General features: G+C 70.9%; 115 protein-coding genes, 1 tRNA gene and 3 pseudogenes (1 of these 119 only partly in view). 66 read left to right on the top strand and 53 right to left on the bottom strand.

What is annotated here, in order from left to right:
- Positions 1-588: the 5' portion of a TIGR03557 family F420-dependent LLM class oxidoreductase gene (locus AB0878_RS36160; RefSeq protein WP_366585048.1), read on the bottom strand. It extends 576 nt beyond the left edge of the window; only the first 588 of its 1,164 coding nucleotides appear in the window; its start codon is at positions 586-588; its stop codon lies beyond the left edge, outside the window.
- 236 nt (positions 589-824) lie between these two features.
- Between AB0878_RS36160 and AB0878_RS36155 the strand changes: the two genes are divergently transcribed.
- From AB0878_RS36155 to AB0878_RS36125, 7 genes are all read left to right on the top strand, one after another.
- A complete protein-coding gene (locus tag AB0878_RS36155; protein WP_366585046.1) occupies positions 825-2,105 on the top strand; it encodes a serine/threonine-protein kinase in 1,281 nt (426 codons plus the stop codon).
- 552 nt (positions 2,106-2,657) lie between these two features.
- Complete coding sequence (locus tag AB0878_RS36150; protein ID WP_366585044.1) at positions 2,658-3,533, top strand: hypothetical protein; 876 nt, start codon at positions 2,658-2,660, stop codon at positions 3,531-3,533.
- A 159-nt stretch (positions 3,534-3,692) separates the two neighbouring features.
- Positions 3,693-4,463, top strand: a complete 771-nt coding sequence (locus tag AB0878_RS36145) for a hypothetical protein (protein ID WP_366585042.1) — start codon at positions 3,693-3,695, stop codon at positions 4,461-4,463.
- A gap of 16 nt (positions 4,464-4,479) precedes the next feature.
- Positions 4,480-4,965, top strand: a complete 486-nt coding sequence (locus AB0878_RS36140) for a DUF4383 domain-containing protein (protein ID WP_366585040.1) — start codon at positions 4,480-4,482, stop codon at positions 4,963-4,965.
- A 31-nt stretch (positions 4,966-4,996) separates the two neighbouring features.
- A complete protein-coding gene (locus tag AB0878_RS36135; protein WP_366585039.1) occupies positions 4,997-5,554 on the top strand; it encodes a hemerythrin domain-containing protein in 558 nt (185 codons plus the stop codon).
- An 820-nt stretch (positions 5,555-6,374) separates the two neighbouring features.
- Positions 6,375-6,512, top strand: coding sequence for a hypothetical protein (locus AB0878_RS36130; protein WP_366585037.1), 138 nt, complete (start codon positions 6,375-6,377; stop codon positions 6,510-6,512).
- 82 nt (positions 6,513-6,594) lie between these two features.
- Positions 6,595-7,278, top strand: coding sequence for a DUF6766 family protein (locus AB0878_RS36125; protein WP_366585035.1), 684 nt, complete (start codon positions 6,595-6,597; stop codon positions 7,276-7,278).
- A gap of 34 nt (positions 7,279-7,312) precedes the next feature.
- On the opposite strand, the gene AB0878_RS36120 is transcribed toward AB0878_RS36125, so the two are convergent.
- Positions 7,313-7,627 (bottom strand): ANTAR domain-containing protein, encoded by a 315-nt coding sequence (locus AB0878_RS36120; RefSeq protein ID WP_366585033.1) that lies wholly within the window; start codon positions 7,625-7,627, stop codon positions 7,313-7,315.
- 54 nt (positions 7,628-7,681) lie between these two features.
- On the bottom strand, positions 7,682-7,942 hold the full coding sequence (locus AB0878_RS36115; protein ID WP_366585031.1) for a hypothetical protein: 261 nt from the start codon (positions 7,940-7,942) through the stop codon (positions 7,682-7,684).
- 198 nt (positions 7,943-8,140) lie between these two features.
- Between AB0878_RS36115 and AB0878_RS36110 the strand changes: the two genes are divergently transcribed.
- The 6 genes and pseudogenes from AB0878_RS36110 (at position 8,141) to AB0878_RS36085 (ending at position 11,158) form a co-directional block, all read left to right on the top strand.
- The gene (locus AB0878_RS36110; protein ID WP_366585029.1) at positions 8,141-8,410 is read left to right on the top strand and encodes a hypothetical protein; all 270 of its coding nucleotides are present in this window, start codon (positions 8,141-8,143) and stop codon (positions 8,408-8,410) included.
- A gap of 88 nt (positions 8,411-8,498) precedes the next feature.
- A complete protein-coding gene (locus AB0878_RS36105) occupies positions 8,499-8,831 on the top strand; it encodes a plasmid stabilization protein (protein WP_366585027.1) in 333 nt (110 codons plus the stop codon).
- Between the two features lie 177 nt (positions 8,832-9,008).
- Positions 9,009-9,508: pseudogene (locus AB0878_RS36100) on the top strand (alpha/beta hydrolase fold domain-containing protein); the annotation flags it as partial.
- A gap of 103 nt (positions 9,509-9,611) precedes the next feature.
- Positions 9,612-9,941 carry a hypothetical protein gene (locus AB0878_RS36095; RefSeq protein WP_366585112.1) on the top strand — a complete coding sequence of 110 codons (330 nt, stop codon included), beginning with the start codon at positions 9,612-9,614 and terminating at the stop codon, positions 9,939-9,941.
- A gap of 357 nt (positions 9,942-10,298) precedes the next feature.
- Positions 10,299-10,847: a peptidase inhibitor family I36 protein gene (locus AB0878_RS36090; RefSeq protein WP_366585025.1), complete on the top strand. Its 549-nt coding sequence runs from the start codon at positions 10,299-10,301 to the stop codon at positions 10,845-10,847.
- A gap of 173 nt (positions 10,848-11,020) precedes the next feature.
- The gene (locus tag AB0878_RS36085; RefSeq protein WP_366585023.1) at positions 11,021-11,158 is read left to right on the top strand and encodes a hypothetical protein; all 138 of its coding nucleotides are present in this window, start codon (positions 11,021-11,023) and stop codon (positions 11,156-11,158) included.
- Positions 11,159-11,192: 34 nt separating this feature from the next.
- Here AB0878_RS36085 and AB0878_RS36080 read toward each other — a convergent pair whose 3' ends face one another.
- Positions 11,193-11,420, bottom strand: coding sequence for a DUF2188 domain-containing protein (locus AB0878_RS36080; protein ID WP_366585021.1), 228 nt, complete (start codon positions 11,418-11,420; stop codon positions 11,193-11,195).
- Positions 11,421-11,577: 157 nt separating this feature from the next.
- On the opposite strand from AB0878_RS36080, the gene AB0878_RS36075 reads away from it, so the two are divergent.
- Both AB0878_RS36075 and AB0878_RS36070 read left to right on the top strand, forming a co-directional pair.
- Positions 11,578-11,904: an ANTAR domain-containing protein gene (locus AB0878_RS36075; protein WP_366585019.1), complete on the top strand. Its 327-nt coding sequence runs from the start codon at positions 11,578-11,580 to the stop codon at positions 11,902-11,904.
- Between the two features lie 1,439 nt (positions 11,905-13,343).
- Positions 13,344-13,694, top strand: coding sequence for a dienelactone hydrolase family protein (locus tag AB0878_RS36070; RefSeq protein WP_366585017.1), 351 nt, complete (start codon positions 13,344-13,346; stop codon positions 13,692-13,694).
- A 382-nt stretch (positions 13,695-14,076) separates the two neighbouring features.
- On the opposite strand, the gene AB0878_RS36065 is transcribed toward AB0878_RS36070, so the two are convergent.
- Positions 14,077-14,313 carry a hypothetical protein gene (locus AB0878_RS36065; protein WP_366585015.1) on the bottom strand — a complete coding sequence of 79 codons (237 nt, stop codon included), beginning with the start codon at positions 14,311-14,313 and terminating at the stop codon, positions 14,077-14,079.
- A gap of 338 nt (positions 14,314-14,651) precedes the next feature.
- Between AB0878_RS36065 and AB0878_RS36060 the strand changes: the two genes are divergently transcribed.
- Entirely contained in the window at positions 14,652-15,026 is a 375-nt protein-coding gene (locus AB0878_RS36060) for an STAS domain-containing protein (protein WP_366585013.1), read from the top strand.
- A gap of 103 nt (positions 15,027-15,129) precedes the next feature.
- On the top strand, positions 15,130-15,570 hold the full coding sequence (locus AB0878_RS36055; protein ID WP_366585011.1) for an ATP-binding protein: 441 nt from the start codon (positions 15,130-15,132) through the stop codon (positions 15,568-15,570).
- Between the two features lie 899 nt (positions 15,571-16,469).
- Here the strand turns inward: AB0878_RS36055 and AB0878_RS36050 are convergent.
- From AB0878_RS36050 to AB0878_RS36030, 5 genes are read right to left on the bottom strand one after another with little or no spacing between them, the layout of a single operon-like run.
- Positions 16,470-17,357 (bottom strand): Gfo/Idh/MocA family oxidoreductase, encoded by an 888-nt coding sequence (locus tag AB0878_RS36050; RefSeq protein ID WP_366585009.1) that lies wholly within the window; start codon positions 17,355-17,357, stop codon positions 16,470-16,472.
- A complete protein-coding gene (locus AB0878_RS36045) occupies positions 17,354-18,508 on the bottom strand; it encodes an ROK family protein (protein ID WP_366585106.1) in 1,155 nt (384 codons plus the stop codon). The genes AB0878_RS36050 and AB0878_RS36045 overlap by 4 nt, the downstream gene beginning before the upstream one ends.
- 27 nt (positions 18,509-18,535) lie before the next feature.
- A complete protein-coding gene (locus AB0878_RS36040; RefSeq protein WP_366585104.1) occupies positions 18,536-19,393 on the bottom strand; it encodes a carbohydrate ABC transporter permease in 858 nt (285 codons plus the stop codon).
- 5 nt (positions 19,394-19,398) lie between these two features.
- Entirely contained in the window at positions 19,399-20,403 is a 1,005-nt protein-coding gene (locus tag AB0878_RS36035) for a sugar ABC transporter permease (RefSeq protein WP_366585007.1), read from the bottom strand.
- A 10-nt stretch (positions 20,404-20,413) separates the two neighbouring features.
- A complete protein-coding gene (locus AB0878_RS36030) occupies positions 20,414-21,826 on the bottom strand; it encodes an extracellular solute-binding protein (RefSeq protein WP_366585005.1) in 1,413 nt (470 codons plus the stop codon).
- Positions 21,827-21,977: 151 nt separating this feature from the next.
- On the opposite strand from AB0878_RS36030, the gene AB0878_RS36025 reads away from it, so the two are divergent.
- The 4 genes from AB0878_RS36025 to AB0878_RS36010 are packed head-to-tail and all read left to right on the top strand — an operon-like array spanning position 21,978 to position 27,017.
- Positions 21,978-23,033, top strand: coding sequence for a zinc-binding alcohol dehydrogenase (locus AB0878_RS36025; RefSeq protein WP_366585003.1), 1,056 nt, complete (start codon positions 21,978-21,980; stop codon positions 23,031-23,033).
- Positions 23,033-23,830 carry a sugar phosphate isomerase/epimerase family protein gene (locus tag AB0878_RS36020; RefSeq protein WP_366585001.1) on the top strand — a complete coding sequence of 266 codons (798 nt, stop codon included), beginning with the start codon at positions 23,033-23,035 and terminating at the stop codon, positions 23,828-23,830. The genes AB0878_RS36025 and AB0878_RS36020 overlap by 1 nt, the downstream gene beginning before the upstream one ends.
- Entirely contained in the window at positions 23,827-25,128 is a 1,302-nt protein-coding gene (locus tag AB0878_RS36015) for a hypothetical protein (RefSeq protein ID WP_366584999.1), read from the top strand. The genes AB0878_RS36020 and AB0878_RS36015 overlap by 4 nt, the downstream gene beginning before the upstream one ends.
- On the top strand, positions 25,125-27,017 hold the full coding sequence (locus AB0878_RS36010) for a glycogen debranching N-terminal domain-containing protein (RefSeq protein ID WP_366584997.1): 1,893 nt from the start codon (positions 25,125-25,127) through the stop codon (positions 27,015-27,017). Before AB0878_RS36015 ends, AB0878_RS36010 begins: the two co-directional genes overlap by 4 nt.
- 422 nt (positions 27,018-27,439) lie before the next feature.
- Here AB0878_RS36010 and AB0878_RS36005 read toward each other — a convergent pair whose 3' ends face one another.
- The 3 genes and pseudogenes from AB0878_RS36005 to AB0878_RS35995 form a co-directional block, all read right to left on the bottom strand.
- Positions 27,440-28,075, bottom strand: coding sequence for a hypothetical protein (locus AB0878_RS36005; RefSeq protein ID WP_366584995.1), 636 nt, complete (start codon positions 28,073-28,075; stop codon positions 27,440-27,442).
- Complete coding sequence (locus tag AB0878_RS36000; RefSeq protein ID WP_366584993.1) at positions 28,072-28,455, bottom strand: hypothetical protein; 384 nt, start codon at positions 28,453-28,455, stop codon at positions 28,072-28,074. The genes AB0878_RS36005 and AB0878_RS36000 overlap by 4 nt, the downstream gene beginning before the upstream one ends.
- A gap of 322 nt (positions 28,456-28,777) precedes the next feature.
- Positions 28,778-29,898: pseudogene (locus tag AB0878_RS35995) on the bottom strand (IS701 family transposase).
- Positions 29,899-30,258: 360 nt separating this feature from the next.
- Between AB0878_RS35995 and AB0878_RS35990 the strand changes: the two are divergent.
- Positions 30,259-30,438, top strand: coding sequence for a hypothetical protein (locus AB0878_RS35990; protein WP_366584991.1), 180 nt, complete (start codon positions 30,259-30,261; stop codon positions 30,436-30,438).
- 485 nt (positions 30,439-30,923) lie between these two features.
- On the opposite strand, the gene AB0878_RS35985 is transcribed toward AB0878_RS35990, so the two are convergent.
- Positions 30,924-31,184 (bottom strand): hypothetical protein, encoded by a 261-nt coding sequence (locus tag AB0878_RS35985; RefSeq protein WP_366584989.1) that lies wholly within the window; start codon positions 31,182-31,184, stop codon positions 30,924-30,926.
- A 768-nt stretch (positions 31,185-31,952) separates the two neighbouring features.
- Here AB0878_RS35985 and AB0878_RS35980 point away from each other — a divergent pair.
- The gene (locus tag AB0878_RS35980) at positions 31,953-32,291 is read left to right on the top strand and encodes a helix-turn-helix domain-containing protein (RefSeq protein WP_366584987.1); all 339 of its coding nucleotides are present in this window, start codon (positions 31,953-31,955) and stop codon (positions 32,289-32,291) included.
- A 683-nt stretch (positions 32,292-32,974) separates the two neighbouring features.
- On the opposite strand, the gene AB0878_RS35975 is transcribed toward AB0878_RS35980, so the two are convergent.
- Entirely contained in the window at positions 32,975-34,669 is a 1,695-nt protein-coding gene (locus tag AB0878_RS35975) for a helix-turn-helix domain-containing protein (protein ID WP_366584985.1), read from the bottom strand.
- Positions 34,670-34,685: 16 nt separating this feature from the next.
- Between AB0878_RS35975 and AB0878_RS35970 the strand changes: the two genes are divergently transcribed.
- Positions 34,686-36,464 (top strand): FAD-dependent oxidoreductase, encoded by a 1,779-nt coding sequence (locus AB0878_RS35970; protein WP_366584983.1) that lies wholly within the window; start codon positions 34,686-34,688, stop codon positions 36,462-36,464.
- An 82-nt stretch (positions 36,465-36,546) separates the two neighbouring features.
- Here AB0878_RS35970 and AB0878_RS35965 read toward each other — a convergent pair whose 3' ends face one another.
- The 5 genes and pseudogenes from AB0878_RS35965 to AB0878_RS35945 form a co-directional block, all read right to left on the bottom strand.
- On the bottom strand, positions 36,547-37,041 hold the full coding sequence (locus AB0878_RS35965; RefSeq protein ID WP_366584981.1) for a type II 3-dehydroquinate dehydratase: 495 nt from the start codon (positions 37,039-37,041) through the stop codon (positions 36,547-36,549).
- 22 nt (positions 37,042-37,063) lie between these two features.
- Positions 37,064-37,327: pseudogene (locus tag AB0878_RS35960) on the bottom strand (citrate/2-methylcitrate synthase); the annotation flags it as partial.
- A gap of 154 nt (positions 37,328-37,481) precedes the next feature.
- Complete coding sequence (locus AB0878_RS35955) at positions 37,482-37,925, bottom strand: CoA transferase (protein WP_366584979.1); 444 nt, start codon at positions 37,923-37,925, stop codon at positions 37,482-37,484.
- Positions 37,926-38,049: 124 nt separating this feature from the next.
- Positions 38,050-38,361, bottom strand: coding sequence for a phage integrase N-terminal SAM-like domain-containing protein (locus AB0878_RS35950; protein WP_366585102.1), 312 nt, complete (start codon positions 38,359-38,361; stop codon positions 38,050-38,052).
- Between the two features lie 180 nt (positions 38,362-38,541).
- Positions 38,542-38,615 (bottom strand) — tRNA-Ile (locus AB0878_RS35945).
- Between the two features lie 177 nt (positions 38,616-38,792).
- On the opposite strand from AB0878_RS35945, the gene AB0878_RS35940 reads away from it, so the two are divergent.
- On the top strand, positions 38,793-39,065 hold the full coding sequence (locus tag AB0878_RS35940; RefSeq protein ID WP_366584977.1) for a hypothetical protein: 273 nt from the start codon (positions 38,793-38,795) through the stop codon (positions 39,063-39,065).
- Between the two features lie 289 nt (positions 39,066-39,354).
- Here AB0878_RS35940 and AB0878_RS35935 read toward each other — a convergent pair whose 3' ends face one another.
- Entirely contained in the window at positions 39,355-39,567 is a 213-nt protein-coding gene (locus AB0878_RS35935; protein ID WP_220242519.1) for a hypothetical protein, read from the bottom strand.
- Positions 39,568-39,713: 146 nt separating this feature from the next.
- Between AB0878_RS35935 and AB0878_RS35930 the strand changes: the two genes are divergently transcribed.
- The 3 genes from AB0878_RS35930 to AB0878_RS35920 all read left to right on the top strand — a co-directional run bounded on the left by AB0878_RS35930 (position 39,714) and on the right by AB0878_RS35920 (position 45,359).
- On the top strand, positions 39,714-42,275 hold the full coding sequence (locus AB0878_RS35930) for a LuxR C-terminal-related transcriptional regulator (protein WP_366584975.1): 2,562 nt from the start codon (positions 39,714-39,716) through the stop codon (positions 42,273-42,275).
- A 111-nt stretch (positions 42,276-42,386) separates the two neighbouring features.
- Positions 42,387-44,795 (top strand): LuxR C-terminal-related transcriptional regulator, encoded by a 2,409-nt coding sequence (locus tag AB0878_RS35925; RefSeq protein ID WP_366584973.1) that lies wholly within the window; start codon positions 42,387-42,389, stop codon positions 44,793-44,795.
- 102 nt (positions 44,796-44,897) lie between these two features.
- Positions 44,898-45,359 (top strand): hypothetical protein, encoded by a 462-nt coding sequence (locus tag AB0878_RS35920; protein WP_366584971.1) that lies wholly within the window; start codon positions 44,898-44,900, stop codon positions 45,357-45,359.
- A gap of 9 nt (positions 45,360-45,368) precedes the next feature.
- On the opposite strand, the gene AB0878_RS35915 is transcribed toward AB0878_RS35920, so the two are convergent.
- The 3 genes from AB0878_RS35915 to AB0878_RS35905 form a co-directional block, all read right to left on the bottom strand.
- Positions 45,369-46,598, bottom strand: coding sequence for an AI-2E family transporter (locus tag AB0878_RS35915; RefSeq protein WP_366584969.1), 1,230 nt, complete (start codon positions 46,596-46,598; stop codon positions 45,369-45,371).
- A 309-nt stretch (positions 46,599-46,907) separates the two neighbouring features.
- Positions 46,908-47,390 carry an ATP-binding protein gene (locus AB0878_RS35910; protein ID WP_366584967.1) on the bottom strand — a complete coding sequence of 161 codons (483 nt, stop codon included), beginning with the start codon at positions 47,388-47,390 and terminating at the stop codon, positions 46,908-46,910.
- A 122-nt stretch (positions 47,391-47,512) separates the two neighbouring features.
- The gene (locus AB0878_RS35905) at positions 47,513-48,346 is read right to left on the bottom strand and encodes a helix-turn-helix transcriptional regulator (RefSeq protein WP_366584965.1); all 834 of its coding nucleotides are present in this window, start codon (positions 48,344-48,346) and stop codon (positions 47,513-47,515) included.
- Positions 48,347-48,566: 220 nt separating this feature from the next.
- Between AB0878_RS35905 and AB0878_RS35900 the strand changes: the two genes are divergently transcribed.
- Positions 48,567-50,069, top strand: coding sequence for a GMC family oxidoreductase N-terminal domain-containing protein (locus tag AB0878_RS35900; RefSeq protein ID WP_366584963.1), 1,503 nt, complete (start codon positions 48,567-48,569; stop codon positions 50,067-50,069).
- A 107-nt stretch (positions 50,070-50,176) separates the two neighbouring features.
- Here AB0878_RS35900 and AB0878_RS35895 read toward each other — a convergent pair whose 3' ends face one another.
- Genes AB0878_RS35895 through AB0878_RS35880 form a run of 4 tightly spaced genes read right to left on the bottom strand, consistent with a single transcriptional unit; the run spans position 50,177 to position 54,621 of the window.
- Positions 50,177-51,784 (bottom strand): AMP-binding protein, encoded by a 1,608-nt coding sequence (locus tag AB0878_RS35895; RefSeq protein ID WP_366584961.1) that lies wholly within the window; start codon positions 51,782-51,784, stop codon positions 50,177-50,179.
- A 22-nt stretch (positions 51,785-51,806) separates the two neighbouring features.
- Complete coding sequence (locus AB0878_RS35890) at positions 51,807-52,598, bottom strand: Asp/Glu racemase (protein WP_366584959.1); 792 nt, start codon at positions 52,596-52,598, stop codon at positions 51,807-51,809.
- Positions 52,595-53,470, bottom strand: coding sequence for a fumarylacetoacetate hydrolase family protein (locus AB0878_RS35885; protein ID WP_366584957.1), 876 nt, complete (start codon positions 53,468-53,470; stop codon positions 52,595-52,597). The genes AB0878_RS35890 and AB0878_RS35885 overlap by 4 nt, the downstream gene beginning before the upstream one ends.
- A 32-nt stretch (positions 53,471-53,502) precedes the next feature.
- Complete coding sequence (locus AB0878_RS35880) at positions 53,503-54,621, bottom strand: cupin domain-containing protein (RefSeq protein ID WP_366584955.1); 1,119 nt, start codon at positions 54,619-54,621, stop codon at positions 53,503-53,505.
- Positions 54,622-54,711: 90 nt separating this feature from the next.
- On the opposite strand from AB0878_RS35880, the gene AB0878_RS35875 reads away from it, so the two are divergent.
- From AB0878_RS35875 to AB0878_RS35860, 4 genes are read left to right on the top strand one after another with little or no spacing between them, the layout of a single operon-like run.
- On the top strand, positions 54,712-55,143 hold the full coding sequence (locus tag AB0878_RS35875; RefSeq protein ID WP_366584953.1) for a thioesterase family protein: 432 nt from the start codon (positions 54,712-54,714) through the stop codon (positions 55,141-55,143).
- Positions 55,143-57,500, top strand: coding sequence for an FAD-dependent monooxygenase (locus tag AB0878_RS35870; protein WP_366584951.1), 2,358 nt, complete (start codon positions 55,143-55,145; stop codon positions 57,498-57,500). Before AB0878_RS35875 ends, AB0878_RS35870 begins: the two co-directional genes overlap by 1 nt.
- Positions 57,501-57,503: 3 nt before the next feature.
- The gene (locus AB0878_RS35865) at positions 57,504-58,523 is read left to right on the top strand and encodes a carbon-nitrogen hydrolase family protein (RefSeq protein ID WP_366584949.1); all 1,020 of its coding nucleotides are present in this window, start codon (positions 57,504-57,506) and stop codon (positions 58,521-58,523) included.
- A 30-nt stretch (positions 58,524-58,553) separates the two neighbouring features.
- The gene (locus AB0878_RS35860; protein WP_366584947.1) at positions 58,554-58,991 is read left to right on the top strand and encodes a hypothetical protein; all 438 of its coding nucleotides are present in this window, start codon (positions 58,554-58,556) and stop codon (positions 58,989-58,991) included.
- A gap of 6 nt (positions 58,992-58,997) precedes the next feature.
- Here the strand turns inward: AB0878_RS35860 and AB0878_RS35855 are convergent, their stop codons facing one another.
- Entirely contained in the window at positions 58,998-60,605 is a 1,608-nt protein-coding gene (locus AB0878_RS35855) for an MFS transporter (RefSeq protein WP_366584945.1), read from the bottom strand.
- Between the two features lie 345 nt (positions 60,606-60,950).
- A complete protein-coding gene (locus AB0878_RS35850; RefSeq protein ID WP_366584943.1) occupies positions 60,951-61,763 on the bottom strand; it encodes a MerR family transcriptional regulator in 813 nt (270 codons plus the stop codon).
- A 111-nt stretch (positions 61,764-61,874) separates the two neighbouring features.
- Here AB0878_RS35850 and AB0878_RS35845 point away from each other — a divergent pair, with 111 nt between their 5' ends.
- From AB0878_RS35845 to AB0878_RS35835, 3 genes are all read left to right on the top strand, one after another.
- On the top strand, positions 61,875-62,207 hold the full coding sequence (locus AB0878_RS35845; protein ID WP_366584941.1) for a nuclear transport factor 2 family protein: 333 nt from the start codon (positions 61,875-61,877) through the stop codon (positions 62,205-62,207).
- 394 nt (positions 62,208-62,601) lie between these two features.
- The gene (locus AB0878_RS35840) at positions 62,602-64,170 is read left to right on the top strand and encodes a TROVE domain-containing protein (RefSeq protein WP_366584939.1); all 1,569 of its coding nucleotides are present in this window, start codon (positions 62,602-62,604) and stop codon (positions 64,168-64,170) included.
- 136 nt (positions 64,171-64,306) lie between these two features.
- Positions 64,307-64,720: a cupin domain-containing protein gene (locus AB0878_RS35835; RefSeq protein ID WP_366584937.1), complete on the top strand. Its 414-nt coding sequence runs from the start codon at positions 64,307-64,309 to the stop codon at positions 64,718-64,720.
- Positions 64,721-64,786: 66 nt separating this feature from the next.
- On the opposite strand, the gene AB0878_RS35830 is transcribed toward AB0878_RS35835, so the two are convergent.
- Positions 64,787-65,263 (bottom strand): Rrf2 family transcriptional regulator, encoded by a 477-nt coding sequence (locus AB0878_RS35830; protein ID WP_366585100.1) that lies wholly within the window; start codon positions 65,261-65,263, stop codon positions 64,787-64,789.
- 114 nt (positions 65,264-65,377) lie between these two features.
- Here AB0878_RS35830 and sigJ point away from each other — a divergent pair, with 114 nt between their 5' ends.
- Complete coding sequence (sigJ, locus tag AB0878_RS35825) at positions 65,378-66,271, top strand: RNA polymerase sigma factor SigJ (protein WP_366584935.1); 894 nt, start codon at positions 65,378-65,380, stop codon at positions 66,269-66,271.
- Positions 66,268-67,653 carry a PLP-dependent aminotransferase family protein gene (locus AB0878_RS35820; RefSeq protein ID WP_366584933.1) on the top strand — a complete coding sequence of 462 codons (1,386 nt, stop codon included), beginning with the start codon at positions 66,268-66,270 and terminating at the stop codon, positions 67,651-67,653. Before sigJ ends, AB0878_RS35820 begins: the two co-directional genes overlap by 4 nt.
- 738 nt (positions 67,654-68,391) lie before the next feature.
- On the opposite strand, the gene AB0878_RS35815 is transcribed toward AB0878_RS35820, so the two are convergent.
- Entirely contained in the window at positions 68,392-69,243 is an 852-nt protein-coding gene (locus tag AB0878_RS35815) for an NAD(P)-dependent oxidoreductase (protein ID WP_366584931.1), read from the bottom strand.
- Between the two features lie 206 nt (positions 69,244-69,449).
- On the opposite strand from AB0878_RS35815, the gene AB0878_RS35810 reads away from it, so the two are divergent.
- Positions 69,450-70,202, top strand: a complete 753-nt coding sequence (locus tag AB0878_RS35810; RefSeq protein ID WP_366584929.1) for an NAD(P)H-binding protein — start codon at positions 69,450-69,452, stop codon at positions 70,200-70,202.
- A gap of 10 nt (positions 70,203-70,212) precedes the next feature.
- Entirely contained in the window at positions 70,213-70,626 is a 414-nt protein-coding gene (locus AB0878_RS35805; protein ID WP_366584927.1) for a hypothetical protein, read from the top strand.
- Here the strand turns inward: AB0878_RS35805 and AB0878_RS35800 are convergent.
- The 3 genes from AB0878_RS35800 to AB0878_RS35790 form a co-directional block, all read right to left on the bottom strand.
- A complete protein-coding gene (locus AB0878_RS35800; RefSeq protein ID WP_366584925.1) occupies positions 70,613-71,608 on the bottom strand; it encodes a hypothetical protein in 996 nt (331 codons plus the stop codon). The genes AB0878_RS35805 and AB0878_RS35800 overlap by 14 nt on opposite strands.
- Before the next feature lie 3 nt (positions 71,609-71,611).
- Entirely contained in the window at positions 71,612-72,643 is a 1,032-nt protein-coding gene (locus AB0878_RS35795) for a hypothetical protein (protein WP_366584923.1), read from the bottom strand.
- 73 nt (positions 72,644-72,716) lie between these two features.
- Positions 72,717-73,142 (bottom strand): pyridoxamine 5'-phosphate oxidase family protein, encoded by a 426-nt coding sequence (locus AB0878_RS35790; RefSeq protein ID WP_366584921.1) that lies wholly within the window; start codon positions 73,140-73,142, stop codon positions 72,717-72,719.
- A 212-nt stretch (positions 73,143-73,354) separates the two neighbouring features.
- Here AB0878_RS35790 and AB0878_RS35785 point away from each other — a divergent pair, with 212 nt between their 5' ends.
- Positions 73,355-74,962, top strand: coding sequence for an FAD-dependent monooxygenase (locus tag AB0878_RS35785; RefSeq protein ID WP_366584919.1), 1,608 nt, complete (start codon positions 73,355-73,357; stop codon positions 74,960-74,962).
- On the opposite strand, the gene AB0878_RS35780 is transcribed toward AB0878_RS35785, so the two are convergent.
- A complete protein-coding gene (locus AB0878_RS35780) occupies positions 74,923-75,621 on the bottom strand; it encodes a TetR family transcriptional regulator (protein ID WP_366584917.1) in 699 nt (232 codons plus the stop codon). The genes AB0878_RS35785 and AB0878_RS35780 overlap by 40 nt on opposite strands.
- 101 nt (positions 75,622-75,722) lie before the next feature.
- On the opposite strand from AB0878_RS35780, the gene AB0878_RS35775 reads away from it, so the two are divergent.
- Complete coding sequence (locus AB0878_RS35775) at positions 75,723-76,598, top strand: SDR family NAD(P)-dependent oxidoreductase (RefSeq protein WP_366584915.1); 876 nt, start codon at positions 75,723-75,725, stop codon at positions 76,596-76,598.
- Here AB0878_RS35775 and AB0878_RS35770 read toward each other — a convergent pair.
- Together AB0878_RS35770 and AB0878_RS35765 are read right to left on the bottom strand one after the other, a co-directional pair.
- The gene (locus tag AB0878_RS35770; protein ID WP_366584913.1) at positions 76,576-77,805 is read right to left on the bottom strand and encodes a glycosyltransferase 87 family protein; all 1,230 of its coding nucleotides are present in this window, start codon (positions 77,803-77,805) and stop codon (positions 76,576-76,578) included. The genes AB0878_RS35775 and AB0878_RS35770 overlap by 23 nt on opposite strands.
- Before the next feature lie 688 nt (positions 77,806-78,493).
- A complete protein-coding gene (locus AB0878_RS35765; protein WP_366584911.1) occupies positions 78,494-79,144 on the bottom strand; it encodes a TetR/AcrR family transcriptional regulator in 651 nt (216 codons plus the stop codon).
- A gap of 160 nt (positions 79,145-79,304) precedes the next feature.
- Between AB0878_RS35765 and AB0878_RS35760 the strand changes: the two genes are divergently transcribed.
- The 3 genes from AB0878_RS35760 (at position 79,305) to AB0878_RS35750 (ending at position 81,856) form a co-directional block, all read left to right on the top strand.
- Positions 79,305-80,294, top strand: a complete 990-nt coding sequence (locus tag AB0878_RS35760; protein ID WP_366584909.1) for an LLM class flavin-dependent oxidoreductase — start codon at positions 79,305-79,307, stop codon at positions 80,292-80,294.
- 30 nt (positions 80,295-80,324) lie between these two features.
- Complete coding sequence (locus AB0878_RS35755; RefSeq protein WP_366584907.1) at positions 80,325-81,218, top strand: SMP-30/gluconolactonase/LRE family protein; 894 nt, start codon at positions 80,325-80,327, stop codon at positions 81,216-81,218.
- A gap of 110 nt (positions 81,219-81,328) precedes the next feature.
- The gene (locus tag AB0878_RS35750) at positions 81,329-81,856 is read left to right on the top strand and encodes a DUF6130 family protein (RefSeq protein ID WP_366584905.1); all 528 of its coding nucleotides are present in this window, start codon (positions 81,329-81,331) and stop codon (positions 81,854-81,856) included.
- Here AB0878_RS35750 and AB0878_RS35745 read toward each other — a convergent pair.
- Together AB0878_RS35745 and AB0878_RS35740 are read right to left on the bottom strand one after the other, a co-directional pair.
- Positions 81,853-82,704 (bottom strand): alpha/beta hydrolase, encoded by an 852-nt coding sequence (locus tag AB0878_RS35745; RefSeq protein WP_366585098.1) that lies wholly within the window; start codon positions 82,702-82,704, stop codon positions 81,853-81,855. The two genes, AB0878_RS35750 and AB0878_RS35745, sit on opposite strands and share 4 nt — an antisense overlap.
- A gap of 114 nt (positions 82,705-82,818) precedes the next feature.
- A complete protein-coding gene (locus AB0878_RS35740) occupies positions 82,819-83,199 on the bottom strand; it encodes a nuclear transport factor 2 family protein (RefSeq protein WP_366584903.1) in 381 nt (126 codons plus the stop codon).
- A gap of 240 nt (positions 83,200-83,439) precedes the next feature.
- On the opposite strand from AB0878_RS35740, the gene AB0878_RS35735 reads away from it, so the two are divergent.
- Positions 83,440-83,874: a hypothetical protein gene (locus tag AB0878_RS35735; protein ID WP_366584901.1), complete on the top strand. Its 435-nt coding sequence runs from the start codon at positions 83,440-83,442 to the stop codon at positions 83,872-83,874.
- 3 nt (positions 83,875-83,877) lie between these two features.
- Here AB0878_RS35735 and AB0878_RS35730 read toward each other — a convergent pair whose 3' ends face one another.
- Complete coding sequence (locus AB0878_RS35730; protein ID WP_366584899.1) at positions 83,878-84,714, bottom strand: amidohydrolase family protein; 837 nt, start codon at positions 84,712-84,714, stop codon at positions 83,878-83,880.
- A gap of 60 nt (positions 84,715-84,774) precedes the next feature.
- Complete coding sequence (locus AB0878_RS35725; RefSeq protein ID WP_366584897.1) at positions 84,775-85,386, bottom strand: helix-turn-helix domain-containing protein; 612 nt, start codon at positions 85,384-85,386, stop codon at positions 84,775-84,777.
- 125 nt (positions 85,387-85,511) lie between these two features.
- On the opposite strand from AB0878_RS35725, the gene AB0878_RS35720 reads away from it, so the two are divergent.
- From AB0878_RS35720 to AB0878_RS35705, 4 genes are all read left to right on the top strand, one after another.
- Positions 85,512-86,675, top strand: a complete 1,164-nt coding sequence (locus AB0878_RS35720) for an NAD(P)/FAD-dependent oxidoreductase (protein ID WP_366584895.1) — start codon at positions 85,512-85,514, stop codon at positions 86,673-86,675.
- A gap of 1 nt (position 86,676) precedes the next feature.
- A complete protein-coding gene (locus tag AB0878_RS35715) occupies positions 86,677-87,429 on the top strand; it encodes an SDR family oxidoreductase (protein WP_366584893.1) in 753 nt (250 codons plus the stop codon).
- 90 nt (positions 87,430-87,519) lie between these two features.
- Entirely contained in the window at positions 87,520-88,371 is an 852-nt protein-coding gene (locus AB0878_RS35710; RefSeq protein WP_366584891.1) for an oxidoreductase, read from the top strand.
- 21 nt (positions 88,372-88,392) lie between these two features.
- Positions 88,393-89,049, top strand: coding sequence for a helix-turn-helix domain-containing protein (locus AB0878_RS35705; RefSeq protein ID WP_366584889.1), 657 nt, complete (start codon positions 88,393-88,395; stop codon positions 89,047-89,049).
- A gap of 3 nt (positions 89,050-89,052) precedes the next feature.
- Here AB0878_RS35705 and AB0878_RS35700 read toward each other — a convergent pair whose 3' ends face one another.
- A complete protein-coding gene (locus tag AB0878_RS35700; RefSeq protein WP_366584887.1) occupies positions 89,053-89,697 on the bottom strand; it encodes a LysE family translocator in 645 nt (214 codons plus the stop codon).
- Positions 89,698-89,779: 82 nt separating this feature from the next.
- Between AB0878_RS35700 and AB0878_RS35695 the strand changes: the two genes are divergently transcribed.
- Positions 89,780-90,232: an Lrp/AsnC family transcriptional regulator gene (locus AB0878_RS35695; protein WP_366584885.1), complete on the top strand. Its 453-nt coding sequence runs from the start codon at positions 89,780-89,782 to the stop codon at positions 90,230-90,232.
- 70 nt (positions 90,233-90,302) lie between these two features.
- Positions 90,303-90,668, top strand: coding sequence for a hypothetical protein (locus AB0878_RS35690; RefSeq protein ID WP_366584883.1), 366 nt, complete (start codon positions 90,303-90,305; stop codon positions 90,666-90,668).
- 4 nt (positions 90,669-90,672) lie between these two features.
- Here AB0878_RS35690 and AB0878_RS35685 read toward each other — a convergent pair whose 3' ends face one another.
- The 3 genes from AB0878_RS35685 to AB0878_RS35675 form a co-directional block, all read right to left on the bottom strand.
- On the bottom strand, positions 90,673-92,304 hold the full coding sequence (locus AB0878_RS35685) for an acyl-CoA dehydrogenase family protein (protein ID WP_366584881.1): 1,632 nt from the start codon (positions 92,302-92,304) through the stop codon (positions 90,673-90,675).
- Positions 92,301-92,948: a TetR/AcrR family transcriptional regulator gene (locus AB0878_RS35680; protein ID WP_366584879.1), complete on the bottom strand. Its 648-nt coding sequence runs from the start codon at positions 92,946-92,948 to the stop codon at positions 92,301-92,303. The genes AB0878_RS35685 and AB0878_RS35680 overlap by 4 nt, the downstream gene beginning before the upstream one ends.
- 142 nt (positions 92,949-93,090) lie before the next feature.
- Positions 93,091-93,660 (bottom strand): TetR/AcrR family transcriptional regulator, encoded by a 570-nt coding sequence (locus AB0878_RS35675; protein ID WP_366584877.1) that lies wholly within the window; start codon positions 93,658-93,660, stop codon positions 93,091-93,093.
- Positions 93,661-93,793: 133 nt separating this feature from the next.
- Between AB0878_RS35675 and AB0878_RS35670 the strand changes: the two genes are divergently transcribed.
- Genes AB0878_RS35670 through AB0878_RS35660 form a run of 3 tightly spaced genes read left to right on the top strand, consistent with a single transcriptional unit; the run spans position 93,794 to position 96,779 of the window.
- Positions 93,794-94,984, top strand: coding sequence for an acyl-CoA dehydrogenase family protein (locus tag AB0878_RS35670; RefSeq protein ID WP_366584875.1), 1,191 nt, complete (start codon positions 93,794-93,796; stop codon positions 94,982-94,984).
- Positions 94,981-96,009, top strand: a complete 1,029-nt coding sequence (locus AB0878_RS35665) for a phosphotransferase family protein (protein ID WP_366584873.1) — start codon at positions 94,981-94,983, stop codon at positions 96,007-96,009. The genes AB0878_RS35670 and AB0878_RS35665 overlap by 4 nt, the downstream gene beginning before the upstream one ends.
- A 2-nt stretch (positions 96,010-96,011) precedes the next feature.
- The gene (locus AB0878_RS35660) at positions 96,012-96,779 is read left to right on the top strand and encodes a 3-oxoacyl-ACP reductase family protein (RefSeq protein ID WP_366584871.1); all 768 of its coding nucleotides are present in this window, start codon (positions 96,012-96,014) and stop codon (positions 96,777-96,779) included.
- A 2-nt stretch (positions 96,780-96,781) separates the two neighbouring features.
- Here the strand turns inward: AB0878_RS35660 and AB0878_RS35655 are convergent, their stop codons facing one another.
- A complete protein-coding gene (locus AB0878_RS35655) occupies positions 96,782-97,678 on the bottom strand; it encodes a LysR substrate-binding domain-containing protein (RefSeq protein WP_366584869.1) in 897 nt (298 codons plus the stop codon).
- A 128-nt stretch (positions 97,679-97,806) separates the two neighbouring features.
- Here AB0878_RS35655 and AB0878_RS35650 point away from each other — a divergent pair, with 128 nt between their 5' ends.
- Positions 97,807-98,322, top strand: a complete 516-nt coding sequence (locus AB0878_RS35650) for a hypothetical protein (RefSeq protein WP_366584867.1) — start codon at positions 97,807-97,809, stop codon at positions 98,320-98,322.
- A complete protein-coding gene (locus tag AB0878_RS35645; protein WP_366584865.1) occupies positions 98,319-98,774 on the top strand; it encodes a pyridoxamine 5'-phosphate oxidase family protein in 456 nt (151 codons plus the stop codon). Before AB0878_RS35650 ends, AB0878_RS35645 begins: the two co-directional genes overlap by 4 nt.
- Before the next feature lie 30 nt (positions 98,775-98,804).
- Here AB0878_RS35645 and AB0878_RS35640 read toward each other — a convergent pair whose 3' ends face one another.
- The gene (locus tag AB0878_RS35640; RefSeq protein WP_366584863.1) at positions 98,805-99,386 is read right to left on the bottom strand and encodes a helix-turn-helix domain-containing protein; all 582 of its coding nucleotides are present in this window, start codon (positions 99,384-99,386) and stop codon (positions 98,805-98,807) included.
- 158 nt (positions 99,387-99,544) lie between these two features.
- Between AB0878_RS35640 and AB0878_RS35635 the strand changes: the two genes are divergently transcribed.
- The 3 genes from AB0878_RS35635 (at position 99,545) to AB0878_RS35625 (ending at position 103,574) form a co-directional block, all read left to right on the top strand.
- Positions 99,545-100,399 (top strand): alpha/beta hydrolase, encoded by an 855-nt coding sequence (locus AB0878_RS35635; protein ID WP_366584861.1) that lies wholly within the window; start codon positions 99,545-99,547, stop codon positions 100,397-100,399.
- 306 nt (positions 100,400-100,705) lie between these two features.
- Entirely contained in the window at positions 100,706-102,481 is a 1,776-nt protein-coding gene (locus AB0878_RS35630) for a serine/threonine-protein kinase (protein ID WP_366584859.1), read from the top strand.
- Positions 102,482-102,536: 55 nt separating this feature from the next.
- Complete coding sequence (locus tag AB0878_RS35625; RefSeq protein WP_366584857.1) at positions 102,537-103,574, top strand: LD-carboxypeptidase; 1,038 nt, start codon at positions 102,537-102,539, stop codon at positions 103,572-103,574.
- Here the strand turns inward: AB0878_RS35625 and AB0878_RS35620 are convergent.
- Positions 103,528-104,151 carry a maleylpyruvate isomerase family mycothiol-dependent enzyme gene (locus AB0878_RS35620; protein WP_366584855.1) on the bottom strand — a complete coding sequence of 208 codons (624 nt, stop codon included), beginning with the start codon at positions 104,149-104,151 and terminating at the stop codon, positions 103,528-103,530. The two genes, AB0878_RS35625 and AB0878_RS35620, sit on opposite strands and share 47 nt — an antisense overlap.
- A 98-nt stretch (positions 104,152-104,249) precedes the next feature.
- On the opposite strand from AB0878_RS35620, the gene AB0878_RS35615 reads away from it, so the two are divergent.
- On the top strand, positions 104,250-104,762 hold the full coding sequence (locus AB0878_RS35615) for a helix-turn-helix domain-containing protein (RefSeq protein WP_366584853.1): 513 nt from the start codon (positions 104,250-104,252) through the stop codon (positions 104,760-104,762).
- Positions 104,763-104,801: 39 nt separating this feature from the next.
- Here the strand turns inward: AB0878_RS35615 and AB0878_RS35610 are convergent, their stop codons facing one another.
- On the bottom strand, positions 104,802-106,223 hold the full coding sequence (locus tag AB0878_RS35610) for an MFS transporter (RefSeq protein WP_366584851.1): 1,422 nt from the start codon (positions 106,221-106,223) through the stop codon (positions 104,802-104,804).
- 161 nt (positions 106,224-106,384) lie between these two features.
- Positions 106,385-106,810 carry a nuclear transport factor 2 family protein gene (locus AB0878_RS35605; RefSeq protein WP_366584849.1) on the bottom strand — a complete coding sequence of 142 codons (426 nt, stop codon included), beginning with the start codon at positions 106,808-106,810 and terminating at the stop codon, positions 106,385-106,387.
- Positions 106,811-106,883: 73 nt separating this feature from the next.
- Here AB0878_RS35605 and AB0878_RS35600 point away from each other — a divergent pair, with 73 nt between their 5' ends.
- A complete protein-coding gene (locus tag AB0878_RS35600; protein WP_366584847.1) occupies positions 106,884-107,102 on the top strand; it encodes a hypothetical protein in 219 nt (72 codons plus the stop codon).
- Positions 107,103-107,104: 2 nt separating this feature from the next.
- On the opposite strand, the gene AB0878_RS35595 is transcribed toward AB0878_RS35600, so the two are convergent.
- Positions 107,105-107,698, bottom strand: a complete 594-nt coding sequence (locus AB0878_RS35595) for an alpha/beta hydrolase (protein ID WP_366584845.1) — start codon at positions 107,696-107,698, stop codon at positions 107,105-107,107.
- Positions 107,699-107,825: 127 nt separating this feature from the next.
- Here AB0878_RS35595 and AB0878_RS35590 point away from each other — a divergent pair, with 127 nt between their 5' ends.
- Positions 107,826-108,191: a MerR family transcriptional regulator gene (locus tag AB0878_RS35590; protein ID WP_366584843.1), complete on the top strand. Its 366-nt coding sequence runs from the start codon at positions 107,826-107,828 to the stop codon at positions 108,189-108,191.
- A 12-nt stretch (positions 108,192-108,203) separates the two neighbouring features.
- Here the strand turns inward: AB0878_RS35590 and AB0878_RS35585 are convergent, their stop codons facing one another.
- Positions 108,204-108,551 (bottom strand): DUF1330 domain-containing protein, encoded by a 348-nt coding sequence (locus AB0878_RS35585; RefSeq protein ID WP_366584841.1) that lies wholly within the window; start codon positions 108,549-108,551, stop codon positions 108,204-108,206.
- Between the two features lie 132 nt (positions 108,552-108,683).
- Here AB0878_RS35585 and AB0878_RS35580 point away from each other — a divergent pair, with 132 nt between their 5' ends.
- From AB0878_RS35580 to AB0878_RS35570, 3 genes are all read left to right on the top strand, one after another.
- Positions 108,684-109,475 (top strand): maleylpyruvate isomerase family mycothiol-dependent enzyme, encoded by a 792-nt coding sequence (locus AB0878_RS35580; RefSeq protein WP_366584839.1) that lies wholly within the window; start codon positions 108,684-108,686, stop codon positions 109,473-109,475.
- 56 nt (positions 109,476-109,531) lie between these two features.
- Complete coding sequence (locus AB0878_RS35575) at positions 109,532-110,116, top strand: TetR/AcrR family transcriptional regulator (protein WP_366584837.1); 585 nt, start codon at positions 109,532-109,534, stop codon at positions 110,114-110,116.
- An 87-nt stretch (positions 110,117-110,203) separates the two neighbouring features.
- The coding region (locus tag AB0878_RS35570) for an amidase (protein WP_366584835.1) at positions 110,204-110,718 on the top strand (515 nt) is incomplete at its 3' end.

Genomic DNA, 110,718 nt, shown 5'->3' with positions numbered 1-110,718 from the left:
CGCCTCTTCGAGCATCGCCAGCCGCTGCCCCGCCGACGGCCACGGGTCGCCGAGGATGTGTTCGTTCAGGGCTTCCCCGGACCCGACGCCGAGCACGAAGCCGCCGTCCAGCTGAACCGCGGCGGTCGCGGCGGCCTGCGCGATCACCGCGGGGTGGATGCGCACGGTCGGACATGTCACAGCGGTCGTCACCGGTAGCGACACCGCCTCCGACAAGGCCCCGATCACCGACCACACGAACGGGCTCTGGCCCTGCTGGTCGTGCCACGGGTGAAAGTGATCCGAGATCCACAACCGCTCGAACCCCGCGCGTTCGGCCGCGCGTGCCTGGGCCACGAGTTCTCGCGGGCCGTACTGCTCGCAGGAAAGGAAGTAGCCGATCGATGTCATGACCGGCGGATACCCCTTTCGCCCCCTGCGCACACTGTACGAGCAGTCTGGACGGCCAGTCGTACGAGAGAGCCTCAGCGCACCCGCGCCCGGATTCGGCATCGCTCGCGTGACATCGGCCCGCACCACCACGCCGACAAGATCGCGGCCGTAGATCACCGGCAGCCGGACCCGATGCTCGCTCAACGTCTGCGGCACTTCCTCGACGTCGTCGTCCGCGCCTCGCCACGGCCTCCCCCTGCGCCAGCTCGCCACGTGCACCGCGCGCGGACGGCGCCCCGGCGCGCACCCGCGACCACAGGCCGGTACTCGCGTGAGCCAGCGGTGGCGACGCCCCGGCCGGATTCTCCCTCAACCGGCTGATCAGCTCCGCCGGGTTTAACGGACTGTACCGCCGGATAACTGGTGGGTCACCGACAACATGGGGACTGCCGATGACGGACGAGCGACCGACCGACGGCGTCACGGCTCCCCGATACTCCCTCGGTGGCGACGTGGTCCCCCGGGATGACTCAGACAAGCCGCTGTCCTTGACCGTCGGACGCTACGAGGTCGAGCACCTGATCGGCAGCGGCGGTACTGCGCGGGTCTACCGGGCGTTCGATCGAAGACTCGGCCGCCCGGTCGCGCTCAAGGTGTACGACCGGGACGTCGTCGAGGCGGACCAGATACGGCGGATACGGGAGAAGACCATCCAGGCCGGCATCGACCACCCCGGGGTGGTGGCCGTGCTGGACAGCGGGACCGATCACGACAGGCCGTTTCTGGTGATGCAGCTGGTGGACGGGGGGAACCTCGCCGAGCGCCTGCTCGCCGGCCCCTTGCCGGCCGCGGAGGTGTCCGAACTGGGAGTCCGGCTCGCCGAGGCGTTGGCACACCTGCACAGCCGGCGCGTCGTGCACCGGGACCTCAAGCCCGCCAACATCCTGCTCGGCCCCGACGGCCCGCTGATCGGCGATTTCGGCATTGCCCACGAACTCGACTCGACCCACATCACCGGCACCGGTTTCGTGACCGGCACGGCCGCTTACCTCGCACCCGAGCAGATCACCGGTGAACCGGCCGAACCGGCCGCCGACGTGTACGCGCTCGGCCTCATCCTGCTCGAGTGCTTGACCGGGGAGCGGGAGTACCCCGGCACGATGGCCGAATCGGCACTCGCGCGGCTGCACCGGTCTCCGCGCATCCCCGACGGACTGCCCGAGCCCCTCGCACAGACCCTCGCACGCATGACCGCCCGCGAACCAGAACACCGCCCCACCGCACAGGACGCGCTGCAGATGTTGAGCAGGCCCATGGCCGCGTACGCAGGCACCGCGGTCACCGGCCGATCCCGGATATCGGGTTCCGCGCGTCGACGAACCCTGATCGCCTCGAGCGGCCTCGCAGCCGCGGTCGCTGCGGCCGTGGTCGTCGTAGCGCTCACGAGTCCCGACGCGCCAAGCCCCGCTTCAACTACCGCCGCCGAACCACCCACGACGACCTTCCCCACCCCCTCCGCGACACCTGTGCAGATCATCCCCACGCTCTCGTCGACGACGCCCGCAAAGCCATCTGCAACGTTGATCGCCGGACCGCCACCGGCCGCGCCAGACCCGACCTCACTGCACGGATCTGGCGCCCTCACAGCCAACCACGAGAACAAGGCTGCCAATCCGGCCGATAAAGCCAAGGGGAAGCCCAAGGACAAGAGCAAGGGCCACGTCCACCCCTAGCACCGCGCCCCCGATCGAACCTCGCCTCAGCAGGAGTGGTTGTGGCCGGGTCGACTTGAGATGCGCTTAACGAGGTCGCTGTCATCGGATCTCTGGAGGTCGTCGACGCCCGGGGGTGCAGATCCCCGGGGAGGAAGCGAAACCCGGACAGTATGTCGACGGCTACGTCCTCGTAGAGTTGAGCCTGGCTTCGCCACCGATTATCCCACGGCGTAGACGAGAAACGTTGTCGGCGTAATTTCTGACCGCCGCCACCGCAGCCTGGTTGGAACCGGTTAACGAAATAAGTTCGCCGATGACGTTGGTATCCGGTCAACCGCAGTCCTCCGTTCGTTGTGGTCCTGCGAGTTTGGTGCCCAATAATCCGGGTATGCGCAGTTCCTACCACGCGCAGCACAAGCCATCCAGCCTGTGACATCTCACCAAGATTTTCGGACACGCGGACAACGAACGACGACGTATCTCCCTGACCAGCCAGAGCCACGCGGCGCCCGCCAATCCAATGCACGAACCCGGCAAATCTACCGGTGCGCGGAAGTCACAAACACGATCATGGTCGACCTGGCAACCCCAGGCAAATTTGCACCTACCCGAAGGGACAGATCCGTGAACACTGGCTTCAACATTCTGCAAAGTCTGCAGAGTGCGTTCACGACATTCGTGGGCTACCTGCCCCAGCTGATCGGCGCACTGCTCGTACTGCTGATTGGTTTCATCATCGCCAAACTGCTGGACAAGGTCATCACCAAGGGCCTGCAGAAGGCCAAGGTCGACGACAAGCTGAAGACCGGCGGCGGCGCGAACTACGTGGAGAAGCTCTCCCCCCGGGGCAGCCCCTCCAAGTTCGTCGGCCTCGTCGTGTTCTGGCTGATCATGCTCTTCGTGATCTCCTCGGCCATCGGCACGCTCGGAATCCCGGCGTTGACCGGGTTCATGAACCAAGTGCTGAGCTACCTGCCCAACGTCATCGCCGCACTGCTGATCTTCATCGTCGCGGCCGCGGTCGCCGGCGCGGTCGGCGGGCTGGTGCACCGCACCATGGGCGACACTCCGACCGGCAAGATCGTCCGCACCCTCGTTCCGGCCATGATCATGGGCATCGCCGTGATCATGATCCTCACTCCGTCGAGAATCTCGCCGGTGATCGTGACGATCACCTACGTCGCCCTGGTCAGCTCCGCAGCACTGGCCACGGCACTGGCCTTCGGCATCGGCGGCCGCGACGCCGCCGCGAAGCTCGTCAACTCCGGATACGACAAGGCCAAGGAACAGAACGACACCGTCAAGTCCGACCTCGCGATCGGCAAACAGCGCGCCGCCGAGGACGCCGCCGACACCTTGCGCAAGGCCGGCCAGAAGATGGGCAGCCAGGAGCCGAGCACACCTCCCGCGCAGTCACCGCCAACGCCCGCCACCGGGCGCGCGTAACCGGCCGTGGCACCTCGTGGTCGGCGCCACTGAGACGCGACCGGAGTGTCCCGTCCGCTGATCCACAGCACCGCATCCGCAAAGCGAGCATCGCCGCGGCCATGGCTCCACCGCGAGGTCCCCTCTTTGCGAGACGACAACGAACCGAAGGAGATCACCATGAGTACGAACCCCGAGGGCGCCCGCCACGGCCGCCTCGACCCCGGCGCTGCGCCACCCGTCAACACCACGCAGGTCACGTCACCCCCGCAGAACACGCCGTCCGTCGCAGACGCGCCGCCGCCCGTGGCACGGCAGGAGGAAGGCCCGGGTCGCGGTGAAGTGGTGGAGCGGCAGCGGGAGCGCTTCGGTGGGATCAAGTGGGGCGCCGCGTTCTTCGGATGGCTCACCGCCACCGGCACCGCGCTGATCCTGACCGCAGTCGCCGCCGCGGCCGGGACCGCGTTCGGCCTGGCCACCAATCCCGGTGACGCGGGGCAAGCGGCCGACCAGGTCAGCCAAGCGGCGCAGAATCCCGCCGCCGTGCAAACCGCCACCGTCGTCTCCGCGATCGTCGTGCTGGTCGTCCTCCTGATCGGCTACTACTGCGGCGGCTATGTTGCCGGAAGAATGGCGCGCTTCAACGGGGTCAAGCAAGGCCTCGCCGTATGGGTGTGGTCGATCGTCATCGCGGCCGTCGTCGCGATCCTGGCCGCCGTCGGCGGCAGCCAGTTCGACATCCTGGCCCGCCTCAACGGGCTGCCCCGGCTCCCGATCAACGAAGGCACCCTGACCGTCGTCGGCAGCATCACCGTGCTCGTCGCCCTGGCCGCCGCGCTCATCGGAGCCATCCTCGGTGGTCTGGCCGGGATGCGCTACCACCGCAAGATCGACCGCATCGACTTCCAGCAGTACACCCGCGCCGCCGGCCCCGTTCGAACACATTCCTGACATGGAGGAGAAAGTCATGTCGACACGTACACCTTCACCCACTTCCACCGGACGCTCGTCCGCCCAGCTGGCCGCCGGCATCGTCGGGGGCGTATTCCTGCTGATCGGCGTGCTCGGGTTCATCCCGGGCGTCACGACCGACTACGACCAGATGGGCTTCGCCGGGCACGGCTCGATGGCCATGCTCTTCGGCGTGTTCATGGTCTCCACCCTGCACAACATCGTGCATTTGCTCTTCGGCGTCGTCGGCCTGGCGTGCGCCCGCACCTCACGCGCGGCCCGGCTATACCTCCTCATCGGAGGAGTCGTGTACCTCGTGCTGTGGCTCTACGGCCTGCTCATCGACCACGGCAGTGACGCCAACTTCGTTCCGTTCAACAACGCGGACAACTGGCTGCACCTGGGTCTCGGCATCGGCATGATCGCCCTCGGCCTGCTCACCGGCCCCGAAACACACGGTGTCGCCGCACCGCGCGGCACTGACGGACCCCGCGTCGGCTGACGAAAGCCCGGAGTCGACAAGAAGGAGATTCATGGTGGAGAACAACGAGGACGTCATCGAGCTGCTGCAGCGGCAGCACCGGGAGATCCGCGAGCTGTTCACGCAGCTGGACACGGCGGAGGACGACGACCAGCGGCGGAAAGTGTTCCACAGCCTCGTTCGGCTCCTGGCCGTGCACGAGACAGCGGAGGAAGAAGTGGTGCACCCGGAGATCCGCGACCTCGAACCAGCGGCCGAGTCCGTAGTCGAGGCACGGCTGGGCGAGGAGCGCCGCGCCAAGGAACTGCTGACCACCCTCGAAAAGATGGGGCCAGACGCCGACGGATTCGACACCCTGCTGGTCCAGCTCCGAGACGACGTGTTGGCGCACGCCGAACACGAAGAACGCGAGGAGTTCCCGATGCTGCGAGCCCACCGGCCGCCGGAGCGGCTGCGGGCGTTGGCGGCGACCGTGCGGCTCGCCGAGGCCGTGGCGCCGACCCGGGCGCACCCCGGCGCAGAGAGCGCGAAAGCCAACCTCCTGCTGGGACCACCCGCCGCGATCATCGACCGAGCACGTGACGCCATCCGCGCCGTGCTCGGAAGGTGAACGGCAGCGCATGAGCGGCGCCCGGGAGGTGGATGACGATGAAATGCGGGAGAAGAACCGCCGCTTCACCGACCGGCGCCAGCCCGCCCGGTGAACCCCTGGGCAGTGCGCGATCCAACCATGCGCATGTTCCGCTCGGCGGGAGAACTTACAAGCCGCCTCAGGTAGGGGCTCGACCGGGAAACACCGTGGAATCTTTTCCGGATCGCCGATGTCGCGGCCTTGGCCGTGTCGCGACGAACCGCCTGTGGTCGTCGCCGCGTGGCCGGACCCAGTCCGCCCGCCCCCGGTCCGAGTCGCGCACCGCCTCCACAACGAGCTGCGAACACGGGCAGAGGCAGCCGCGACAGTGTCGCCGAAGCCTTTGAAAGAGGGGGCCCACTCGTGGCGACAGCCGGAGCTTGCCGCCACTCCGATCAACCGGTGAACTGACTCATCCGGCGATCAGAGAATACGCGCGGAGCACGGAGGCAAACGGTTTGCTTGCGTGGCGCAACTGTTGCTCGCGTGAAATCCGAGAACTGGCGACCGCCGCATCGCAGAGGTGTAACGCAGCCGTGAGCGGGGTATATCGACGCGTGCGCAAGGTCATCGGCGGTGTGACCACCGCGGCGGTCTTGGTTTCGGCTGTCGGCTGTGGTGCGGCCGGCAGCCCGGATGCCCAGGCCGCGGCACAGGCGTTCATCACCGCAGCCGCCACGGGCGCGGCCGTCGAGGCCTGCGCGTTGCTCGCGCCGCGAGCACGGGACGCGCTCGGGTCAGCCGGGTGTCAGCCGGTGCTGGCCGCGGTGCCGCATGCACCCGTCGTGTCGGCGTCTGTGTGGGGGACGAAGCTCAGGCGCGCTCAGCTGCGGACACCCTGTTCCTGCACGAGTTCCCGGACGGCTGGCGCGTCACCGGCGCCGGCTGCCATCCGCGCAACGAGCAGGTCTACGACTGCACGGTCGGCGGGCGATGAAGGCCCGCGCGGTGTTTGCCGTCTACCTGGTGCTCGTCGTCGCCGGGTTGGCCTATTTCATCGCGATCGGAGCGCTGGGCCGATGACCACGATCCGTTCCTTCGTCCGGAACAACGGCCTCTCGCTCGCTTTCGGAGTGCTGTTCCTGCTCAGCCTGGCCGGCCAGGCGTGGTCGGGCCTCGCCGACTTCAACGACCAGCAGCTCGCCCACGGGGCCCAAACTGTCGGCTTGGTGGACTACCTCACGTCCTCGTCGTTCGCCGTCGACGTCGCCGAGAACTGGCAGTCGGAGTACCTGCAGTTCTTCCTCTACGTCTTCGCGACCGTGTGGCTCGTACAGCGAGGTTCCCCCGAGTCGAAGGCTCTGCGCAAAGCCGGGCCCGAGAGTGACCGGGACCAGCTGCTCGGCCGGCACGTCCAAGACGGGTCTCCTCGGTGGGCGAGGGCGGGCGGCTGGCGCACGGCGGTGTTCTCCCGCTCACTCGGCCTGGTCATGGGCTCGATCTTCCTGCTCTCGTGGCTGGCCCAGTCGATCGCCGGGGTCAGCGCCTACAACGCGGAACAGCTGAGCAACTTCGGCGACTCGGTCAGCTGGGGCGAGTACGTGCTCTCGGCCGACTTCTGGAACCGCACCCTGCAGAACTGGCAGTCGGAGTTCCTGGCCATCGGCTGCATGGCGATCTTCAGCGTTTATCTCCGCCAGCGCGGCTCGCCCGAATCCAAACCCGTCGGCGCTGAACACCACGTGACCGACGAGTCAGGCTGAGCCAGCGACGGACTCGCCCCTCACATGTCCGGGTTCACTCCCGCTCGGCGTGCTCAGCACCCCAGATACCGGCGGCCTTGAGCTCGGCGAGCACCGCGGCGGTCGTCTCCTCTGGCACCGCTGCCTTGCCGCCGGCTCCGGCTGCGACCACCACTTCGGCGACGTCGTGGAGCTTCACGTTCGTGTGCTGCGACGCCTCACGCAACGCAGCGAATGCCGCGTCCTCAGGCCAGCTCCGCAGCACCATGAGCATGCCCTTGGCCTGCTCGATCACCGGCCGCGTGGCGAGGGCCTGTTCCAGCTGTTCAACCTTGGTTGCCTGGTCCACACTCTCTGAATCAGGGTTCACCGGGAAATCCTTCCACAACTGCCGGCGCTCTCGCAGCCCAGTCACGCCGGTCGGTCACCCGCCGGCCGGGGGCGATTTCGAGGAGGAGGGCGTGGACGAACCTTGGGGAAGCCAGCGCCATGAAGACTCGCGCAGCAGGAACGCCCCCTCGGCCTCCCCCAGCGGGCGATCGTCGGGCGCGAAGCGGTAGACGTAGCCGTCTTCGCACTGGTCGGTCCGGATGGCTTCGAGCGTGGCGGGCGCGAGAGCCGGTAGCGGCGCGCCCGGTGTGCGCTTCGAGGCACCACGGGTCGATGCAGCGGTGGGTCGTTCCACCGACCAGCCGGTTGGCAAGACCGGACACTGGGCAACCTGGCACGCCCAGCGTTGCGCTGCGAGGGCGCGCAGAACTGCGATGCAGGCCGGGCGGGAGTGGCGTCGCCGGGGCCGCGTCCAGCGGACACGCAAGTCGCCGGTGCGGGCGGTCCACACGCCCCGCTCATCGCGGGACAACGAGCGCATCGAGCAGAGGCGATGCGACGCGACGCGACGACGATCAGCCGGCACGGCTCAGCCCGTCGGCGACTACCTGCTGCAGCGGCTAAGGCACAGAACCCGCTGAACAAACGCGAGACCCTGCTGGCCCCGACGGCCAAGGGCCGCCAAGTCGTGGACCGCGCGGACGGAGAACGACGGCAAGTGCTCGATCAGCTCGACCAAGACGCTCGGGCCGCGGCGGTCTGGGCGCCGGCTCGCTTCGCCGATGCCGCGTCCGCGCTGACAATAGCTGCGGAAGACAAATGACCACACTGCTCGCAACCGGGGTCGCCCTCGGACGCTGTTTCGGCCCTGGTCAGCCCGGGTATCTGCTGGCCAGAAAGAAGGAGGAGTCATGCCGGAGCAGAGCTGGAGCGGGAAGCGCGAACGCCAGTACAAGCACATCAAGTCCTCACAGAAGAACCGGGGTGCCAGCAACGAGCGCGCCGAGGAGATCGCAGCGAGGACCGTGAACAAGAACCGCGCCCAGTCCGGCGAATCGGAGTCAGCCAGCAAGAGCTCGACCCGAGACAAGAGCCCGCAGAAGCGAGGCGGACATCGCTCCGGGAACCGGCAGGGGCCGGGCGGGCCCACCAAGGACCAGCTCTACAACGAGGCGAAGAAACGCAACATCAAGGGCCGGTCGAGCATGACAAAGAAGGAGCTGGAGAACGCATTGGGTCGCTGACCCCGAGCTGATCCGAAGCTCGGTGTCCTTCACGCCACTCGATAAGCCTGAGCCGGCGACATCGCAAACGCCGTCGTCGAACGGAGGCGGCCGCGCCATCGTGGACCGGACGTTGTCTGCGGCCAGCAGCCTCGGTGCCGACGCGGACGGTTGGTCGACCGCCCGTCCGGCGTAATCATGGGACATGGTCAGCGCCAAGGCACAGCTGTACATGGCTTACCTCCGTGCCACCGGGCAGAAACGGTTCTACGACGACGCCCGCACCCTGGACCGCCGGCTGCACCGACACCAGCGGCCGTCAATGGCCCGGCCGCCCCGGCGGGTCCGGCGCGCGTGTTCGGTGCAACGGTGGGAGGCGGAAGGTTTCGCCTGCTGGACGTTGCGACCACAGGAAGGAACGGCTTCTTGCTGCACGTGGTCCATCTGCACGGCGGCGGATACGTCGAGGAGATCGAAACGCACCACTGGCGCTACGCTGCCGACCTTGTCGATCGCCTCGGCTGTGCCGTGACCCTGCCGATCTACGCCCTCGTCCCCCGGCACGACCACACTGCGGCTCTGCCGATGGTCTACGCCACCTACCCCGCGTCGCCGATCACCACGCAGCCGAAGACACGGTGATTTCCGGCGATTCGGCCGGCGGAGCACTGGCACTCGCCATCGCTCAGAAACTGCGTGATGAAAACCGCCCCCAGCCCGCGCGCGTGCTGCTCTACTCCCCCTGGCTCGTCATCGCACGGGAGGACCCGATCTCCGTCGTGCTCGACGAGCACGACCCCCATGCTCGGCATCACGGGACTCCGGGAAGCCGGCCGCATGTACGCCGAAGGCACCGACGCCCACGACCCCCATCAGCCCACTGCACGCAGACCTGGCCGGTCTCGGGCCGTTCAGCTTGTTCATCGGCACCCGCGACGTCCTCCTGCCGACGCCCGCCGCTTCACCACACACGCCCGCGACACAGAGATCGGCGTGGACTACGCCGAGTACCCCGGCATGTTCCACAACTGGATCATGCAGAACATCCCCGAAGGCCGGGAAGCGATGAACCGCGGCGAACAAATCGTCCGGCGTCCCACGACCAAACCGGGCCGCGACCAGGCCGGATGAGCCCTACCTCCTGATGCGTGGCGAACTTCAGCGTCTACGTCCGCCATGCACCGCAGTCCGGATCCAGATCGCTGTGGCTGGGGCCCGTGCATGCCATGCCGGACGTCCAGCGGTGTGTAGGTGACGGGTTGGCGGCGGTCTCCAGCAGGCGGCGTGCCTACTGGGCCGGGATGTCGGTCATCGCGCCCATGAGCTGGCCGGTGTCCGGGCCGGTCCCTGCCGAAGTGATGGGTCAGTCGCACCGGAACCTTGGGGGCAGCATGTCGTCGTGATCGCCGCCGGCCTTGGCCGTGTCGTTGGCCCAGACGCACGCCCACTCGGGATCGTGCTCCTTCCGGTTCTGAGGTGAGACCGAGGATGTACCGGAGTACGGCCGATCAGGTTGTTTTAGACGGATCCTCCCCGAATCAGCCTTTACTGCGCAAAAATGCAGGTATGTCCCCCAGCGTCAGGGGACATTTCAGCGAACAGGGGAGGGTTCTGTTGAGGAACATCGGAAAGGTCCTTGCTCGGACCTCGGTGGCCGTCGGGGCCAGCGTCGTTCTCGCGGCCACAGCAGTCAGCACTGCTCATGCGGCGGCTCGTGACGGGCACTGTGACGTGGGGGAATTCTGCCTCTATTGGGGGAACGAGCGGACGGAGTCGTTGTCGGACTTCACCGGCTCGATCTCGAACTACGGCGACTCGCAGCCGACCTGCTACGAGTTCAAGGGAAGCGGGCGGGGAATCAACACCTGCGTCAAGAACAACGCCATCTCCGCGTGGAACCGCACGAAGTACAAGGTCACGGTGTATTACAACAGCGGGTACGGCGGCGCCGAAATGACCTACTACCCCGGCACTTGGGGCAACTTCGTGCCCGAGCTGCTGAACAACAACGCCAGCCACCTGTTCCGGTCGTTGTAAACCGCAGAGACCGCTCAGCCTTGCCGGGAAAGCGAAGGAACCGGCAGGGCTGAGCGGTCTCGGCCGATGCGTACACGCATCGGTGACGAAAATCGATGTCGTCGGGTAGGCCGACGAGATCGAGGTGACGTCGCGCACAAGTGCGCGACGCGGAAGCGTAGCCAAAGTCGGAAGTGACTTCGTCTGCGAGCCCCCGCACCTGCCGCACATCGGCCGAGCTGACCTCCAACGACCTGCCGCACCGCGTCGACGAGCACGGTGACCTGCTCGCTGGTCTGCACGGCACGCGCATGGCGGTGCCCGGCCGCTGACCCGCCTCGACCGGGTACCGGCGGCAGTGGCCGGTCAGCCGGGGACGCTGCGGGGATCGCGGCTGCGCGGATAGGTGTGGTGGTCGGCGATCGTGCCGTCCATGTTGCGGATGAAGTGCTCCACGCCGCGCTCGATCGCCATCTCGCGCCCATTGGCCACCGCCTCGGCTTTCGAGTCGAGGGTGCGCGAAGCCTGCTGGTTGCCCTCGACCTTTGTCTTCCACTGGCCGGCCTCGTAGGAGCTCTCGACGTCACCCGTCACGAGCCATCCTCGCCGTCCGCGGAACGCACTTGCCGCGCCACTTTCATGCTGAATGCCCGGGCCTCCACCAGCAGGAACGTCGGTTTCACCCGATCACCCAAGGGGTACATTCGAATGTCGAGAGAGATCGGAGGCCCGCGGAGCGAGGGGAGCAACCATGTCGTTGGTGGACGCGCAGACTGAGCGGACCAGCTGGCCGGCACCGGCTCCTCAGCACGCGCCAGACGGCGTTGACGCCGCGGCGGTGATCGCGGAAGAGAACCGGCACCTTCGGGAGGCGCTGCAGTCCCGAGGGGTGATCGAGCAGGCCAAGGGCGTGCTGATGGCCCAGCGCCGCTGCGACCCGCAGGAGGCGTTCGCCGTGCTCGTGACGCTGTCGCAGAACACCAACGTCAAGCTCCGCGACGTCGCACAAGCGTTGCTGGACGAATTTCTCACCACCGTGCCCACACAATCGCACGGTGGCCCCGCGGCCCCTCCTTGACCGCGAGGCCACCTGCGGACACGTCAGTTTCCGGCCACACAATGGCCTGTCACCAGCGCACCACCCAGGGCCTACCAGCACGTCCCCACAGGAAACACGGCAAACGGCAAGATCCTCGATCCGGAAGACGCCTTTGGGCGCTACCCGCGGCACCGCACCCGCATAGGGTCGTGCGCTACAGGCTCGGGGGTTCCCAGACCCCGGGTCACCAAGCCCATCTGCCCGGGGTAGTTGTCAGCTTCCTGCGGGTGGGGCAATTCGCTGGCGCAGCGTGGCATGGTGCACGTCCTGACCGCGAGCTGTTGCCGCGCAGCACGGCGACCGCTGCGCCAAAATCGGGATCATGCCAGAGTTCCACCCGAACCTCGGAGGGGACGCACCCGCACCCGGAGTACAGGCGAGCGTCAGCCAGCGCCGCGAGGGACCGGCGCTGGTACTGAGCGCGCGCGGCGAGTTCGACGTGCACACCACGCCCGGCTGCGGCTCGCGAGACGCGAGGCCCCCGTCGGGGCCCCGCCGGTGCTGGTGACCGACTTGACCGAGTTCTTCTCCTCAGCCGCACTCGGGGTGCTTGTCGAGGCGCGCGAGACCACCGGTGAGAGCATCGAGCTGCGGCCTCTGCCTTGCCGGCGGGCCCATCTCCTAGCACGTGGCCTTCGGGGACGAGGTCCCCCGTTCGAGGTCATTGGCCAGGGTTGAGTCGGCGCGGACTCAGCCGAAAACCTGGAACAGGACCGGCCGTCTGGCCACCGTGGACAACTTACGCGGGCGACGAGGCTCGTTCGCGAGGATGGGCGACGGCGGCACACCAGCGCCCGTGACGGCCGAGATAACTATCGCGATGGGAGCCACGGGCAGCGATGCGGCAATCGAAACCGCCGACGTAGTATCGATAGGAACCGATCTGCGGCACGCGCCTTCAAGCACTGCGTCAGGCCCGGCATGCGCGGCTGATCATGCTGGAGAACCCCACCGGCTGGATGCTCCCCTCGGCTTGCCGCGGACCGTTGTCGCCGACCACATGTGCTTCGGTCGCCAAGCCCAGCCGCGGCGCAGAAGGTCTCGCGCCCGGGTTTCGTTTCCGAGCGCCACGGGAAGACCGGTGTTCGACAGCAGGAAAAGGTCATGACGGAACCGTTCACAGTAGACACCGAAACATCCGTGGTCGAAGGCGATCTGACAGTCCCCGCCGATGCCACCGGAGTGGTTGTGTTCGCGCACGGCTCGGGAAGCTCGCGGCATAGCTCACGCAACCAGGCGGTCGCCCGGACGTTGCAGGACAACCGCTTCGGGACGCTGTTGTTCGACTTGCTGAGCCAGGAGGAGGACCGCGCCGAGGCGGCCGGCGGCCGCCGCCGGTTCGACATCGGGATGCTGCGTGACCGGTTACTGCAGGCGCTGGACAAACTGGCCGGCACCCCTGCGGTCGCGCCTGCCCGGTGGGTCTGTTCGGCGCCAGCACGGGAGCGGCCGCGGCGCTGGGCGCGGCGGCCGCCCGGCCGGATCTGGTGCGGGCGGTGGTCTGCCGGGGCGGCCGACCGGACCTGGCGGGTGACGCGCTGGACGACGTGCGCTGCCCGGTGCTGCTCATCGTCGGTGAAAACGACGGCACCGTGCGCAGACTCAACAAAGCCGCAGCAGCCCGGTTGTCCGGTGACCGCGAGCTGGTGGTGGTTCCTGGAGCCGGGCACCTCTTCGAGGAAGCCGGCGCGCTGGAACAGGTTGCCGACGCGGCCGTCGGCTGGTTCGACCGGCACCTCGGAGGCGGCGGGCGCACCTTCGCCGTGTGAGAGACGAGACGTGACGCCGCGGTGGCCGGCCCTGAGCGAGCGGACTACGCCTGGGGCCGTGCCAGTGCACGCCCGGATTCGTGCGCCCGACTGCAGTTTCACGCTCTGGTGTTTGGAACAGAGCGGAGCCGCGCTGCGCGGGAGAGTGGTTGCCGCGGACGCACCTTTCCCCGAGGCGAACGACGTGATCTGCGCGGCCCGCACCGACTTGGCTGCGGTGGCTGTCGCCTCCGCGGCGACGGACTCGCGCTCGACTCTTCGCGAGGTGACCGCTGCAGGGCAGCGAGGAGAACAATCATGATCACCACTTCGCCCGTCGCGGCTGTGATCGAGCGGTCAGCTGGGTGACCGGCCCCGTGCAGGACGCGCGGAGTCACGGAAGTCAGCCCGCGGCACCGAGCCGCTGGGCGAGCAGCTTCTTGCCCTGCTCCGCACCCTTCCGGCTTTCCTCCTGCGCCCGGCGGAAGAAGGCGGCCAGCTCGCGGTCGCCCGCGCGGTCGGCGTCGGCGATGTAGGACTCCATTCGCAGCGCATTGCTCAGACACGCCTCCACGAACCAGATGATGTTGTAGTCCTTGTCCTGTGTACCTGTGACCTGATCGGTTTCGCTGCTGGCCACGATTCCTCCTCGAGATTCGCTTCCGATAGCCTCAAATTTCGGCTACCCGGATCCCGTCACTCGACACCTCGAACCGGCGGGCCCACGCGCGGCGAAGGTCCGTTGGTGGCCTCCACTGCCGTCACGCAAGTCTTGTTCGATGATCGACCGCGCGTTTCGCGACAGCCAGTGCCTTCGCCGATCAAGTCACCGTCGACGTTTAACATCCCGCGCGAGGGCTTCTGCGTGGATACCGGGATCGCTTCCAGAGGAAACGGTTGTGACAGCGGAAAACGAGAGTGAACATTCGTCTCCCCTCAGATGGTGCACCGTAGCGTTGAGTGCGAGACGATCGGGCAATGCAGGCATCCGATCGCCACCCCGCCCCAGGCGCCGGCGAGACGTGCGTCAGCCTGCATCACGAGAGTTCCGCTGTTGTGGTCACCGCACGCGGCGAATTCGACGCGCTCACCACGCCCCTGCTTGAGGGAGCAATCCGCGAGGCCCTGAAAACCACACCCGACGTTCTGGTGGTCGACCTGACCTCGGTCGACTTCTTCGCCTCGATGGCGCTCGCAGCCCTGTGCGAGGGACGCCAAGCCGCCGGCGAGCGCACCAGGCTGTGCCTGGCGGTCAAGCGCTATCTGGACCGCACCTTGCGGTTGGTCGGCCTCGACCAGGGGTTCGCCCTGTACTCGTCAGTGGCCGAGGCTCTAGCCGCAGACGACATCTGACCCGCTCGGCGCCACCCAGGGCGGGGTGTATACCTGGGCCGGGTGCGGGTATGCCGCAGGCACGGCCCCAGCAGCTCCATCACGACCGCGTGAGGTGGTGCCCATGTCTCCGACCGGCAACCGCGCCGCTGCAGCGAACTCCGAGTTGTCGATGCGCCGACCCGCCCACGCCGACGACGCGACGCTCATGCGGTACGCCCTGGCAGAATGGCTCAGCGCCCACGACCTCACGGGAGATCTCGCCCACGACGTCGAACTCGCCACTTACGAGGCGCTGATCAACACGGCAAGCCACGCCTACCCCTCCGGCATCGCCGGCGCCGTCGAGTTGCACGCCCACCACCAGGATGACCTGATCCGGATCACCGTCACCGACGACGGCCGCTGGCAACCACCCTCCACAGACCCCGGCCAGCTGTACGGACGGGGCCTCAGCATCATGCGCGCTCTCGCCGACCACACCATCCTCGCTCCCACCGACGTGGGCACCACCGTGACCATGACCTGGTACCTGACACTGCCCGAGAGTCTCGACACGAGCTGACCCCGTGCAGCCCACAGTCACCGCCGAGCCCGGCGTACCACACACCTGGCGGCTGAGCCGCGGGCCGTCCGGGCGAGACCACCACCGGCGCCGAAGACTTCTACCAGCCCACCCACTCTGCCCGCGCTAGACGGTCTCGCCGGCTATGACAACGCCGACCGCCGTACCAACACCACCTGGCCGGAACCGGCAGCCAAACCGATGGCTACGACAACTCCAGCCACCAGACCAGCCTGACGGGCAGAACAGCGCCGATACCGAGCTGCTGCAAGCCACCTACAACTACGCCCGCGCACCGAACCCGCGTGGCATCGCCGCAGTGCGGGCCCGCGGTCCCCAAAACTACGGGTCATCGGGCCCGTTCCGCCAACCCTGGCGCCGTCGAACGGGTGAGTCGCGCGTCGGTCTACCTGCCCCGGCGGTGATGACCCCGGCCTCCGGGAGGCTTTTCGGCACTGCGCCGAGGCGCAGCCGTGATCGGTCTGCGCGCAGAAATGCCTACTACCGGCCACGGCCGCGGCGTCGGCGGCGGGAGATCCGACCGCACCGAGCCATTGTCCGACGGCGTCCCACCAGCCGCCGCTTTTGTAGGCAATCCATCCCCACACGATGAACGCCGCGAGCTCGCAGCCGATGAACTCCGGCAGATCCCCGTCGAATTCACTGCGCTGTCCGAAGTGGACGACCCGTGCCAGCTCGTCCGGCGGCGCTGACGACCGAGGCAGCCGCGCATTGCACACCGGAATCACCGAACGCCTGTCGGCGTGGCGCCACGGTGCCAGCGGCCCTGGCCGCGGTCGTCGGCGTTGCGCTCTCCTTCACCACACCCGTCGACGAACATCGAGGATGCTCGCCGCAACGATAAGCCTCCTCAGTTGGTGAATCCGTGACGCCGGCGGTCAGAAGCCGACGCGCAGTGATTCGGTGGCCCGAGTGATCAGTTCCTGGAGCCGGACCCCCCGCCACACGTCCAGCTCGTGGGCGCGTCCCATCCGCACGGCGGCCGCGAACTCGGCCCGCAGGATCGGCCACGCCTGGGTGTGATCGATCGCTGAAGTGTCGTAGCCCAAAGCCCCGTTGGGGCCGAACAGCTCGACGGTCGTCCGGACGCGGTCGAGCCCGATCGCTCCGGAGAGGGAGGCCTGGCTGACCGCGCCGCTCTCGTGCTCGCAGGTCAGCTCGATCCACCGGGTCGAGTCCCCGGCCGCCCGGATCCCGCGAATGGTGCCAAGCGTGGTTTCGAGCAGGTCGAGCAGGTGCGGGCCGAGGTCGGGCAACGCACCGAACTCCAGGCGCCAGCCCGTCGCCAGGTCCCCACCCAGGAACGCGCCGTGCAGGTAACACGAGCGGGCGCCGACGGCGTCGAACGCCTTGGCCCGGTGGAGGAACTGGCGGGTTTCGGGGAGGTACCGCTTGGTGAGCACCAGCTGGCTCACCACGCCGGCGTCCTCGATGGTTTCTGCGAGTTCCCGCGCGGCCGGCAGGGTCAGCGCGACGGGCTTCTCCAGCAGCACAGCCTTCCCGGCACGGGCCGCCCGGCGAGCCAGGTCGGCCTGGATGTCGGGGCGCACGGCGAACGCGACCGCCTCGCACATCCCCAGGAGTTCGTCGAAATCGGTCGTCGCGGTGGCACCGTGTTTCCGGGCGAGTTCGGCCGCTGCTTCTGCCCGGCGCGCATACACCGCGGTGAGCGTGGTTTCGGGTCCGGCCGCGAACGTCGGGGCGTGCATGGTGTGTGCCCACGGTCCCGCTCCGACCAGTCCGACGCGGACAGGTTCGCCGATCACGACGCGCCTTCCCTGTCCAGCCGCTCGTCGACCACGGCCGGGGCATACGCGGCGTCGAGCACCATCGCCTGCGCGCCGTGCAGGCCGGCCAGGTCCCCGAGGCCCGTGCTGGTCACCTGAAGGTGCCGCGTCGCCCGGGGCAGCGCCTTCTGGTAGATGACCTCGCGGACGCCGGTGACGAAGTGCGTGTCGGCGAGGTCGCCCGCGATGACCAGCACCTCCGGGTTCACCATGCACACGACCGTGGTCAGCACCTCGCCGACGAGTCGGCCGGCCTCGCGGGCGAGCTCGACGGCCTCCGGCCGTCCGGCGGCGAGGTGCGCGGCCAGCTCGCGGCTCGACCGCGTCGGCACGCCGCGTTCGGTGAGCCGGCGCGCCAGCGCTCCCCCACTCGCCACTGCCGCGAGGCAGCCGCGGGAACCGCACATGCACACGGCGTCGTCGTGCCCGGGCAGCCGGATGTGCCCGATGTCACCGGCCCCGCCGTCGACCCCGCGCAGCAGACCGCCGTTGAAGACGAGCCCCGACCCGATGCCGGCCGAAATCTTGACCAGGACCAGGGGCGACGAGTTCGGGTAGTGCTGGGTGTGCTCCCCCAGAGCCATGATGTTCGCGTCGTTGTCCACCAGGACCGGGACGTCCCAGCGGCCGGCGAGGTGGTCGGCGATGGAGTAGCCGTCCCAGCCCGGCATGATCGGGGGCTGGCGCACGGTGCCGGTCTCGAACTCCACCGGCCCGGGTACGCCGACGCCGATCCCCCGCACATGTCCCTGCGGTCGGCCCGCCTGTTCGAGCAGCGCGCGGAACCGGACGTCGAGCGTGTCGAGAACGGGAACCGGGCCGGTCGCCACCTCCAGGTCGATCCGCTCCTGCGCAAGCCGGCGGCCGTCGAGGTCGACGACGGCGAGGCGGGCGTCCGCGGTGTCCAGGTCGGCGACCAGCACGACCCCGTCGTCGGTGAACTCAAGCAGGACCGACGGCCGGCCGCCGGTGGAGTCCTCGGTGCCGTGGGAACGCAGGTAACCGCGGTCGAACAACGGCTTCAGGCGCTGCTGCACGGTCGAGCGCGACAAGCCCGTCTGCTGTTGCAGGTCGGCGCGAGTACGTGCCTTGCCCGTGCGGACCAACCAGAGCAGGTAGCCGGAAGACATCGTCACCGGTGCGACTGTAATGATCTTCTACCCCTTTTCCGCGCCGCTGGTGAGACCTTCGGCGAGCAACCGCTCCGCCGCGAAGAACAGGATCACGATCGGGATCGTGAGCACCACCGAGCCGGCCATCAACACCGTTTTCGGCACCTCGAGGCCCCCGGCCAGCTGGGACAGGCCCAGTGACACCGTCCACTTCGAGCGGTCCTCGACCAGGAACAGCAACGCGAAGAGGAACTCGTTCCACGCGATCATGAAGACGTACAGACCAGTGGCCACGATCGACGGCGCCGCCAGCGGCAGCGTCACCCGCCACATCGTGCCCAGCCGTCCATTGCCGTCGATCGCGGCCGCTTCCTCGATGCTCTCCGGGATGGTGGTGAGGTAGTTGCGGAGCATGTAGATCGACACAGGCAGTGCCTGAGCCACGTACACCACCAAGAGCCCCACCAGAGAGTCGCGCAGGCCCGCCTTGCTGAAGATCACGAACAGCGGGATCGCCAAAAGGATAGACGGAAACAGGTAGACCGCCAAGAACAGGAAGTGCACCTGCTTCCGTCCGGCGAAGCGCAGGCGGCTGGCCGCGTACGCACCCGGCAGCGACAGCGCCAGGGTGACGACGACCGTGCCGAGCGCCACCAGCGCCGAGTTGCCGAGCAGGCTCAGCAACCCGTCGCCCCCGGAGGCCGCCGACTTGAGCACTGTGGAATAGGTGGACACGGTGAAGTCCGAGAGCTTCGGCAGGATGTCGCCCGGGTTCCGCAACAGCGAGTCCTGCGAGCGCACCGAGAGCAAGACCATGTAGTAGAAGGGGAACAACGTCACGATCGCGAGGAACACGATCGTCACCCAGCGGAGAATCCCGAACAGCCGGTTCTCGAAAGTCATCCGGTTCACGAGCGATCCTCCGGAGCGAAGAACTTGAGGTAGACGGCGAGGAACACGACCAGCACCGCCGCGAGCACCAGCGCCTGCGCGGCCGCGCCGCCGATGTCGAACTGCGCGGTGAGGAAGTCGTAGACCCGCACGCTCAGCACGTCCGTGCCCGCACCGCCGCCGGTGAGCAAGTAGACGTCGTCGAACTTGTTGAAGGTCAAGATGAACCGCAGCACCGACAGCAGGGCCAACACCGGGTAGAGCTGCGGCAGCAGGATGTGCCGGAACCGCTGCGTCGGCGTGGCGCCGTCGACGAGCGAGGCCTCCTCCAGCTCGGCCGGTACGGCCTGCAACCGGGCGATGAGGAACAGGAACGTGAAGGGGAAGTAGCGCCAGCCCTCGAACGCGATCACGACCAGCAGGGCCAGCGGTACGTGCAGGTGCCAGCCGAACAGCGAGATCGTCGAGGTCTCCTGGCTGAGGAACGCCACGGGCTTGTCCCAGCCGAAGAAACTCTTGCCCCACGCGTTCACGACCCCGAACTGGGGGCTGAGCATGATCTCCCAGACGAACGTCGCGGCCACCACCGGCGAAACGTAGGGCAGCAGCATCGCGCTGCGCAGGAACGCCCGGCCGCGGAAAGGCTTGCGCAGCGCCAGCGCCGCGACCAGGCCGAGCGCCAGCGACAGCACCGTGCCGCCGATGGTGTAGATCAATGTCGTGACCAGCGAGCTCCACATGTCCGCGGAGCCGAGCACCTTGGCGAAGTTCTGGAACGTGAAGCGGCCGAAGATGCCTTCGCGTTGCAACGTCGCCAGGCGCAGTCGCTGAAACGCCAGCACGATCGTCCACACCACGGGCAGGACCACGACCACCAGCACGATGATCAGGGTCGGGGAGAGCAGGGCCAGCCCGGCCCTGCTCTCCTGCTGCCGCAGGGTGAGCGCTCGCCGCCGCCGTGGGGGCCGGCCGGTCGGCTTCGCGGGGGCGGGCCGGTTCCGGACGGTGTGCGCCGAGGTCATCCGCGTTTCCCTACTTCAGTGATTTCTGGATGTCCTGAACCGCGGCGCTCGCCTGCTTGGCGGCTCCGGCCGGGTCCACGGTGCCGCCGGTCATGGCGCTGACGGCCTTGGGCACGGGCAGTTCGGCCAGCGAAGCGCCGGCCAGCCCGCCCTGGCCTTGCGTGATGCCCCACTGCTGGAAGCTGTCCAGGCTGCTCTGCAGCTGCTGGATCACCTCTGGTGAGTACACCTCGGACAGCGGCTTCTTGCCGTCGGTCCCGACGGGCAGGCTCGCCCACGCCTTGGTGAACTTGCCGGGTTCGGCGGCCGTGCCGGTGCGCGCAGGGATCTTGCCCTGCGGCGCGAGCCCGAGCCAGCCGCCGTACCCCTGGTCCAGCATGTAGCTGACGAACTTCTGCGCGTTGGCGGAGCGGTCTCCCTGGGTGATCACCCAGGAGCCGAGCTCACCGAAGTTCTGCGCGGCCGAGCCGTCGGGACCCTTGATGGCCGTGATGAACCCCGTGTTCTTCGCGAGGAACGAAGGATCGGCCTGACACTGCGGGCAGCTGGGCGCGGCGTCCTTCTGCAGCCCGGCCAGCTGCGGCAGTAGGTAGGACGACCACACGGTCATCGCGGCCTTGCCCGCGAAGTAGGTCGCGCGGGTCGAGTCGACGTTCTGGGCACCGGGCACGGAGTACTGGTGCACCAGGTCGTTGTAGAGCGAGAACGTGTTCACGCACGCCGGGCTGTCCAGCGTCACCTTCCCGGCCTGGTCCACCAGCTGGCAGCCGTTGCCCAGCGCGAAGTCCTCGAACGTCTGCTGCGTGAACGCGTCACCGGGGTCGGTCGCGATCGAGATGCCCGCAACGTCCGGCGAGTTGAGCTTCTGGGCCGCCTGGCGGATCTTGTCGAACGTGTCGGGCGCCGGGAGGCCTGCCTTGGCGAAGAGGTCCTTGCGGTACACGAGCATCTGTGGCCAGCCGTCGGACGGCACCGCGAGCTGCTTGCCGCCGCTGACGTCCATCTGCAACGCGCGAGCGGAGAACGTGCTGGCACCCAGGTTCTTGACCACCGACGCCGCGGCGTCGGTGTCGACGAGGTCGTTCACGGCCATCTCGTTGACACCGGTGAGCGAAAGGCCACCGACGACATCCGGCAGGTTGCCCGCGGCCGCGGCCGAAGTGACCAGCTGGCTGAACTGGTCCTCGTCCAGCCCGACGATCTTCACCTTGACGCCGCTCTGCGCGGTGAACTGATCGGCGATCCGTTGCGCCGCGGCGACCCGGTCTGACTGGTTTTCCATGCTCCAGACGGTGAGCGTGCCGTCGCCACTGTCGTCGGAGCCGGAGCCACAGGCGGCCAGCGCGCCACCGGCCATCACCACGGCCGCCAGTGCGGCGGCCGATCGGGCCGGGACTCTCGTCCACCTTCGTGCTGAAGACATCGGTGCTCCTTTGCGTCGTGCCTGGCGACGATCACAGCACCAGTTAGGCGTTAAAGCAAGACAAGTTATGTAGATTTTTTGGCATAAGTGGGGTAGCTTCTGCCCGGCAGATAGCCATAAATGATCGACAAGGCGGTCGGAGGAGGCCCTGGTGGGCACGGTGGTTCAGTTCGTAGGCCCTCGCCGGGTCGAGGTGGTCGAAACGCAGCAGGAAGAGCTGGGAACCAGGTCGGTGCGCGTGCGCACGCTGTACTCCGGAATCTCGGCCGGCACGGAGCTGACGGCCTACCGCGGCACCAACCCCTACCTCACCCGGGTCTGGGATGAGCAACGCCGGCTGTTCGTCGACGGCGACGCGAGCCAGACCTACCCGGTCGTAGGCTGGGGCTACTCCGAGGTGGGCGAGGTCCTCGAAGTCTCGGCCGACGTCGCCGGACAGCCAGGGGCGCCGGCCGTGGGCGAGGTGGTGTGGGGGATCTGGGGCCACCGCAGCGAAGCGGTCGTGCCGGCGGCGAAGCTCGCCGACCACGTCGTGCCGGCCGGGCTCGACCCGCTCGCCGCGTCGTTCGCGCGCGTCGGCGCGGTGGCGCTCAACGGGGTCCTCGGCGCCGACGTCCACCTCGGCGAGACGGTCGCCGTCTTCGGCCAGGGTGTGATCGGCCTGCTCGCCACGCGCTTGGCGACGCTCAACGGCGGGCGCGTCGTGGCGTGCGACGCCATTCCCGCGCGGCTGGCGATCGCGGAGGAGTTCGGTGCCGTGGAGACGGTGGACGTCACCGCCGCGAGCGCCGCGGAACGGATCCGGGCCGCGACCGGCGGCCACGGCGCCGATGTCGCGATCGAGCTCAGCGGCACCTACCGCGCGCTGCACGAAGCCGTCCGCACGGTCGGCGTCGGCGGGCGCGTGGTCACCGCCGGCTTCTACCAGGGCGACGGCACCGGCCTGCGGCTCGGCGAGGAGTTCCACCACAACCGCGTCGAGATCGTCGCCTCGCAGATCGGCGGCGTGCCGTGGCGGCTGGCCGGCCGGTGGGACCAGGACCGGATGAACCGCACCTTCCTGCGGCTGGCCGCCGACGGCGCGGTCGACCCCGTCCGGCTCGTCACCCACCGCGTAGGGGTCGGCGAGGTCGAGCAGGCCTACGAACTGCTCGACGAACGCCCAGCCGAAGCCCTGCAGGTCGTCCTCGACTACACGGAGAACTGATGCTGAAACTCGCCTGCCAGGAACAGCTGTTGCCCGGCGACACCCTCGAAGAGAAGTGGGAGTTCGCCACCGCGGCCGGCTACGACGCCATCGAGCTGCGAGGCAAGAAGGACTTCGCGCTGCAGCACCGCCTGCCGGAGCTGCACCGCGCGGCCCGCAACGGTGTCGTCATGCGCACCGTGTGCGTCGACATGCTGCACTTCTTCGGCGCCTTCGACCCCGACGTGCGCGCCGACGCGATCAAGCAGATGCGCTCGCAGCTCTCGGTGATCGCCGAGCTGGGCGGGATCGGGGCGATGACCCCGGCGTCCTACGGCATGTTCTCGCGCCGGCTGCCGCCGTTCGAGCCGCCGCGCACCGAGGAGCAGGACCGCGAAGTGCTGCTCGCGGGCCTCACCGAGCTCGGGGAGCACGCGCGGGCCGAAGGCGTGCTGCTCCTGCTCGAACCGCTCAACCGCTACGAGGACCACATGGTCAACCGCCTCGAGCAGGCCGCTTCGCTGATCGACGAGGTGGGCCTGGACTCCGTTCGCATCGGCGCGGACACCTACCACATGAACATCGAGGAGGACGACCCCGCGGACTCGCTCGTGCGGTTCGCCTCCTACCTCGGCCACGTGCAGGTCAGCGACTCGAACCGGCTCCAGCCCGGCGCCGGGCACCTCGACTGGCCCGCGGTGCTCGGCGCGCTCGCCGCCCTCGGCTACGAGGGCGACCTGGCGCTGGAAAGCCGGCTGCGCGGGGAACCCGCGGACGCGGTGGCCTCCGTGCCACCGTTCCTGCGACGGCTCGCATGACCGACGACCTCGCCCGGCGGGCGCGGCGGATCCTGCTCGCCAACTGGCGCCGTGGGTTCACCGTGCCCGCTCAGGGGTTGTACCCGCACCAGTGGAGCTGGGACTCGGCGTTCATCGCGCTGGGGCTGCGGCACCTGTCGGCGGTGCGCGCTCAGCGGGAGCTCGAGTCGCTCTTCGGCGCGCAGTGGCCCGACGGGCGGGTCCCGCAGATCGTCTTCAACCCGGCAGTGCCCGCGAACGCGTACTTCCCCGGCCCCGATTTCTGGGGCCCGGGCGCCCGGCTCGCGTCGACCGGGCTGGTCACCTCGGGGCTCGTGCAGCCCCCGCTCCACGCGCTCGCCGCGTGGGAGGTACATCGGGCGGACCCGGTCACCTCGCGCCGCCGCGGGTTCCTGCGCCGCCTCTACCCGAAGCTGCAGCGCTGGCACGACTACCTGTTCGACCGCCGGGACCTCGCCGGCGACGGGCTCGTGTGCGTGATCCACCCGTGGGAGTCCGGTTTGGACAACAGCCCGGCGTGGGACGAACCGCTCGGCCGGGTCGCTCCCGTCGCTCCGGCGACGTTCGTCCGGCGGGACCTGGGGCACGCGGGGGCGGGCGAGCGTCCGACCGACCTCGACTACGGCCGGTACGTGCGGCTAGCCGCCGACTACCGCGACGCCGGTTTCGTCGACACACTCGGCGGTTCGGCGTTCGCCGTCGAGGACCCGCTGACCAACGCGCTGCTCGCCGTGGGGGAGACCGCGCTTGCCGCGATGGCCGGCGAGCTCGGCACCGACCCCGCACCGCACCGCGAACGAGCGGCTTCGCTCACGAACTCGCTCGTGGCCCGGCTCTACGACCCGGCCGAAGGCACCTTCTTCGCCCGCGACGCGCACACGAAGTCGTTGCTGCGGCAGCGCACGGTCGGCGGCCTCGTGCCGCTGGTCGTGCCCGGCCTCCCGGTCGTGGAGGAACTGCTGAAAACCGCGCGCGGCGAGCACTTCCGCCTCGGTGAGCTCAGCCCGGTGCCCAGCTACGACCTCACCTCCGCCGACTTTGAGCCAGCGCGCTACTGGCGCGGCCCGGCGTGGTTCAACACCGGCTGGCTGATCTGGCACGGCCTGCGCACGCACGGGCACGACCAGCTCGCCGGCCGGCTGGGCGAGGGCATGCTGGACGCGCTCCGGCTCGCCGGGTTCCGCGAGTACGTCGACCCGCTCACCGGCGCCGGGCACGGCAGCGACGACTTCAGCTGGACGGCCGCGGTGGCGATCGACCTGCTCGAGGTGCCGGCGGCGGACGGGCGGACGGCATGACCGCGCACACGCTCGTGCGGGGCACGACGTTCCTGATCACCGGCCCCGCGGCCGTTGTCGCGGCGGGCACCGAAGGCTTGTACGTCGACGACACCCGGCACCTGTCCAGGTGGGAGCTGTCTACCGAGGCTTCGCTGCGGGTGCTGAGCGAAGAGCACGACCGGCACTCGGCGAGCGTGATCCTCACGCCGGCCACGCCGCGCAACGAGGACCCCGCGTACTCCGTGTTCCGCGACCACGCGCTGGGCACCGGCACGCTGGTCGAGGACATCCGCGTCCGCAGCCATCTCGCGGTGCCCAGCGAGGTGACCGTGTCGTTCCGGTTCGCGGCCGACTTCGCAGACCAGTTCGAGCTGCGCGGCACCAGAAAGTACGACCGGCCGGGGAAGTACTCGGCCTCGAACCGGGCGAACGGTGACGTGCTGCTCGCCTACGAACGAGCCGACTATCGCAAGTGGACGATCGTGCGCTCCTCCGCGCCGGCCGCCTGCACCGACGACCGGATCAGCTGGACCCTCACACTGCCGCCGCACGGGGAAACGTCGCTGCGGGTGGAAGTGGTCGCGGGAGAAGGGGACCGGATTCCGGATCCGGGCGCGCGGCCGGCGGTTTTCGCCGACGTGGTGCGGGAAGCGCAAGCTGACCGGCAGGAATTCCTGGGTACCGCGGGTGTCGCGGAGATCGCGTGGCCCGAGCTGCGCACCGCCGTCGCGGCCGGGCTGGCCGATCTCGCGGACCTGCGGGTGCCGGCGCCGGGCCGGCCGGACCTGCGCGTCCCCGGCGCCGGCGTGCCGTGGTTCCTGACGTTGTTCGGGCGCGACAGCCTGATCACTTCCCTCTCGACGCTGCCGTACCGGCCGGAACTGGCGGCCGCCACGTTGCGCGCGCTCGCCGCGGTCCAGGGCACCACGGTCGACCCGGAACGGGTCGAAGAACCGGGCAAGATCGTGCACGAGGTGCGCCGCGGCGAGCTGAGCCGCTTCGGGCAGACGCCGTACGGGCAGTACTACGGCACCGTCGACGCAACGCCGTTGTTCCTCGTGCTGCTCGGCCGGCACCGGGGCGTGGCGGGCGACGGCGTGGCCATCGAGCTGGAGGACGCGGCACGCGCCGCCGTCGGCTGGATGTTCGACCACGGAGGTCTCGACGAGCACGGTTACCTCGTGTACCGCACGGACGGCCCCGGCCTGGTGCACCAATGCTGGAAGGACTCCGCCCGGTCCATCTGCTTCGCCGACGGCGAGCTCGCCGAGGGACCGATCGCGGTGTGCGAGGCCCAGGGCTACGCCTACGAAGCACTCCTGTCGACCGCCGAGATCGCCCGCGAGGTCTGGCAGGACGCACCGTTCGCAGACCGCCTGCTCACCCGCGCCGCCCAGCTGCGCACCGACTTCGCCGACGACTTCTGGCTGCCGGGCGAGGACTTCGTCGCACTGGCCCTCGACGGCCGCCGCCGGAAGGTCGACGCCCTCGCGTCCAACGCCGGGCACGTGCTCTGGTCGGACATCCTGCCGACAGGGCTCGCCCAACAGGTCGGACACCGCCTCGGCGCGCCGGAGTTCTTCTCGGGCTGGGGACTCCGCACACTCGCCGCCGACCAGGTGCCGTACCACCCAGTGTCCTACCACAACGGCAGCGTCTGGCCCCACGACACCGCGATCGCCGTAGCCGGGTTGGCCCGGGCCGGACTCACGGCCGAAGCCACCCGCATCGCCGAAGGCCTGCTGGCCGCTGCGACGCACCAGCCGGGAAACCGCCTGCCCGAAGTGATGACCGGCTACGCGCGCGGCGAAACCCCGCACCCGGTCCCGTACCCACACTCGGCCTCCCCGCAGGCATGGGCCGCTGCGGCCCCGCTGCTAATCGCCACGGCACTGGGCTCGCCCTGAGTGCTGCGTTACCTCGATGCGAGACCAGCAGCAGCGCGGACAGGCGGATCAGCTGGATGAGTGCGGTGTTCTCGGGCTCGGCCGCGGCGGCGAGGCTGCCGGTGGGTCAGCTGTACGTAGACCTAGTCGCCGACTACCGCCGGCGCACGCGATCATCATCCCCGGGCAACATCTTGGAGCCCAGCTTCCACGCGGCGCTCCTCTTGTCGTCCATGATGTCTCAAACGTCGAGGTCGTCGTTCTCCTCCAACCACCTCACACTGCGGTGACCCATGAGCCAGCCGCGAACCTCGCCGGTCACTTCGTTTACAGCGCGGTCGGACCGAGGGGTGGTCGTATGGCACGGCGCCTCTCCTGGTTAGAGCTTGATGGTGTCCGGTGGCGGGCACTTCCCCTGTCCGTCCACCGGAGCAGATTCACTGCTAACGACCACGGTGTTCGCGGCGGAACGAACCTGCACGTCCAGACCGCGCATTGCTCGCGGTCTCCTCGTGCAGGCGGCAGATGAGCGAGTCCAGCACCGGGTCATCGCCCGTGCTGGCGACGACGTCGTTGAGCTCAGCCAACTGGTTGTTCGAGAGTGCGCGGCGGGTGGAGGCGTTGCGGCGCGGTTTGGTGACCCGGCGGGCCGGGTTGCGGTGCCGGTCAAGACGCCCGTCGTTCTCCAAGTGCCTGTACAGGCAACGCACTGCGGCGACGAAGTTCTCCGCCGCGTTGCGCCCGCCGCGGGAGTTCCGGCGAACCAGAGCGGTGCTTCGCACCAGCTCCGACAAGGCCTTGATCTCGCTGGCGGTGATCGTGTCCATGGCCCGATCGCCCCACTCCGCCTCGGCCTTGTTCCAGTACGACCCGTAGGAGGCCGCCGTGCTCCGGGACACCAGGCCGGCCACCACCGGGATCCACTCACGGATCGTCGGCATCGGCCGCTCATCCCCCTCCGTGTCCGCCGCTACGGGCTCTTCCCAGCCAGCGGTGACGAGATCGGCCGGGTCGACGCCGAGGCGCGACAGCAGCAGCCGGGCCGCCTCCAGGTCCTGTCGTGTTGCGGGGTTGGTCATGACGACTCCTCAGCGGTGGCCAGCGCGGCGTGGAAGGTACGGAGCATCATCTGGAGGGCGGCTTCCGGGTGGACGACGAGAACGTCCTGGACGGGGTCGGCGACCAACAACAGGCGACTGCCCGCCAGCGCTCCGCACCCGCGGCGGACTGCGGCCGGGAGCACGACGTAGGGCTTGCGGGGCATCACGAACACTCCGTCCGTGCGCCAGCGGATCACGACGGAGGTCTCGACCAGCGTGATCAGCAACCGGTCCCCCGGGTTCCAGCCGAGGGCCGCGACGGCGCCGCGGTCCTGCAGCCGGCCGCCGCTGTCCATCAGCGCGATCGACAGCCGTGGGCCGTCCACAGCACTGAGGTCGCGCAGGAGCGGGAGGCCCATCGGAACGGGACGTGACGTCTCTGCTCGGGCTGGCATGGTGACCCGGCCCGGCAGTGCGGGGGGCGAGACTAGGCCGGTCATGCGGCACCTCCCCTGCGTCGCGCGCGAAGGGAGGGTGCGATCACGACCCGCCTAGTACTGCAACGGCAGTTAGGTGAGTGGGTAGCCGCGTCGTTTGTAGTGGCTGAGTCGGGCTTGGTGTTGTCGTCGGCGCCGGAAGCGGGACCACGCCCAGACGTGGTCGGCAGCGTTGGTGACACGCAGGATCAGTTTGGTGAGCAGCCGCCGGATCTCCGGTAGCGTGAACCCGATCGTGCCTGGCTCACCGGCACCCGTTCCCCTTTATGGCAATGGATCGGGAGACGGCGAGCCAGGCGTGGGCGAGCATCGCGAGAGTGATGTGGGCTACCAGGCCCGCCAGGACCGGACCTGGTAGTGATCGAGTCCGGCTTCGTTCTTGGCCTGCTGGAAGCATTCCTCGATCCGCCACCGGGTGCCGGCGATCCAGACCAGGTCCAGCAGGCTCGAGCGGCGGGGTCCGTAGCAGACGTAGTAGGCGATCTCGGTCGGATCCGAGAGCGAGCGGCGGGCGAGCAGCCAGTGCCCGCGCCCGGGCGGCCAGCCGATCCGGATCGGGACCCGCGCCCACTCGTACTCACGCGGCCCGTGCGCCCCGGCCCCGACCGACAACCTCCGCCACGACCGGGCAGGCAGGCTAGCGATCAGCTGGTCGGCTCTGGCTTCGCGACCGCCGGTGGTGACCAGGGTGTCGTTGACCTTGGTGGCCAGCACGTGCGCGGCATCGTGAGCTTCCAGCCACAACCGCAGATACTTGACCTGCCCATAGGCCTCATCAGCCGTGATCCACGCGACGGGCACCTTCGCGGCGAACGCCCGCGCCAGCATCGCCATGGCTAGGCGCGGCTTGGTCTCGAACTCGGTCCCCTCCGGGATCCCCGCCCGCCGGCACCGGGCGGGGTCGGCGATCCAGGGCTCGGGCAGATACAGCTCGCGATCGATCAGCGCATGCCCACGCTCGGAGGCATAGGCCAGAAACGTACCGATCTGACAGTTCTCGATCCGCCCCGCCGTCCCGGAATACTGCCGCTGCACCCCCGCCGACCGCACACCCTTCTTCAGGAACCCGGTGTCGTCCACGATCAGCACCCCACCCGGCTCACCCAGATGCTCGACCACGTAGTCCCGCACATCGTCACGAACACCGTCGATGTCCCAGTCCGCCCAGCGCAGCAGCCGCTGCATCCCATCCGGCGACATCTCGCCGGCCTGCTCGGCCAGCGTCCACCCGATCTTCCGCTCCAAGCCCGCGACCAGCCCGGACACATACTCCCGCGCACGATTACGCGGCTCCGACCGCGCGAACCGGCCCCCTATCCGCTCATGCACCCGATCCAGCCGATCCATCACCACATCGACCACCACCACGATGATCTACCACCACACCACCAACTGCCGTTGCAGTACTAGCCCGGTCCGCCGCGAATGTCCGCACGCCGGGCGTGGCGCATGGCTGACCCCACGCCGTTCCTCTCGACCATCACCGGGCCAGCCGCCGGCGACGGGGTCGGTGATCCTTTTCCGGTGGCAGGCTTAGGCCCTGCTCCTTGCTTATTCCAGAGCCGTGCCGATCTCCCCGCCGGATCTGCACGCACGGGGCTTATACCCCTCTGACGCTGCGTACGTAGTTCTTCCGTAGTTCTTCCGAAGCGAACTCCGAAGCCGCCAGCCACTCTGAATGGGTACGAAACACCCGCGCACGAGGAAGGAAAAGCGACGAACACCTTGAGTGAGCTCGGCGCGCTGCACCTGACCCGCCCAGGTACCGCCGCCGGGCCGGACACCTGGGCCGCCTGGCACGAGCGCCGCGCGCTCGTGCTGGACGCCCTGGCCGCCGAAGGCAGCACGCTGGCAGCTGCCTCCGCCGCGGCGGCACACCGCAAGGCAACCGAACTTGGGAAGTAGCCGGCTGAATGCGGACGTACCCATGGGCGGCGGCCCGAGGACCGTGCGTCGCACGGGCGGCGCGCGAGGGCGCTGCCGGTCAAGCAGCGGTCGGCAGCGCCACCTTCACAGTTCTCAGCGACGGTTACCACGGTCGCGGCCGGGCTGATGATCGCGGTGTTGCGCACGATGGACGACTCCCAGATCGACATCGGCCCGATCCACATCGTCGGCGGCACCGACACCTCCTCCGCCCTGTAGGCCAGGTCCGAAGTGGGTGTCCCAGCGCCACCTCATCCTCGCTCTGGGCCACCCGCCGTGCAGCCGACGAGCCACCGCCAGCCTCGGGCGCGATCTGCGCGCCGCGACTGCGGCGCCCTGCCGCGAGACGGACCGTCGCCGGTCGCATCTCCGGCACCCGCGTGGCGTTGCCCGGCTACTGATCCGCAGCGGCCGGGCACCTTTGGGTGCTATCCCGGAGCACCCAACCCGCGAACGTCCGGCCTTCAGGCGCCGAGGCGGCTGTAGAGACGGCTGGCCAGGGAGGCGGCCAGCCGGTTCAACTCACCTGACGGATCCAGCTGCGCGAACTGCCCGAGCAGCTCCGCCGCCGCATAGGCCTCGGCCTCCGACAGCACCGCCACCCACCGCTCCCGCCTCCCCCGCTCCACCAACCCCGTCAGGGCTTCGGCGTACTCGCCCAGGTCGCGCACCCCGAGCAGGCCGTACCGATCGCCCAGCGGATCCTGCGTGACCTCGTCACTCATGCTCGTGTGCCCCCTCGCCCCACCATCCGTCCGACCCGACCCGACCCAGAAAATCTATGGCGGCTGGAGTAGACATTCAACGGCGAGTGTGTGTAATGTTCTCCACGTACGAGAGAGACAACGTCAAGCAGGCGCGGGAGAGAACGTAACTACCCGCGAGGTGAGACAAGACGGTCAGGCAGGACGGAGCCGATCAAGGAACAGGTTCCGGCTGGTGACCGGGAGCAGTACCCGGGACCGGGCGGTGAAGAGGTTCGGCCCAGGTAGTACCGGCCCCGGAGCGGTAGTGCAGGACGCGGGCGGAGCGTGTGAGCCCGTGAAGATCAGCAGTATCAGCAGTGGTTGTTGTTGTGTGTTAGTGCAGTTGCAGGACCGGTCAGGTGCCCGGAGCCGATCAGTGAACGGGGCTCCGGGCAGTGGCCAGCGGCGTCAGTGTGCTGGGACCGATCAGTGGAAGGGTTCCCCGCGATGACGTTCGCAGCAGGTGAAGTAGCAGTACCGAGTAAGTGGAAAACACAGGAAAGAAGGGAACGGGAACATCATTGGATCGCCCGCAGCGGCTGGGTAGCGCCGCGCGGGTGCCGCAGTCCCATCGAGTTCGGAGGTGGTGCTCGGTTACGAATGAGCGATCCCCGCGGGATCCGGCTTTCCGCCGGACGCGGGTGCAGGACGCCGGCGGTCACGTCGGTTGACAATGGTGAAACCCAACCCTTGAGGACCCCGGGTGCCGCATGCGGCACCCGGGGTCCTTCGTGATGTGGAGGTGGAATGATCCCTGACCAAGAAGGACCGGCCACGCCCAGCGGGGCCGACAAGTTCGACGACGAGAACTACCCCGGCTACACCATGGGCCGGGCCGCCGACATGCTCGGCACCACCCAAGGCTTCCTACGCAGCCTCGACGAAGCCGGCCTGATCACCCCGCAACGCTCCGCCGGCGGCCACCGACGCTACTCCCGGCACCAGCTGCGCCTGGCCACCCGCGTACGGGAACTGGTCGATCAGGGCACCGCCATCGACGCCGCCTGCCGCATCATCACCTTGGAAGACCAGCTCCACGAAGCCCAGCGCCTCAACCAGGCCCACGGCCTCAACACCGACGACTGACTCGGCACGCGGCCACCGGCGCCGCGTGCCGACAGTCATCCGCCGCCGCCTCCCCAGGGCGACCCGAACTCGGCCTGCTCGGCCGCGGCGAAAGGCGGGCGCTGCCGGCCTCTGCTTGACCGGCAGCGCCCCCCGCGCGCAGCCGTGCGACGCACGCTTCTCGGACCAAGGCTCGTATTCCATCTCCCCACACCGCCGCTTGGGCGGGTGCCGGAGCTCGGGTTCCCGTCCCAGTGCGGCCTGAGCTCAGGCTTCACCGAGACGACGCCGGCGCCACGTTCGCGCAGTGTGAGCCGCCGGTTCGCGCGTGCGGCGATGTGGTTTCGCAGCCCGCCGGGCTCCGGCGCGCGGTACGCGGCCAGGCCGACTATCCGTTGTGCGACAGCACCTTGCGCGTTGTCATCCGGGTGACGCCGTTCGGCCCCAGGTCGGCGGCATGAACCTCAGGACGTGCCCGCGCTGCGCGGGGCTGGCCACCGACGTGGTGAACGCCGAACCGACGTAGAAACACCCGTCAGGCTGGTGACCTGCACTTTTCTCCCGGCGGCTGCCGGAATGCCCGGTTAGGCTCGTGCCAGATGCCGCCGGGCGCCGGCCGCCCGGCTCACCGGCGAGCCGGGGAGGTCCGATGGCCAAGCGCGCGCCGGGTGACCGGTCAGTGGTGCCCGGCTACGTGCGCGTGTTCACTCCAGTCCGTAGCGGCGCAGCTTCCGGTAGAGCGTCGCGCGGCCGATGCCGAGCAGGGCGGCCGCCCGCACGCGGTTGCCGCTCGCCGTGCGCAGGGCGTCGGAAATGGCCAGGCGCTCGGCTTTTTCCAGCTCCGTCAGGCGAGGGTGGGCGGGTGAAGAACGCAGGCGTCCTGGCAGATGGCGTGCGCTCACGGTCGTCCCGCATGCTTCAGCCTCCGCCCACGCGACCACTGCCTTCAATTCGGTGAGGTTGCCCGGCCAGTCGTGGCGCTGCAGCGTCGAGCGCGCGTCCTGAGTGAAGTGCGCGCCTCCGGCGAATCGCTGCGCGAGTTCGGGGATGTCAGCCGTTCGCTCACGCAATCGGGGAACCACGACCTCGACAGGTGACCAGCCGGTACGCAGCACCTCCGCGGTGGCCGAACCGGTGCCGGTGGTGAATGTCGCGATCACCCGTGCGGAATGGTCTTCGGCAAGAAGGGCGGCGAGCCGGGTGGCTCGGCCGCGCCGCAAGCGCTCGACATGACGCAACAGCACGGCGGGTGCCGCCAACGCGTCGGCGACATCCTCCAGCCAGGCGTCGTCGTCTACTGCGTCGAGGACAGCGGAATCGCCGAGCACCGCGCGCGCGACGTCGGCCTTGCCCACACCTGGCTCGCCCACCAGCAACATCGGCCGGGTGCCCGCCCGCACTACGGAACGCTCGAGCGAGCGCCAGGCCGGCGAGGTCCCCGCCAGCCCCGCGTCAGCGAACAGCGAAAGCTTGGCACTCCGTTGTGCGGTGCGGGGCCGCGGCGGTTCGACGACGACCAGCACACCTCTGCTGTCACCCGGTATTGCGAGTCTGAGCCGGACCTTCACCCCGTCGTCGAGGATCAGTTCGGTGGTGGGCAATGCGCCATCGCGTGCCGCCTCGATCGCGTAGGACTCCAGGGTGTCGATGTCACGAGGCCGCAGGAGGCGGGCGGCGGAGTCGCTGACGAGCCTGGTCCGGCCGTCCAGCACAGCGATCGGATACCGGACAGGCCCGGCTCGCAGGTAGGCCTCGAGCAGGCGGTGCTCGTGCGCCGACGCGGCGTGCACGAGTTCCCGCTCGATCGCGCCGGTCGCCGTGGTCACAACCGCGTGCAGCACCCGCAACGGCGCGTCGAGCCCGCACACTACGGCGACGGCGCCGCTGACCTTCCGCGTGACCGGGTCGGTCACCGGCGCACCCGCGCACACCGTGTTCTGGTACAGCCCGAACAAATGTTCGGGCCCGCCGATCACGCACGGACCGCCCGTGTCCAGGACGTGGCTGATCCCATTGGTCCCGGTGGAGCGTTCCGACAGGTCCGCACCCAATCGGGTGTCGATCCGGGCGAGGTGGGCGCCCACTGCTTCGTCATCGGCCCAACAGCCGACAACACGGGCGTGACGGTCACTGAGCACCAGGGCGGCACCGAGCCCGACGAGGTCGCCGGCGAGCTTGGTCAGAACCGGAGTCGCGGCGCGGACCAGCGGGGTGTCCAGCGAGACAGGCGAGGCGGGCACGTGGTCGCGAGTGACGTCGAGCTCGGCGAAGTACGAACGGCGCCAGGCAGCGGACAACCAAGCCGGCAGGTCTTCCGGTAATCGCCGCTCGGTCAGGAAGAGCTCCCTGGCCTGTCGCAGACGGGCGAGGCCGTCGTGGGTTTCGATCTCGTAGCCCATCCGTTGTCACTCCATTGTGTTCACCGGATTGTGTTCACCGTACCGACCCTCCCGGCGCTCTCATTCTCTTCCACCGGGCCGGCATCGCCACTGTCTCATTGTGAGACAACCACGCGGGGCGGAGCCGTCTCACAGTGAACGCATGACGACGGATTTGGTTGCTCCGAGGGAGAGCGCCCGACCCACATCTCTCACGTCCGCAAATCTCGAAACCGATGTAATCGTGGTCGGAGGCGGTGGCGGCGGTCTGCCGACCGCACTGTTCAGCAAGTGGCTCGGCAACGACGTGATCCTGCTGGAGAAGGCACCGGAGCTCGGCGGCACAGTCAGGAAAGCCGCGTTCTGGTACTGGGTGCCGAACAACGAGCCCATGCGCGCCCTCGGCATCGAAGACCGGTTCGAGGATTTCCTCCGCTACGTCGCCCGCCTCTCCCAGCCGACCAGGTATGACCCGGAAAGCCCGACGGCCGGTCTGACCGAGTGGGAGGTCGGCATGGTGCGCGCCTTCCACGAGAGCGCGAGCCCCGCTGCCGAGCTCCTCGCCGAACGCGGCGCGCTGACCTACCGGCATTGCCCGGACGTGCCGGACTACTGGTCGGAACTGCCGGAGGACAAGGCACCAAAGGGGCGCGTGCTGGTGCCGGCGGACGCGCGGGAATCGATGTCCGACGGCGGTGCGCGCGCGGTCGAGCAGTTGTCCGCCGCCGCCGAGCGAGACGGCGTGCACGTGTACACCGGGCATCGGGTCCAGAGGCTCATCCTCGACGCCGGCCGCGTCACCGGGGTCGAGGCCACTACGGTTTCCGGAGACACCGTTCGGGTCCTCGCACGCAAGGGCGTGGTTTTCGCGACCGGTGGCTTCACCCACGACGACCAGTTGCGCCGCGACCACCTCGGTGTGCCGGCCTATCCGGGGTGCGCGGCGGTGACGAACGAGGGTGACTTCGTGCGCATCGCTTCGCCACTGGGAACGCAGCTTGGCACCATGAACCACGCCTGGATGTGCCCAGTACCGCTGGAGAAGACCGGGCGATCCGACTTGGTCGGCATGTTCTCGGTGGCCGGCGATTCGATGATTCTCGTGAATCGCCACGGCGAGCGCGTGGCCAACGAGAAGCAGCCCTACAACGAAGCCGCGCGGACGTTCTTCCGCTGGGACCCGGCGACCGGCAGCTACCCGAACCTGGTGCTCGTGCAGCTGTGGGACCAACGCAGCCAGGACCACTCCGCTAGCGACGAGTACGGCCGGCTGATCGTCCCGCCCGGAAACGACGACGAGCACGTCATCAAGGGTCAGACGCTCGCCGAGCTCACGGCGAAAATCCGCGAGCGGCTCTCGGCCCTCGCGGCCAAGACGGGCGGCTTCAAACTCGCCGAGGATTTCGAAGAGAACCTGCCGGGGACGATCGACCGGTTCAACGGCTTCGCCGCGAACGGCAAGGACGAGGACTTCGCCCGGGGCGATACCGCGATCCAGCTCGTGTTCAACGGACCGGTGAAGGAAGAACCCGGCCGCACCAACCCGACCATGTGGCCGATCAGCGACACCGGCCCCTACTACGCCGCACTCGTCACCGGCGGCACTCTGGACACCAAGGGCGGCCCGAGGACCGACCCCGACGGACGCGTGCTCGACGACCTCGGCGCGCCGATACCCGGCCTCTACGGTGTCGGCAACTGCGTGGCCTCCGCGTCGGGGCGCGCCTACTGGGCAGGCGGCGCCACCCTTGGCCCCATCATCGCGTTCGCCTACCGCGCCGCCCGCGCTGTCGACCGGGCTGACGTGCGAGCCTGACCCGCCGCCGGCAGCCGGCGGCGGAGTACCAGCATTCCGACCCTGACCGACCCGCTATGTCGTCTTTCCTACCGATTGCCCGCTAACTCGTCACTCGCGGAGGGATCTCCGCGGCCAGAATGCTCTGAACCTTGAAGACGAGCGCCTCGAAGGCCAGCGCGTAACCGTGCCAGCCCGCACCGGCCAGGTACACCGCGGCAGAGGCGGCGAAGATGTCGGTGCGCTCCTTACCGTCGAGGGCGTGCCACTGGGAGATGTGCACGACGGCGAACGGGCGATCGGTGTCCCGGATGGCGTCGAGGAGCGAGTAGGCCACCGGAGTCAGTCCGGCCGGGTTGATCACGATCGCGTCGACCGCGCCGCGGTGGGCATGCACCCAGTCGACGAGCGCGCCCTCGTGGTTCGACTGGTAGTGAACGGCCGTGGCGCCCCACCGCGCCGCGGTCCGGTCGACGTCGGCGGTGATCTCGGCGAGCGTGGTGGTCCCGTACGTCTCCGGACGGCGCTCCCCCAGCAGATTGAGGTTCGGACCGTGGAGGACGGTGGCCGAACCCGGGCAGGTACGGGTCGCGCGCACGGTACTCGGCGACCACTTCCGCCGTCGCGGCTTCGAGATCCAGTCCGGTCGATTCCCTCGCCACGACGTCGGACAGCAGCTCCACGCACTGCTGTCCGGCGCCACCGTGGGAGTCACCGAGGGCGTTGACGCCGGAGGCGATCGCGTTGTTCATGCCGACGCCGCACGTCGCCGTCATCCTGGCGATCTCGATGGAAGGCGCCTGCGGGCCGTGGTCGACCGAGGCGACCATCGCCGCCTCCAGCAGCGCGGCCTCGGCGGTGGTCGGGCTGCTGCCGCGGACCATCAGCCAGATCGTGGACACCAGACCGCGGTGGCCGATCAGCTCCTGCACCGGGATTCCCCGGAGCTCGACCACACCGGGCTCCATCCGGCAGATGCTGTTGGCCCACCAGTCGGCGACATCGTCCACAGTGGCCTGTCGAGGCGTAACTGGCATGTCAGTCCCTTTCGGTCCGGCCGAGCGACACCTGGTCGGGAATCGGCCGCGCCGGCGACGGAATACCGGTGTCCCGCCAGCGCCTTACGAGTTCGGCGGTTTCGTCGTTGTGCTCCCCGAGCCGCGGTGGCGCGGTCGTGGGCCGGAGCGGTTCGCCGTCGACGAGCACGCCGTTGCCGCTGGCGCGCAGGGTTCGCTCGGGATCACCGGGGAACCCGATCTCGGTGAAGAATCCGCGGTGCGCGAGCTGCTCCGACCGCAGCGCCTGGGGCACCGTGAGAATGCGTGCGGCGGGCACGCCGGCAGCCGACAGCTCGGTCTCCCACTCCAGCGCGCTCCGAAGCCGCAGCGCCCGGTTGAGCTCGTCGCTGAGCTCCGGGCGATGACGTTTCCGGTCTTCTCGATCGGCGAACCGCGGATCCGTCACCAGATCGGGCCGCTCCACGAGACCGCGATGTACGACTCGCACAAGTCCGTGCCGACCATCCCGGCCTGGCTCGTGCTCGACTCCCGGACCCTCTCCCGGTATGGGCTCGGCATGATCCGCCCGCACGTGCCCAAGGCCGTCCTCAGGCGGTACACCGAGTCCGGCTACCTGCACACCGCCGGCACCGTCCGGGAACTCGCCGCCACGATCGGCGTCGACCCCGACGGCCTCGAGCGCAGAGTGACTTCCCTGTGCGGAAGTTCGGACGTTCCCGCAAATACTCGAAGTAACGTTCGAGTTCTCGCCGGTCGACCTCACGAGCCAGCATCGACTTGTTCTCGTCGTCGAGGTAGTTCACCAGCATGGCGACGCTCTCGAGGTACGCATCGATCGTGGAGTCAGCGCGGTTCTTGGCCTTCAGATGCGTTCTCCAGTCCCCGACGAGCGCCCTGATGTCCTCCGGAGTCCAGCACCTCGTCCGGTGCCTCAGCGGCGGTCATGAGATCAGTCGTACTCGGATAATCCCTTGGGTTCCAAGCGCTGTTCTAGTTGTTGGCACCTTGCCAAGAGTCTCGCGAAGATCAACTAATGACCACGTTTACGCAGGTGAGAGGCACAATATAGGCTTGAAGAGTGGGCCGGGTCGGGCTCGAACCGACGGCCAAGGGATTATGAGTCCCCTGCTCTAACCAACTGAGCTACCGGCCCCTCGCTGGCACCCAAGTTTGCATTAGCACATGAGCCCCAGTTCGATCCAAAATATCACAGGGCCCCGGGTGGGCCGGTGCAGTACGCCGAACAGGTTGAGGTTGTGCCGTGGAGTGGGACGGGTCGTCTAGGTTGCAAGGACGTCGCCGCCACGACCCCGCTCGGGAGGGTTGAGCAATGGGTGCCGCACGACGTCCGCCGGGGCCGGGGCTGGTTCGGCTGGCGCTGGTGGACGCGGTGGCCGTCGGGATCGCCGTCGGGTTTCTGGCGCGGCACTACCGGGAGGTGCTGCTGGAACACGCCGGGGTGATCAGCCTCGGGGTGCTCGTCGTCGTGGCCGCGGGGGTCCTGGTGCGGCTGGCGACGCGGAGCCTGCGGAAGGCTTCGGGCCGGCTCGACGCGATTCTCCTGGACGAGCTGCCCCCGAGGCCGTCGCCCCGGCCGCGCTGAGGGTGCGGTCGGGACGAACCGGCCCGCTGCGACATCGGAGAGCGCCCGCGGCGTGTCTGCGGCTCCGCGGTCACCGCGGGACGGCGCCGTGATCGCCCCAAGCCATCACCGTCCGTGACCCCCTGGGCCGGCCGCGGCGAGCCCGGCCGCAGCCACCACCCTGACCTGGCGGACTTCCCTTCGTGACGAGCAGAACCGGTACGTCGCCGCTCCACCACGGGGTGTTAGCCGGGCCGACGAAGCTCACCCGAATGCCGACGGGCGTGAAAAAGCCGTGCCGGCGGGAAAATCACGGGACTTGGTGCATGGAAACGACGTCGAGGCCGAGGACGCGGAAGAGGCTCAGCAAGCGGTGCAGGCGTTCCTCGTCGGTGACGTGGCAGTAGATGATCGTTTCCGGTGGGGCGGCGGCGACTTCCAGCTCGCCGAAGTCGACGACGGCGTGGGCGGCGCGGTCGGACAGGCGGCCGGAGACGCGGAAAACGTAGCTGGACTGCGACACCTGAGCCTCCCGTCTGGCCCTTCGAGCGCCCCTCGCCGCCACCGTCGCGCGTGCACGGGTGGGCGTCCTCGCCCGTGCCGGATGAGCTCGTGTTCGGGCGGTGGGCGTGCAACAGTGGGATTCGGCGGGGCTGGAGGGAGAAGCGGGTGTCCCACAAGGAAAAGCCGCGCGTGCCGCGGCGCAAGAGGAGTGTGCCCGAGTTGCCGGACGGGTTCGTGTCCCGGCCGCGGCTGCTGAAAGCTCTCGATCGCGCGGCGCCGGAAGCCGCCACGATGGTGTGTGCGCCCGCGGGATCCGGCAAGACCCTCGTCCTCGCGGAATGGCTGCGCAGCGGCGGACTCGGTTCCGCGGCGTGGCTTTCGCTCGACGCCGCCGACAACGACCAGTACCGGTTCCGCTCCGGACTCCTCGACGCGCTGACCCCCGCGGCGCCCGGCCTGCACGACTTCGACGCGGACAGCCCGAGTTTCCTGGCCGACCTCGTCGACGCCCTCGACACCCTGCCCGCGCCGCTGCGCCTGGTCCTCGACGACGTGCACGAGCTCGTGGCGACGGAACCGTTGCGCGACGTGGAACAGCTGCTTCGCCTGCGCCCGCGCGGGTTGCGGCTCGTGCTGTCGACGCGCTGGGACCCACCGCTCCCGCTGGCCCGGCTGCGGCTCTCCGGCCGGCTCGCCGACCTGCGCTCCGACCACCTTCGATTCCGCCCCGACGAAGCCGCGGCGCTGCTCACCGCCGAAGGCGTCACCATCGGCGCCGAGCAGGTCGACCGGCTCGTCACGCGCACGGAGGGCTGGGCGAGCGGGCTGCGCCTGGCGGCCGAAACCCTCAAGGGCGGCGCGGAGTTCACCGGCGCCGACCCGACGGTGAGCGCCTACCTCGTCGACGAGGTCCTCGCGCCACTGTCCGAAGAGGAGCGTCAGTTCCTGCGCGAGATCAGCGTGTGCGAAAGCGTTTCCGCGTCGCTCGCCACCGCGCTGTCCGGGCGCGCCGACGCGGGCGAAGTGCTGGCGCATCTGGAACACCGCACGGCGATGTTGTTCCGCACCGGCGCCGGCCGCCGGATCTACCGCCTGCACACGCTGCTGCGCGCCCACCTGCTCACCGACCTCATGCTCCGCACGCCCCGCCGGGTGCCCGCGCTGCACCGCCGCGCCGCCGAGTGGCTGCGCGCGCGCCACCAGGCCGGCGACGCCGTGTCCCACGCGCTGGAGGCCGGCGACGCCGCGCTCGTCGCGGACCTGCTGCGCCGCCACGCGCTCGACCTGCTGCTCGCCGGCGAACACGACGTGCTGCGCCGAGCCCGCGCGGCGCTCAGCGACGACGTGGTCGGCGACGACCCGTGGCTCGCCCTCACCGGCGCGCTCGAACACCTCGACGCCGCCCGCCCCGGTGCCGCGCGCGCCCAGGTCACGCTGGCCGAACGCGCGTGGCCCCGCGAGCCGTCGCGCGAGCTGCACGCGTTGCGCGGGCTCGTCGACTCCCGTTTCGCCCACGCCGCGGGCTCTCTCGAAGGCGACATCGACGCCGTCGCCGTGCAGGGTTCCGCGCTCAGCGCCATGACGCTGCTGGAGTCCGGCCAGGCGCTGCTCGCCGCCGGCCGCGCCGTCGAGGCCCGCCGGCCCGTGGAGTCGGCGCTGGCCTTCGCCCGCGCGCACGGCCACGGGCACCTGGAACAGCAGTGCCTCACCGTGCTCGCCGGGATCGCCGCGGCCACGGGCGACTTCCGCGCCATGACCGCCCTCGCCCGCGACGCCGACACGCTCGCGGAAACCCACGGCTGGCGCGACACCGTCGCCGGCGCGAAAACCTCACTCATCCTGGCCTGCGGGGCCCTGCTGCGCGCCGACGCGTCGGCCTGCCTCGCCCAGATCGAGCGCGTCGCGCGCGTGCTCGCCACCACCGACGCCCTCGGTGACAACGGCCTCACGCTGCTGACCGCCACCCTCGAAGGAACCGCGCGCTTCGACGGCGGGCAGCGCTCGGCCGGGCTGCGCCGCATGACCGACGCCCGTCTCGCCGAAGGTCCCGCTCCCCTGCCCGACGGCGTCGTCGCCCTCGCCGCCGTGTGCGAGCACGACGCCGCCACGCGCCTCGGCCGCGGCGAAACCGCCCGTGACGTGCTCACCTGGGCGCGCGAACGGATCCCCGCGGCCGCCGAGATCCTCCTGGTCCGCGCGAGCACGCAGGTCGTGCTCGGCCGCGACGGCCACGCGCGCAACCTGCTGCGCCCGCTGCTCGACGGCGCGGTCGCCCCGGTGCTGCCGTGGACCCCGGTCACGGCCTGGCTGCTCGAAGCCGAAATCGCCCTGCGCTGCGGTGAGGACGTCCGGGCGCGGCGCGCCGTCGCGAAGGCGCTCGGCCCGGCCGAGCGGCTCGGCGTCCTCCGCCCGCTCGTCACCGCGGCCCCGGAGGTGCTCGACCTGGCGCTGCTCGACGTGCCCGGCGGCCACCGCTTCACCACGGACCTCCGCCAAGCGCGCGCGGTCCGCGGAAGGCAGCCTGACGCCGTCGCGCTCACCGAACGTGAGCGGACGGTGCTGCGCCTTCTGCCGACGGTCCGCTCGCTCGACGAGATCGCCGGAGACCTCATGGTGTCGCCCAACACCGTGAAAACGCACGTCCGCGCTTTGTACCGGAAGCTCGGCGTCGGCTCGCGACGGGAGGCCGTGCGTTCGGCCGTCCGACGCGGTCTCGTGGACAGTTAGTTGGGACGTTCGGCCCTTCCTTCGTCACAGCGACGCCTTACGGTCGAAGGCGTGAGTGGAGCCGGCCGGTCGAGGACCAACCGGTGGCGGGTGCCGGGCGCGAAGGTGACAATGCCCTTGCTGCCACCGGATTTCGTGACGCGCCCACGACTGCTCGAGGCGCTCGACGCGGCCGCCGGCAGTCCCGTCACGGCCGTCTGCGCGCCCGCCGGCTTCGGCAAGACCGCGCTGCTGGCCGAGTGGGCCACGACCCGGCCGGTCGCGTGGGTCTCCCTGGACCCCGACGACAACGACCCGCGCCACTTCTGGTCCGCGATCCTCTGCGCGCTCGACAAAACCGTGCCCGCCGACAGCCGGGTCCACACCGTGGCGGCGCCGGAAGGCGACAGCCGCGCGGATTTCCTCGCCGAGCTCGTCGACGCCCTCGACGCGTTGCCCGCCCCGGTCCACCTGGTGCTCGACGATTTCCAGGAGATCGTGGCCGCCGGCCCACTGCACGACATGACCGCGCTCATCCGCACCCCGCCCGCCGGGCTGCGCCTCACGCTCGCGGCGCGCGCCGATCCCCGGCTGCAGCTCGCGCGCCTGCAGGTGCAGGGCGACCTCGCCCGCGTCAGCGCGGACGACCTCCGCTTCACCACCGCCGAGACCGCGCAGCTGCTGCGGGTCACGGGCGTGCGCTGCGGCGAGGACGATGTGCGCCGCCTCGTCGAGCGCACGGCGGGCTGGACCGCCGCCGTGCACTGGGCCGCGGTGTCGCTGCGGACCGGGGCCGACGTCGACGCCTTCCTCACCCAGCTCGACGGCGACGACCGCTCCGTGGCCGGGTTCCTGGCCGACGAGGTGCTCGCCCGCCTGCCGGAAGGCGCGCCCGAGCTGCTGCGCCGCATCAGCGTGTGCGACGCCGTGCCGGCCGCGCTGGCCCGTGAACTGGCCGCGCGAGAAGACGCGGGCGCGGTGCTGGCCGAGCTGGAGCGCCACACGTTCCTCGTCGCGCGCATCGACGACCCCAGCGCCTCCTACCGCGTGCAGCCGTTGCTGCGTTCCTACCTGCGGGCCGACCTCGACCTGCGCTACCCCGGCCTCGCGGGCGAGCTGCACGCCACGGCCGCGCGCTGGTTCGCGAACGAGGAGCGCATCGGCGAAGCGCTCGAACACGCCGTCGCCGGCCTCGACCGCGACGGCATCGTCGAGCTCCTCCACGCCCACGCCATCCCGTGCCTGCTCGCCGGCGACGACGTCGCCGTGCGCGAAACCCTGGCCCACCTGGGTGCCGACCTCGACCCCGGCCTGCGCGCCGCCCGCACGCTCGCCGCCATCCAGAGCGGCGACCCGGCCGAACCGTCCGACGACCCCCTGCTGGCCCGCCATCAGGCGCTGGCCGAGGGCCGCCGTCCGGACGGGCCCGGCCCCGCCGAGCCGGGCACCTGGGCGGACCTCGACCGCGCGTGGTCCTCGCTCTGCCGCGGCGCGTGGCGCGACGCGACCAAACGCCTCCGCGACACCCTCGCCGCCGCACGCGCCGACGGCCAGGACTACCTCGTGCTCCACGGCCTCGCCGCGCTCGCCGTGGCCGACGCGTTCGGCGGAAACCAGGACGCGGCCCGAGCGGCCGGCCAGGAGGCCGTCGAGCTCGCCGTCCGGCACGGCTGGCCGCGGTCGCCGTGGCTGGCCGTCTGCCGGCTCGTGCTCGCGTGCGACCACCTGCTCCGGCTCGACCCGGCGGCTGCCGCCCGCGAAGCGTGCGACGCGGCCATGCCGCTGGGCGCGTTCCTCGGCGGCGCGGCGCAGTTCGACAGCGAGGACCGCCGCGACGGCCTCGAGACCATGCGCCGCGCCCGCCACGACCTCGGCGAGCTCGCCGCCGGCCCGGCCGCGCTCGTCGCCGTGCTGGAGCACCACGCGGCCGTGTTCCTCGGGGAACCCTTGCACGCCAACGAAGTCCTCCTGTGGGCGCGCGACCGTCTCCCCGACACGCGCGAGCTGGACCTGATGCAGGCGTGGACCCACCTCGCCGCCGGCCGGCCCGACGAGGCCGCGGCCGCGGTGCGCACCCGCCGCGCGGCGCTCCTGCCGACCACGCCCGTCGACGTCGAGCTCACCGAAGCCGCGCTCGCCCTGCGCGCCGGGCGGCGCACCGAGGCGCTGCGGACGCTGGAACACGCGCTGGGCCTGGCGGTCGGCGGTGACTTCGTGCGGCCGTTCGCGCTGGCCGACCCGGCCGTGCGGCACCTGCTCGTGGACCACTCGGGCGGCTTCGGCCGGCTCGACGGCTTCGCGGCGTCGGTTCGCGACCGCTTGCGCCGCTTCGACCCGGCGCCCGTGGACGACCGCCTCACCGAGCGCGAGCAGGTCGTGCTGCAGCGGCTGCCGTCGCAACGCTCACTCGACGAGATCGCCGCGGACCTGACGGTGTCCGTCAACACCGTCAAGACCCACGTTCGCGCGATCTACGTGAAGCTCGGCGTGACGAACCGCCGCGACGCCGTGCTCGTCGCCCGCGAGCACGGTCTCGCGTGAGGCTTCATCCGCGACAGATGAGGCCGGACCCGCGCCGGAGTCCGACGCTTTCCGCAAGCCCGCCACGGGCACGGATCCCGCGGACACGAGAGGACTCTCACCATGACCGACACGGGAGCACGAGCGCCGCACACCGAGGCCGGCGGAACCACCGGCCGTCGCCCTGACAGCCAGTCGATACCGAGCGGCTGGACCGGCTGGGTCGCCTTCGCCGCGACCATGATGATGCTGCTGGGCGCCTTCCAGGTGATCGAAGGGCTCGTCGCGCTGCTCAACACCCGCTATTTCGTGGTTGACGAGACGGGGCTCGTCGTCTCGGTCAACTACACCACGTGGGGCTGGGTGCACCTCGCCCTCGGCGCCCTGCTGATCCTCGTCGGCATCGGCGTCTTCATGGGCAACCGGGCAGCGCAGATCACCGGAATCGTCCTCGCGGGCCTGAGCGCGATCGTGAACCTCGCGTTCCTGCCGGCGTACCCGCTGTGGTCGATGCTCATCATCGCCATCGACGTGCTCGTGATCTACGCGCTCGCGGTGCACGGCAAGGAGATGAAGAAGCTCTGACCGGGGCGGTCAGGCCGGCGCGGGCCCCGGTTCTCCGGGGTCCGCGCCGGTGTCGGCGCGGGGTTTCGCCGGTTTCCCGGGTTCCTCGGCCGCGGCTTCGGGAGCCGCTTCGGGAGCCGGCTCGCGGTCGGGGCTCCTGGCGACCATGCGGATGAGTGCGTCGGCCGAGCCCGCCGTCGGGTCGATGTCCACGAACAGCGCCTTGATCAGCAGCGTCGCCGGCACGGCGAGGATCGCGCCCAGCGGGCCGAGCAGCCACGTCCAGAAGACCAGGGAGAGCACGGTCACCAGCGTCGAGAGCCCGACGGAACCGGCCACGAAGCGTGGCTGGATGAGCGACTGCACCACGAAGTTCAGCGCGCAGTAGACCACGATGACGACGATCATCTTCTCCCAGCCGCCGTCGAGCAGGCCCAGCAGCGCCGGCGGGATCACCCCCAGCACGAACCCGACGTTGGGGATGTAGTTGGTGACGAAGGCCAGCAGCCCCCACAGGATCGGCACGGGGATACCGATGATCGCCAGCGCAGCCCCGTCGAGCACCGCCACGATGAAGCCGAAGACGGTGGTCACGAGGATGTAGCTGCGGGTGCCCGCGGCGAAGCGGTGGAACGCGGCGGTGAGCCACGGCCGGTCGGTGTCGATGGCGTCCAGCCGCTTGTCGGCCCAGGTGGCCTCGGTGCTGAGGAACAGCAGCAGCGCCAGCAGGAACACGAGGTTGGTGAGCACACCGCCGATGCCGGAGAGCAGCGAACCGACGAAGTTCGAGAGTTTGCCGAGATCCAGTGAAGACACCATCTCGCGCAGCTGCTGCGGTCCCACGCCGAACTGGGCGAGCTTGTCGGTGACGGACCGCAGCAGGTCGCTGGCCTTCGACGCATAGGTCGGCAGCAACGTCGCGAGCTGCGCCAGTGACACGATCACCACGAACACCAGGCTCACGATCACCAGGTAGACCACCGTGACGAGCACGACCGTCGTGAGCCAGCGCGGCCAGCCCTTGCGCCGCAGCCAGGCCTGCACGGGGCTCGCGGTGACCACGATGACCATCGCCAGGAACACGGGCCCGACGATGAACGCGATCGCCCGCAGGCCGGCCAAGGTGATGACGACCGACGCGGCGCCGACCATGATCACGAGCACCCGCGGCAGAGCGCTCCCCGGCGGGAAGGTCGGCGCGACCGGCCCCGGCTGGGAGCGCTTGCGCTTGGTGGCACCGGTTCGTCCGCGCAGCTTCACGAGACCACCTCACCCTCGTCCGGGTTGGGGGCTGCGGCGGTGCCCCGCGTCGACGGGCGACTCCCCGATGTCACTGCCGGTGTGGCCGGACCTGCGCGGCGGCTCCGGCCGGTGGGTCCCGGGGATACGGTCACCGTCCGCACACGGCTCGCGCTTCACCCGTGCCGGATGAGACCTGGGCCGGCGCGGTGGGAGCGTCGGCGGCGGGGCTCCCGCGGGCGGGTTCGCGGAGCCGCGACGCACGAGGGCGGCCACGGCGGCGAGGTCACCCCCGGCGGATGAGTCCGTCCACAGGGGACAGTCGTGGCCTCAGCCGGCCAGCTCGCCGGACCCGCCGCCGTAGGTGGTCTGGTCGGCGGTACGCCCGGGCCGGGGGCACCGGCCGAGGCACGGGATCTGCGCCCACACCGTCTTGCGCTCGAACTCGGTCTCGGGCAGCACGCCCCACGTCACCGACAGGCGATCGACGAGCAGGAGCCCGCGGCCGCGCGGGCCGGGCAGGCGCGACAGGCCCATGGTCGGCTGCACGAGATTGCGGTCGGCCACCTCGACCCGCACGGTGCACGGGCGCAGGCTGTGCCACAGCTGCAGGTGGCGCGGGCCGTCGCCGTGGTCGTGGGCGTTGGCCAGCAGTTCGGTGGCGACGAGGAGCACGTCGTCGCGGTGCTCGTCACCCAGCGTGGCCAGGTGCTCCGACACCCATCTCCGCATGGTCCGCACCGTCGCCGCCGTGGTGCCGTGCAGCGGCAGCACCCACGTGCCCGGACGGCCGGCACTTCGGGCCCCGGTCAACGCCACCACCTCCCCGATCCGCGGTTAGCGCACTTCCTGTCGACTTACCCGATCGGGTCACGAATGAATCACCGGAGGTGGCCCCGGTCACAGCCGACCAGGGTCCACCCTGGACGCGAAGGTCAGCTCACCGGCACGTTTTCCCTGGCCAGGAGCTTGTCGACCGCCTCCGCGGTGCCCGTTCCGGGGCGGGGGACGAAGGTGAAAAGGCTCTGTCCGCCGGCGCCTTGGGAGGCCAGGTGCTCGACGTAGAAGTTCAGCTCGCCCGCGACGGGGTGGAACATCCGCTTGGTCGAGCGCGGAGTCGCCTCCACGCGGTGGTCGGCCCAGACGCGGCGGAACAGCGGGCTGGTAGCCGACAGCTCGGCCACCAGCCGCCGGGCGCGCAGGTCCCCGGGGTCGCGGCCGACCGCCAGGCGCAGCATGCCGATCATCTCCTCGACGATGCCCTCCCAGTCGTCGTGCAGGGCGCGGGCGGACTCGTCGCACAGCAGCCACCGCACCACCACGCGGTCGCGTGCGGGCATGCCGGGGAAGTCGGCGAACACCAGGCGCGCGATCCGGTTCGCGGCGAGCACCTCGGTGTGGCGGCCGAGCAGGATCGCGGGCACGCGACCCAGCTCGTCGAGCAGGCCGCGCATGCCAGGCCCGACGCAGCGCGCGGGGGTGTCCGGCGGACCGGCGCGGCGCGCGGACAGGCGGCGCAGGTGGGCGCGTTCGGCCTCGTCGAGCCCGAACACGCGGGCCAGCGCGTCGAGCACCTCGTGTGACGCCGTGAGCTGACGGCCCTGCTCCAGGCGCGCGTAGTAGTCGGCACTGAGCCCGGCCAGGGCCGCGACTTCCTCGCGGCGCAGCCCGGGCACGCGGCGCCGCGCCGTCGGCGGCAGGCCGACCTGGGCGACGTCGACGCGGGCGCGCCTGGTCCTCAGGAACTCGCCGAGCTCGGAGCCCCGCATCGGCACCCGTCCTTTCGCCTGGTCACAGCCTACGTCGGCCCGGACGCGGGGCCGTCCGGTGCGGACCGGCCGTACCCGCGGAACTGCCCCGACCGGTCGCTCGTGTGACGCCGATCCTAGGAACGGCAAGTCCCGGCTGAGCCCTCTTTCACCCGCGTGGGTCTGGCTTCATGGGGCCGTGGGCACCCGGAGGGGCCCGTCGAGGAGGGACACCCGAGAGATGAAGTACGACTACGTGGTCGTGGGCGGGGGCACGGCCGGTTCGGTCCTCGCCGCGCGGCTGAGCGAAGACGCGGCGACGACCGTCCTGCTGCTGGAGGCCGGCCCGGCGACCGGACCGGACGTGATGGGCGTGCCGCCCGCGTGGCCGGCGCTGCTGGGCAGCCCGGTCGACTGGAACTTCCACACCACCCCGCAGCCGGGCCTGCACGGCGTCGAGCTGCCCTACCCGCGCGGGCGCACGCTCGGCGGGTCGAGCTCGATCAACGCCATGGCGCACCTGCGGGGCCACCGGGCCGGCTACGACGCGTGGGGCGTCGACGGCTGGCGCTACGACGACCTGCTGCCCTACTTCCGCCGCAGCGAGACCGCGCGCCCCGGCAGCGACCCGAAGTACCGCGGCACCGACGGCCCCATGCGGGTCGCGCCGCCGCCCGTGCGGCACCCGCTGGCCCACGCCGCGCTGGCCGCCGTGCGGGAGCGCGGGTTCCCCGAGACGCCCGATCTCAACGGCACCGAGCCGGAAGGCGCGACCTGGCTGGAGATGAACATCGTCGACGGCGCGCGCCAGTCGGCCGCCGACGCCTACCTGCGCCACGTGCTGAACCGGCCGAACCTGACCGTGGTGACCGGCGCGCTCGTGACCCGGCTCGTGCTCGCCGGCGGCCACTGCACCGGCGTCGACTACCGCGCCGGCGACGGCACGGCTTCCGCCGAGGCCGAGCGGTCCGTGGTGCTGGCCGCCGGCGCGATCGGCTCGCCGCACCTGCTGATGCTCTCGGGCATCGGCGACCCGGCCGCGCTGGCGCAGGCCGGGGTCACCCCGCGGATCGCGCTGCCGGACGTCGGCCGGAACCTGCAGGACCACCCGCTGACCGGCGTCGTCTACTCGAACGCCCGCGCCCTGCCCGACGGCGCCAACAACCACAGCGACCTCGTCGCCGCCGTGCGCAGCAGCGCCGACCTCGAGGCGCCCGACGTGCAGCTGCTGTTCCTGGACATCCCGTACTTCCGGCCGCCCCTTTCCGGCCCGGCGACCGGGTTCACCATCGGCTTCAGCTACCTGTACCCGCACTCCCGCGGCTCGGTGACGCTGGCGTCGGCCGATCCGGCCGTCGCGCCCGTCGTGGACCCCGCGCTGCTGAGCGACCCCCGCGACCTCGCCGGCATGCTGGCCGGCCTGCGCCTCGCCCGCCACGTCGGCACCGCCGGTGCGCTGGATCCCTGGCGCGACAAGGAAGTCCTGCCCGGGCCGGCTTCGATGAACCCCGCGGCCGAGGAGGACTTCCTGCGCCAGAGCACAGGCAGCTACTTCCACGCCTGCGGTACCTGCGCACTGGGCCCGGTGGTGGACCCGGCGCTGAACGTCCACGGCGTCACCGGCCTCCGCATCGCCGACGCTTCGGTCCCCCCCGCCCTCATCGGCGCGAACACCAACGCGACGGTGCTCGCGGTGGCGGAACGGGCGGCGGACCTGCTGCTGGGCCGGGAAGCCGCTCGGTGACGCCCGGCCCCTTCGCCCGGTGCCTGCCGGCGTCGACGATCACCGGGCGAAGGGGCCGGATGGGCAAGGAGCGGACCGTCGCCCACCGGGCGAGCGACGGCTCGGCGTCACCGGTCCCGCGTGGCCACCAGCTCCCTGAGCCGGTAGTGCTGGATCTTCCCGCTCGGGGTTTTCGGCAGCTCCGTGACGAAGTCGATCGCCCGGGGGTACTTGTACGGCGCGATCGCCTGCTTCACGAACGCCTGCAGCGCGGCGGCGTCCTCGGCCGCGCCCGGTCGCAAGTGGACGAACGCGTGGACGATGGTGCCGCGCGCCGGGTCCGGGGCAGCGACCACGGCGGCCTCCAGCACGTCCGGGTGGGACAGCAGGGCCTGCTCCACCTCGGGGCCGGCGATGTTGTAGCCGGAGGAGACGATCATGTCGTCGTTGCGGGCCTGGTACCAGAAGTAGCCGTCGGCGTCGCGGAGGTACGTGTCGCCGGTGACGTTCCAGCCGTTGTCGACGTAGTTCTTCTGTCGGCTGTCGGCGAGGTAGCGGCAGCCCGTGGGGCCTTTCACCGCGAGGCGGCCGGGTGTGCCGTCGGGGACGGACCGGCCGGCGTCGTCGAGGACGGTCGCCTCGAAGCCGGGGACCGCGCGGCCCGTGGAGCCCGGACGGATGTCGTCGTCGGCCGCCGACACGAAGATGTGGAGCATCTCCGTGCCGCCGATGCCGTTGATGATCTTGATGCCGGTCGCGGTGTGGAACTCCTCCCACGTGGCCACGGGCAGGTGTTCGCCCGCGGACACACAGCGGCGGAGTTTCGACAGCGCCGCCGCTTTTCCGGAAGACAGCAGGGCCTTGTACGCGGTGGGCGCGGTGAACAGCACCGTGACGTGGTGACGTTCGACGGCGTCGGCGAGCTCGTCCGGCGACGCTTTTTCCAGCAACAGCGTCGAAGCGCCGAAGCGGAGGGGGAACAGGACCAGGCCCCCGAGGCCGAAGGTGAAGCCGATCGGCGGAGTGCCGGTGAAGACGTCGTCGGCGACGGGCTTGAGGACGTGCCGGGCGAAGGTGTCCGTGGTGGCCAGCACGTCGCGGTGGAAGTGCATGGTGGCCTTGGGTTTGCCGGTGGTGCCGGACGTCGGGGCCAGCAGGGCGACGTCGTCGGCCGCGGTGTCCACGGCGGTGAACGCCTCCCGGACCTCGCCCGCCCGGGCCACCAGGTCGCCGGGACCGTCGGCGCCGTAGGTCAGCACCGGCAACGCGACGTCCGCGAGATCGGCGGCGAAGCGGTGGTCGGTGACGATCAGGCGCGGCCGCGTCAGCTCCACGAGGTCGTCGATCTCGCGGGCCCGCAGCAGCGGCATCGTCGTGACGGGCACCGCGCCCGCCTTGAGCACCGCGAACCACGCGGCCACCAGCCACGGGTTGTTCGGCCCGCGCAGCAGCACCCGATTTCCGGGCACCACCCCGAAGTCCCGCACGAGGACGTGGGCGACCTGGTCGCTGCGCCGGTCGAGGTCGGCGTAGCTCCAGGTCTGGGTGTCGGTGAGCAGGCACGGCCGGTCGGGGCCGAAGCGGTCGATGCTCCCGCGCAGCAGCTCGACGGCGCAGTTGAGCCTCGGCGGGTAGGCGAGCTCCGGCAGCGTGAACCGGAACTCGGGCCGGTCCGCCGGCGCGGGGAGGTTGTCGCGGCAGAACGAGTCGATGTGGGCCGATGGGGTGAGCTCCATCTGCGGCCTTCCTGGGAGTCCGTCAGCCGACGGCGGGCGGGACGGGATAAGGGGATTCGGCGTAGCGGCCGGACAGCAACGCGCCGGCGCCGGGCGCGACGGCGGGCAGGCCGAGCGCGCGCATCATCTGGTGGGCGGTGGCGATCGACGCCGAGAGCACGGGTTTGCCGAGTTCGCTCTCGACGATGTCGATCGACGCGAGTGAAGGCATCTGCACACACGCGGACAGCACCACCGCGTCGGCTCCACTGTGGTCGAGGTCGCGCGCCAGCGGCACGAGCTTGCGCGGGTCGTGGGCGGCCACCTCGAGGTTGTCGGGGATCTCCAGCGCCACGTAGTCGGTCACGGCCACGCCCTCGTCGCGGATGTAGTCCACGACCGTCTCGGTCAACGGCTTGAGGTACGGGCAGATCACGGCGATCGACTTCGCCCCCAGCACGTCCAGCGCGTTCACCATGGCCCCCGCGCTCGTGACGACCGGGGCCGGCGCGTCGTTCTCCTCGGTGATCCGGGCGAGCGCCGACTCCGAAGTGCGGTGGTAACCGGGACCGAGGCTCATGATGGCGACGAGACACGCGTACCCGAGCACGTCGACGTGGGCGTCCGAAAGCTCGGCCGCGCACCGCCCGGAGTCGGCGTCCATCGCCGCGAGCTCCTCCTTGCGCACGTGTTTCATCCGCATCCGGCTGGAGTGGAACGTGAACCGCTCCGGCGCGACGGTCTCGCGCGCCCGGAAGATCGCCGGGATCTCGGTCTCCATCGTGACGTTGGAGCTCGGCACGATCTGGCCGATGCGGTAGGTCCGGCCGGTCATCGGGCGTCCACCACGGGGTTGCGCAGCGTGCCGATGTCCTGAATGGACGCTTCCACGACATCACCGGGCGTGAGGAACTGCTGCGGGGTGAAGCTGGCGCCCACCCCCGCCGGGGACCCGGTCGCGATCACGTCACCCGGCTCCAGCGTCATGCCGGAACTGATGTCGGCGATCAGCTCGGCGATGCGGAACAGCATGTACTTCGTGCTCGACTTCTGTTTCACGTCACCGTTCACGCGCAGCGACAGCTCCAGCGCGTACGGGTCGGCCACGTCGTCCGCGGTCCGGATCGCCGGGCCGAACGGCGCGTAGGAGTCCTGGCCCTTGGAGAAGAACCACTGGCCCGACCGCCGCTGGTCGCGCGCGCTGATGTCGTTGACGATGCTGTAGCCGAAGACGTGGTCCATCGCGTTTTCTTTCGAGACGCGCTTCGCCGTTTTCCCGATCACCACGGCGAGCTCGCACTCCCAGTCCAGCTGCGCGGTGAGGTCACCGTCGTGCCGGATCGGCTCCCCCGGCCCGACGACGGCGGTGGCCGGCTTGCTGAACAGCACCGGGCGCTGCGGCAGCTCCTTGTCGGTGTCGAGCGTGCGCGCGGACTCGGCGACGTGCTCGGTGTAGTTGAGCCCGACGCCCACGATCTTGCCCGGCCGCAGGGGCGTGCGCAGGGTCACCGTCTCCAGTGGACTCCGCACGGGTGAGTCCACGAGGGACTCCAGCGCCGCCGTGCCGGCGTGGATCGCATCGAGCATCGACGCCGGGGCGGCGGTTCCGCGGTGGGTCGCCGCGGCCCGGACGTCGATGACGTCGGCGCCGTCCTGGATCCCGAGCCGGTCCTGGCCGTCGGAACCGGCGAACGTGACGAGCAGCATGAAAGGAACTCCGTTCGAAGTGGACAGGGAAGTCAGGCGACGAGCTGGTGGCCGTCGTTGTCCGAATAGGCCTCTTCGCGGAAGAAGCCGAGCGAACGCATCACCGGGAAGTCGTTGAACGAGAACAGGCACGCGTCGTCGGAGCGGCTGGCGTTGGCGTGTTCGTGCCACGCCCACGACGGGACGCAGAAGATGTCGCCCTCGGACCAGTCGATGCGCTTGCCCGCGACGATCGAGGTGCCGCTGCCCTTGGCCGCGGTGTAGATCTTCGACCCGACCTGGCGGTGGGCCAGCGTGGACTCGCCGGCGCGCAGCAGCTGCATGTGCGCGCTCATCGTCGGCATCACCGAACCGCCGGTGAGCGGGTTGCTGTACTCCATGATGATGCCGTCGTAGGGCGAACCGTCGCTCGCCTTCGCCGCGTTGAGGAGCGCTTCGTAGGTCGGTTCCCACGGGTAGGCCAGCAGCGGCGAGTGGTTCTTGTGCCAGGTGTCGCCGAACGGGCGCAGCTGTCCGGCGCCGTAGGTGAGCAGTGAGGAGTTCACGACCCCGTCCTGCTTCTGGTAGATGTCCGGGTGCACCTCGTAGAACGGCGCGTCGAGCGCGTTGACCAGCGGGATGTCGAGCCCGTCCTGCCAGATGACCGGGCCGTCGACGCCTTCGAGGCCCTCGTTGCCGTGCTCGTGCCAGGTCCAGTTCGGCGTGATGGCGAAGTCGCGCGGGCCGACCTTGAGTTTCTGCCCGTCGACGATCGTCCACGCGCCGGTGCCCTCCAGCACGAAGCGCAGCGCGGCGGCCTGGTGCCGGTGCGCGGTCATCGACTCGCCGGGACCCATCACCTGCAGGCCGGTGTACAGCAGGCCGACGGTGGCGGCGATGTCGCGCCGCAGCGGGTTGTAGAGCGCCACCACGCGGCGGCCGGCGTCGTCGCCACTGACGAGGTTGAGCGCTTCGAGCACCAGCGGGCGCAGCTGCTCGTAGCTCCACTTGATCGGTACGGACTGCGGCTGCGGGTACCACGGCTCGATCTTGTTCGCGATCGTCCACAGTGCACCGGCGTCGAGCTGCTCCAGCTTCTCGTAGTACGCCCGCAGATCTTCGTTGTCCGTCACCCGTGCGCGGCCCAGCTGGTCATCGCTGTGTGTGGTCATCGCGCCTTCCCGTCCGTATGTCGTTTTCTTGACGACAGTCATAGTTCAGCTATACCGTTCGTGATGTCAAGGGCGCCAGGAGGAAAACTCATGCCGACATCCCCTTCCGCGGGTTCTCCCCCGCTCGCCGGTCTCGAGACCACGATCGAGCGACGGGTCGAATGGCACGACACCGATGCGTCGGGCCACCAGCACAACTCCGTGGTCCTGCGCTGGGCCGAAGAGGCCGAAGCAGACCTGTTGCGGGGCAAGGACCTCGCGTGGCTGTTCGGCCGCACGCCACGCGTGCGCCACGAGGTGAACTACCGCGGCCGGCTGTGGTTCGGCGACCCGGTGCGCGTCACGTTCCGCGTCGCGCAGCTCGGGCGCACGTCGCTCACGTTCGCCTTCGAGGTCCACGGCCCGAACGGCGTCGCGGCCGACGGATCCGTCGTCGTCGTCCACGCCGAACCCGACGCACCGGCGGCCACGCCGTGGCCCGAAGCGGTGCGGACCGCGCTCACGAAGGAGGTGCCGGCGTGATGCGGATCGCCATCGTGGGCGGCGGGCCCGGCGGGCTCTACTTCGCCGCGCTCGCCAAGCAGCTCGACCCGAGCCGCGAGGTCACCGTCTGGGAACGCAACGCCGCCGACGACACGTTCGGCTTCGGCGTCGTCTTCTCCGACGAGACGCTCGAAGGCATCACCAACGCCGACCCCGCCGTGTTCTCCTCGATGGAGCGGGAGTTCGCCCGGTGGAGCGACATCGACGTGCACTACCGCGGCACCACGCAGACTTCGAGCGGCCACGGCTTCGCCGCCATCGCGCGCAAACGCTTGCTGGAGATCCTCCAGCGCCGCTGCCACGACCTCGGCGTCGACGTCCGGTTCCGCACCGAGGCGCCCGACGTCGAGCGGCTCGCGGCCGAGTACGACCTCGTGATCGCGGCCGACGGCGTGAACTCCGCCATCCGCACACGCTTCGAGCAGGTGTTCCGCCCCTCGCTCGACGTGCGCCGGTGTCACTACATGTGGCTGGCCACCGATCGCGTGCTGGAGGCGTTCACGTTCCTGGTCGAGGAGACCGAGTTCGGCCCGGTCCAGGTGCACGCGTACCCGTTCAGCACGGACCGCAGCACGTTCATCGTGGAGATGAACGACGACACCTGGCGCCGCGCCGGGTTCACCGAAGCCACCTTCGGCCCGGGCGTCAGCGACACGGCGAGCGTCGAACGCTGCCGCGAGCTGCTGCGCGGCTTCCTCGGCGACGCGGAACTGCTCACGAACAACTCGAAGTGGCTGCGCTTCACCACCGTGCGCAACAAAACGTGGCGCCACGGCAACGTCGTGCTGCTCGGCGACGCCGCCCACACCGCGCACTTCTCCATCGGCTCGGGCACCAAGCTGGCCATGGAGGACGCGCTGGCGCTCGCCGCCGCGCTGGAGACCGGCGATCTCGCCGCGGCGCTGGAGCACTACGAGACCGAACGCCGGCCCGTCGTCGAGTCCACGCAGCGCGCGGCGCAGGCGAGCCTGGAGTGGTTCGAGACGGTCGACCACGTGGTGGGCCAGGAGCCGCCGCAGTTCGCGTTCAACCTGCTCACGCGCAGCCGCCGCGTCACCTACGACAACCTGCGCCTGCGCGATGCCGCCTACATCCGCTCGGTCGACCGCTGGTTCAGCACCCACACCCCGGGCGGCCGCGACGACGGCACGCCGCCGCTGTTCCAGCCGCTGGTCCTGGCGGGCCGGCACCTGCGCAACCGCATCGTCGCCGCGCCGATCGCGACGTACAGCGCGATCGACGGCGTTCCCGGCGAAGCGGAGCTGCTGCACCTTTCGGGCAAAGCCCTGGGCGGCGCCGGGCTGGTGCTCGCCGGGATGACGGCCGTGACCGCGCACGGGCGCGTGACCCCCGCGTGCCCCGGCCTGTACACCGACGAGCAGGCCACGGCGTGGCGCCGCATCACCAGCGCGGTGCACGCACACAGCGGCGCGCTGATCGGCGTGCAGCTCAGCCACTCCGGGCGCAAGGGCTCCACGACGGTGCCCGACGCGGCTGCGCTGGGCCCGGCGTTGCCCGCCAACGGCTGGCGGACCGTCGCGCCCTCGGCGCTGGCGTACGGTGACCTCCCCGTGCCGCACGAGCTCGCCGAAACCGAGCTCCCGGCGTTGATCGAGGACTTCGCCGCGGCCGCCCGCCGGGCCGACGAAGCGGGCTTCGACGTCCTCGAACTGCAGGCCGGGCACGGGTTCCTGCTCTCGACGTTCCTGTCACCGCTCACGAACCGCCGCACCGACGGCTACGGCGGAAGCCTGGAGAACCGGCTGCGGTTCCCGCTCGCCGTCGTCTCCGCGGTGCGCGCCGTCTGGCCGCACTACAAACCGCTGCTCGTGCGGCTCTCGGCCGTCGACTGGGCCGAGGGCGGCACGACGATCGAGGACAGCGTGCGCATCGCCGCCGCGCTGGCCGAACGAGGGGTGGACGCGATCGACGTGTCCAGCGGCGAGGTCGTCGCGCACGAACAGCCGGAGTACGGCCGCAGCTACCAGACGCCGTTCGCCGAACGCATCCGCGCCGACGTCGGCGTGCCGACCATCGCCGTCGGCGGCATCTCCACCTGCGACGACGCGAACTCGATCGTGCTCGCCGGCCGCGCGGACCTCGTCGGCGTCGGCCGGGCGCAGCTGCACGACCCGTCGTGGGCGCTGCACGCGGCGGCCGAGCTCGGCTACTCCGGGCCCGGCGCGTACTGGCCGCCCATCCAGGCCGGCGGCGAGGCCAAACCACCCAGCGGCGGCCGCGCCCGCCCGTTGCTCACCCTGCGCACGGGCGAACCCTCGCCGGCCCGTTCGCGCTGGACCCCCGTACCCGCAGGAACCCCGAACAGGAGCGTCTGAGCCGTGGAAGACTTCCCCCGTTTCACCGCCGCCGCCGTGCAGGCCGCGCCCGTGTACCTCGACACCGCCGCGACGGTCGCCAAGGCCGTCTCGCTCATCACCGAGGCCGCTTCGCACGGCGCGTCGCTCATCGCGTTCCCCGAGGTCTTCGTGCCCGGCTACCCGTATTGGAACTGGACGATGAACCCGGTGCAGGGCTCGCCGTGGTACGAGCGCCTCTACCGCTGTGCCATCGACATCCCCGGCCCGCACCTCGACGCCCTGCGCGCGGCCGCCGCGGCCACGAAGACCACGGTGGTCATCGGCGTCAACGAGCGCAGCCGCCACAGCCTCGGGCTGATCTACAACAGCGTCGTCACCATCGGCCCCGATGGCTCGGTCCTCAACGTCCACCGCAAGCTCGTGCCGACGTGGGCCGAGAAGCTCACGTGGGGCGGCGGCGACGGCAGCACCGTGCGCGTGCTCGACTCCGCCGTCGGCCCGCTCGGCGCGCTGGCGTGCGGCGAGAACACCAACACGCTCGCGCGGTTCTCCCTGCTGGCGCAAGGGGAACTGGTCCACGTCGCCAGCTACATCTCCCTGCCCGTCGCGCCCGCCGACTACGACATGGCCCAGGCCATCGCCGTCCGCAGCGCCGCCCACGCCTTCGAGGGCAAGCTGTTCTCCGTGGTCGCCTGCTCCACCATCACCGACGAGATGATCGAGATCGCCGCCGGCGACGACCCGGGCATCGCCGAGCTCATGCGCCGCCCGAACAGCGCCCTCTCGGGCATCTTCGGCCCCGACGGCAACCCCGTCGTCGAGCCCCTCATCGACGCCGAAGGCATCGTCTACGCCGAGATCGACCTGGCTCGCTGCATCCAGCCGAAGCAGATGCACGACATCGTCGGCGCCTACAACCGCTTCGACGTCTTCCAGCTCCACCACGACACCACACCACGCCGGCCGGTCGTGTTCGGCGACGGCTTCGGCTCGGCGGGCCCGGTCATCGGCCCCTGGGACCCGGACGAGAGCGCGGCCTGAGCCACCTGGTGAGCCCGCTAGCCTCTGGGCATGCTGTACGACTACTTCGTGGCCGTTGACGACGCCACGGCGGCGCGATTGTTCGTGGACGGCGACACGGCCAAGCGCGCGGGTTACCCGGAGCTCGTCGTCAAGGGTGCGGATCCGGTCTTCGACCTCCTGCCGATCGAGGCGGCCCTGACCGGCCGCACGATCGCCGAGGTCGAGGCGGATCCGCACCACTGCCCGGAGATCAAGCAGGAGGGTGACGAAGAGCCCGAGGTCTTCGTGGTGTCCCTGGCCGACGCCTTCCGCGACTCGCTGGCCACCGCCGGCGACGCGGCACTGCACGACGCGGCCGTCGCCTTCGTCGCCCGGAACGAAGGCGGCGAGGTCGAGCCCATCGTCGCGTTCCTGAAGGAACTCGCCGTCCTGGCCCGGGGCGCGGCGGCCGAGGAACACCGGCTCTACTGCAACATCGTGATCTAGCCGGGGTCAGTTCGCCAGCAGGTGCCGGGTCTGTGGGGGTTCCACCGAGAACCCCGCCACTTCCCGGTACAGCCCGGCGTCCTCACCGGTGATGCGTTCGTGGTGCTGGCGCAGGTGCTCGGCCCAGGTCGCGACCTCGAACACCTCGACGTAGCGGTCGGGCACGCTCAGGTCGCGGTAGGCGCTCCACCGGCGGGCGCCCGTGCGCTGGCGTGAGACGCCCACGCTGGTGAGCAGGGCCAGGAACTCGGCCGAGCTCTCGGCCGGGACGTGGTAGGCGACCTCGACCAGCACCGGTCCCGCCGCGGGGTCGAGGGTTTCCTCCTCGCCGGTGAGCACGGCGATCTCCGGTTCCGGCCAGGGCGCGACGATCGTGCGGTCCAGCTCGCCCGTGCGCGCGTGGATGGGGAGCACGAACAGCGACGCCGCGCCCAGCACCAGCAGCACACCGGAGACGGCGAGCGTCGTCGCGGCGCCCAGGCCGGCGGCGACCAGGCCCCAGATCAGCGCGCCGATGCCCTGGCCGCCCAGGAAGATCATCAGGTACACCGCCAGGGCCCTCGCGCGGACCCAGGCGGGCAGGGCGAGCTGCAGCGTGGTGTTCAAAGTGGACAGACCGGCCAGCCAGCCGGCGCCGCCCAGGACGAGCAGGACCGCGACCACCACCGCGTTCGGCAGCAGCGCCGCGGCGAACACCCCGACCGCGTACGCGATGGTGGCGGCGCCCAGCAGCGTGTTGCGGCCGAACCGCGCGCGCATCGGCCGCATCAGCACGGCGCCGCCCACCGCGCCGAGGCCGAGGGCGCCGAGCAGCACGCCGTAGCCGCCGGAACCGAGACCGAGCCGGTCCGCGGCCACGACCGGCAGCAGCCCCCACAACGCCGACGCGGGCAGCACGAACACCGAAGCACGCACCAGGATCCGGCGGACACCGGGCGCGTACCGCACATACCGGATTCCCGCTCGCAAGGCGGGCACCAGCGGCTCCGCCGGGCCGGCCGACTCGGTGGCCGTGCGCCGCCACATCAGCACCGCGACCAGGATCAGCAGGTCCGACACCGCGTTGATGCCGAACACCACCGCCGGGCCGGTCAGCGCCAGCACGAACCCGGCCAGCGCGGGCCCGATCGCGCGGGCGATGTTGACGTTGAGGCTGCCCAGCGCGGCGGCCGACGGCAGCTCCTCGCGCGGCACCAGCTCGGGCTGGATCGCCTGCCAGGCCGGGCTCATCAGCGCCTGGCACACGCCGAGCAGCAGCGTGATCGTGATCAGCGTCGCCGGAGTCACGAGGTCCTGGCTGCTCAGCACCGCCAGGATGCCCGTGATCACGACCATCACCGCCGTGAGCACCGCGATGATCCGCCGCCGGTCGAGCACGTCGGCCAGCACACCCGCGGGCAACGACACGAACAGCACGGGGAGCAGGCTCGCGGCTTGCACGATCGACGTCAGCGTGGCCGCGTTGGGCTGGTGCACGACCGTCCACTGCGCACCGACCGACTGCATCCAGCTGCCGACGTTCGAGCCCAGCTGCGCGAACCACAGCGCGCGGAACACGTGCCGGCGCAGAGGCGCCCAGGTGGACGACGCGGGGGCGGACGGTACGGCCGACAACGGCGACTCCTCGGGCCGGGCGCGCGGAGGAGTCCGCGTGCGAGCCGCCGTATCGTACGTCGGCCGGACGCCGGGCGGAGACCGCTGCTTCCCGCGCTCGGCGGCCACCAGCGCACGGTCGGCGCGGCCGCTTCATCGAAGCGGCGGACGAGGTCGGCGTGGCCGACTCGGTGGAGCAGATCGGTGTTCATGCCCTCGGTGAGCGTCAGCTCGGTCTCCGCGGGGTCGTCGATGTCCCGGTCGGCCGGTCCGGCAGCACGTCGGGCGGCAGCTCGTCGAACGCGCCGCACACCTGCTCGCGTCCCCGAAACGGCCGTCCACCCGGCGCAGGGCGCGCGCGCGGTCTCAGGCCGGCGAGACCCGGAACACGGGCCAGCCGATCTCCGTGCGCCACGTCCGCGGGTCCGGGTCGTCACGCGGGCCGCACAGGTACGTCTCGTGCACGGGACCGCCCACCGCGAGCGCGTGGGCCACCACCCAGTCGCCGAGCCGGCCGTAGGTGACGTCGATGTCGTCGTGGTCACCGGCGTGCACCGTCACGGCGAGGTCCGTGGCCGCGAGGGTGCGCGGCGCGACGCGACCGACCGTGGGCGCGTCGGGCACCGGCCGGTAGACCAGGGCCGTGCCGCGGCCGGCGGTGAACAGCTCGTTGTCGTACAGCCCGCCCGCAGGTGTGAAGCCCTCGCGCCCGGCGACGGCGGCGTCCAGTTCGGACATCGCCGCGTCGTACCACTCCAGCACGTCGTCGAGGTCCACAGTGGCCTCGATCGCCGCGACCGTCCGCGCGGGCACCGAGCGCAGCTCGACCGCCAGCTCCTCGACGTCGGGCTTGAGCAGCTGCCGCAACGACGTGACCGCGGCGCGGGTGCGGTCCAGCCGGTCCTCCAGCCGCTGCAGGTGCCCGGCGATGAGGTCGGCGCGCGTTCGCGGATCGCTCGTGGCCAGGATGTGTTTCACCTCGGCCAGCGGCACGTCGAGCTCGCGCAGCCGGTGGATCACCTGCGCGTTGGGGATCTGCTCGCGGGCGTAGTAGCGGTAGCCCGTGGCGTCGTCGACCGACGCGGGCGCCAGCAGCCCCGCCTCGTGGTACCGGCGCAGCGTGCGCACGCTCAAGCGCGTGAGCTGGGCGAACTCCCCGATCGTCAGGCCTGGCCGCATCCCGCCACTGTGCACCCTCTCCCGGGGAGAGGGTCAACCCGGGTTTGACTCTCTCCCCGGGAGAGGGCCGACGGTGGTGGGGTCATCCCGATTCGACCCCAGGAGAGCCCCATGACCACCGCACTGCCGCAGGCCGTCACCGACTATCTCGCCGCGCACGAAACCCGCGACGCCGACCGCGCGCTGCCGCACTTCACGCCCGAGGCCACCGTCGCCGACGACGGCCACACCTACCACGGCGCAGCCGAAATCCGCGGCTGGCTCGAGGGCGCCGCGAGCGAGTACACCTACACCAGCACGCTGATCGCCGGCGAGCAGATCGACGAGAACCACGTCGTCGCCACGCACCACCTCGAAGGAAACTTCCCCGGCGGTGCGGTCGATCTGCACTTCCGCTTCACGCTCGACCACGGCCTGATCTCGCGGCTGGTGATCGAACCCTGAACCCGGTGCCGGAAAAACCCCGCGACACCACCGGATCCGCGCGGCTACAGTAATCGTCAAGGTTCGAGTGTGCCCGGTGCGCAGGCAACGGTTACTTCTCTGGTGCTCGCAGGTTCGATTCCTGTACACCGTCGCCGATCTTTCTCGGGCGCACCGAACCGGACCGGAACTCCTTCGGGAGCAACGGTTTCAGGTGTGCCCGGTGCGCAGGTGACGGTTACTTCCGCTTTCAACGGGCAGGTTGCGGGTTCAAATCCCGTCACCCCGACTCGTCGGGGTGTAGCTCAATCCGGCCAGAGCAGCTAAACGTACCGTGGCCGACTTTTTCTCGGGCACACCTGAAACCGTTGCTCCCTTCTCATGACCGAAGCACACAAACAGAGGGGGTCGACCCATGGCCAAGTTCAACATCCTCGGCGCCCTGCGGGCGGCCCGCTCGCCGATCTCCAGCGAGGCCGTCGCGAGCGGGCGCACCCACGAAGGCGGGGCCGGCTACGCGCGCGACGCCCAGAGCGAGCTGTTCCTGCTCGCCGTGACCAACATGGTCGGCGAGCACACCTTCTACGAGAACGCCGAGCAGCGCGACACCCGGTACGCCGAGCTCGTGCGCGCCGCGACGCTGGCCGATCCCGAGTGGACGGTGCGCTTCCTCGCGTGGCTGCGCCGGGACGCGAACCTGCGGACCGCGGCGCTGGTCGGCGCGGCCGAGTTCGCGGCGGCCCGGCGTGAGCCCGGCCTCGACGGGCTGTCGCGCCAGGTCGTGAACAGCGTGCTCCAACGGGCCGACGAGCCCGGTGAACTGCTGGCCTACTGGACCAGCGTCCACGGCCGCACCGTGCCCAAGCCGGTGAAGCGCGGGATCGCCGACGCCGCCCAGCGCCTCTACACCGAAAGCTCCTACCTCAAGTGGGACTCCGACGCGCGCGGGTTCCGGTTCGCCGACGTCCTCGGGCTGACGCACCCCGGCCCGCGTACCGGCCGGCAGGACGCGCTGTTCGAGCACGTCCTCGACGTCCGGTTCCACGCCGACCGCGAGATCCCCGCCGCGCTGGGGACTCTCGGCGCGCACCGGGAGCTGACGGCGTGGCCGGTCGAACGGCGGCGCGAGCTGGTCGAGTCGGCCACGGCAGCCGAGACGCTGCGGCGCGCCGGGATGACGTGGGAGTCGCTCGCCGGGTGGCTCCAGGGACCGCTGACCGCGGCCGCGTGGGAGTCGATGATCCCGTCGATGGGCTACATGGCGCTGCTGCGCAACCTGCGCAACTTCGACCAGGCCGGGGTTTCCGACGAGGTGGCGCAGGCCGTCGCCACGCGGCTCGCCGACCCGGAGCAGGTGGCGCGGTCAGGGCAGCTGCCGATGCGGTTCCTGTCGGCCTACCGGGCGGCACCGTCGCTGCGGTGGGCGTGGGCGCTGGAACAGGCGATCACGCACTCGCTCGCCCACGTCCCGGTGCTGCCCGGCCGCACGCTGATCCTGGTGGACACCTCGTGGTCGATGACTTCGCGGTTCTCCAAGGACGGCACGCTGAAGCGGTGGGACGCGGCCGCGGTGTTCGGGCTCGCGCTCGGGCAGCGGTGCGAGAAGGCCGACGTCGTGTCGTTCTCCGACGACACCCGCGAGTTCCCGCTGCGGCCGCAGGAGTCGCTGCTGAAGTCGGTGGACCGCTGGACCGCCGACGGCTACTTCCTCGGCCACGGCACCGACACGCAGCTGGCCGTCGGGAAGCACGAGCGCGGCCACGACCGCGTCGTGATCCTCACCGACGAGCAGGCCGCACAAGGTGACGTCGGGATGTCCGTGCCCGCGGCCACCCCGCTGTACACGTGGAACCTCGCCGGGTACCGGCGTGGCCACTCGTCCAGCGGTGGCCGCAACCGGCACACGTTCGGCGGCCTGACCGACCAGGCCTTCCGCATGATCCCGCTGCTGGAGGCCGGGCGCGACGCCGGCTGGCCGTTCTGACCGTCGCGATCGGACGGTGGTCCCCGGTGGCCACCGTCCGATCGCGACAGTGCCGGTGGCGCGGGTCCGACCGGTACAGGAAATCGGCCCTCGAGCGGACCGGTCACGCGCGCGGACGCGGACCTAACCTCGCCGTATGATTCTTTCACCCGGCTCACGCAGCACCTACGACAAACTGCTCACGCGCACCCCGCCGTTCGTCCCGGAGGGCGCGCACTTCATGGTCGGCACCGTCTCGATCCCGCCGGGCGACCCGGGCAGTGGGCCGCACCGGCATTCCGGTCCCGTGTTCGGCTACGTGATCGAGGGCGAGATCCTCTTCGAACTCGAAGGCGAGGAGCCGTACCCGATCAAGGCCGGCGAGGCATTCTGGGAGCCCGGCGGCGAGGTCGTGCACTACCAGGCCGGCAACCTGCGTGAGGACATCGAGAGCAAGTTCGTGGTCTGCATGGTCTGCGCGCCCGACGTGCCGATGCTCACGTTCCTCGACGACGACGAGATCCGCGGGCGCGACCACCTGCGGCACCCGAAGGCGCGCCGCTCGGCCTGACCGTCTGCCCGGCCTGTTGTCCTCCCGGCCTGGTGTCTCCGGCTCGGAGGCGGCAGGCCGTTCTCGTCAGCTGCGTCCGTAGGCCTTGCGGGCCAGCCGGGCGGCCGAGGGAGCGTGGCTGTCGGCTTCGGCCCGGATGTCGGCGATCGTCTTGGCCGCCAGCGCTTTGCGCCACTGCAGCTCGGCGTGCTGCATGGCCGAGTCGACGGCGCACTTGCGGCGGAACGCGCTCTGCGGCGCCTCCTGGCCCATCCCGTGCTGCCGGATCTCGGTGCACTGGAACGCGAACTCCCGCCCCTCGATGGCGGCGACCACGTCCATCAGCGTGATGTCCTCGGGCCGGCGGGCGAGCACGAACCCGCCGCGCGCGCCCGGCAGCGAACGCAGCAGCCCCGCGCGCACGAGGGCCTGCAGCTGCTTGTTCAGGTACGCGACGGGAAGCTCGTAGCTGGCCGCGAGGGACGCGGTGGACACCGGTTCGTCGTCGTCGAGCCACGCGAGCGACAGCAGGACGTGGACGGACCACTCGACACCCTGGTTCATCCGCACGGCCGCCACCCTAGACAATCTGGACCCCGGAAGTCAAGGTTCCGGTTGCGGGCACGGGAGCGCACCTGCCACCATCGGAATCCCCTGCAGCGCACAAGGAGCTTTGAAGTGACCGAAGTGGCCGGTGGTGGCCTGACCGACGCGGTGGCGGCGTTCGAAGCACTGCGCCCGCGCCTGTTCGGCCTCGCCTACCGGCTGCTGGGCACGGCCGCCGACGCCGAAGACGTGGTGCAGGACACGTGGATCCGCTGGCAGGGCACGGATCGCGGCGTGGTGCGCAACGCCGAGGCGTTCCTCGTCACCACCGCGAGCCGCCTGGCACTGACCGCGGCGACCTCGGCCCGGGCGCGCCGCGAGCTCTACGTCGGCCCGTGGCTGCCCGAGCCGATCCCCACCGCCGACGGCGCCGACGTCACGGTGGAGCGTGGCGAGGCACTCGAGCTGGCGGTGCTGGTGCTGCTCGAACGGCTGACGCCGCAGGAGCGCGCGGTGTACGTGCTGAAGGAGGCCTTCGACTACCCGTACCGCGACATCGCCGGGTTCCTCGACCTCAGCGAGCAGCACGCGCGGCAGCTGGGCCACCGGGCGCGGGCCCACGTGACCCGCGAACGCGGCGCGCGCGTGAGCGCGGCCGAGCGCGACCGGTTGCTGCGGGCGTTCCTCGCGGCCGCGCAGCGGGGTGATCTCGAAGGCCTGCGGAGCCTGCTGGCCGAGCACGCCGTGGCCTATTCCGACGGCGGCGGCGTCGCGACGGCCGCCCGCAAGCCGGTGTCCGGCCGCGAACGCGTGGCGCAGTACCTGGCGCGGACGGTCGGGATCCACGGACAGCAAGTCGAGACCTCCGTTGTTGCGGCGAACGGGCAGCACGTCGTGCTCGTCACCCGCGCCGGCGAACCGCTCGCGGCGTGCTGGGTGGAGGCGTCGCCGCGGGGCATCGACCAGGTCTGTTTCGTCGTGAACCCGGCGAAGCTCACCCGGCTGGCCGCGGCGGTCGCGGGGTGAGCTCGCTCGGGATCGACCTGCACCTCGAAGCCGGCGGCGAACCGCGGGCCCGCTCGATCGAGTCCGCGCTGCGGGAGGCGGTGACGTCCGGGCGGCTGCCCGCCGGCACGCGCCTGCCGGGTACCCGCAGCTTGGCCGACGACCTCGGCATCGCGCGCGGCACCGTCGTCGAGGCGTACGCGCAGCTGGTGGCCGAGGGCTGGCTGGTGAGCACGACCGGGTCGGGCACGCGCGTCGCCGAAACCCGGCTCCCCCCGGCGAAGCCGGTGCCGGAGGTGGAGCCGCGCCTGCTCGACCTGCGGCCGGGGCGGCCGGACCTGAGCCTGTTCCCGCACACGTTGTGGTCGGCCAGCGTGAAACGCACGCTGGCAGCGGCCGGACCGTCCACTTTGGATTACGGCGACCCGGCGGGCTCACGGCTGCTGCGCGAAGCCGTTGCCACGTATGTGTCACGGACGCGCGGTGTCCGCGCCGAGGCCGAGGCCGTCGTGATCACGACCGGCTTCACCCACGGCCTCGCCTTGCTGGCGCGGGCAATGCGGGAGTCGGGGATGTCGGTGATCGGCACGGAGGACCCCGGCCTCGTCCACCACCGGCGCCTCATCCACGGCGCCGGGCTGGCCACCGCACCGCTTCGGGTGGGTCCTTGTGGCGCGGACCCCGCCGGGCTGGACCCGGACGTCCGCGCGGTGCTGCTCACGCCGGCCCACCAGCACCCGCGTGGCGTCGTGCTGAGCCCCGATCTGCGCACGGCCTTCCTCGACTGGGCCCGCGCCCGCGACGGCTTCGTCATCGAGGACGACTACGACGGCGAGTTCCGCTACGACAAACATCCCGTGGGCGCGCTGCAGGCCCTGGACCCGTCACGCGTGGTCTTCGCGGGCAGCACCAGCAAGTCCCTGGCGCCCGGCCTGCGCCTCGGCTGGCTCGTGCTGCCGCCGCGGCTGCGCCTCCCGGTCCTCGACGCGCTGGCCGCCACCGGCGCGTCCGTCGGCGCCCCGGACCAGCTCGCCCTCGCCGACCTCCTCCAGCGCGGCGACTACGACCGCCACGTCCGCCGCGCCCGCGCCACCTACCAGAAACGGCGCGCCGAGCTGGCCACCCGCCTCGCCACCCTCACCGACGTCCCCCTCGACGGCGTCCCCGCCGGCCTCCACGCCCTGCTCCCCCTGGCCTCCCGGCACGAGGAGAAACGCCTCGTCGACGCCGGCCTCCACTCCGGCGTCCGCCTGCTGGGCCTCCACACCTCCGGCTACTGGCACGGCGCCGACCCCCGCGCCGGCCTGATCCTCGGCTACGCCACCCCACCGCAACACTCGTGGCGCCCGGCGCTGGACACGCTGGCCGAGCTGCTGGAGGGCGCCGAGATCGCCGCTTGGTGACCCCCGTTGGGTTCGGCATTCGGCTTGCCGGCCCACCGCGAGTCTCACCTGCGGCCGTTGCCGCCGGGCCGCGGCCCACGGCGGTGCGCCGCCACGGCCCAGCTTGAAGCCGTCCGGCCACGCGCACGCCGGGCCCTTCCCGCCGATACGCCAAGCCACGCCGACGCGACCTTCTCCGAGCGGAGCCGAACGAACCAGCCCAGACCGTGCGCTGTCCGACGGGCGCTCGCCAGGGCGCAGCACGGCGGCCACGCCGACCGAACGGGCCATGCACTCTTCGCCACGCCGACCGAAACCAGGCAGTGCACCCCTTCTCGACACCGGCCACGCCGACCGCAACAGCCGGAGCACTCTTCGCCACGCCAGCCACCCCGACCGGAACCAGGCAGCGCACCCTTCTCGACTCCACCCAGGCCGACCGGAACGGGCAGCGCGCGCTTCGCCACGCCGCCCACGCCGACCAGAACCGGGCGGCGCACCGTGCTTGACACCGGCCACGCTGACCGGAACGGCCGGGCCACGCCGACCGGAACCGGGCAGCTCACCCCTTTCCGACACCGGCCACGCCGACCGCAACAGCCGGAGCACCTTCCCCACCCCGGAGCCCAGCCGCGCCGGGCCGCACCATTCGCCGCCTCGGCGGTCACCCCAAGGTGAATCCGTCCCACCGCACAGAGGCACAACCACGGCCGCCCCAGAGCGGAGTGCTCCGGAGCGCGCCGAACGCTTCGGCCGAAGTCAGCTCTGCTTGAACCCCTCCCGCCACGAGGGCCGGCTCGGCGTCCAGCCCAGGTCCTTCCGGGCGTGGGTGTTGTCCGCGCCCCGGGCCCACGGTGTGCGCGCGGCGTCGGACCGGGCCGGGGGCGGGGCGCCGACGGAGGCGCAGAACGCCGGGACCCAGTCGTAGCCCGCCGCGGGGTCGTCGTCGCAGATGTTGACCGGGCCGGTGGGCCAGGTGAGGGCGGCGAGGGCGGCCGAGGCGGCGTCGTCGACGTGGAGGAAGCTCGTGACGTCCGCGGTGGCCGCGAGGGTGCCGGCCGCGGCGAGCTGGGCCATGAGGGCGCCGTCGGTGTACCAGGTGCCGGGGCCGTAGAGAGTGCCGTAGCGCAGGACCACCCATTCGGGCAGTTCCGACACCGCCGTCTCCAGGTTGGCGACGCCCGACACCGAGCCGAGCCGGTCGGGGGTGCCGGCCAGGTCGAGGGGCGTCTCCTCCGGCGCGGGCGCGGCGCCGGGCTCGTAGGCCCACGCGATGCTCTGCGCGACGATCCGCCGCACCCCGGCGGCCTCGGCCGCGTCGACGAGGTTGCGCGTGCCGACGGTGCGCAGGCGGGCGTTCGCGGCGCGGTCGCCCGAGCCGAGGTCGGTCAGCTGGTGCATCACGACGTCCGGCGCGGCGGCGCGGACGATCTCGGCCAGCGCGGGCGCGTCGTACACGTCGCCGAGCACGGCCGTCGCGCCGAGCGCGGTGATCCGGTCGGCCGACGCGGCGCCGCGGGCCAGCCCGGTCACCTCGTGGCCGTCGGCGAGCAGCACCGGCACCACCCGGCGCCCGACAACGCCGGACGCACCGGCGAGGAAGATCCGCATCTTTCCCTCTCAACGATCTCGTGTGGACAACCCGGCGCGATCCAGTCAACCCGCGCCCACGCCGGACCGGTAGTCCACTTCGCCCCCACGCCGCTGGACCGGTTCGCGGCACCCGGAGGTGTGGATCACACGCCGGCCTGTCACGTTCGCCGGACCTGCGCAGTCTGCACAGTGATCCACACCCGAGACGAAATGAGGCAAGAACGATGCGAGTGGCTGTCGCCGGCGGGACCGGGCTGATCGGCGCGCTGGTGGTGCGGAAGCTGACCGAGGCCGGGCACGAGCCGGTGGTGCTGGCGCGTTCGCGGGGCGTCGACCTGACGACCGGCACCGGCCTGGCCGGCAAGCTCGACGGCTGCGAAGAGGTCGTCGACGTCACCAACGTCATGTCGGTGCGCAGGAAGCCCGCGGTCGGGTTCTTCGCCGCCGCCACGCGCAACCTCCTCGACGCCGCCGCGACGGCCGGGGCGCGGCACGTGATCGCGCTCTCGATCGTCGGCGTGGACGACGTCGACGTCGGCTACTACTTCGGCAAGCGCAAGCAGGAGGAGCTGGTCCGCACCGGCCCGGTCCCGTGGACGATCCTGCGGGCCACGCAGTTCCACGAGTTCCCGGAGCCCCTTGTGGACGGTGCCCGCGGGCCGTTCGTGGTGGTGCCGCAAGAACTTTCCCAGCCGGTCTCGGCGGACGAGGTCGCCGGCGCCCTGGCCGCGCAGGTCGGGCAGGAGCCGGGCGGCTACGTGCGGCCGCTCGCCGGACCCGAGCAGCTGCAGATGGCCGACATGGCCCGCCGGCTGGTCAAGGCCCGCGGGTCCCGCAAGATCGTGCTGCCGGTGCGCCTGCCGGGCGCGGTCGGCAAGGCCATGACCGGCGGCGCGTTGCTCCCGCGCGAGGACTACGCCCGGGGCGAGCGCACGTTCGCCGAGTACCTGCGCCGCGTCGCGAACCGACTGTCCTGAAAGGACTCCCATGAACACCCTCGCCATCCGGGCCGCCCTGGTGATCCCGTTCCTCGACGAACTGGTCATCGGCGGCTGGAACCAGCTCTTCCCCGAAAGCTTCTACACGACGTTTCCCACGGTGGACCTGAACCCGCCGTTCAGCGAGCACTTCGCCCGCGACTTCGGCGGCGCGACGCTGGCCATCGCGCTGATGCTCGGCATCGCGCTGGTCAAGCCGAAGACGCACTACGTCGTGCCTGCCGCGGCGGCGTTCTCGCTCTTCGCCGTGCCGCACTTCTTCTTCCACCTGTTCGACACGCACCCGCCGGTGATGTGGCAGGCCGTCGTGCTCACCACCGCCAACGCCGTGGTCGCGATCCTCGGCCTGGCCGCGATCCTCTTCGCCGTGCTGCGGGACCGGCGCGCCGCTACTCCGGCTTAACCCGATACGGGTCGAGCGCGTCGGTCGGCCCGGTGCCGACGAACTCGACGGCCGCCCGCCACATCTCGCGCTCGTCCGCCAGCCGCGCGGGCAGCGTGAACCCCATCGCGGTGGCGAGCGGCGCGCGGCCGAGGTCGACCATCGCGCGGACGGCGCCGGCCCACTCGTCCGTGGCCACCACGGCCACCCGGTACCAGACGACCGCCAGCACCGGCAGGCCCACCAGCGCCCCGCCCGTCACCCAGGGCAGCTCCGCCCGGCCCGCGATGAGGTCGACAGCCGCGGCCACCGCGACGAGCACGTGGCCGCAGAGCAGGCTGACGAAGAAGTCGACGTTGGTCCGCCCGTCCTCCACCTGCTTGCGGACGGGTTCGGGCACCACGGCGTTGAGCTCGTGCCAGAGCACCTGCGAATCGAGCCGGTACCGGTGGTGGCCGTACTCCTCGAACCGCCGGATCGCGTTGCCCAGCCGCGTGGCGGCGACCTGCTGGTCGTCGAGCGGGTAGCGGTGCAGGCGCTCGGCGAGCAGGGCGTGCCAGACCGGGCCCTTGCGCAGGTCCCGCTCGAGGCAGGGCCCGAGGACCGGGTGTGCCCGGAACGCCGCCAGCGTCGCCCGGTCCTCCTCCGGCAGCCGGCCTTCCCGGCGGGACAACGTCACCGCGTCGACCCGGTTGCGCAACAGGTGCATCCGCGCGACCTGCCGGCGGCGCCGCCGGCGGAACACCCAGCCCGGCCACGCGAAGTACCCCTCGAGGACGCGGTAGAGCGGCGTCTGCAGCGCCGCCAGCACCAGTCCGAGCACGGCCGTGGCCAGCAACCCCGCGACGGCCGCCCACCCCGCGTCCACGCTCAACGCCCCGACCCGCCTCGGCCCCGGCGCCACGACGAACCCGAACACCACAACGTTGATCAGGCTCGGCAGGATCCACCCGACCAGCAAGGCGCGGGCGCCCCCGAGGGCGCCTTGAAGAATCCCGGTCATGCCTTACCCGCGCCCCCGCAGCCGCCGCAGCAACCGCCGCCACCCGGGCTCGCGCACGTCGCCGAAAGGCCCGGGCACGCTCGACCGCCCACCACTTCCGTCGGCCACGTCGTACACGTCCGGCTCAAGCGGCGGCCCCGGCGGCGCCCCGCTACCCCACGGCTGCGGCGATTGCGGCGGCGCCCACGTCGGCGGCAGCGCGAACGTCGGCCCCGGCGGCGGCGAACTCTCCGGCTCCAACAGCCCGTCGTCTCGCAGCGGCTGCCGCGCAAACGGCGGTTCCGGCGGCGGTCCGCCGTACGTCGGGCCGCTCTCGACGAAGGCGGGCCCGGGCGGAGAACCACCCTGCTGGCTCTGATTCCACGGTTGTGGCCACGGCTCCTCAAGCGGATCCGCCGCGCCGCCCGGCGAAAACGCCGATTCCGACGACGGTCCGCTTTCAGCCGGGGAGTTCTCGAAGAACGCCGGCCCGGGTGGCTGGCCGCCCTGCATTCCGCCGTAATACTGATCCTCCGCTCGAGGACGCGGCTCCTCGGGCGGCCGTTCGCCAACCGACGAAAACGCCGGCCCCGGCGGCTGCCCACCGTAATGTTCCTGGTTCTGCCCGCGAAAGCTCGATTCGTCACGCAGATCGCCGTCGACCGACGAAAACGCCGGCCCTGGCGGCTGCGCGCCGTAAGCGCCACCTTCCGCCCAACGTGACGAATAGGGGTCGGGCGACTCGCCGGGCTGAGTGCCGTAATCGATGTCGCCCGGCCACGACGGCGTGCCCGCCGTACCGGACAGCCCGCCGTAAGGAGGGTCGTCGTCGAGGAAGGGTGGACCCGGTGGCTGGACACCCTGTTGACCGCCTGGCCACGGTGGGCCGTCGGCTCGGACCGGGGTGAGGGGTTCGACGCCGAACTGAAGGCCGCCGACGGAAAGGGATCCCGACGGTGGCGTCGGTGCGTCAGGCGCACCGAATCGCGACGAGTCCTCGCCGGGGGCACTGGGAACGCTGGGATCCGCAGGTTCGTCCTTGTCCGACGTCGTCATCCGCCGCCCCTGTCGTCGCGTGAGCCCGTTCACCATAGTGGGAAAGCGGCTCGAACGAGTGGTTACCGCGAAATCAGGCCGGCCCCAGATCGGACGAGTACCAGTGTTGCGGCCGCATCGAAATCACGATGTGCTCGCCGATGCGGGTTCGCTCGAAGTCCAGGAAGGGCGCGACTTTCTCCGGCGGCAGGTACCGCGACACCATTTCCCGCGTTTGCCCGTCGGAACTGGGTCCGGTACCGGTGACCGGTCCTTCCACCGAGACGTAGCGGACAGTGGGCGAGATTCGTTGCGCCATCAAGGTGAACCGTCCCGTCGCCGCGATCGCGCGGGCTTTGCGCGTGTCCGGCGGCGTGCGGATCCACACCTCGCCACCCGGCGTGTACTGGTACCAGATGGGCACGACGAGGGGCGCGCGGTCGGGGCGTTCGACCACCGACAACGCGCCGACGTGCGGCTCGGCCAGGAACTGTTCGCGCATTTCCACTGTCAGCACCATGACACCGCACGCTACGCGAGGGGTCCGACAAAAACCGGCGCACCACCCGCCACGAGTCCATTGTGGACTCAGGGAAAAAATCCGATCGAGACAACCCTGTAACGCTCTTGAAAGCCACCACGACAGAACTGGGGTAGCCCTTTCGCAACGCCGAGAGGAACGGGGAAAATGACACTCATCAGAACAGACGACCGCGACCTGACGCTCGCTCCGTGACCGCGTCCGGGCAGGACACCGTGCTGGTCGTGGGGGCCGGCCCGGTGGGCCTGACCGCCGCCGCGGAGCTGGTGCGCCAGGGCGCGCGCGTGCGGGTGGTCGAGCAGCTGGCCGAGCCCACCACGCAGTCCCGCGCAGTGGTCGTGCACCCGCGCACGCAGGAGCACCTGGCCGCCATGGGCGTGCTCGCGCCGCTGGAGCGCGAGGCGTCCGCCATGACCGCGCTGGAGCTCTACGCCGGGCGTGACCCCAAGCAGCCCACGGTGCGGCTGGGCACCGAGCACCTCGCCACCCGCTACCGCCGCATCCTCGACCTCGCCCAGCCGCGGACCGAGGCGCTGCTCGCCGAACACGCGGCCAACCTGGGCGTGCGGGTCGAACGCGGTGTGACGCTGGAGAGCCTCGAACAGGACTCGACGGGCGTCACGGCCACCTTCACCTCGGCGGCCGGGCGTGACCGGTCCCGCTACGCCTGGGTCGTCGGCGCCGACGGCGGGCACAGCACCACGCGCACGGCCGTCGGCACGCGGATCGAGGGCGTGTTCGAAGGTCAACATTTCTTGTTCGCCGATGTCGCCGCCGAGTCCGAACGCTCACCCGACACCGTGCGGATGTTCGCGCACCCCGACGGCATCGGCGGCGTGTTCCCGATGCCCGAGGGCCGCACGCGCCTGTTGTTCGAAGTCGAACGCCCGGCGCCCGGCGCGGTCCCGACGATCGCCGAGACACAACAGCTCGTCGACCAGCGCGCGGGCGGCGCGTGGCGGGTGACCGACGCCCACTGGCTCACCTACTTCGAGATCCACCACGGCCAGGTGCCCCGCTACCGCCACGGCCGCGTGCTGCTGGCCGGCGACGCCGCGCACATCCACAGCCCCGCCGGCGGCCAGGGCATGAACACCGGCATCCACGACGCGGTCAACCTCGCGTGGAAGCTCGCGCTGGTCACCACCGGCCGCGCCGATCCCGCGCTGCTCGATTCCTACCACGCCGAACGTCACCGGGTCGGCGCGTCCGTGGTCAAGCAGACCACGCGCATGACCGACGTGATGACGGTCAACGGCCCCGAACGCGGCCTGCGCAACCTCGCGCTGTTCCTGGTCGGGCACCTGCCGCCCGTGCGCGAGGAGCTGATCACCGGCATCGCCGAGGTCGACATCCACTACCGCGGCAGCCCCATCGTCACCGGCCGCGCGACCTCACGACGGCACCCGCACCCCGGCGACCACGCGCCCGACCTGCCCGGCCTGCGCACCGCCGATGGCGCGCCGACCTCACTCGACGAGCTGCTGCGCCGGCCCGGCCACCTGCTCCTCACGAGCGTCCAGGACAACGCGGTGCTCGACGAGTACCGCGCGGCCCTGGCCGGGCTCGGCGCGGTCGTGCCCATCGGCTCCGGAGGCCTCGGTGCGCTCCACGACCCGGACGGCTCGTTCACCGATCGCTACGGCACCGGCGAGAGCGGCTTCGCCGTCATCCGGCCCGACGGTTACCTCGGCCTCATCACGCGTGCGGGAACTCCCGAAAAGCTGTCCGAATACGCACAACTGGTGATGCACGGCTCTCAGGCGTCAGTGGCTGGTGGTAAGTCCCGCACATCCTGAAGCCCGGCGCCCGGCGCGCCGGCGAGCCCGGTGCACGTCGCGGCCAGCAGCCGGGTCAGCGTCGGGACGAAGTCACCGGGGCCGACGATCGACAGCGACGCGTCGGCCCGGTACGCGGCGGCGAGCTCGGACCCGGGATGGGTGACCTGCCACAGCGTGGCGGCGAGGGCGTTGGCCGCGGTGACGACGTCGATCGCCGCCGCGGCGAGGGAAGGCGCCGCGGCCGCGATGGCCGCCGTCAGGACGTCGATCGCCGCGCGGCTGGTCCGCTTGAACTCCACGACGTGGTCGACGTCGACGTCGTGCTCCAGGTGCAGCGGGACGTTGGCGAACAGGTCGCACAGCAACGGATCGGCGGCCAGGCATGCGACGAGCACCTCCGCCAGCTCCCCCGGTGAGACCGTGCGGCCGCGAAGCTCTTCGGCGACCGCGTCCGCCCAGCTCGCCCAGCCGTCCGCCGCGAGCCGCAGCAGCACGTGCTTGTGCGAGGGGAAGTAGCGGCGCATCGCGGAATGGTGCACGCCGACCTGGTCGGCGATCGCCGTCAGCGTGACCGACGCGACGCCCCGCTCCCGCGCGAGCGTGCGGGCCGCGTCCACCAGGGCTTCCGCCCGCTGACGCTTGCTCTCGGGCGAACGCGCGCGCTGGAAGGAAGTCACCGGTCCAGCATAACGCACGCCATGTGCGTTGACAGGACGAGTGCGGCGAGGCTAGCTTTGTAATTAACGCACATGGTGTGCGTAAATATCAGGAGGCTTCCATGAGCAGCAAGGTTCTCCTCGTCACCGGCACCACGTCCGGGATGGGCCGCACGATCGCGCTCGACGCGGCGGCGGCCGGGTACACCGTCGTGGCCACCGGGCGCGACGAGCAGCGCATGACCGAACTCGCGGAGGACGCCAAGGCGCGCGGCGTCGAGCTCGACATCCGGTTCCTCGAGATCACCGATCACCCGGCCGTCTACGCGCTGATCGACGACGTCGCCCGAACCCACGGCCACCTCGACGCCGTGGTCTCCCAGGCCGGCGGCATCTTCGCCCTCGGCACGGCGGAACAGATCACGATGGACGGCTTCCGCTTCGTCCTCGAGACGAACTTCTTCGGCAACCTCGCCGTCATCAAGGCCGCCCTGCCGCACCTGCGCGCGAGCAAGGGCCGGCTGATCGTCACGACCAGCGCCAACGGGCTGGTCGGCGCGCCGTACAACGACGCGTACGCGGCTTCTAAGTTCGCGCTCGAGGGAGCTGTCGAGTCGCTCGCGCCCGTCGTCGCGCGCTACGGCGTGCGGACCACCATCGTGGAGCCCGGGCCGGTGGCCACCGACGTGATGGCCCCGCGGCGCTTCGAAAAGCTGCTGCCCACCGACGTAGTGGAGAACAACCCGTACCCCGAGCCGTGGGACTTCCTGTCCCGCGTCATCGGCAACACCGGCGGCGTGCAGGCGGTCGAGGAGGTCGGCCCGCAGATCCTCGACCTGCTCGGGCGGGAGAACCCGCCGCTGCGGTTCCAGACCGCGCAGTGGGCCCGGGACTTCGTCGCGCCGAAGCTGTCCGCGGACCTGGACGGCCGGAAGGTCTACGAGGCTTCGGAGGCCTACATCGGCCTCGCCGGGCTCACTGAACCAGTGGCGGGGTGAGCGCGCGGCGGTGGCGCGTGGCGAACTGCCACACGAGGAAACCCAGTGCCAGCAACAGGTAACTGTTGCCGATCACGTGCTCCAGCGGTCCCCAGGACAGCTCGCGGAAGTCGTCGTTCGGCAACAGCGAATGCGGCGCGACGATGAAGATCGCGACCACCGCCGCCAGGCCGGCCACCGCGCGGCCGGTCGTGGCGCGGGCGGCCAGGACGATCGTCGCGGGGACGATCCAGACCCAGTGGTGCGACCACGAGATGGGTGAGCACACGAGGACCGCGGCGGCGTTGAGGAGGAAGGCGACCGGTTCGTCCGCCCGGCGCATGGCCGCCGCGGCGAGGAGCAGCGCGGCCAGGGTCCCCGCGGCGACCAGGACGAGCGTGGGCGTCGCGGGGAGGCCGAAGCGGTGGACGGCACCCTGGATGGTCTGGTTGGTGGCGAAGATCGAGCCGCTCATGCCCGACGCGCCGGTCAGCCCGCCGCCGAACCAGTAGGCCGCGGAAGCCTGGGGGGCCACCACAAAACCCACCGCACCCGCGGCGACGAACGTGACGAGCGCGGTGCCGAGCGCGCGGAAGTCCTTCTTCAGCAAGAAAAACAGCAGAAACCCGGCCGGCGTGATCTTCACGGCCGCGGCCAGGCCCACCAGCAACCCGCGCGGCAGACGGGTTTTCGGTCCCAGGCAGTCGATCACGACCAGCGCCATGAGCACGAGGTTGACCTGCCCGAACCACAGCGTCTCCCGCACCGGCTCGAACGCCAGCGACGCCGCCCCGACCACGACCGCGGCCAGCACCGCCGTCCGCCTCCCGGCGCGCGGCCGCACGACGACGTACACCGTCGCGCCGAGGGCGGTCAGCGAAATCGCCAGCATCAGGCCGGCCGCCACCGGCGTCGGCACCGCGGCCGGCACGAGGAACAGGATCGCGGCGAACGGCGGGTAGATGAACGGCAACATCATGCCCGACCGCGTCGGCGGCAGCGGGCCGTAGAGGTCGCGCCCGTGCGCCAGCGCCTGCGCGCCGAGGCGGTAGACCTCCAGATCCACCGGCCACAGCGTGCACACGATCGCGAGCACCCCCGCCACGAACACGACCGCCGCCGCCACGAGCACCACCACCGCCCCCCGGCGCGCGGCCGCCTCCTCGAACAGCTGCTTCACCACTCCGGCCGGCGTCGCGTGCCCCCCAGGGCCTCGGAACGTGATCACCCCGTGATCATCCACGGCGCGTGATCGTTTCACCAAATCGGGGGGCGGTTCGTCACGCTCTGAAGCCGCTGCTGCCCGGCCCGCGCCACCTTGGCCAGCCGGAGGCGGTGGCCGGCCCGGGCCTTGGTCGGCGCCGGAATCCCCGGCGGCTCAGGTGAATCGGCCCTCGGGCCGGTCGCCCCACGACTCGCCGGGCACCCGCACCCCGACAGGCGCCGACCCCGGCTTGCACTGCAGTCTCCGACCCGGTCCTGGAAACCGCCTCCCCGTACATGCTCGGCCCCTCGAGCCGGTCGCCCCACCCCGCACCCCGCCGGGTGCTGGCCCCGGCCGGCACTGCAGTCCCCACTCATTCCCGGAAACCCACCGCCCCGCCGCACAAGCTCGGCCCTCAGTCCCGTGCCATCACCCGAGCCACGGTCGCCCGCCTGCGTGCAATACCGCTCGGCGCGATAGTCCTCCTGCCACTCCAGGAAATCGCTACCTAACCGGGATATCCGCGCGAGCACGATGCCGTTCACTCGGCCCTCTATGGCGGACCAGTCCACGGTTGCGCCCAACGCATTCCGGCCGGGTCGACAGTGCGCACGGCCGCTGGCATCAGCCCCGCCCGGCGCGGGGAGGTAAGGCTTCCACTGCCAGAAAATTGCAGCCCGCACGCGGGCGGCGCGGGCCGGACCACTCCGGATCAGCGGCCGCGGCGTGTGGCGGCCGCCGAGACCATCCCGAGGGCCAGGCCCGCGTAGTACTCCCCCAGCTCCTCGGGCGAGTCCGCCCCGTCGAGGCGGTACCAGCGGACCAGGTCGACGCCCAGCGAGAGGATGGCGCGGACGAGGCGGTGGGCGTCGGCGGGAGGGAAGGGGCCGGGGGCGGGGCCGTGGGTGAGGGCGTCGTGGAAGATCGCGGTGGACTGGTGGCGCAGGCCGACGATGGCGTCGTAGTGCGTGGGGGTCAGGGCGCCCAGTTCGTACTGGCTGACGCGGGCGGCGACGTGGTGGCGGGCGTGCCACGAGACGAAGGCGGCGACGAGGGCGCGCAGGTGCTCGGCGGGGTCCGCGTGGGGCGGGACGCGGTTGAGCGCATCGAGTGAACTTTTGTGCCCGGCGCGGGTGATCTCGAAAAGCACTTCCTCCTTGGAGCTGAAGTGCACGTACAGCGCGGCGGGCGAGAGGCCGGCCGCGGCGGTGATGTCCCGGGTCGTGGTGGCGTGGAAGCCCTGGGCGGCGAAGCAGCGCACGCCGCCGGTGAGCAGGCCGCGCGCGGCTTTGCCGAAGCCGGCGTCCCAGAGGCCGGGCGAGTCGTCCGCCAGGTCGGGGAGCGCGGATCGCTGGGCGCTCATCGGGGGTCCTTTCCGGGTCGGAGGCGCTGGAGGGCTGCCCTTGCTCCGCCCCAAGGGTGTGTGTATCGTCCCACACCACCAGCGATTATGACTATGCGCTTAGTCATTGTCCCAGGTAGACGTTCTGCCGCGATCCGCCGTCGATCGGGAGGAGGACACCGTGGACGTGTCCTGCGCGTTCCCCACCGCCCTGGACTCTCCGGACCACATCGCACTGGCCGAGCGACTCGGCTACCACCGGGCCTTGGTGTACGACACACCCCAGCAAAGCCCCGACGTGTGGATGACCCTCGCCCTCGCCGCCGACCGCACCGAGCGCATCGGCCTCGGCCCGGGTGTGCTCGTGCCCAGCCTGCGCCACCCCATGGTCAACGCCGCCGCCACGGCGACCCTCGCCGCGCTCGCCCCCGGCCGCGTGGCGGTCGCGTTCGGCACCGGGTTCTCCGGCCGCCGCGCGATGGGCTACGGCGCCGTGCGCTGGGCGTTCATGGAATCCTACCTGCGCGCGTACCGCGGCCTGCTGCGCGGCGAAATCGTGGAGTGGGAAGGCGCGCAGATGCGGATGCTGCACCCCGACGGCCACGCCCCGGCGCGGCCCGTCGACGTGCCGATCCTCGTCGGCGCGCTCGGTCCCAAGGGCAACAAGGTCGCCACCGAGCTCGGCGACGGCCTGTTCGCCACGCTGCAGACGCCCGAGTTCATGAAGGACCACCCCTGGGTCGCCTTCCTCGAATGGGGCACCGTGCTCGACGAGGGTGAGCCCACCGATTCCGCCCACGCGCGCTCGGCCGCCGGCCCGGGCTGGGCGCTGTCCTTCCACGGCGCCTACGAGTTCGGCGGTCCCGACGCGGTGCGCACCCTGCCCGGCGGGGCCGAATGGCTCGAGGTGGTGGAGAAAACACCCGAGGAACACCGGCACCTCACCATCCACTCAGGACACTGCGTCGACCTCAACGAAGCCGACGGCGCCGCCTGGCAGGCCGGCGGCAGCGCCACGCTGCGCGAGGTGACGCTGAGCGGAACCCGCGCCGAGGTCCGCCGCAAGATCGACGACTACGCCTCGCGCGGCGTCACCGAGATCGTCTTCCAGCCGTGCGGGTCCGACGTCCGGGGCGAGCTCGAGCGTTTCCTCGACGCCGCCGCCGGCTGACCCGAAACCCACACCGTCCCCAGGGGAATCATGAGCCGCGAAACGACCACCGTCCTAGAAGGACTGTCCTACCTGGAGTGCCCGCGCTGGCACGAGGGCCGCATCTGGTTCTCCGACTTCTACACCTACCGCGTGTGCTCGGCGGCCGAGGACGGCACCGACCTGCGCACGGAAGCCGAGGTCCCGCAGCAGCCGTCGGGCCTCGGCTGGCTGCCCGACGGCCGGCTCCTGGTCGTGTCGATGCGCGACCGCCTGCTGCTGCGCCGCGAACCGGACGGCACGCTCGTGCCCCACGCCGACCTGTCGGGCCACGTCAAGGGCCACCCCAACGACATGGTCGTCGACGCCCGCGGCCGCGCGTTCGTCGGCGAGTTCGGCTTCGACCTGATGGGCGGCGCCCCGCTCGAATCCGCGTCGCTGCTGCGGGCCGACCCGGACGGCACCGTCACCACCGTCGCGCAGGACCTGTGGTTCCCCAACGGAAGCGTGCTCACCGACGACGGCGTGCTCCTGGTCAACGAGACCTTCGGCAACCGCGTCACGGCGTTCGACGTCGCCGGCGACGGGTCCCTGACCAACCGCCGGATCTGGGCGCAGTTCGGCGACGTGCCGACCGGCGAGGACCTCCCGGCCGCGCTCGCGCAGATCGTCGTCGGCGCCGACGGCTGCTGCCTCGACGCCGAGGGCGCGCTCTGGATCGCCGACGCCGTCGGCGCCCGCGTGATCCGCGTGCGCGAGGGCGGCGAGATCACCGACGAGATCCCCACGGGCACCGGCGTGTTCGCCTGCATGCTCGGCGGCACCGACGGCCGCACGCTGTTCATGTGCACCGCGCCGGACTTCGACGAGAACGCCCGGAAGAACGCCCGCGAAGGCCGCCTCGCCGCGGCTCGCGTGGACGTGCCGCACGCCGGTCTTCCTTGATCCGTCACGGTTCCGGCCACGTTCGCCGAGCGCCAGGCACAGCGATGACGTACAACCACAGCGTCATCCGACGGGCGCGGTGAACAGCGGCCGGAAGCTAACTTGATCTTGTGACCAATCCCCACAGCCGACGTCCGTTTCCGAACACCACACGGGCGATCGCGATCAGTTTCGCCGCCCTGGCGGTGGGCGTGGTGACTTCGTGTTCGACTTCCACCACGCCGACCGCCGCCGCTCCCAGCGCACCTCCCCCGCCGGCCTCCGCCGCGACCGGCCGGTCACCGGCACCCGTCGTACCGCTCGCCTCTCAGCCGCCGCCGGCTCTGGTCGTGGACCGTCCCCTGCCCGACCAGCTCGCGATGGGGCTGGTGGTGATCCGCTACCGCGCGGAGAACCTGCGGATCGTGCCCGTGTACGGGCCCGCCGCGCTCGACGTGTCGCCGCGGATCGGCCACATCCACGTGACCGTGGACGACGCGCCGTGGCACTGGGCCGACGCGAGCGGCGAGCCGCTAATCCTCCAGAGCCTGCCGCCGGGGCCGCACAAGGTGTGGATCGGGCTGGCGGACCCGACGCACAAGATCCTCGACAGCAAGACGGTCGCCTTCACCGTCCCACCGCACAGCGGCGGCCACTAGCCGCGGGCCCGGCCGGCGAAGTCCACGATCAGCCGCGCCAGCTCGGCGGGCTGATCCTCCGGCACGAAGGCGCCCGAATCGGCGACCGTGACCAGCCGCGCGTCGGTCAGGACGGCCGCGAGGCGGTCGAAGAGCGAAGCGGGAAAGATCCGGTCGTCGGCCGCGCGGACCAGCAGCACGGGCTTGCCGAACGCGGGCAGGGCCTCGGCGGCGGCCAGGGTGTACCGGGGGTGCACGCCGAGGAGGAAGCGCCGCAGGTCCCGGCGGATCCCAGCACTGTCGTAGGCCGGGCGCAGGTAGGAGTCCAGCACCTCGGCGGGAATCCCGCGCTTGGCCAGCGCGCCGAACGCGGACGGCTGCCGCTGCACGATGGGCAGCCGCAGCAGCCGGCTGCCGGCCCAGGCCGCGCCTGGCAGGCGCATCAGCCGCGGCAGCGCGTCGAACGGCGCGGGGAAAAACTCCTCGAACGCGTCACACGGCGTGAGCACGACGCGGCCGATCCGCTCCGGGTTCTCGGCCATGAGGAGCTGCGTCAGGGCGCCGCCGGTGTCGTTGGCGACCACGGTGACGTCGGTCAGGTCGAGCGCGTCGAGGAACTCCCCGATCAGCCGGGCGACCCCCGGCGGCGTCAGGTCGGCGTCGGCCGCCAGGGGAATCCGGTGCGCGCCGAGCGGCCAGTCCGGGGCGAAGCACCGAAACCCCGCGTCGGCGACGAGCGGAACGACCTTGCGCCACAGGTTCGCGTTGACGAGCAGCCCGTGCACGAACACCACCGCCGGACCGGTGCCACGCTCGGAGTAGGCGACCCGGCCGCCGGGCAGGGCCACGCTCTTGCCGGTGCCGAGCATGCCGGCCTCCTCGGTGCTCGACGGTGCCGAGAGTCCTTTGTGGACGCCGACGCTGCCATCGTCACAGAACACCGCGCGGCCTTCAACCCGCCTACCCCCATTCCAGGGTGGGGCTCAGGCCGGCTCGGGGATCTCGAGGTCCTCGAACGCGGGGATGAACATCACGACGTGGGTTATGCGCTCACCCTGGAACGTCAGCACGTCCCAGCCCGTGACGGGCTCGGCCCGCCCGGGCACGGGCTGGCTCCACCGGTAGAGGACGTAGTCCTGGTTGCGCTCGATCGGGCCCAGGACCGTGAACTCGAGCCCGCCGAAGAGCCGGTGCAGCTCCGTGATGCGCTCGTTCAGCACCTCGCGGCCCCGCAGCACCCGATCCGGCTCGACGACCGTCACGTCGTCGGTGTACACGCGGCCGAGCGCCGCCGCCCGCTCTCGGGCGTCGGCGATCATCCAGGCGTCCAGGTGCCCCTTGACTCGCCTCTCGACGTCATCCATCCGCGCTCTCCTCGTCCGTGGTCCGAGATCCAGAGAAGCACAAATTTAGGGGACATGTCAACCAAATCGCACCCCGCGCCGGCCGGCCGAGGGCGGTAAATAATCATGACGACCGGGCCTTCGGGCCGACGTGCTCCGGATCACGGATCATCGCGAATGTCGCCTGATGGAAGGCTTTTCTCCGCGGGCCGCGTCGGTCTACGATGGACGATTCTCCTGGGGGAGGAGGGTGGGCGAGGGATGTTCCAGATTCCGGTGACCGCGGACATGCGGCGGTGGACGGTCCGGTTGTGCGGAGACGTCGCGGTGTTCGCGTGCACACCGCTGGTCGAGGACCACACGGCGGTGCGTGCGCTGCCCCGGGCCTGGGACGGGCGCGGGCTCGGCCTGCCGGAGCAAGACGTCGCGGGGTTCGCCGCGACGCTGGGCGAGATCATGAAGACGCCGCTGTTCTGGCGGGCCTACCGCGGCACCGGCCGGGGCGCCGAGCAGCTTTGGGCCGAGCCGCACACCGACACCGACGACGGGTTCGTGTACCTGAGCGGGCCGTGCGGCGAGGCGTCCGACGTCGTCGGCTACCGCCCCGTCTACAGCTTCACCATCGCGCTCGCCGATCTGCGCGGCCTGCGGATCCGGCTGGCCGCGTACCTGCGCGACAGCCTCGTGAGCGCCTGAACGTCAGGTCAGCCGGTACACGCGTTCGGCGTTGCCGCCGAGCACCGCGTCGAGCACGTTCGGTGCGAGGCCGAGGTCGGCGACGGCCTTGAGGTTGACTCCCATGGCGGGGGACGCGGGCCAGTCCGTGCCGAAGATCCACCTCGCGGCGATGCGGTCGAGGTCGAACCGGTCGTAGTACTGCGGCAGCTTGCGCGGCGGCAGGCCGGCGATGTCGAGCCAGACGTTCGGCCGGGCCAGCGCCATGAAGCCGGCGACCTCGTAGCTCCAGCCGCGGCCGCCGTGGGCGAGCACGACGGTGAGGTCCGGGAAGTCGCGCAGCACGTCGTCCATCAGCACCGGGTCGCCGCGGCGGCCGCTCGCGCCGGGGAACGAGCTGGGGCCGGTGTGCGTGATCACCGGGATCCCGCGTTGCTCGCATTCGGCGTACGCCGGGTACAGCTCGCGGTCGTTCGGCGCGAAGTTCCCGTGGACCGGGTGGATCTTCAGGGCGACCGCGCCCAGGTCCAGCTGCCGGCGCAGCTCGGCCGCGACCGGGTAGTGCAGGTGCGGGTTGACGTTGGCCACCAGGCGGAACCGCGTCGGGTTGTACTCGAGCACGGGGAGGAGATCCTCGGGCGGCTGCATGCCGGTGACGCGCGGGCTGTGCTCGGTGAACAGCAGCGCGCGGTCCACGCCGCCGGCCGCGAACAGCGCGTCGATCCGCTCCGGGACGATCGCGCCGTCGGGGCCGTACACGGACTCCACCTCGGCTCGGTCCGACGCGGGGCTGAGCCAGGTGTCCCAGGCGAGCTTCAACGTCGGGAGCCGCGCCAGGTGCACGTGTGCGTCGACGATCATCCGCGCGATCCTGCCAGTCGGGTTCCGGGAACGGTCAGCCGGTTCTACCACGGGCCGGGGTCACCCGGCGGGTGACGAAGCTTCCACGGCTTTCGCCGCCACGCGCAGCCAGCGTTCGAGTGCCCGCGGGTCCGCGGGGTCGATCGCGGCGCGCAGCTCCGGCGACGTGGTGGTGCGCACCAGGCCGACTAGCTGGATCGCGTGCAGCCGGTTCATGGGCGTGGCCGGGGCGTCGCCGGCGAGGTGCTCGGTGACGCGGTCCTCCCACTCCGACCACATGCGCAGCAGGCCGGAGCGCAGCGACACCGAGCCGCCGTACGCGTGGTGGTAGTCCTCGAGGCCGCGGGCGGCGCCGGCCTCGTCGTGGATCGCGGTGATGAGCACGTCGGCCACGGCCTGCGCGGCCGAAACCCCCGGCTCGCGCGCGTCGAGGCCCGCCAGCAGCGCGTCGAGCAGGTCGGACTCGGCGAAGACGAGGTCTTCCTTCGAGCGGAAGTAGACGAAGAGCGTCTTGACGGACACGGTCGCCGCGTCGGCGATGTCGGCGACGGTCACGTTGTCGTAGCCGTGCTCGGCGAACAGCCGCGCGGCCGCGTCGAGGATCGCCTGGCGCGTCAGCGCTTTCTTGCGTTCCCGCAGCGGCAGGTCCGCCGGCTCGATGCGCTTCACCATCCCGCCACCGTACGCAAAAGGTGAGCGAGTCACCTTATGCGTGAGACTCACCTCACGAGCAGTGGGCAACTTCAGGTGAGTCACTTACCTTTTAAAGTGAGTTACCGACTGAAGGGAACCTGACCATGCCCACACCAGCAGGTCTGAAGGAGCTCGACATCGTCATCGCCGGCGCCGGTCCGGCCGGTTTGGCCGCCGCGCGCCTGCTGCACCTGAACGGCGTCGGCGTCAAGGTGCTCGAACGCGACGCCGACCGCAGCGCCCGCACGCAGGGCGGTTCGCTCGACCTCGGCGAGGACGGCGGGCTGCGGGTGCTCGCGGCGGCCGGGCTGGCCGGCGCGTTCACGCGCCTCGCCCGGCCACAGGGCCAGCGCACGAGCTACTTCGACACCGACGGGAACCTGCTCCTGGCCACCGACGAGTCCGACGAGGACGAGGTCCGCCCGGAGATCGACCGCCTCCAGCTGCGCTCGCTGCTGCTCGACTCCCTGCCCGCGGGCACGGTCGAGTGGGGCCGCGCCCTCACGTCCGTCGAGCGCCGCGGCGAGCGATGGCGGCTGGCCCTCGCCCAGGGGGAGACGGTCGATGCCGACTTGGTGATCGGCGCCGACGGCATCGGGTCCAGGACCCGCCCGGCCGTGGCGCGTGAGGCACCCGTCTACACCGGGGTCACGTTCATCGCCGGCGAGATCACGCATCCGCGGCCCGGTTCGTACGCGGCCGAGGTCGTGGGCGAGGGTTCCGGCCTGGTTCTGGGCCACGACAAGGCATTCCTGTGCCAGCGCAACGGCGACCGGTCGATCCGCGTGTACTTCGCTCAGCGCCGCGCGGAAGATCCCAGCCGCGCCACCGGCACCACGCTCGCCGACCCGGACTTCATCCGGCGCGAGCTCGACCGCGAGTTCGCGGACTGGGCGCCCAAGATGCGCGGGATCCTCGACGAGGTCGAGGCGAAGTTCGTCTGGTGGCCCCTCTACACCGTGCCCACCGAGCAGCGCTGGGCTGCGCGAAGCGGCCTCACCCTCGTCGGCGACGCGGCACACGTGATGCCCCCGTTCACCGGGCAGGGCGTGAACATGGGCCTGCTCGACGCGCTGGTGCTCGTCACCGCGCTGACCTCGCCGGACCACGTCGACGTCGACTCCGCGATCGCCGCGTACGAAGCGGAAATGCTGCCGCGGATGGCCGACGCGGTCGCCGCCACGCACGCCGCGCAGGACCTGCTGCTTTCGCCCGAGGGTCCGGCAGGCCTGCTCGCGCTGGCCACCAGCGGGCGGGGGCAGCGCTGACATGGGTACGACTCTCGAGTCCCGGACCGCCGTCGTCACCGGCGGTTCGAGCGGCATCGGCCTCGCCACGGCGCGGCTGTTCGCCGACGAGGGTGCCCGCGTGGTGATCACCGGCCGCAACGAGGCCCGGCTGCGGGCCGCGGCCGAGAGCATCGGGCCGCGGGCGTCGTGGATCGCGGCGGACCTCGCGCGCGAAGCCGGCGCACGGTCGTTGGCCGCCCAGCTCGCCGGACTCGGTCTCCGGGTCGACGTGCTGTTCGCGAACGCCGGCGCCGCCAATGCCCCCGAGTTGTTCGAGACCACGGAGGACGGTTTCGACGCCGTGATCGACGCGAACCTCAAGAGCGCGTTCTTCACCGTCACCGCGTGCTTCGACCTCCTGGCCGACGGCGCTTCGGTGATCCTGACGTCGTCGGTCGGCTTTCACCGCGGCACCCTCGGCGACCCGCTCTACACCGCGGCGAAGGCCGGCGTGCGGGCGCTGGGCCGCGGTTTCGCGGGGCAGCGGGCGTTCCTGGATCGGCACATCCGCGTCAACACGCTCGGCTTCGGCGCCGTCGCCACTCCCCTGACCGGCGCGGACAACCCGGACGTTGCCCGGACGATGCGGGACTGGGCCACGGCGAACGTCCCGGTCAAGCGGCCGGCCGACCCGCTCGAAGCCGCCGGGCCGGCGCTTTTCCTGGCCGGCGCGGCCTCGTCGTACCTCACCGGTGCCGAGCTCGCCGTCGACGGCGGGCTCGCACAGCTCTAAGCGGAAAAACCTTCCCGCTTAGCGTATGGTCAGCTCTGGAACCGGAAATTCCTTTCCGTTTCCAGAGCTGACGGAAGGAGTTGGGTTGCCGTGCGGACGTGGCTGATCACCGGCGGGACCTCCGGTTTCGGGCAGGCGTATGCCGACGCGGCCCTGGCGGCCGGCGACCGGGTGGTGCTGACCGCCCGCCGGCCGGACGGGCTCGCGCACCGGGCCGGCGAGCGCGTGCTGGTCCTGCCGCTCGACGTCACCGACGCCGGGCAGGCCGCCGAGGTGGTCGCGGCCGCCGAGGCCCGGTTCGGTTCGGTGGACGTGCTCGTGAACAACGCCGGCGGCGGCTCGCACGGCTCGGTCGAGGACACCGGGGAACGCGAGCTGCGGCAGGTCTTCGAGGTCAACTTCTTCGGGACCACCACCGTGATCCGCGCGGTGCTGCCCGGCATGCGAGCCCGCCGGCGCGGGTGCGTCGTGAACGTCTCGTCGGTCGGCGGGGTTCGCGCGTTTCCCGGCGTCGGGTACTACAACGCCGCCAAGTTCGCCGTCGAGGGCATCTCGGAATCGCTGCGGCAGGAGGTCGAACCGCTCGGGCTGCGGGTCATGGTCGTCGAGCCGGGCGCGTTCCGCACGAAAACCGGCAGCGTCGGGTATTCGCACAGCGCCACGCCGATCCGCGAGGACTACGAGGGCACGGTCGGCGTGCTGCGCGACGCACTGGTGAAGATGAACGGCACCCAGCCGGGTGATCCGGAGCGGGCGGCCCGCGCGGTCGTCGACGCCGTGGCCTCGGGCCGTCCGCCGCACCGGCTGGTGCTGGGCGGGCTGGGGTTCGAGCAGGTCACCGCGAAGCTGGAAGCCATGCTCGCCGAGACGCGCGCCTGGGAGGATGTGGCGCGGGGAGCCGACTTCCCCGACTCCGCCCACCGGCCGGGCGAGTACGTGTGACCGACGCCGAGGAGCCTTCGCTTGCCTGACACCCCGCGCCCGCTGCGGCGGGACGCCGAAGCCAACCTCGCGCGCATCCTCGACGCCGCCGCGGCCACGTTCAACGAGGACGGCGTGGAGACCAGCATCGAGGTCGTCGCCCAGCGGGCGGGGGTCGGGCTCGGCACGATCTACCGGCGCTTCTCGACCAAAAACGCGCTCCTGGACGAGCTGGGCCGTCGGCTCCTGCGTGACGTCGTCGCCATCGGCGAACGCCACCTCGACGATGCCGACGGCACCGGTCTGGCGGGGTACTTCCACGACATCGGCGAGCTGCTGGCCACCCACAGCGGCCTGATGGCGCACCGCTGGACCATGCCCGACGCCGGTCCCCTGCTGCGGCGCTCGCGGGAGCTGCAGGGCCTGCTCCTGGCCGGCGCGCAGCGGCACGGCCTGGCCCGCGAGGAGCTCACTGCCGAAGACGTCGCCGTCGCGTGCTGGTCGCTGCAGGGCGTCGCCGACACCACGCGGGCCACCGGAGTCCAGGCGTGGCAACGACATGTGGAGGTGCTGCTCGCCGGTTTCGCGCCGGCGGGGCGGGCGTTCACGCACGCTCCGCTGACCGCGTCCGAAATGGACACCGTCATCTCCGCGGCCTCGAACGATCCCACGCGACCGGTCAAGAAGGACCGTCCTTGACGGTCACGCCGCGAGCTGCTGGACCAGCAGCGTCGTGCCGATCGCGATCATCGCCCCGCCGGAGAACCGCGACACGGCGCGAGCCCAGTTCGGCCGCGCCGACAGCACCACGCGGGCGCCCAGCCCGACTCCCGTGTAGACGAGTCCGCAACTGAGGGTGTGCACCAGGCCGAGCACGAGGATCTGCCCGGCCACCGGCCACGCCGCCGACGGATCGGTGAACTGCGGCAGCAGCGCGAGGAAAAGCAGCAGCGCCTTGGGGTTCAGGCCGCTGATGCCCGCACCCTTCGCGACCTGCCGCAGCCACGAACCGGTCTCGTCGTCCGCCGCCGATCCGGGCGTGGCCGGGCGAAGCAGCGCCGTCGCGCCCAGCCAGATCAGGTAGACCGCGCCCACGGCGGTGAGCACCGTCAGCACGACCGGCGAGCCGGCCACCAGCGCGGCGACGCCCGCCGCGACCACCGCGGTGAGGGCCACATAGCCGACGAGCAGCCCGCCCACCGCGAGCGGGATCGAGCGGTTCCGCAGGCCCGCGTTGATCAGGTACGCCCAGTCCGCGCCGGGCGTGAGCACCAGCAGGAACGACACACCCCAGAACGCGAAGATGCCGCCGATCGCCATCGATGTCCCTTTCTCCAGGTCCCCCACCTGCGGAAAGGCTATGGCGAACCGGCCGGGAAATGTTTCCAAAGTTCCCCGGATCCGCCGCTCATGAGGGAGAATTGCAGCCATGGACGCCCTGGACCGGAAGATTCTTGCCGAGCTGCAGCGCGACGGCCGCCAGACCATCACCGAGCTGGCCGAACGGCTGCAGCTCAGCCTCTCCCCCTGTCACCGCCGGGTCCGCGCCCTGGAGAAATCCGGCATCATCGCCGGGTACCGCGCGCACGTGAACGCCCAGGCCCTCGGGCTCGGCTTCGACTGCCTGGTGTTCGTGACGATGCGCGAGTCCGACGGCGCCACCGTGGCCGCGTTCGAGGAAGCCGTCGCCGACGTCGAGAACGTCGTTCAGGCGCAACGGCTCTTCGGCGACCCGGACTACCTGCTGCGCGTGGTCGCCCGCGACCTGCCCGCGTTCCAGCAGCTCTACGACAAACGGCTCGCGACGTTGCCCGGCGTTCAGCGCATCAGCTCGACCTTGGTCATGAAAAACGTCGTGGAGGACCGGCCGCTGCCGATGTGAACGGGCCACGACGGCGGACGAACGGGCACAATGGACACCCCGGCCCCGCCGGCTCCGGTATCCTCGCACTGTGCACAGTGGACAAATCAGCAGCCTGGGCCTGTTCCTCTCGGGCGTCGCGAGCGTCGTCGCTCCGGGCAACGTCGCCGAGACCCTCCGGATCACCGCCGCGGACCCGCGCGGCAGCACGGAAATCCGCGCCGGGCTCGGCGGTACGTACGCGGCCCTCGGCGGCTGGGCGCTGGCCAGCAAGCAGCCGGCGGCAGACGTCGCCGTCGGCGCCACCTGGCTGGGTGCCGCCGCCGTCCGCCTCGGCTCGCTCGCCGTCGACCGCCCGAAGACCGACGCGAGCTACTGGGCGTTCCTCGGGTTGGAGGTCGGGCTCGGTTCTCTCGCGTTGCTGTCGGCTCGCTCGCGCCGGCGGGCCCGGCGCTGAACCGTCAGCCGAGCCGGGCGTAGTCGATGATCGCCTCGAAGTCGTGCCCGCGCAGGGTTCCGTAACCCGGGCCCCAGCCGGAACCCAGACGGGAAGCGACGAACGCGTCGGCGACGACCGTCGGCGCGTGCCGCACCAGGAGCGCGGCCTGCACGCCGAGCGCGAGCCGCGTGACGAGGTAGCGGGCCGTGTCCTCCGGGGCCGTCACGAGCTCTTCGACCTCGGCCACGACGGCGGCCAGCAACGGGTGTTCGGCGGCGACCGGGCGGATCTCGTCGAGCACCGGCTCGATCGCCTTCGGCTCGCGGGTCAGGACTCGGCCGACGTCCATCACCATCATGTTCGAGGTGCCCTCCCAGATCGCGTTGAGCGGCGCCTCGCGGTAGTAGCGCGGGCAGGGATGTTCCTCGATGTAGGCGTTTCCGCCGATGGACTGGATGACCTCCTCGGTCACGCTCGACACGCGGCGGCAGTTCCAGAACTTCGCCACCGGGGTCAGCAGCCGGCTGACGAGCCCTTCGGCCACGTCGTCGCCGTGGTCCTCCGCGCGGGCCACGCGGAACCCGAGGTGCGCGGCCCCGGCCCACTCCAGCGCGAGGTCGGCCAGCACCGGCGCCTGGATCGGCAGCTGCGAAAGCCGCGCGCCGAACGCCGTGCGCCGGTCGTTGTAGTGCAGACCTTGGGACAGCGCCGCACGCATCAGCCCGGCCGACCCCACGGCGAAGTCGAGGCGCGTGTACTCCGCCGAGGACAGGATCGTCCGCACGCCTTTGCCTTCCTCGCCGACGAGGACGGCGTGCGCGTCGTGGTACTCGATCTCCGAGGACGCGTTGGCGCGGTTGCCGAGCTTGTCCTTGAGGCGGTTGATCTTGATGCCGTTGAGCTCGCCGCCGGGGCGCCGGCGCGGCACGAGCAGGCACGAGACGCCGCCTTCGGTCTGCGCGACGGTGAGGTAGGCGTCGGCCATCGGGACCGAGGCGAACCACTTGTGGCCGTTGAGCAAGTACGTCTCACCGGGGCCGCGGCGGTTCACCGGGCGCGCGACGGTGACGTTGGCGCGCAGGTCGGAACCGCCGTGTTTCTCGGTCATGAAGTAGCCGATGGTGCCGGCGGACTTCCCGGCGATCGGGACGTCGGCGGGGTCGTAGCCCTCCGCCGCGATCGCCTCGGCCCACGGCGCGAGCTCGGGCTGGCTGCGCAGCACGGGGATCGACGCGTAGGCCATCCCGAGCGGGCAGGCCGTGGATCCGTCGATCTGGTTCCACAGGTAGGAAAGCACCGCGCGCGCCGAGTGCGCGCCCGGCTGGTCCGCCGTCCAGGCCAGGGAATGCACGCCGGAACCGAAGCCCAGCGCCATCAGCTCGTGGTAGGCGGGGTGGAAGTCGACGTCGTGGACCTCGTTGCCGAGCCGGTCCAGGGTGCGCAGTTCGGGGGTGTGGCGCTGGGCGTCGCGCGCGGCCTTGAGCACGCGCGGATCCCACACCTTCGCCCCGAGCGCCGCCGCCCGTTCCGCGGCCCACGGCGAGTACTGCCCGACGATCCACGAGGCGACCTTGTCGGTGGTGAACGCGTTGACCCCGTTGAGATCCGGGATCAGGTTGTCCGGGATCGGGCGCTGCTGCGTGAAGCCGGTCATCGATTGCCTCCAGGGTGTGGGTGGGCGACGCCGGCCTGGCAGAACCGGGCGATCTCGCCGCTGATCGCCTCCCGGTCGGGCGGCTGCGTGTCGCGTTCGGCCAACGGGGTCACGACGCCTTCCAGGAACGCGCCGACGATCGCCGCGCCGCGCACGCGCGCGTCCTGCGCCGCGAACTCGCCGGACTCGACGCCTTCCTCGATGAGGCCCGCGAACGCCTCCGCCAGCCCCGCGCGGGCCTCCAGCCGCACCTGGTCCACCTCGGGATCCATGGGCTCGACGATCACGGCGTAGGCCAGGCCGTCTCCGCGCAGCGCCCGGTCCACGAAGGTCGCCACGGCGTCGCCGATCCGCTCCCCCGCGCTGCGCCCGCCCTCCCCGGCGATGGCGCGCACCACCTCCAGCTCACGTTCGCAGACGACCCGCAGCATCTCCGAGAACAGCGACGCCTTCGACGGGAAATGGCGATAAATCGAGCCGGTCGCCACGTCGGCCACCGACGCCACCACCGCGACCTGCGCCGCCGCGAACCCGTGCTCGGCCACCACCACGCGCGCGGCTTCCAGGATGCGCCGCCGCGCGTCGGCCTGGCGCGCCGCCACCCGAGGGCTGAGTCGGGCGTCGGTTTTGCCGGGTTTCGTCACGTCTCGACCTCCGGGCTGAGTGACGCAGGAATGAACCGTCGTTCAATAGTGAACCGCGATTCAATCGCTGTCAAGGGCAGCACACAGCCCGCCTTCGGCGAGGGTGTCCACAGTGGATCCGAGGGTGGCTTCGCGACCGGGACTAGCCCGCGACCCCCACCAACCGGAGCGCGAACCGGCTGTACTGCCACACCAGCGCGTCCTCGGACTGTTCGCCGTCGGCGCGATACCAGACGGCGACGCCCATGCCCAGGTCGAGGATCGCGTACGAGGCGAGGCGAACGGAGTCCACCTGGAACGCCCCCGCGTCCACACCGGACTGGACGACCGCGCGGAAGCAGGCCTCGTACTCGGCGCGCAGGGCGAGCACCCGGGTCAGGTGCGGCTCGGCCAGGCTGCGGATCTCGCGGGTGCCGACGAAGGCCTCCAGCCGGTGACGGGCGTGGTAGCGGACGTGGGCCTCGGTGGCGCGGCGGAGGCGTTCCACGGGGTCGGCGACGCCGGTGACGGCGGCGCGGTGCGCGGTGAGCAGGTCGTCCATGGTCGTGACCATGATCGCCACCAGCAGGTCCTGCTTGGCTGCGACGTGCTTGTACAGGCTGGGGCCGCGGATTCCCACGGCGGCGCCGATGTCACCCATGGTCGTGCTCTCGAACCCCTTGCGGGTGAACAGCTCGAGCGCGGCCTCACGGATGTGGCCGGACCGGTCCACGCGACCTCCCTTCGGCTAACGCAGGATAGCCGACTCACGGCCACCAGGGTGACTGATGCCACCGCACTGTGACACAGCCCGAGAACCCGCCTATAGTCACCGGCTAATAGTCATTAGCCGATGGGAGAGCGCCATGGCCGTCGACCTCTCGCCCGGGCCGGAGGTCGCCGACCTCGCCGAGCGCACCGCGAAGTTCGTCCGCGACGTGGTGATCCCCGTCGAAGAAGAGCACAAGGGCGTGGTGCATTCCGACGACGTCCGCCGGCAGCTGCAGCAGGCCGCGAAGGACGCGGGCGTCTTCGCCCCGCACGTGAGCGCCGAGTACGGCGGCCACGGGCTCGACATGCGGGGGCGCGCCGTCGTGTTCGAGGAGGCCGGTTACTCGCTGCTCGGCCCGCTCGCGCTGAACATCGCCGCGCCCGACGAGGGCAACATGCACATGCTCGAGGCGATCGCGAGCGACGAGCAGAAGGAGCGCTACCTGCGCCCGCTCGCGAGCGGCGAGGTCCGCTCGTGCTTCGCGATGACCGAGCCCGCCCCAGGCGCCGGCTCCGACCCGGGTGCACTGGCCACGCGCGCGGAACGCGTCGAGGACGGCTGGCGCATCACCGGCCGCAAGTGGTTCATCACCGGCGCCGAGGGCGCCGGGTTCACGATCTGCATGGCCCGCACCTCGGGCGAACCCGGCCACACGGGCGGCGCGACGATGTTCCTCGTCGACGCGGACACCCCCGGCATGAAGGTGGTCCGGCACATCGACACGCTCGACGAAAGCCTCTTCGGCGGCCACATCGAGCTCGACTTCGACGGCTGCGTCGTCCCCGAGGACGCGGTGCTCGGTGAAATCGACGAAGGCTTCCGCTACGCGCAGGTCCGCCTCGGCCCGGCGCGCATGACCCACTGCATGCGCTGGCTCGGCATCGCCCGCCGCGCGCAGGACATCGCCGTCGCCCGCGCGGCCGAGCGCGAGCTGTTCGGCTCGCGGCTCGGCGACCTGGGCATGGTGCAGCAGATGATCGCCGACAACGAGATCGACATCGCGGCCTCGCGCGGACTCATCCGGCAAGCGTGCTGGGAGCTCGACCGGGGCGGGCCCGCGTCGCAGGAAACGGCGATCGCGAAGACGTTCTGCGCCGAGGCGATCTGGCGCGTGGTCGACCGCGCGGTGCAGATCTGCGGCTCGCTCGGCATCTCCGGCGACGTGCTGCTCGGCCGGTTCCTGCGCGAGGTCCGCCCGTTCCGCATCTACGACGGGCCGTCGGAGACCCACCGCTGGGCCATCGCGCGCCGCGTGCTGCGCCGCCACGCGAAGGCCGTGCGATGACGTCCACAGTGGATGGTCTCGACCTGAGGGCGCTCGAGGCGTTCTTCGCCGCCGAGGTCCCCGGCTTCGGGGGTCACCTCAGCGCGGAAATGCTGCAGGGCGGCCGGTCCAACCTCACCTACGTGCTCACCGACGGCCGCAGCCGCTGGGTGCTGCGCCGGCCGCCGCTGGGCGGGCTCACGCCCTCGGCCCACGACATGGGCCGCGAATACCGCGTCGTGGCGGCGCTGCGCGACAGCGATGTGCCGGTGGCCCGCGCCGTGGTGCTGGGCGGCGAAGACGTCATCGGGGTGCCGTTTTCGGTCGTGGAGCACGTCGACGGCGTGGTCATCCGGACCACGGAACAGCTGGGCGCCTTGGCCGACGACGACATCCGCCGCTGCGCCGAAGGTCTCGTCGACGTGCTGGCCCGCCTGCACGCCGTCGACCCGCACGCGGTGGGGCTCGGCGACTTCGGCCGGCCCGAGGGGTACCTGGGCCGCCAGGTCCGGCGCTGGCACGACCAGTGGGAGCGGGTTCAGACCCGCCCGTTGCCCGACATCGAGGCGCTGCACGCGCGGCTGGCCGAGACCTGCCCGGCCGAGAGCGGCGCGTCGATCGTGCACGGCGACTACCGCATCGACAACATCATCCTGGCGCCGGACGACCCGGCGACGGCCCGCGCGGTCGTGGACTGGGAGATGGCGACGCTGGGCGATCCGCTCGCCGACCTCGGCCTGCACCTGGTGTACTCGGACCCCGCGTTCGCGCCCGTGCTCGCCGGCGCGGCCGCGTCCACGAGCGACCGGCTGCCCGCGGTGGGCGACCTGGCGCAGCGCTACGCCGAGATCAGCGGCCGTGACCTGGGCCGGCTCGACTTCTACCTCGCGCTCGGCTACTTCAAGATCGCCGTGATCGCCGAAGGCATCCACGCGCGCTACCAGCAGGGGCTCACGCGCGGCTCCGGCTTCGAGTCGGTCGGCGGCGCCGTCGCCCCGCTCGCCGCCGCCGGGCTGCGCGCCGCCGCGCGGATCGGCCGGGGGTGACCGTGACCGGGGTACTCGATCTCTTCCGTCTCGACGGCAAGGTCGCCGTCGTCACCGGCGCCAGTTCGGGGCTGGGCGCGGGGTTCGCCCGCGCGCTGGCCGAAGCCGGCGCCGACGTCGTCCTCGCCGCCCGCCGCGCCGACCGCCTGGCCGAGGTCGCCGCAAGCGTTCGCGATCTGGGCCGGCGCGCCGCCGTGGTGGCTGCCGACGTCTCGGACCCGGCCGGCTGCGACGCCATGGTGCAGGCCGCGCTCGCCGAGTTCGGGCGCATCGACGTGCTCGTGAACAACGCCGGCGTCGGCACCGCCGTGCCGGCTCTCCGCGAGACGCCCGAGGAGTTCCGCCGGGTCGTCGACGTGAACCTCAACGGCGTCTACTGGGCCGCGCAGGCGTGCGGGCGCGTGATGGCGGCCGGGTCGAGCATCGTGAACATCAGCAGCGTGCTCGCGCTCATCAAGTCCTACGCGCCGCAGGCGGCCTACGCGGCGAGCAAGGCGGGCGTCATCGGGCTGACCCGCGACCTCGCCCAGCAGTGGTCGGGCCGCCGCGGCATCCGGGTCAACGCGATCGCGCCGGGCTACTTCGCCAGCGAGATGACCGAGGACATCCCCGACGACGTGCTCCTGCCGTTCGTGAAACAGCACAGCCCGCTCGGGCGGCTGGGCGAGCAGCACGAGCTGGACGCCGCCGTGGTGTTCCTGGCCGGCGACGCGTCGTCCTACATCACCGGCACGACCCTCGCGGTGGACGGCGGGATGTCCGGCCACTGAGCTCAGCGGGCGACCCGTCGCCGGGCGAGCACGTCGCGGGTGGCGGCGACGAAGGCGTGGCAGACGGGATCGGTCTCGTCCGCGTGCCACGCGAGAGCGAGACGGCTGGGTGGCAGCCCGGTCAGAGGCACGTAGGTGACGCCCGCGCGCGGGAAGTAGGTCTCGGCCACCGCCGCGGTCAACGTGATCGCGCGACCGGCGGCGACCGCCTGCAGCTCTTCGTCGACGTCGCCGACCTCGACCAGCCGTGGCTTGAGCGCGGCCGGCCGGACGCTGCCCCCGGACCAGAACTCGGCCCACACCGGGTCCGTCGTGCGCCGGACCGCGACGGGGTCGCCGAGCAGTTCGGTCACGTCCACGCTGTCGCGCCCGGCGAGCCGGTGCCGCGACGGCAGGCCGGCCACGCGGGGTTCGGTGCCCAGGACCAGCAGGCGCAGCCCGTGGGACCGGAACGGCGGCCGCACGAACGCGAGCGACGTCGTGCGGTCGCGCAGCCCGGCCGAGGGATCCGCCCAGCCGTGGCGCTTGAGCTCCACCTCGACGCCGGGGCTGCGTTCCCGGAAGCGGTCGATGATCTCGGCGGTCAGGTCGCCGGCCGCGACGCCGTAGAAGCCGACCGGCAGCATCCGCCCGTACACCGACTGCCGGGCCTCGCGTTCCGCGTCACCCAGGAGCCCGAGGATTTCGCGGGCGCGCTCGACGAACCGTGCCCCGGCTTCCGTGCACGCGACCGAGCGGGTGGTCCGGCGGAACAACGCGACACCGAGGTGCCGCTCGATCGCCTTGACCCGCGCCGACAACGCCGGCTGCGACACGTTCAGCTGCTCCGCGGCGCGGGTGAAGTTGAGCGTGTCCGCCACCGCCACCACGTAGCGCAGGTGCCGGGCTTCAAGATCCATAACTCGAAAGTACTCAATTCGCCCGCGGTCGGTCTTTCCCCTCACGGCGTGCGAGGACTTAGCCTCGAGGGTGTTCGCGAGGGGAGGACGGACCCGGACGGTCGGCCCTCGCCGGAGGAGGAGGCCTGATGTCGGTGTCGGACGAGGTGGCGGACGAGGTGGCGACCATCGCCGTACCGTCGCGCGCGTGGCCGGTCGCGACCGTGTTCGCGCGGCTGGCGCTGGCCGCCGGTTTCCTCTCCGCGGTGGCCGACCGCTTCGGTCTCTGGGGCCCGCCGCACACCGGCAACGTGGCGTGGGGCGGCTTCGCGGCCTTCACCGCGTACACGCACCAGCTCGTCCCATACCTGCCTGACGGCCTGGCCACTGTCGCCGCGTGGGCCGCGACCGTCGCGGAGCTCACCCTGGGCCTCACGCTGCTGGCCGGGGTCGCCCTGCGATGGTCGGCCTGGGCGGCGACGGCCCTGCAGCTCGTGTTCGGGTTGTCCATGGCGTTGTTCCTCGGCTGGGAAGCGCCGTTGAGCGCCTCGGTCTTCAGCGCCTGCGCCGCGGCTCTGCTCCTGGCCCTCGCGCCCGCCCGCGCGTTCGCGTTCAGCCTCGACCGGCTGTTTCGCGGCCGCATCCGAAAAGAGGTAGTCCCATGACCGTCCTCGACGACGACATGCGCCGCGTGGTGGCCGACGCGAAACTGTCCTTCGTGGCGACCGTGCGCCCCGACGGCGCGCCGAACCTCTCGCCCAAGGGCTCGGTGAGCGTGTACGACGACGAGCACCTGGCGTTCATGGACATGGCTTCGCCGGAAACCGTCGAGAACCTGCGGCACGACCCGCGGGTCGAGGTGAACTCGATCGACTTCTTCCGCCGCCGCGGCTACCGCTTCCGCGGCACCGCCGAGATCCTCCCCCCGGGCGACCCCGTGCACACGTGGCTCTCCGACTGGCTGCTGGCGGCCAACGGCCCGGGCTACCCGTTCCACCACGCCGTGCTCATCCACGTCGCCGAGGTCCACCCCATCCTCTCCCCCGCCTACACCTTCGGCGGCGCGACGGAGGAGGCGCTGGTGCCGGAGTGGAAGGCCAAGTACAACGCCGAGTGAGGCGTACTTCGGGAATCGACCGGCGCACCGCTAGGCCGGCAATGCAGCGTCCAGCAGCACGACGGCAGCGGTGCGCGCGAAGTCGAACGCCTCGGTGCTGTTGAGCGAAGTGGACAGTGCCATGGCACCTTCGAACAGGACCGCGACCTGGCGCCCGAGCAGGTCCGGATCGGTGGCGCCGGCCTGGCGGGCGGTGTCGATGAGGCGGCGCAGGATCCCGTGCTTGTGCTCGATGACCAGCGGCAGGCCGGGGTGGTCGAGGCCGGCCAGCTCCACGGCGGCGTCGTGGAACGGGCAGCCTCGGTAGCGGGCGACGGGGGCGGGGCGATCGAAGAGCCCGAGCAGCCGTTCGCGGGGGGAAAGGGCGAGGTCGAAGAGCTTGTACTCGTTGTTGCCGTCGCCGGTGTCGCGCTCGGTGGTGGCGGCGATGCCGTCGAGGTAGGCGGCCACGAGCAGGTCCTTGCCGGGAAACAGCTGGTAGAGCGTTCGCTTGGACACGCCGGCACGGTCGGCCACCTCGGCGATGCCGGTGGTGTTGATGCCGTGGCGGTAGAACAGCTCGGTCGCCACCGCCAGGATCCGCGATCGCGGGCCGGCCGTCTCCTGTGCCATCTCACCACTCTTTCCGGGTACCGATCGGTACCACTCTAGCTCTCAATCGTGGTGAAGTTTGTGGTTTCTACGTGATCATCGCCATAGCTTCTTCGGGTACCGATCGGTTTCCCGGACGGCTAGCTTGTTGATTGAAAGCCAGATGCTGAGGAGAAGTCATGACCACACACGTCACCGCCCCGACCGAGCACATCACCGTCAACGGCGACCGCATCGCCTACCGCCGCTTCGGCGCCGCCACCGGCACACCGGTCCTGCTGCTGCAGCACTTCCGCGGCGGCCTCGACAACTGGGACCCGCTGCTGACCGACGGCCTGGCCGCCGACCGGCCCGTGATCCTGCTGGACAGCGTCGGCGTCTCCGGATCGGCCGGCGAGGTCCCGGTGACCTTCGAAGGCATGGCCGACTTCGCCGCCGACTTCCTGCGTACCCTCGGCCTCGCGCTGGTGGACGTGGTCGGCTTCTCCATCGGCGGCGCCGTGGCCCAGGCCCTGACCTTCCGGCACCCCGAACTCGTGCGCCGGCTGGTGCTGCTGGGCACCATCCCGCCCGCCGGCGACATGAGCGAGGCCGAGACGAAGGTCCTCGACGTCGTCATGCACCCCGACCTGACCCTGGACGACTACCTCTACCTCTTCTTCGGCCGCAGCGATGCCGCCAAGCAAGCCGGCCGCGACTTCTGGCAGCGCCGCCACCAGCGCACCACGGACTACGACCCCGAGGCCACCACTGCCGTCGGCGAGCGTCAGCAACAGGCCGTGGTGAGCTGGGCGCAGTGGCCCGAGGCCGACCGTGACACCGCTCTGCAGGCCATCACCCAGCCCACCCTGATCGTCAACGGCGACCGCGACATCATGCTGCCGACGGTCAACTCGCACATCCTCGCGAAGCACATCCCGAACTCGCAGCTGATCATCTACCCGGACTCGGGCCACGCCTCGCAGTTCCAGTACCCGAAGGTGTTCCTGGCCAACCTGCGCCAGTTCCTCGACGCCGAGGTCGTTTTCAGCTGACCCACCGTCCGTCCCGGACCGCCGCGGTCCGGGACGCCGAGGGTGCCGGCGTCGTCCTCATAGGACAGTGGGTGGCCCGGCGAGAGAACCGACACGGCGACCATGATCGCCGGAAAGCCAGTGGCCCCTCCCGTCCACGGCCTCGGGCGGGCGCCCGACTCCGGCCGGAACCACCCCGGAGCAACGGGCCGCTCCCGCGTCCTGGCCGATCCGCGCCATCGCCCTGGCATCCCGCGACGGGTCCGCGCCGGAGCCAAGCATCGGATTGGCGTGAACCGGTGGCCGTCCAGCCCCTAGACTGTGCGCGTGTCTGCGCAGGTGGTGGCCGGGCGGTATCGGTTGGAGGAGCGCCTCGGCGCGGGCGGGATGGGGGTCGTGTGGCGCGCGACGGATCTGGAGCTGCGGCGGACGGTCGCGCTCAAGCGGTCGCTCGACGGTGACGGCGGGCAGATCCGGCGTGAGGCGCGGCTGGGTGCGTCGCTGCACCACCAGCACGTGGTGGCGGTGTTCGACTCCGTCGTCGACGGGGACGACCGGTGGCTGGTCATGGAGTACCTGCCGGCGCGCAGCCTGGAGGAGGTCGTGCGCAGCGACGGCGTCCTGAAGCCGGAGCGCGCGGCGGCCATCGGGGCGCAGATCGCGTCCGCGCTCGTCGCGATGCACGCGCGCGACATGGTGCACCGGGACATCACGCCGGGCAACGTCCTGGTCACCGAGGACGGCACGGCCAAGCTCGCCGACCTCGGCATCTCCCGCTGGGACGAGGTCACGCTCACCGGCAGCGCCAGCGTCGGCGGCACCGCGGGCTACCTCGCGCCGGAGGTGGCGAACGGCTACGCCGCCGGCCCCGCCGCGGACGTCTTCTCCCTCGGCGCGACGCTGTTCGCCGCCGTCGAGGGTGTTTCGCCTTGGGGCAGCGGGGAAAACGGGCCGTTCGGGCAGCTGCGGCGAGCGGCGGAAGGCAAGGTCGACGCCGCGCGCAACGCCGGCCCGCTCGCCCTCACGCTGGCGGTGATGCTCGACCGGCAGCCCACGAACCGGCCCACCGCCGCCGAGGCCGAAGCGCTCCTCAGCGGAGCCCCGACCGCGCGGCTCCCCCGCCGGCGGCACCCCCGGCGCCTCAAGCTCGTCGCCGCCGGGGTGCTCGGAGCCGTGGTCCTTCTGGTGGCCGGGTTCCTCGTCTTCACGCGCAGCGAGCCGCCGTCCGCCAACGCGACGTCGGACCTCGTCGGCGACCCGCGTACCGCCGACCCGTGCTCGCTGCTGACGGTGAACTCCCTGGCCCCGTACGGCAAGGTCTTCCTCGAGCCCAACCTCGGCACGTTCGCCCGCTGCGACCTCGACACCACCCTCGCCGACGGCAGCACGATCGTCACCAGCCTGGAACTGACCGCGCCGGAGGAGTACCCGCAGGTGCCGCCGGTCCGCGGCCGCCTCGGCGACATCCAGCGCCCGAACGCCGACCCCGGCAAGTGCCGCCGCTACTTCGTCCTGCCCGACCTGCGGCTGGTCACCGTCAGCACCGTCCGCGCCGACGGCGGCGACTCCCCGCAGCTGTGCGCCATGTCCGACGCCGTGGTCGGCGACGCCTACGCGCGCGTCGTCCGCGGCCCCATCGCCCGCCGCGCCCAGCCGTTCCCGCCGGCGTCCCTGGCGAGCGTCGACGCCTGCACCCTCGTCGACGACGCCACGCTCCGCCGCGTCGTCGGTCCGGACTACCCGACGGACCGGTACTTCGCGAACTGGGCCTGCTCCTGGGGCGACGACGCGGAATCCGTGGACCTGTACTACGACCGCCAATGGCCCCTGGCCACCGACCCGCCTGACGGCCAGACCCCCACGACCGTCGGCGGCCGCCCGGCGTACGTCGACCCGCACGACGAAGGCGACGTTTGCGACGTCACCGTCGTCCACCGCACCTACACACCCACCCTGCCCACCGTGAAGGGCACGCCCGCCCAACGCGACGAGGTCGTCCTCGTCGAGCTCACGGACGAGGCGAACAAGGGAAAGCTCGACGTCATCTGCGCCACCGCGAAGTCGATCGCCGCGGTGGTGGCCGCGCGGCTGCCGTCGGCCTGAGCTCACGCGGGTAAATACGTCGCGAAGTGCTGCGGGGCCGCGGATACTGCGCCGGGTGACCGGATCGGCTCTGCTTCGCCCCCGCGCCGTCGAGCCCGGGGATCTCGTCGTCATCGCGGCGCTGTCCGGGCCGTTGCACGCCGCCTACGAGGCCGACCTCGACGAGGCGGTGGCCGTGCTCGAACGGATGGGTTTCCGCGTGGGCCGGGCGCCGCTGCTCGAAGCGGGGCGGCACCGGTGGTGGAGCGCGGCGGCGCCGGCGGAGATCGCCGCGGAGTTCAACGGGCTCCTGCGTGATCGCGAGGTGCGCGCGATCATCGCGCACGACGGCGGCCAGACGGTGCTCGGCTACCTGGACCTGATCGACTTCGACGCGATCGTCGCCGATCCCAAGCCGATCCTCGGCTACAGCGACATTTCGTTGCTGCACCTGGTGCTCCACGCGCGCACGGGCCTGATCGGGTTCCACGCCGACCTGGCCACGCCCGGGCTCGGCGGCCACTGGCAGACGGCGTCCGCACCGCGCAGAGCCGAGCTGGAGAGCCTCTACTCGAAGCTGCTGACCAGTACCGAAGCGATCGGTGCGCTGCCGGCCACCCCGTCGTGGGAGTGCTGGCGCGCCGGGCGGGCCGAAGGGCGGCTGGTCGGCGGCGTGATCAACCGCATCGCGCTGGTGCAGGCGACGCAGTTCGCGCTGCCGCTCGACCGGTTCGACGGCGCGGTGCTGTTCTGGGAGGAGATGGGCGGCCTCGCGTCGTACGTGTGGAGCTACCTGCACGTCCTGCGCCACCACGGGATCCTCGACCGGATCTCGGGCATGGTCGTGGGTGTCCCGCACGCGATCGACGGGCTGGCCGAGCCCCCGGACTCCCCCACGCTGGCCGAAATCGTCCTCGACGTGCTCGGCGACCGCGACATCCCGGTCCTGGGCAACGTCCAGTTCGGACACGCCGGCCCGAACCTGCCGATGCCGGTCGGGGTTCGCGTCGGCCTGGACGCGCAGCGGCGGACGTTGTCGCTGCTGGAACCGGCCGTGCGCGCGCAGGTCAGGAACCCAGCCGGGTGCGAAGCTCCGCCACGCCGTCACCACTGAGATCGGGCAGGACCGCGGCCCGGCCCGCCATCACCATCACCAGCGACAGCAGCGGCCCGGCGACCTCGGGCCCGGCGCCCTCGGCGAAGCCGGCGTCCGTCGCCCGCAGGGAAAGCCCCGCGGCTATGGTCTTGCTGTTCACCGCGAAGTTCTTGGTCGCGAAGAACCGGGCGACCGCGAGCAGCCCCTCTGCGTCCGGCGCGTGCTCGATCCCCAGGGGCCGCCGGATGTCCTCGGCGTGCACGATCACCTCACCGAGCCCCGCCGGAGACGGCTTCACAGGCGTGGCGATGGGACCGACCCGGCGAAACCGCTCGAACGTCTCCTCCGGCGTGCTGCCCCGGAACTCTTCGAGACGCCGCCGGTTGTGCACATCCCCGTCGAACCGGGCCCCGATCATGCTGCGGAACCACGCGAACCGCGACAGCGTCGCGGCCGCCCCGAGATGGGCGACGACCTCCTCGACATCCCAGTCGGCGCACAACGTGGCCGAGCGCCACTGCTGCGGCTCGAGCCCGCTCAGGTCTTCGACGAGCGCGGCGAGCTCACGCGCCTGGAACTCCGGCAGGTCGTTCACGGCAGTGACAATAGCCGCCGCACCCGCGCCGCGGCAGCCGTTTCGGCCGGCCCGCCAACGCGGTTCGGTCAACGAACCATCCCTGGTAGCATGGACTTATGGCTCTCCCCAAGTACTACGCGGGTCAGCAGTGCTCGCTGGCGCGCAGCCTCGAGATCGTCGGCGAACGCTGGACGCTGCTGATCGTGCGCGACGCCTTCTTCGGCGTGCGCCGTTTCGGAGACTTCCAGGCCCACCTCGGCATGTCGCGCGCCGTGCTGACCGAGCGCCTCGAAGGCCTGCTCGAGACCGGCGTGCTGGCGGAGACGCGCGGCACCCACGGTTACCGCGAATACGTGCTGACCGACAAAGGCGTGGGCCTGTGGTCGGTCGTCCGCGACCTGCTCGTCTGGGGCGACGAACACTTCTCCCAGCGCGGTCCGCGCCGCGTGTTCCAGCACGTCGAGGATTCCGGCCTGCTCGCGCAGGACGGTTCCTGCTCCGCGTGCGGCCGCGCGGTCGCCCCGGCCGACCTCGTGGTCCTTCCCGGGCCCGGCTACGACGATCACGCCGACGACTTCGTCAGCGAAGCCCTTTCCGAGCCGCACCGCATGCTGGTACCCCTGCGCTGAGCGGGCCCGCCGGAAAGGGCGGCGGGCCAAGGGTTTTCCTCACCCGGCCACCGTGGTTTCCCGGGCGGGCGCACCTTTGCGGGAAACCTTTGCGTAGAGCGGGATGGCAACGCCGATCACCACGGAGATGGCGGCGCAGATGGTGACGGGGACCGCCCATGACTGCAGAAGTGCCTGTGGCGACGCCGGGTTGACGGTCGAGGTCACGACGGCGACGCCGAGGCCGGAGCCGAGGTAGCGGGCGGTGTTGTTGACGCCGCTGCCCATGCTGGCGTGGTGGGCGGGGACGGTGGCGACGGCTTGGGCGCCGAGCGAGGCGTTGAGCAGGCCGGTGCCGATGCCGGCGATCGCGAAGCCGGGGGCCAGGCGCAGGAGGGTGGCGCCGTCGTGCAGGGGTGCGAGGGTCGCGAGGCCGGCGCCGATGACGACCAGCCCGAGGGCGAGCTGGGTTTCCGGGGTGACGCGCCCGCGCAGGTGCCGGGCGACCAGAGAGACGAGCACGCTCAGGCCGGACCAGATCACCAGCGGAACGGAGCCGGCGAGCGGGGAGCCGTGCAGTGCTTGCTCGACGAGCGTGGGCGTGTAGGAGGTCAGGGAGATCACGCCGAATCCGGCGGTGAAGGCGGCGGCGGTGACCGTGACGAACTGCCAGTTGGTGAACAGCCGAAGGTCGACCAGGGGGTGTTCGGTGCGGCGTTCGTGGACGACGAAGGCGGCGATGATGAGGATTCCCGCGGCCAGGAACACCAGGACCGCGGGCTGGCCCCAGCCGGTGCGGCCGAGAACCAGTCCGGCGAGCAGTGCGCTCGGGCCGGCGATCAGGGCCGCGGCGCCGAGGTAGTCGATGCGTCCGGCCGGTGCGGGGCTCGCGGGGTTGGCGGGCAGAACCCGGGAGAAGACGGTCAGGCCCGCGCTGAGCAGCCCGACGAGCAGGTAGGGGCTGCGCCAGCCGGCCGCGGGCTCCAGGAGCGCCGCGAGCAGGGGTCCGATGAGGATCCCGACGCCGAGGCTCGCCCCCCACAGGCCGGTGGCTCGGGTGCGCTGGTGTCCGGGGGTGGTGACCTGGGCGATCAGCCCGAGACTGGTGGCCAGCATCGCGGCGGCGCCGAGTCCCTGTCCGATGCGGGCGATCGTGAACAAGGTCGGGTTGGGCAGCCCGGCGCCGGCGAACAGGAAGACCGCCTGAACCGCCGCGCCGATGACGAAAACGGTGCGGCGGCCCAGCTTGTCGGCCAGCGCGCCGCTGACGAGCAGGCCCGCGCCGAGCCCGACGCTGGCGGCGCTGAGCATCCAGGTGCGTCCCATCACGCTCGCGCCCATGGTGTTGGCCAGCGTGACCAACGTGCTCATGGGCAACGTGAACATGACCATCGCCAAAGCGGTGGCCACGCACGCCAGCGCAACCGTCGCCCCCTCTGCCGCGGGCCGCGCCCCAGCCGCCGCGTGCCTCTCGACGTTCACGATCGTCCACCTCCGTAGGAAATGCGTCCGGCCTCACGGCAAGAGCGATCCGTCAGCCGATCGACGCACCTGCGAACTCGGCGCACCGTAAGTTCGGTGAGCGAACTATCGAGGACTGTAGCACAGGCTGGTTCGGTGAGAGAACTATTGGGGCGGCGCACTCACGAGAGCACGTCCGTGCGCAGGCGGGTCTGGACGAACTTCTCGATCCGCCAGGAGCCGTCGACCTTGGCGAACTCGCCGTGGTAGTGGCCGTAGCCGCGCACCTTGAGGGTGCTGCCGTCGATCCAGTCCTCCATGGCGACGGTCGAGGACGCGGCGACCGGCGAGTGGACCTCGGTGGTGAAGGAGAACAGGTGGTGGATCGCGGTGGCGTCGCCGACGCTGGTGGTGATGACGTCCTCGATCTCCTTCGGGCCGGTCATCCGCATGACCTGCGCGCCTTGCGGGTCGTGGATCGTGAAGGTCGCCTCCGGCGCGAACAGCTGCGAGAGCCGGTCGAACTGCTTGCGGTCAGCGTAGGAGACGTACTGGGCCATGAACTGCCGGATCTCGTCGACGACGACCAGCCGCTCCGTGTCGGACACCGCGAAGAACCGCTGGAATCGCTCGGCGGTGGCCTGCGGGTTGTCGAACGCGTACGCGTGGGAAGCCTGCGGGATGACATCGGTTTCGAAGTGCTCGGCGACCTGCCGGGCGCCGGCCAGCAGCTGGTCCGGCGTCGCCCACTACCTGCCGCACTTCACCGGCCCGAACGGCATCCGCGGCGGCTTCCAGCACTACGGCGCCATGGTCGAGGACGGCAAGGCCAACCGGGCGCGCGGAAGTAGCCGTGGTCGCCGTGGAGCACCAGGACCGGCATCGGGAGCCGGGTCGTGAACTCACTCCTCGGCGTCCGGCCGCACCGAGGTCAGCCGGTAGAACGGGGCGAGGAAGGCGGTTTCCTTGCCCTGGGTGAGGAACGTGGCGAGGTCGACCTGGCCGTGGAACCCGAAGCTGTACGTGCCGCCGTCGACGGACGGGTTCATCATCTCCTCGAGGCCGAAGCCGGGGATCAGCGTCTCGGACAGCACCAGCCGGCGGACCTCGTCGGGATGCCGCGACGCGTACGCGTAGACCACCATGCCGCCCACGTCCATGCCGACCAGGTTGATCGGCCCGAGCTCCAGCCCGAGCACGATCTGCCGGATGTCCTCGGCGACGTTGGTCTTGGCGAAGGTGTCGCTCTCGGCCGGGCCGGAATCGCCCATGCCACGCAGGTCGGGCGCCAGCACGGTGTAGCCCTGTGCCGCCAGCAGCGGCATCACCTCGCGCCACACCGCCCAGGTGAACGGGAAGCCGTGCACCAGCACGACCGCCGGGCCGGCGCCGCCGATCACGTAGTGGATGCGGGTGCCGTTCACTTCGGCGTAGCGGTGCCGGAATCCGTCCAGGCCGTCCACCGCGGTTCCGGGTTCGGGGTGAGTCACAGTCATCGGAGCCTCCTTGATCGTCGGTCGGCTCGAACGTAAACCTTGGAGTACACTCCAAGGTCCAGGGTGATCCCCGCCTCACTCCACCCGGCTCGGCAGGGCGGCGCGGATCGACAGGGAGGCTCAGCGCATGTTGATCGGCGAGTTCGCCAAACGCGTCGGCGTCAGCACCGACGCGATCCGCTTCTACGAGAAGGTGGGCTTCTTCTCCGGCAGCCGCAGCGACAACGGCTATCGGCACTACACGGAGAAGGACGTCGAAACGGCCGACCTCATCGCCTCCGGGAAGTCGATCGGGTTCTCCCTGCGCGAGATCCTGGCCTTCTGCCAGGAGATGACCGACGGCGTGCTGGACCACGCGCGAGCACAGGAGAGCCTGCAGTCCAAGATCGACCTCATCGACGAGCGGATCGCATCACTGGCACGAGTCCGGAAGCTGGCACAGCAGCAACTCGAGTACTGCCGGGCCGTCGAGGCGCAAGAGCTCTCCGTGTGACCCGCCGCGGGGTCAGGACTCCGGCCGCAGCAGGGGACGCAGGTCGTCGAGACGGTCGAACAGATGCCAGACGTAGGAGGACGAGCCGTTCTCACGGTGCGGGTGCAGGTCGGCCAGGGCCGGGTCGTTGCGGTAGCTCTCGAAGGCCGCGCGCGACTCCCACTCGACGACGATCATGACCTTGCGCGGCTCGATGTCGCCGGTGACCGACTCCTGGAACCGGCCCAGCGCGACCACACGACCGCCGTGCGCGGCGACCTCCCGCGGCGATCGCCGGGAGTAGGCCAGGTACTCCTCGCGGTCGGCGATGTCGAAGAGGTTGAGCGCGTAGACCGGTCCTCCGCCGTGTGGCTGCGACATGTGTGCTCCTTGCTCGAGTCCGTGACGTCTTCCCGCCGGCCGGGGCGCGCCTTCGGTTGACGATGATCACGCCGTCGATACTATGTCGGCTGACATACATACGAAAGCTCAGGCGGATATCGGAGCACATCGATGAACCCTCAGTCCAGCCACGGCAGCCAGACCGCGGTCCATCGTCCGCCGCACGACGTGGGGTACTACCTCGACGAGCTGGCAGAACAGGGCCCGGCCTTGGTGGCCTCGGCCCGCCGGGCCGGCCCCGCCGACCGCGTCCCATTCTGTCCCGAGTGGACACTCGACGACCTCGTGACGCACACCACGAGCGTGTACCGCTGGGTCGAGCTGATCGTCCGAGGTGCGCGAAGCAGGCCACCCGCCCTGCCCGGGCCGGACCCCGATTCCCTCGCCGATCCCATCGAGTCCCTGGCCGCGGCTCACCACAGCGTGCTCGAAGCCCTTCGAACCGCGCCGGCCGGCCTGGCCTGCTGGACGATGTGGCCCGCCGCCGAGCCTCGGCTGTACTGGGCCCGGCGCATGGTGCACGAGACCGTCGTCCACGCCGTGGACGCGCGCAACGCCGGCCGGGAAAGCGGCCTCCGCGGCACCAGCCTCGACCCGGCACTCGCCGCGGACGGCGTCGACGAGATGGTCACCGGGTTCGCCCAGCGCTATGCCGCCACGTTGCGGGCCACGGTGCCCACTTCCCTCGGCCTGACGTGCTCCGAAACCGGATCGCGGTGGTGGGTGCGGATCGGGCCGGACAAACCGGAGTTCGGCCGCGGGCCCGCCACAGTGGACACGGAGGTGACCGCCCAGCCGGGCGAACTGCTTCTGCTGCTGTGGAACCGGCGCGACGCGACGGGCCTGGACGTGCGGGGAGACAGGCGTGCACTGGACGTCTGGGCCCGCGAAGCACACCTCTGACCCGATTTCGAGACCGCCACTAGACGACTGGTCTAATCTGCTGCTACGGTCACCCCATGCCACCCAAAGTCGACACCCGCAAAAGCCTGCTCGACACCGCCCGGCGGATCGTCCTGGCCAAGGGTTACGCGGCGGTCGGCATCAACGAGGTGCTCGCCGACGCGGGCGTTCCGAAAGGGTCGTTCTACCACTGGTTCGACTCCAAGGACGCCTTCGGCGAGGCGATGATGAAGAGCTACTTCGACGACTACTTCGCCACCATGGACCGCATCGTCGCGGACAAGGCGAAGAGCTCGGCCGAGCACCTCATGCAGTACTGGCAGTACTTCCACGACACGCAGGCCGCGGACGACTGCCAGGGCGGCTGTCTGGTCGTCAAGCTGGGCGCGGAGATCGCCGACCTGTCGGAGGCCATGCGCGTCACGACGAAGGCCGGGACCGCGGCGATCATCGACCGGATCGAGCAGATGATCACCGACGGCGTGGCGGACGGGTCGGTGTCCATTCAGGACACTCCGCGCGCGACGGCCGAGACCCTGTACGACCTGTGGCTCGGGGCCAGCATGCTGGCGAAGATCCACGGCAGCGCCGCCCAGCTCGACCGGGCCCTGGCGGTCACCCGCCAGGTTCTGCACGTCTGATTTCGCACGTCCCCGTCGCCCGGTCTTCGGGTGCCATCAACTAGTAGACCGGTCTAATGTCACGGCCGGTCCAGGAGAGGAATCACGATGTCCGATCTCATCTGGTCCGACGCGACCGAGCTCGCGGAGTTGATCCGCACCGGGAAGGCGTCCTCCGTCGAGGTGGTACGAGCGCACCTCGACCGCATCGAGGCCACCAACCCGAAGGTCAACGCCGTCGTGACAGTCGCCGAAGGGGCCCTGGAGGCCGCGAAAGCGGCGGACGAAGAGCTCGCTTCGGGAGTCGAGGTGGGGCCGCTGCACGGCGTGCCCTTCACCGTCAAGGACTCGTTCGACACCGCCGGCGTGCTGACCCAGCGCGGTTCGCCGATCTTCGCCGGCCGCGTCCCGGACACGGACGCCACCGCGGTGGCGCGGCTGAAGAACGCCGGCGGGATCCTCCTGGCGAAGACCAACCTCCCGGAGTTCTCCTACGCCGTCGATTCCGACAACCTCCTGACAGGCGATACGAACAACCCCTGGGACCTCGACCGCACCGCCGGCGGTTCGAGCGGCGGCGAGTCCGGGGCGATCGCCGCCGGCATGTCACCGCTCGGGCTCGG

This window comes from Amycolatopsis sp. NPDC047767, from assembly GCF_040704195.1.
Taxonomy (GTDB): Bacteria; Actinomycetota; Actinomycetes; order Mycobacteriales; family Pseudonocardiaceae; genus Amycolatopsis.
This window is presented reverse-complemented; position numbering and strand designations above follow the sequence as displayed.

Bases quoted from the DNA above. Each gene is read 5' to 3' on its own strand.
- AB0878_RS36155 (WP_366585046.1), top strand. From the start codon at position 825: ATGACGGACGAGCGACCGACCGACGGCGTCACGGCTCCCCGATACTCC.
- AB0878_RS36150 (WP_366585044.1), top strand. From the start codon at position 2,658: ATGGTCGACCTGGCAACCCCAGGCAAATTTGCACCTACCCGAAGGGAC.
- AB0878_RS36145 (WP_366585042.1), top strand. From the start codon at position 3,693: ATGAGTACGAACCCCGAGGGCGCCCGCCACGGCCGCCTCGACCCCGGC.
- AB0878_RS36140 (WP_366585040.1), top strand. From the start codon at position 4,480: ATGTCGACACGTACACCTTCACCCACTTCCACCGGACGCTCGTCCGCC.
- AB0878_RS36135 (WP_366585039.1), top strand. From the start codon at position 4,997: ATGGTGGAGAACAACGAGGACGTCATCGAGCTGCTGCAGCGGCAGCAC.
- AB0878_RS36125 (WP_366585035.1), top strand. From the start codon at position 6,595: ATGACCACGATCCGTTCCTTCGTCCGGAACAACGGCCTCTCGCTCGCT.
- AB0878_RS36110 (WP_366585029.1), top strand. From the start codon at position 8,141: ATGCGACGCGACGCGACGACGATCAGCCGGCACGGCTCAGCCCGTCGG.
- AB0878_RS36105 (WP_366585027.1), top strand. From the start codon at position 8,499: ATGCCGGAGCAGAGCTGGAGCGGGAAGCGCGAACGCCAGTACAAGCAC.
- AB0878_RS36095 (WP_366585112.1), top strand. From the start codon at position 9,612: ATGCTCGGCATCACGGGACTCCGGGAAGCCGGCCGCATGTACGCCGAA.
- AB0878_RS36090 (WP_366585025.1), top strand. From the start codon at position 10,299: ATGTACCGGAGTACGGCCGATCAGGTTGTTTTAGACGGATCCTCCCCG.
- AB0878_RS36075 (WP_366585019.1), top strand. From the start codon at position 11,578: ATGTCGTTGGTGGACGCGCAGACTGAGCGGACCAGCTGGCCGGCACCG.
- AB0878_RS36060 (WP_366585013.1), top strand. From the start codon at position 14,652: ATGCAGGCATCCGATCGCCACCCCGCCCCAGGCGCCGGCGAGACGTGC.
- AB0878_RS36055 (WP_366585011.1), top strand. From the start codon at position 15,130: ATGTCTCCGACCGGCAACCGCGCCGCTGCAGCGAACTCCGAGTTGTCG.
- AB0878_RS36045 (WP_366585106.1), bottom strand. From the start codon at position 18,508: ATGTCTTCCGGCTACCTGCTCTGGTTGGTCCGCACGGGCAAGGCACGT.
- AB0878_RS36040 (WP_366585104.1), bottom strand. From the start codon at position 19,393: ATGACTTTCGAGAACCGGCTGTTCGGGATTCTCCGCTGGGTGACGATC.
- AB0878_RS36035 (WP_366585007.1), bottom strand. From the start codon at position 20,403: ATGACCTCGGCGCACACCGTCCGGAACCGGCCCGCCCCCGCGAAGCCG.
- AB0878_RS36030 (WP_366585005.1), bottom strand. From the start codon at position 21,826: ATGTCTTCAGCACGAAGGTGGACGAGAGTCCCGGCCCGATCGGCCGCC.
- AB0878_RS36020 (WP_366585001.1), top strand. From the start codon at position 23,033: ATGCTGAAACTCGCCTGCCAGGAACAGCTGTTGCCCGGCGACACCCTC.
- AB0878_RS36015 (WP_366584999.1), top strand. From the start codon at position 23,827: ATGACCGACGACCTCGCCCGGCGGGCGCGGCGGATCCTGCTCGCCAAC.
- AB0878_RS36010 (WP_366584997.1), top strand. From the start codon at position 25,125: ATGACCGCGCACACGCTCGTGCGGGGCACGACGTTCCTGATCACCGGC.
- AB0878_RS36005 (WP_366584995.1), bottom strand. From the start codon at position 28,075: ATGACCAACCCCGCAACACGACAGGACCTGGAGGCGGCCCGGCTGCTG.
- AB0878_RS36000 (WP_366584993.1), bottom strand. From the start codon at position 28,455: ATGGGCCTCCCGCTCCTGCGCGACCTCAGTGCTGTGGACGGCCCACGG.
- AB0878_RS35985 (WP_366584989.1), bottom strand. From the start codon at position 31,184: ATGAGTGACGAGGTCACGCAGGATCCGCTGGGCGATCGGTACGGCCTG.
- AB0878_RS35980 (WP_366584987.1), top strand. From the start codon at position 31,953: ATGATCCCTGACCAAGAAGGACCGGCCACGCCCAGCGGGGCCGACAAG.
- AB0878_RS35975 (WP_366584985.1), bottom strand. From the start codon at position 34,669: ATGGGCTACGAGATCGAAACCCACGACGGCCTCGCCCGTCTGCGACAG.
- AB0878_RS35940 (WP_366584977.1), top strand. From the start codon at position 38,793: ATGGGTGCCGCACGACGTCCGCCGGGGCCGGGGCTGGTTCGGCTGGCG.
- AB0878_RS35925 (WP_366584973.1), top strand. From the start codon at position 42,387: ATGCCCTTGCTGCCACCGGATTTCGTGACGCGCCCACGACTGCTCGAG.
- AB0878_RS35920 (WP_366584971.1), top strand. From the start codon at position 44,898: ATGACCGACACGGGAGCACGAGCGCCGCACACCGAGGCCGGCGGAACC.
- AB0878_RS35905 (WP_366584965.1), bottom strand. From the start codon at position 48,346: ATGCGGGGCTCCGAGCTCGGCGAGTTCCTGAGGACCAGGCGCGCCCGC.
- AB0878_RS35900 (WP_366584963.1), top strand. From the start codon at position 48,567: ATGAAGTACGACTACGTGGTCGTGGGCGGGGGCACGGCCGGTTCGGTC.
- AB0878_RS35895 (WP_366584961.1), bottom strand. From the start codon at position 51,784: ATGGAGCTCACCCCATCGGCCCACATCGACTCGTTCTGCCGCGACAAC.
- AB0878_RS35890 (WP_366584959.1), bottom strand. From the start codon at position 52,598: ATGACCGGCCGGACCTACCGCATCGGCCAGATCGTGCCGAGCTCCAAC.
- AB0878_RS35885 (WP_366584957.1), bottom strand. From the start codon at position 53,470: ATGCTGCTCGTCACGTTCGCCGGTTCCGACGGCCAGGACCGGCTCGGG.
- AB0878_RS35880 (WP_366584955.1), bottom strand. From the start codon at position 54,621: ATGACCACACACAGCGATGACCAGCTGGGCCGCGCACGGGTGACGGAC.
- AB0878_RS35875 (WP_366584953.1), top strand. From the start codon at position 54,712: ATGCCGACATCCCCTTCCGCGGGTTCTCCCCCGCTCGCCGGTCTCGAG.
- AB0878_RS35870 (WP_366584951.1), top strand. From the start codon at position 55,143: ATGCGGATCGCCATCGTGGGCGGCGGGCCCGGCGGGCTCTACTTCGCC.
- AB0878_RS35860 (WP_366584947.1), top strand. From the start codon at position 58,554: ATGCTGTACGACTACTTCGTGGCCGTTGACGACGCCACGGCGGCGCGA.
- AB0878_RS35850 (WP_366584943.1), bottom strand. From the start codon at position 61,763: ATGCGGCCAGGCCTGACGATCGGGGAGTTCGCCCAGCTCACGCGCTTG.
- AB0878_RS35845 (WP_366584941.1), top strand. From the start codon at position 61,875: ATGACCACCGCACTGCCGCAGGCCGTCACCGACTATCTCGCCGCGCAC.
- AB0878_RS35840 (WP_366584939.1), top strand. From the start codon at position 62,602: ATGGCCAAGTTCAACATCCTCGGCGCCCTGCGGGCGGCCCGCTCGCCG.
- AB0878_RS35835 (WP_366584937.1), top strand. From the start codon at position 64,307: ATGATTCTTTCACCCGGCTCACGCAGCACCTACGACAAACTGCTCACG.
- AB0878_RS35830 (WP_366585100.1), bottom strand. From the start codon at position 65,263: ATGAACCAGGGTGTCGAGTGGTCCGTCCACGTCCTGCTGTCGCTCGCG.
- AB0878_RS35815 (WP_366584931.1), bottom strand. From the start codon at position 69,243: ATGCGGATCTTCCTCGCCGGTGCGTCCGGCGTTGTCGGGCGCCGGGTG.
- AB0878_RS35810 (WP_366584929.1), top strand. From the start codon at position 69,450: ATGCGAGTGGCTGTCGCCGGCGGGACCGGGCTGATCGGCGCGCTGGTG.
- AB0878_RS35805 (WP_366584927.1), top strand. From the start codon at position 70,213: ATGAACACCCTCGCCATCCGGGCCGCCCTGGTGATCCCGTTCCTCGAC.
- AB0878_RS35800 (WP_366584925.1), bottom strand. From the start codon at position 71,608: ATGACCGGGATTCTTCAAGGCGCCCTCGGGGGCGCCCGCGCCTTGCTG.
- AB0878_RS35795 (WP_366584923.1), bottom strand. From the start codon at position 72,643: ATGACGACGTCGGACAAGGACGAACCTGCGGATCCCAGCGTTCCCAGT.
- AB0878_RS35790 (WP_366584921.1), bottom strand. From the start codon at position 73,142: ATGGTGCTGACAGTGGAAATGCGCGAACAGTTCCTGGCCGAGCCGCAC.
- AB0878_RS35775 (WP_366584915.1), top strand. From the start codon at position 75,723: ATGAGCAGCAAGGTTCTCCTCGTCACCGGCACCACGTCCGGGATGGGC.
- AB0878_RS35765 (WP_366584911.1), bottom strand. From the start codon at position 79,144: ATGAGCGCCCAGCGATCCGCGCTCCCCGACCTGGCGGACGACTCGCCC.
- AB0878_RS35755 (WP_366584907.1), top strand. From the start codon at position 80,325: ATGAGCCGCGAAACGACCACCGTCCTAGAAGGACTGTCCTACCTGGAG.
- AB0878_RS35745 (WP_366585098.1), bottom strand. From the start codon at position 82,704: ATGCTCGGCACCGGCAAGAGCGTGGCCCTGCCCGGCGGCCGGGTCGCC.
- AB0878_RS35740 (WP_366584903.1), bottom strand. From the start codon at position 83,199: ATGGATGACGTCGAGAGGCGAGTCAAGGGGCACCTGGACGCCTGGATG.
- AB0878_RS35735 (WP_366584901.1), top strand. From the start codon at position 83,440: ATGTTCCAGATTCCGGTGACCGCGGACATGCGGCGGTGGACGGTCCGG.
- AB0878_RS35730 (WP_366584899.1), bottom strand. From the start codon at position 84,714: ATGATCGTCGACGCACACGTGCACCTGGCGCGGCTCCCGACGTTGAAG.
- AB0878_RS35725 (WP_366584897.1), bottom strand. From the start codon at position 85,386: ATGGTGAAGCGCATCGAGCCGGCGGACCTGCCGCTGCGGGAACGCAAG.
- AB0878_RS35720 (WP_366584895.1), top strand. From the start codon at position 85,512: ATGCCCACACCAGCAGGTCTGAAGGAGCTCGACATCGTCATCGCCGGC.
- AB0878_RS35715 (WP_366584893.1), top strand. From the start codon at position 86,677: ATGGGTACGACTCTCGAGTCCCGGACCGCCGTCGTCACCGGCGGTTCG.
- AB0878_RS35695 (WP_366584885.1), top strand. From the start codon at position 89,780: ATGGACGCCCTGGACCGGAAGATTCTTGCCGAGCTGCAGCGCGACGGC.
- AB0878_RS35685 (WP_366584881.1), bottom strand. From the start codon at position 92,304: ATGACCGGCTTCACGCAGCAGCGCCCGATCCCGGACAACCTGATCCCG.
- AB0878_RS35670 (WP_366584875.1), top strand. From the start codon at position 93,794: ATGGCCGTCGACCTCTCGCCCGGGCCGGAGGTCGCCGACCTCGCCGAG.
- AB0878_RS35665 (WP_366584873.1), top strand. From the start codon at position 94,981: ATGACGTCCACAGTGGATGGTCTCGACCTGAGGGCGCTCGAGGCGTTC.
- AB0878_RS35655 (WP_366584869.1), bottom strand. From the start codon at position 97,678: ATGGATCTTGAAGCCCGGCACCTGCGCTACGTGGTGGCGGTGGCGGAC.
- AB0878_RS35650 (WP_366584867.1), top strand. From the start codon at position 97,807: ATGTCGGTGTCGGACGAGGTGGCGGACGAGGTGGCGACCATCGCCGTA.
- AB0878_RS35645 (WP_366584865.1), top strand. From the start codon at position 98,319: ATGACCGTCCTCGACGACGACATGCGCCGCGTGGTGGCCGACGCGAAA.
- AB0878_RS35640 (WP_366584863.1), bottom strand. From the start codon at position 99,386: ATGGCACAGGAGACGGCCGGCCCGCGATCGCGGATCCTGGCGGTGGCG.
- AB0878_RS35635 (WP_366584861.1), top strand. From the start codon at position 99,545: ATGACCACACACGTCACCGCCCCGACCGAGCACATCACCGTCAACGGC.
- AB0878_RS35615 (WP_366584853.1), top strand. From the start codon at position 104,250: ATGGCTCTCCCCAAGTACTACGCGGGTCAGCAGTGCTCGCTGGCGCGC.
- AB0878_RS35600 (WP_366584847.1), top strand. From the start codon at position 106,884: ATGACATCGGTTTCGAAGTGCTCGGCGACCTGCCGGGCGCCGGCCAGC.
- AB0878_RS35595 (WP_366584845.1), bottom strand. From the start codon at position 107,698: ATGACTGTGACTCACCCCGAACCCGGAACCGCGGTGGACGGCCTGGAC.
- AB0878_RS35590 (WP_366584843.1), top strand. From the start codon at position 107,826: ATGTTGATCGGCGAGTTCGCCAAACGCGTCGGCGTCAGCACCGACGCG.
- AB0878_RS35585 (WP_366584841.1), bottom strand. From the start codon at position 108,551: ATGTCGCAGCCACACGGCGGAGGACCGGTCTACGCGCTCAACCTCTTC.
- AB0878_RS35580 (WP_366584839.1), top strand. From the start codon at position 108,684: ATGAACCCTCAGTCCAGCCACGGCAGCCAGACCGCGGTCCATCGTCCG.
- AB0878_RS35575 (WP_366584837.1), top strand. From the start codon at position 109,532: ATGCCACCCAAAGTCGACACCCGCAAAAGCCTGCTCGACACCGCCCGG.